This is a genomic window from Corynebacterium sp. CCUG 65737 (assembly GCF_024454115.1).
In the GTDB taxonomy this organism is placed as follows: domain Bacteria; phylum Actinomycetota; class Actinomycetes; order Mycobacteriales; family Mycobacteriaceae; genus Corynebacterium; species Corynebacterium genitalium.
In genome coordinates, this window is sequence record NZ_JAGPZB010000010.1 from 1 (window position 1) to 95,302 (window position 95,302).

At 62.6% G+C, this 95,302-nt stretch carries 78 protein-coding genes, 1 tRNA gene, 1 rRNA gene and 2 pseudogenes; 46 read left to right on the plus strand and 36 right to left on the minus strand.

Going from position 1 to position 95,302, the window contains the following annotated elements; all coding sequences use genetic code 11:
- Nucleotides 1-120: 120 nt before the first annotated feature.
- Nucleotides 121-238: ribosomal RNA gene (rrf, locus tag KBX17_RS08420) — 5S ribosomal RNA — on the plus strand.
- Nucleotides 239-870: 632 nt separating this feature from the next.
- Here rrf and KBX17_RS08425 read toward each other — a convergent pair.
- Complete coding sequence (locus KBX17_RS08425) at nt 871-1,890, minus strand: pseudouridine synthase (RefSeq protein ID WP_305086246.1); 1,020 nt, start codon at nt 1,888-1,890, stop codon at nt 871-873.
- Between KBX17_RS08425 and KBX17_RS08430 the strand changes: the two genes are divergently transcribed.
- The 4 genes from KBX17_RS08430 (at nt 1,889) to KBX17_RS08445 (ending at nt 4,124) form a co-directional block, all read left to right on the plus strand.
- Entirely contained in the window at nt 1,889-2,035 is a 147-nt protein-coding gene (locus KBX17_RS08430; RefSeq protein ID WP_005287921.1) for a hypothetical protein, read from the plus strand. The genes KBX17_RS08425 and KBX17_RS08430 overlap by 2 nt on opposite strands.
- A 58-nt stretch (nt 2,036-2,093) precedes the next feature.
- Nucleotides 2,094-2,990, plus strand: coding sequence for a universal stress protein (locus KBX17_RS08435; protein ID WP_255995829.1), 897 nt, complete (start codon nt 2,094-2,096; stop codon nt 2,988-2,990).
- A 127-nt stretch (nt 2,991-3,117) separates the two neighbouring features.
- Nucleotides 3,118-3,387, plus strand: a complete 270-nt coding sequence (locus KBX17_RS08440; protein ID WP_005287926.1) for a GlsB/YeaQ/YmgE family stress response membrane protein — start codon at nt 3,118-3,120, stop codon at nt 3,385-3,387.
- A gap of 119 nt (nt 3,388-3,506) precedes the next feature.
- Complete coding sequence (locus tag KBX17_RS08445; protein WP_255995828.1) at nt 3,507-4,124, plus strand: TetR/AcrR family transcriptional regulator; 618 nt, start codon at nt 3,507-3,509, stop codon at nt 4,122-4,124.
- Here KBX17_RS08445 and yidC read toward each other — a convergent pair.
- Together yidC and KBX17_RS08455 are read right to left on the minus strand one after the other, a co-directional pair.
- Nucleotides 4,063-5,232, minus strand: coding sequence for a membrane protein insertase YidC (yidC, locus tag KBX17_RS08450; protein WP_256019365.1), 1,170 nt, complete (start codon nt 5,230-5,232; stop codon nt 4,063-4,065). The genes KBX17_RS08445 and yidC overlap by 62 nt on opposite strands.
- Before the next feature lie 80 nt (nt 5,233-5,312).
- Nucleotides 5,313-6,389 carry an SGNH/GDSL hydrolase family protein gene (locus KBX17_RS08455; RefSeq protein ID WP_256019367.1) on the minus strand — a complete coding sequence of 359 codons (1,077 nt, stop codon included), beginning with the start codon at nt 6,387-6,389 and terminating at the stop codon, nt 5,313-5,315.
- Nucleotides 6,390-6,440: 51 nt separating this feature from the next.
- Between KBX17_RS08455 and KBX17_RS08460 the strand changes: the two genes are divergently transcribed.
- Together KBX17_RS08460 and KBX17_RS08465 are read left to right on the plus strand one after the other, a co-directional pair.
- Nucleotides 6,441-7,697, plus strand: coding sequence for a sensor histidine kinase (locus KBX17_RS08460; RefSeq protein WP_256019369.1), 1,257 nt, complete (start codon nt 6,441-6,443; stop codon nt 7,695-7,697).
- Nucleotides 7,694-8,332: a response regulator transcription factor gene (locus KBX17_RS08465; RefSeq protein ID WP_256019370.1), complete on the plus strand. Its 639-nt coding sequence runs from the start codon at nt 7,694-7,696 to the stop codon at nt 8,330-8,332. The genes KBX17_RS08460 and KBX17_RS08465 overlap by 4 nt, the downstream gene beginning before the upstream one ends.
- A 24-nt stretch (nt 8,333-8,356) precedes the next feature.
- On the opposite strand, the gene KBX17_RS08470 is transcribed toward KBX17_RS08465, so the two are convergent.
- Nucleotides 8,357-8,992: a DUF6474 family protein gene (locus KBX17_RS08470; protein WP_256019377.1), complete on the minus strand. Its 636-nt coding sequence runs from the start codon at nt 8,990-8,992 to the stop codon at nt 8,357-8,359.
- A 57-nt stretch (nt 8,993-9,049) separates the two neighbouring features.
- On the opposite strand from KBX17_RS08470, the gene KBX17_RS08475 reads away from it, so the two are divergent.
- On the plus strand, nt 9,050-10,567 hold the full coding sequence (locus tag KBX17_RS08475; RefSeq protein ID WP_256019378.1) for a TM0106 family RecB-like putative nuclease: 1,518 nt from the start codon (nt 9,050-9,052) through the stop codon (nt 10,565-10,567).
- Here the strand turns inward: KBX17_RS08475 and KBX17_RS08480 are convergent.
- The 3 genes from KBX17_RS08480 to KBX17_RS08490 form a co-directional block, all read right to left on the minus strand.
- Nucleotides 10,524-11,747, minus strand: a complete 1,224-nt coding sequence (locus KBX17_RS08480; protein ID WP_256019380.1) for an MFS transporter — start codon at nt 11,745-11,747, stop codon at nt 10,524-10,526. The genes KBX17_RS08475 and KBX17_RS08480 overlap by 44 nt on opposite strands.
- 284 nt (nt 11,748-12,031) lie before the next feature.
- Nucleotides 12,032-12,634, minus strand: coding sequence for a superoxide dismutase (locus tag KBX17_RS08485; protein WP_005287955.1), 603 nt, complete (start codon nt 12,632-12,634; stop codon nt 12,032-12,034).
- An 89-nt stretch (nt 12,635-12,723) separates the two neighbouring features.
- On the minus strand, nt 12,724-13,068 hold the full coding sequence (locus tag KBX17_RS08490; RefSeq protein ID WP_256019381.1) for an HPP family protein: 345 nt from the start codon (nt 13,066-13,068) through the stop codon (nt 12,724-12,726).
- 258 nt (nt 13,069-13,326) lie between these two features.
- Here KBX17_RS08490 and KBX17_RS11560 point away from each other — a divergent pair, with 258 nt between their 5' ends.
- Together KBX17_RS11560 and msrA are read left to right on the plus strand one after the other, a co-directional pair.
- Nucleotides 13,327-13,893, plus strand: a complete 567-nt coding sequence (locus tag KBX17_RS11560; protein WP_255998639.1) for an ABATE domain-containing protein — start codon at nt 13,327-13,329, stop codon at nt 13,891-13,893.
- Between the two features lie 42 nt (nt 13,894-13,935).
- Complete coding sequence (gene msrA, locus KBX17_RS08500) at nt 13,936-14,577, plus strand: peptide-methionine (S)-S-oxide reductase MsrA (RefSeq protein ID WP_256019450.1); 642 nt, start codon at nt 13,936-13,938, stop codon at nt 14,575-14,577.
- A gap of 9 nt (nt 14,578-14,586) precedes the next feature.
- On the opposite strand, the gene KBX17_RS08505 is transcribed toward msrA, so the two are convergent.
- Complete coding sequence (locus tag KBX17_RS08505; protein ID WP_256019383.1) at nt 14,587-16,530, minus strand: alpha/beta-hydrolase family protein; 1,944 nt, start codon at nt 16,528-16,530, stop codon at nt 14,587-14,589.
- Between the two features lie 142 nt (nt 16,531-16,672).
- Between KBX17_RS08505 and KBX17_RS08510 the strand changes: the two genes are divergently transcribed.
- The 5 genes from KBX17_RS08510 to KBX17_RS08525 all read left to right on the plus strand — a co-directional run bounded on the left by KBX17_RS08510 (nt 16,673) and on the right by KBX17_RS08525 (nt 20,688).
- Nucleotides 16,673-17,464, plus strand: a complete 792-nt coding sequence (locus KBX17_RS08510; RefSeq protein WP_256019384.1) for a glycerophosphodiester phosphodiesterase family protein — start codon at nt 16,673-16,675, stop codon at nt 17,462-17,464.
- Nucleotides 17,465-17,478: 14 nt separating this feature from the next.
- Nucleotides 17,479-18,393: a DUF5926 family protein gene (locus KBX17_RS08515; RefSeq protein WP_256019386.1), complete on the plus strand. Its 915-nt coding sequence runs from the start codon at nt 17,479-17,481 to the stop codon at nt 18,391-18,393.
- A 171-nt stretch (nt 18,394-18,564) separates the two neighbouring features.
- Nucleotides 18,565-18,747: a hypothetical protein gene (locus tag KBX17_RS08520; protein ID WP_005287973.1), complete on the plus strand. Its 183-nt coding sequence runs from the start codon at nt 18,565-18,567 to the stop codon at nt 18,745-18,747.
- Nucleotides 18,681-19,016 (plus strand): DUF2335 domain-containing protein, encoded by a 336-nt coding sequence (locus KBX17_RS11565; protein ID WP_370687599.1) that lies wholly within the window; start codon nt 18,681-18,683, stop codon nt 19,014-19,016. The genes KBX17_RS08520 and KBX17_RS11565 overlap by 67 nt, the downstream gene beginning before the upstream one ends.
- Before the next feature lie 241 nt (nt 19,017-19,257).
- Nucleotides 19,258-20,688, plus strand: coding sequence for an amino acid permease (locus KBX17_RS08525; protein ID WP_370687600.1), 1,431 nt, complete (start codon nt 19,258-19,260; stop codon nt 20,686-20,688).
- A gap of 12 nt (nt 20,689-20,700) precedes the next feature.
- Here KBX17_RS08525 and KBX17_RS08530 read toward each other — a convergent pair whose 3' ends face one another.
- Together KBX17_RS08530 and KBX17_RS08535 are read right to left on the minus strand one after the other, a co-directional pair.
- Nucleotides 20,701-22,149, minus strand: coding sequence for an LCP family protein (locus tag KBX17_RS08530; RefSeq protein ID WP_256019387.1), 1,449 nt, complete (start codon nt 22,147-22,149; stop codon nt 20,701-20,703).
- Between the two features lie 365 nt (nt 22,150-22,514).
- Nucleotides 22,515-23,291 carry a CPBP family intramembrane glutamic endopeptidase gene (locus KBX17_RS08535; RefSeq protein ID WP_256019389.1) on the minus strand — a complete coding sequence of 259 codons (777 nt, stop codon included), beginning with the start codon at nt 23,289-23,291 and terminating at the stop codon, nt 22,515-22,517.
- A gap of 25 nt (nt 23,292-23,316) precedes the next feature.
- Here KBX17_RS08535 and pheA point away from each other — a divergent pair, with 25 nt between their 5' ends.
- Both pheA and KBX17_RS08545 read left to right on the plus strand, forming a co-directional pair.
- Entirely contained in the window at nt 23,317-24,240 is a 924-nt protein-coding gene (gene pheA / locus KBX17_RS08540) for a prephenate dehydratase (RefSeq protein ID WP_256019392.1), read from the plus strand.
- On the plus strand, nt 24,241-24,882 hold the full coding sequence (locus KBX17_RS08545; RefSeq protein WP_005287992.1) for a histidine phosphatase family protein: 642 nt from the start codon (nt 24,241-24,243) through the stop codon (nt 24,880-24,882).
- On the opposite strand, the gene KBX17_RS08550 is transcribed toward KBX17_RS08545, so the two are convergent.
- Together KBX17_RS08550 and KBX17_RS08555 are read right to left on the minus strand one after the other, a co-directional pair.
- A complete protein-coding gene (locus tag KBX17_RS08550) occupies nt 24,879-25,226 on the minus strand; it encodes a metallopeptidase family protein (protein ID WP_255995813.1) in 348 nt (115 codons plus the stop codon). The genes KBX17_RS08545 and KBX17_RS08550 overlap by 4 nt on opposite strands.
- Nucleotides 25,226-26,272 carry a septum formation family protein gene (locus tag KBX17_RS08555; protein ID WP_256019393.1) on the minus strand — a complete coding sequence of 349 codons (1,047 nt, stop codon included), beginning with the start codon at nt 26,270-26,272 and terminating at the stop codon, nt 25,226-25,228. The genes KBX17_RS08550 and KBX17_RS08555 overlap by 1 nt, the downstream gene beginning before the upstream one ends.
- A gap of 34 nt (nt 26,273-26,306) precedes the next feature.
- Between KBX17_RS08555 and serS the strand changes: the two genes are divergently transcribed.
- Genes serS through KBX17_RS08575 form a run of 4 tightly spaced genes read left to right on the plus strand, consistent with a single transcriptional unit; the run spans nt 26,307 to nt 30,056 of the window.
- Nucleotides 26,307-27,560, plus strand: a complete 1,254-nt coding sequence (gene serS / locus KBX17_RS08560; RefSeq protein WP_256019395.1) for a serine--tRNA ligase — start codon at nt 26,307-26,309, stop codon at nt 27,558-27,560.
- A complete protein-coding gene (locus KBX17_RS08565) occupies nt 27,557-28,384 on the plus strand; it encodes a 1-acyl-sn-glycerol-3-phosphate acyltransferase (RefSeq protein WP_256019397.1) in 828 nt (275 codons plus the stop codon). Before serS ends, KBX17_RS08565 begins: the two co-directional genes overlap by 4 nt.
- Nucleotides 28,381-29,229 (plus strand): lysophospholipid acyltransferase family protein, encoded by an 849-nt coding sequence (locus tag KBX17_RS08570; RefSeq protein ID WP_256019398.1) that lies wholly within the window; start codon nt 28,381-28,383, stop codon nt 29,227-29,229. Before KBX17_RS08565 ends, KBX17_RS08570 begins: the two co-directional genes overlap by 4 nt.
- Nucleotides 29,229-30,056: an HAD family hydrolase gene (locus KBX17_RS08575; protein ID WP_256019400.1), complete on the plus strand. Its 828-nt coding sequence runs from the start codon at nt 29,229-29,231 to the stop codon at nt 30,054-30,056. Before KBX17_RS08570 ends, KBX17_RS08575 begins: the two co-directional genes overlap by 1 nt.
- Nucleotides 30,057-30,231: 175 nt before the next feature.
- Here KBX17_RS08575 and KBX17_RS08580 read toward each other — a convergent pair whose 3' ends face one another.
- Nucleotides 30,232-30,927, minus strand: coding sequence for a hypothetical protein (locus KBX17_RS08580; protein ID WP_156774797.1), 696 nt, complete (start codon nt 30,925-30,927; stop codon nt 30,232-30,234).
- Nucleotides 30,928-31,276: 349 nt separating this feature from the next.
- On the opposite strand from KBX17_RS08580, the gene glpK reads away from it, so the two are divergent.
- Nucleotides 31,277-32,773, plus strand: coding sequence for a glycerol kinase GlpK (gene glpK / locus KBX17_RS08585; protein WP_256019401.1), 1,497 nt, complete (start codon nt 31,277-31,279; stop codon nt 32,771-32,773).
- A 3-nt stretch (nt 32,774-32,776) separates the two neighbouring features.
- On the opposite strand, the gene KBX17_RS08590 is transcribed toward glpK, so the two are convergent.
- On the minus strand, nt 32,777-34,888 hold the full coding sequence (locus KBX17_RS08590; RefSeq protein ID WP_256019403.1) for an N-acetylmuramoyl-L-alanine amidase: 2,112 nt from the start codon (nt 34,886-34,888) through the stop codon (nt 32,777-32,779).
- A gap of 152 nt (nt 34,889-35,040) precedes the next feature.
- Here KBX17_RS08590 and glf point away from each other — a divergent pair, with 152 nt between their 5' ends.
- Nucleotides 35,041-36,228 (plus strand): UDP-galactopyranose mutase, encoded by a 1,188-nt coding sequence (gene glf / locus KBX17_RS08595; protein ID WP_256019404.1) that lies wholly within the window; start codon nt 35,041-35,043, stop codon nt 36,226-36,228.
- A 643-nt stretch (nt 36,229-36,871) separates the two neighbouring features.
- Here glf and KBX17_RS08600 read toward each other — a convergent pair.
- Nucleotides 36,872-37,519: a hypothetical protein gene (locus tag KBX17_RS08600; protein WP_256019406.1), complete on the minus strand. Its 648-nt coding sequence runs from the start codon at nt 37,517-37,519 to the stop codon at nt 36,872-36,874.
- A 162-nt stretch (nt 37,520-37,681) separates the two neighbouring features.
- Between KBX17_RS08600 and KBX17_RS08605 the strand changes: the two are divergent.
- Nucleotides 37,682-37,855 (plus strand): annotated as a pseudogene (locus tag KBX17_RS08605) (UDP-galactopyranose mutase); the annotation flags it as partial.
- Between the two features lie 47 nt (nt 37,856-37,902).
- Here the strand turns inward: KBX17_RS08605 and KBX17_RS08610 are convergent.
- From KBX17_RS08610 to KBX17_RS08625, 4 genes are read right to left on the minus strand one after another with little or no spacing between them, the layout of a single operon-like run.
- On the minus strand, nt 37,903-38,913 hold the full coding sequence (locus KBX17_RS08610; protein WP_256019453.1) for an abortive infection family protein: 1,011 nt from the start codon (nt 38,911-38,913) through the stop codon (nt 37,903-37,905).
- On the minus strand, nt 38,913-42,089 hold the full coding sequence (locus KBX17_RS08615; protein WP_256019407.1) for a type I restriction endonuclease subunit R: 3,177 nt from the start codon (nt 42,087-42,089) through the stop codon (nt 38,913-38,915). Before KBX17_RS08615 ends, KBX17_RS08610 begins: the two co-directional genes overlap by 1 nt.
- 4 nt (nt 42,090-42,093) lie before the next feature.
- On the minus strand, nt 42,094-43,266 hold the full coding sequence (locus KBX17_RS08620; RefSeq protein ID WP_256019409.1) for a restriction endonuclease subunit S: 1,173 nt from the start codon (nt 43,264-43,266) through the stop codon (nt 42,094-42,096).
- Nucleotides 43,266-44,852: a class I SAM-dependent DNA methyltransferase gene (locus tag KBX17_RS08625; protein WP_256019410.1), complete on the minus strand. Its 1,587-nt coding sequence runs from the start codon at nt 44,850-44,852 to the stop codon at nt 43,266-43,268. The genes KBX17_RS08620 and KBX17_RS08625 overlap by 1 nt, the downstream gene beginning before the upstream one ends.
- A 259-nt stretch (nt 44,853-45,111) precedes the next feature.
- Between KBX17_RS08625 and KBX17_RS08630 the strand changes: the two are divergent.
- Nucleotides 45,112-45,276: pseudogene (locus tag KBX17_RS08630) on the plus strand (UDP-galactopyranose mutase); the annotation flags it as partial.
- On the opposite strand, the gene KBX17_RS08635 reads toward KBX17_RS08630, so the two are convergent.
- Nucleotides 45,273-45,947, minus strand: a complete 675-nt coding sequence (locus tag KBX17_RS08635) for a GAP family protein (RefSeq protein ID WP_256019412.1) — start codon at nt 45,945-45,947, stop codon at nt 45,273-45,275. The pseudogene KBX17_RS08630 and the gene KBX17_RS08635 overlap by 4 nt on opposite strands.
- 75 nt (nt 45,948-46,022) lie before the next feature.
- Between KBX17_RS08635 and KBX17_RS08640 the strand changes: the two genes are divergently transcribed.
- The 3 genes from KBX17_RS08640 to KBX17_RS08650 all read left to right on the plus strand — a co-directional run bounded on the left by KBX17_RS08640 (nt 46,023) and on the right by KBX17_RS08650 (nt 48,610).
- Complete coding sequence (locus KBX17_RS08640) at nt 46,023-46,595, plus strand: TetR/AcrR family transcriptional regulator (protein ID WP_256019413.1); 573 nt, start codon at nt 46,023-46,025, stop codon at nt 46,593-46,595.
- 24 nt (nt 46,596-46,619) lie between these two features.
- Complete coding sequence (locus tag KBX17_RS08645) at nt 46,620-46,874, plus strand: hypothetical protein (RefSeq protein WP_256019415.1); 255 nt, start codon at nt 46,620-46,622, stop codon at nt 46,872-46,874.
- 128 nt (nt 46,875-47,002) lie between these two features.
- The gene (locus KBX17_RS08650; protein WP_256019416.1) at nt 47,003-48,610 is read left to right on the plus strand and encodes a sodium:proton antiporter; all 1,608 of its coding nucleotides are present in this window, start codon (nt 47,003-47,005) and stop codon (nt 48,608-48,610) included.
- Here KBX17_RS08650 and KBX17_RS08655 read toward each other — a convergent pair.
- Nucleotides 48,546-49,700, minus strand: a complete 1,155-nt coding sequence (locus KBX17_RS08655) for a glycosyltransferase family 87 protein (RefSeq protein ID WP_256019418.1) — start codon at nt 49,698-49,700, stop codon at nt 48,546-48,548. The genes KBX17_RS08650 and KBX17_RS08655 overlap by 65 nt on opposite strands.
- Before the next feature lie 401 nt (nt 49,701-50,101).
- Between KBX17_RS08655 and KBX17_RS08660 the strand changes: the two genes are divergently transcribed.
- Nucleotides 50,102-50,335 carry a three-helix bundle dimerization domain-containing protein gene (locus KBX17_RS08660; RefSeq protein ID WP_005288070.1) on the plus strand — a complete coding sequence of 78 codons (234 nt, stop codon included), beginning with the start codon at nt 50,102-50,104 and terminating at the stop codon, nt 50,333-50,335.
- Between the two features lie 149 nt (nt 50,336-50,484).
- Here KBX17_RS08660 and KBX17_RS08665 read toward each other — a convergent pair whose 3' ends face one another.
- Nucleotides 50,485-51,189: a hypothetical protein gene (locus tag KBX17_RS08665; RefSeq protein ID WP_256019419.1), complete on the minus strand. Its 705-nt coding sequence runs from the start codon at nt 51,187-51,189 to the stop codon at nt 50,485-50,487.
- 524 nt (nt 51,190-51,713) lie between these two features.
- On the opposite strand from KBX17_RS08665, the gene KBX17_RS08670 reads away from it, so the two are divergent.
- The 11 genes from KBX17_RS08670 to KBX17_RS08720 all read left to right on the plus strand — a co-directional run bounded on the left by KBX17_RS08670 (nt 51,714) and on the right by KBX17_RS08720 (nt 69,776).
- The gene (locus KBX17_RS08670) at nt 51,714-53,675 is read left to right on the plus strand and encodes a glycosyltransferase (RefSeq protein ID WP_256019421.1); all 1,962 of its coding nucleotides are present in this window, start codon (nt 51,714-51,716) and stop codon (nt 53,673-53,675) included.
- Nucleotides 53,665-54,189, plus strand: coding sequence for a phosphatase PAP2 family protein (locus tag KBX17_RS08675; RefSeq protein WP_256019423.1), 525 nt, complete (start codon nt 53,665-53,667; stop codon nt 54,187-54,189). The genes KBX17_RS08670 and KBX17_RS08675 overlap by 11 nt, the downstream gene beginning before the upstream one ends.
- Complete coding sequence (locus KBX17_RS08680) at nt 54,182-55,165, plus strand: decaprenyl-phosphate phosphoribosyltransferase (protein ID WP_256019424.1); 984 nt, start codon at nt 54,182-54,184, stop codon at nt 55,163-55,165. Before KBX17_RS08675 ends, KBX17_RS08680 begins: the two co-directional genes overlap by 8 nt.
- Nucleotides 55,166-55,192: 27 nt before the next feature.
- On the plus strand, nt 55,193-56,995 hold the full coding sequence (locus KBX17_RS08685; RefSeq protein WP_256019426.1) for a hypothetical protein: 1,803 nt from the start codon (nt 55,193-55,195) through the stop codon (nt 56,993-56,995).
- 83 nt (nt 56,996-57,078) lie between these two features.
- Nucleotides 57,079-58,086: an alpha/beta hydrolase family protein gene (locus tag KBX17_RS08690; RefSeq protein ID WP_256003851.1), complete on the plus strand. Its 1,008-nt coding sequence runs from the start codon at nt 57,079-57,081 to the stop codon at nt 58,084-58,086.
- Nucleotides 58,087-58,309: 223 nt separating this feature from the next.
- On the plus strand, nt 58,310-60,244 hold the full coding sequence (locus KBX17_RS08695) for an alpha/beta hydrolase-fold protein (RefSeq protein WP_256019429.1): 1,935 nt from the start codon (nt 58,310-58,312) through the stop codon (nt 60,242-60,244).
- 3 nt (nt 60,245-60,247) lie between these two features.
- Nucleotides 60,248-60,718: a DUF732 domain-containing protein gene (locus KBX17_RS08700; protein WP_256019430.1), complete on the plus strand. Its 471-nt coding sequence runs from the start codon at nt 60,248-60,250 to the stop codon at nt 60,716-60,718.
- Nucleotides 60,718-61,635, plus strand: coding sequence for a cutinase family protein (locus KBX17_RS08705; RefSeq protein ID WP_256019432.1), 918 nt, complete (start codon nt 60,718-60,720; stop codon nt 61,633-61,635). The genes KBX17_RS08700 and KBX17_RS08705 overlap by 1 nt, the downstream gene beginning before the upstream one ends.
- A gap of 8 nt (nt 61,636-61,643) precedes the next feature.
- Nucleotides 61,644-63,464 carry a FadD32-like long-chain-fatty-acid--AMP ligase gene (locus tag KBX17_RS08710; protein WP_256019433.1) on the plus strand — a complete coding sequence of 607 codons (1,821 nt, stop codon included), beginning with the start codon at nt 61,644-61,646 and terminating at the stop codon, nt 63,462-63,464.
- 26 nt (nt 63,465-63,490) lie between these two features.
- Nucleotides 63,491-68,248 carry a polyketide synthase Pks13 gene (pks13, locus tag KBX17_RS08715; protein ID WP_256019455.1) on the plus strand — a complete coding sequence of 1,586 codons (4,758 nt, stop codon included), beginning with the start codon at nt 63,491-63,493 and terminating at the stop codon, nt 68,246-68,248.
- Nucleotides 68,235-69,776, plus strand: a complete 1,542-nt coding sequence (locus KBX17_RS08720; protein ID WP_255995096.1) for an acyl-CoA carboxylase subunit beta — start codon at nt 68,235-68,237, stop codon at nt 69,774-69,776. Before pks13 ends, KBX17_RS08720 begins: the two co-directional genes overlap by 14 nt.
- A 421-nt stretch (nt 69,777-70,197) precedes the next feature.
- Here the strand turns inward: KBX17_RS08720 and KBX17_RS08725 are convergent, their stop codons facing one another.
- The 7 genes from KBX17_RS08725 to trmB form a co-directional block, all read right to left on the minus strand.
- Complete coding sequence (locus KBX17_RS08725) at nt 70,198-70,590, minus strand: DUF3054 domain-containing protein (RefSeq protein ID WP_005288110.1); 393 nt, start codon at nt 70,588-70,590, stop codon at nt 70,198-70,200.
- 137 nt (nt 70,591-70,727) lie between these two features.
- Nucleotides 70,728-72,050: a cyclopropane-fatty-acyl-phospholipid synthase family protein gene (locus tag KBX17_RS08730; RefSeq protein ID WP_005288113.1), complete on the minus strand. Its 1,323-nt coding sequence runs from the start codon at nt 72,048-72,050 to the stop codon at nt 70,728-70,730.
- 9 nt (nt 72,051-72,059) lie between these two features.
- Nucleotides 72,060-73,586, minus strand: a complete 1,527-nt coding sequence (locus tag KBX17_RS08735; protein ID WP_370687018.1) for an FAD-binding protein — start codon at nt 73,584-73,586, stop codon at nt 72,060-72,062.
- A gap of 100 nt (nt 73,587-73,686) precedes the next feature.
- A complete protein-coding gene (locus tag KBX17_RS08740; protein WP_256019435.1) occupies nt 73,687-74,709 on the minus strand; it encodes a YbhN family protein in 1,023 nt (340 codons plus the stop codon).
- Nucleotides 74,702-76,978: an MMPL family transporter gene (locus KBX17_RS08745; RefSeq protein WP_256019437.1), complete on the minus strand. Its 2,277-nt coding sequence runs from the start codon at nt 76,976-76,978 to the stop codon at nt 74,702-74,704. The genes KBX17_RS08740 and KBX17_RS08745 overlap by 8 nt, the downstream gene beginning before the upstream one ends.
- A gap of 8 nt (nt 76,979-76,986) precedes the next feature.
- Entirely contained in the window at nt 76,987-77,658 is a 672-nt protein-coding gene (locus KBX17_RS08750) for an NYN domain-containing protein (RefSeq protein WP_005288123.1), read from the minus strand.
- Nucleotides 77,651-78,427, minus strand: coding sequence for a tRNA (guanosine(46)-N7)-methyltransferase TrmB (trmB, locus tag KBX17_RS08755; RefSeq protein WP_256003841.1), 777 nt, complete (start codon nt 78,425-78,427; stop codon nt 77,651-77,653). The genes KBX17_RS08750 and trmB overlap by 8 nt, the downstream gene beginning before the upstream one ends.
- Nucleotides 78,428-78,616: 189 nt before the next feature.
- Here trmB and KBX17_RS08760 point away from each other — a divergent pair, with 189 nt between their 5' ends.
- The gene (locus KBX17_RS08760; RefSeq protein WP_256019438.1) at nt 78,617-80,431 is read left to right on the plus strand and encodes a phosphoenolpyruvate carboxykinase (GTP); all 1,815 of its coding nucleotides are present in this window, start codon (nt 78,617-78,619) and stop codon (nt 80,429-80,431) included.
- Between the two features lie 305 nt (nt 80,432-80,736).
- Here KBX17_RS08760 and KBX17_RS08765 read toward each other — a convergent pair whose 3' ends face one another.
- On the minus strand, nt 80,737-81,507 hold the full coding sequence (locus tag KBX17_RS08765) for a class I SAM-dependent methyltransferase (protein WP_256019440.1): 771 nt from the start codon (nt 81,505-81,507) through the stop codon (nt 80,737-80,739).
- Nucleotides 81,508-81,541: 34 nt separating this feature from the next.
- Between KBX17_RS08765 and KBX17_RS08770 the strand changes: the two genes are divergently transcribed.
- The gene (locus KBX17_RS08770; protein ID WP_255998686.1) at nt 81,542-82,627 is read left to right on the plus strand and encodes a glycosyltransferase family 4 protein; all 1,086 of its coding nucleotides are present in this window, start codon (nt 81,542-81,544) and stop codon (nt 82,625-82,627) included.
- A 153-nt stretch (nt 82,628-82,780) separates the two neighbouring features.
- On the opposite strand, the gene KBX17_RS08775 is transcribed toward KBX17_RS08770, so the two are convergent.
- Both KBX17_RS08775 and KBX17_RS08780 read right to left on the minus strand, forming a co-directional pair.
- Nucleotides 82,781-84,355, minus strand: coding sequence for a hypothetical protein (locus KBX17_RS08775; protein WP_256019441.1), 1,575 nt, complete (start codon nt 84,353-84,355; stop codon nt 82,781-82,783).
- Nucleotides 84,339-84,914: a DUF3068 domain-containing protein gene (locus tag KBX17_RS08780; RefSeq protein ID WP_256019443.1), complete on the minus strand. Its 576-nt coding sequence runs from the start codon at nt 84,912-84,914 to the stop codon at nt 84,339-84,341. The genes KBX17_RS08775 and KBX17_RS08780 overlap by 17 nt, the downstream gene beginning before the upstream one ends.
- Between KBX17_RS08780 and KBX17_RS08785 the strand changes: the two genes are divergently transcribed.
- Complete coding sequence (locus KBX17_RS08785) at nt 84,913-86,043, plus strand: acyltransferase (RefSeq protein ID WP_256019444.1); 1,131 nt, start codon at nt 84,913-84,915, stop codon at nt 86,041-86,043. The genes KBX17_RS08780 and KBX17_RS08785 overlap by 2 nt on opposite strands.
- A gap of 181 nt (nt 86,044-86,224) precedes the next feature.
- Here KBX17_RS08785 and KBX17_RS08790 read toward each other — a convergent pair whose 3' ends face one another.
- Together KBX17_RS08790 and KBX17_RS08795 are read right to left on the minus strand one after the other, a co-directional pair.
- Complete coding sequence (locus KBX17_RS08790) at nt 86,225-89,317, minus strand: alpha-(1->3)-arabinofuranosyltransferase family protein (protein ID WP_256019446.1); 3,093 nt, start codon at nt 89,315-89,317, stop codon at nt 86,225-86,227.
- Nucleotides 89,318-89,325: 8 nt separating this feature from the next.
- Complete coding sequence (locus KBX17_RS08795) at nt 89,326-89,529, minus strand: DUF2613 domain-containing protein (RefSeq protein WP_005288147.1); 204 nt, start codon at nt 89,527-89,529, stop codon at nt 89,326-89,328.
- A 273-nt stretch (nt 89,530-89,802) separates the two neighbouring features.
- Between KBX17_RS08795 and KBX17_RS08800 the strand changes: the two genes are divergently transcribed.
- Entirely contained in the window at nt 89,803-90,969 is a 1,167-nt protein-coding gene (locus tag KBX17_RS08800) for a glycoside hydrolase family 3 N-terminal domain-containing protein (RefSeq protein WP_256019447.1), read from the plus strand.
- Nucleotides 90,970-91,080: 111 nt separating this feature from the next.
- The gene (locus KBX17_RS08805) at nt 91,081-92,700 is read left to right on the plus strand and encodes a VanW family protein (RefSeq protein ID WP_040424120.1); all 1,620 of its coding nucleotides are present in this window, start codon (nt 91,081-91,083) and stop codon (nt 92,698-92,700) included.
- Nucleotides 92,701-92,706: 6 nt separating this feature from the next.
- Here the strand turns inward: KBX17_RS08805 and KBX17_RS08810 are convergent, their stop codons facing one another.
- On the minus strand, nt 92,707-93,429 hold the full coding sequence (locus KBX17_RS08810) for a triacylglycerol lipase (protein ID WP_005288154.1): 723 nt from the start codon (nt 93,427-93,429) through the stop codon (nt 92,707-92,709).
- 210 nt (nt 93,430-93,639) lie between these two features.
- Nucleotides 93,640-93,713 (minus strand) — tRNA-Gly (locus tag KBX17_RS08815).
- A gap of 99 nt (nt 93,714-93,812) precedes the next feature.
- Between KBX17_RS08815 and dcd the strand changes: the two genes are divergently transcribed.
- Nucleotides 93,813-94,376: a dCTP deaminase gene (gene dcd, locus KBX17_RS08820; RefSeq protein ID WP_005288157.1), complete on the plus strand. Its 564-nt coding sequence runs from the start codon at nt 93,813-93,815 to the stop codon at nt 94,374-94,376.
- Nucleotides 94,377-95,302: the final 926 nt, after the last annotated feature.

Below are 95,302 nucleotides of genomic sequence, written 5' to 3' on the forward strand. Positions count from 1 at the left end.
CGTCCACTATGCAGTATCTGACACACCACACACATGCCACAGATACAGATAACTAAACAACCGACCACACCACACACACAAGTGTGGTGGTCACCATGACACACAAGCCCTATTAGGTGTGTCGGTGGTTGATAGCGGTGGGGAAACGCCCGGTCCCATTCCGAACCCGGAAGCTAAGCCCACCCGCGCTGATGGTACTGCACCCGGGAGGGTGTGGGAGAGTAAGTTACCGCCGACCAACAACAACAAAAACAACTCAATACAGACACAAACAACCCCCGAGGAACGGCGCCACACAGCGCCACCCCGGGGGTTAAACGCGTCTGCCTAAACCCACGCTGGTTGTAACGATTCCTCCTCCCCCGAAGACTTCACAGATAGAACCACATAACCGTGAAAAAAAGGGGGAAACATCATGGGTCGCACCACACTCGCAGCTACCGGAATGGCAGCTATTCTCACCACCGGAGCCGCACTCCCAGCACACGCACACACCACCCCGGCACAACCCGACACCGTAGTAGCAGCGCAAGCAGACACTACCGCAAATAACACGCGCACACGGGCCGAAGAGTCCTCCGCATGGGCCGAAGGCACACGCTGAATCACCAACGACCTGTCCTCGGATTTTCCGTTCAGTATTGTCAGGTGGATCTCTGCCGCAGCTTCGGTTCCGCTCGTCTTCTTGTTGATTGAATATCTTCGCTACTGGAACAACCGGAACAACGAACTCGCTGCCGGTAACGGAAGCTAGCTCCCACTAATTGGACATCGGGTCGTAGGAACGCGGAGTGTGTTGCGGCAGCCTTGATCGTCGCTTGCCCACCGCCCTTATACGGTCAGCTTCTACCGCTTAGGTACCAGGGCGCACTATCTGTCTTCACCCACTTTTTGCTTCAGCCCCGGAATCGCTTGTCCCGAGAACCCTGGTGCAGTGAAGGTTCGCTTCACGCCGGTTAGGGGGTCGGTGAAAGCGAGCCCGACGGCCGCAAGCAGCATTGGCCGGGAGAAGTCTTCAGCAGACGCTGGTAGTAGCTCGGGATAGACAGGGTCCCCGTGAATGGGTGCGCCGGCAGCGTGCATCTGCACTCGGAGCTGATGGGTGCGGCCTGTTACCGGCTGTAAGAGATATCGCGCAGCACCTCCTGGCAACGGAGTGATGTCTGTGACGTATGTGAGTGAGTTCGGGATGGCGTCTACGGTGATGGACGATGCCAGCTCACCTTCTCGCTTCACAATGTGGTGCTCCCATACCAATGGGGAATTCGCCGATGGACGTGCGGGCAGCGACGGGCCGATGTCGTCGGCCACAGCCTCATAAAGTTTGGCGACCGCCCACGACGCGAAGAGTTGCTGGTAAGCGCCCCGCACGGAGGCCTTCTTGGTGAATAAGAGAAGGCCGGACGTCATGCGGTCGAGGCGGTGCGCCGGCGTGAGTTCTTCGTTTCCCGTCGAACGGCGTAAGCGCACCGTCGCGTTTTCGGTGATGTGTGATGCCCGGGGCATGGTGGCCAGGAACGGAGGCTTGTTCACCACCATGATGGCGTCGTCTTCGTAGACGACAGTTACTTCGAACGGCACGCGCGGCTCCGGGGCGGGGCGCCGGTAGAAAAAGACGTCCGTTCCTGGCGGTACTAGGTCACTGGGGCTGAGGGGGGTGCCGTCGATAAGCACGACCTCGCCCGCGGTGAAGCGGGATGTCACGGCGGACTCGTCGTCAAGCGGGTGGCGGTGGCGCTGTGTGGACACGAGATGCCAAATGAAGTCCCGGGCGACCCTCGGCTCACCGTCCGGAACACGCGCTCGCGTCGCGCCGAGTCCATCACGCGGAGGTAAAGGTTTACGGTTCCTCTTTCCAACTTCTGTCACATGTACTAACTTATTCCCCATGAATATTGATGCAATTCTGGGCCAACTGACGGCTTTCTTCAGCGAAGGTATCGGCAAGACGATCAAGGATGTCCTGTGGACGATCTACACCATCCTCTTCCCGGCTAACGCGGAACCGGCTCGTCCGATCGAAATCCCCAAGTAGACCGACCCCCGCGGCGGTATGATGGGGGTGTCAGATAAGAACGAGGAAAGGCACCCTCATGAGCCGTGAAGATATGGTTGTCGTCGCTGTTGATGGCGGCGAACCGTCGAACAATGCCGTCCGTTGGGCGGCCAACACCGCTAACAAGCGCGGCGTTCCGCTGCGTCTCGCGTCCTCGTACACCATGCCGCAGTTCCTCTACGCCGAAGGCATGGTGCCCCCGCAGGAGCTGTACGACGATCTGCAGAACGAATGTCTGCGCAAGATCGCAGATGCCCGCGACATTGCTCTCGAGGTCGCTCCCGACATCAAGATCGGGCACACGGTTGCGGAGGGATCCCCGATCGACATGCTGCTAGATCTGTCGAAGGAATCCACGATGATCGTCATGGGTTCCCGCGGTTTGGGCGGACTTTCCGGCATGGTGCTGGGGTCAGTCTCCGCCGCAGTCGTGTCTCACGCTTCGTGCCCGGTCGTGGTCGTGCGCGATGACAACGCGGTGACGGAAGATACCAAGTACGGCCCGGTTGTCGTCGGTGTCGACGGCTCCGAGGTCTCCGTTAAGGCTACTCAGGTCGCCTTCGAGGAGGCGCAGGCCCGCGGTGCCGAGCTCGTCGCCGTGCATACCTACATGGATAATTCCTCCCCAGCCGCCGGCGCGATCGTCACGGAGGATCAATTGCAACAGGTGGATCAGCAGCGCGCGCAGAAGCTCGAGGACGCGCTGTCCTCCTTCTCTACTGAGTTCCCCAATGTCACGGTGCGCAAGGTGGTCACCCGCGACCGGCCGGTGCGCGCTCTGGTGGAGCAGGCGCAGGGCGCCCAGCTGCTCATCACCGGTTCCCACGGCCGCGGCGGCTTCAAGGGCATGCTGCTCGGCTCCACCTCGCGGGCGTTGCTGCAGGCCGCGCCCTGCCCGATGATGGTCGTGCGCCCGGAGAAACTACCAAAGTAAACAGGCAAAAGGTTGCAATGGCAGCCGAACCGTTATGGAACCGTGGGCCTACTGTTGCCCACGGTTCGGTTTCTTTGGGCATAATAGGAAGTGGAAAGTTTAGGAATTTGTTAGAGAGGAATTTTTCATGACCCCTACACTCGGTTTTCTCGGTTGGATCGTTATCGGTGGTATTGCTGGTTGGATCGCATCCATGATCATGAAGCGTGACGCTTCCATGGGCATCTTCGCCAACATCGCTGCCGGTGTGGTCGGTGGTCTCGTTGGTGGTTGGGTTCTGTCGCTGTTCGGCGTTGATGTTGCCGGCGGTAACTGGATCTTCTCCATGTTCACCTGCATCATCGGTGCGGTTATCGTCCTGTGGATCGTGAACATGATCATGGGTCGTCGCCGCTAATCACCCGTAAGAAAGAATGTGCTCCCGTCCGGTTGGGCGGGAGCTTTTTCGTGCCTGAAGCACCAAATCCTGCCACCAAACCTTTGAATGGACGTACCGGTTTGTCTATATTGAGTTAGGTGAGCAAGAAACAGCCGGCATCGCGTCGCCGCAACAGGCCCAGTCCCCGTCAGCGCCTGCTCGATGCCGCCACAAAATTGTTCACTGAAGAGGGCATCCGCGTCATCGGCATCGACCGCATCCTGCGTGAGGCGGATGTGGCGAAGGCATCGCTGTACTCGCTGCTGGGGTCGAAGGATAACCTGGTCATCGCGTACATTGAACGGCTTGATTCACAGTTCCGTGATCGCTGGGTCGAGCGCACCTCAATGATGATCGATGCCGACGAGAAAATTCTCGCCTTCTTCGACATGGCGATCGAGGAGGAGCCGGAGAAGGATTTCCGCGGCTCACCGTTTCTCAACGCCGCTGCCGAGTATCCGCGCCCGGAGACAGAGTCGGAACGCGACATTGTCGCCGCGTGCTTGGAGCACCGCCGCTGGATGCACTCCACAATGACGGAGCTGCTCAACCGGAAGAACGGTTACCCCTCGGAAGCGCAGGCGAACCAGCTGCTCATCTTCCTTGACGGCGGGATGACGGGTGCGCGCGTGAGCCGCACTGTAGCGCCGCTGATCACTGGTCGGGATCTGGCGCGTCAGATGCTGTCGGCTCCTCCGGCTGACTATTCGATCTAGTCTTCGCCTCGTCGCGTGCTTTCTTCCGCTCCTCCATCTCTGCTTTGCGCATGTCGGAGCGGACTTTGCTCTTTTCCTTCTTCAGGTTCTTCTTTTCCGCTTTTTTATCCTTGAGTGCCTGCTTCTCCGCCTGCTTTTCTGCCTTGATGGTGCGGCGGACCTCCGGGAGCGTCGACGGGTGGGCGAGTGCCTGCAGGTTGCGGCTGCGGCGGGAGCGCTTCGCCTCTTTATTCTGCGCGTCGGCGCGGGCTTCCTCGACGTGGTCAAGGTGGTGCGGCTCGAGCGGGTACTTGCGGGTAAGCAGGTACCACATGATCGCTGTCTGGCACAGGGTCCACAGGTTGCTGATGAACCAGTACATCAACAACGCAATGGGGATCAGACCGGTCATGCCCACGAAACCGAGCATGACGGGTATCAGCAGCATGAGCCACCACATCAAGTCGTAGATGCGTACGGCCATGCGTTCGTTCCAGTCCATGTGCACGCGGCTGCGCAGCTGGGAGACGAACATGTTGAAGGTGGTGAAGATGATCGCGAAGATGAGCAGCGGAATGGCCACTGCGCGCACGTCGTCGCCGGTAGTGCCCAGCGCCGCGAACTGCTCCTGGCTCATGGACACGTACGCCGGCAGCGGCACGCCAAGGAAGGACGCTTCGAGGAAGCCGGCAATGTCATCAGGGTTGAGCAGGCCGATGTCGCTGCCCGTGCGGCCGTTCTCGGGGACGGACATCCAGATGAGTAGGCGGTACAGGCCCAAAATGAACGGCAGCTGCACCAGCGGCGGGATGCAGCCGGACAGCGGGTTGTACCCGTACTCCTTATTCAGCTCCTTCAGCGCCTTCTCGTGCGCTGTGATGTCGTCTGGCTTTAGGGAGGCGCCGTAGCGTTCTTCGAGCGCGATTTGCTCAGGCCGCATCATGAGCATCTTGCGGCTGGATTTGAACGTCGACCAATAGGACGGGACCAGCAGACCGCGCACGGTGAGCACGAGAAGGCAGATTGACAGCACCCACGCTGTGTCGGGAGCCACGTTGAACACATCCGCCAGCAGCCAGTGCCACAGCTTCATCACCGCGGACACCGGGTAGACGAACGCTTCGAGCATGCCTCACTCTCCTCTACGTACCGAGGGTTGATTTTAGGCCATGCCCACGACGGCTCCTAAAACTTCGGTGCATTGGTGAACTACAGTTTCGCCAAGACATCCGCGATCGCTTCGGCCATTTGTTTCTGCCCGGTCGGTGTCGGGTGCACGGCAAAGGAGTCGGTTTCCTCACCGGTCAGGTCGGTCCAGCGCTCGCTGGCCGGCGCGCAGACGGAGTGGAAATCCGCGTTCGGTGGCATGACAAACAGTGCGCCGTTGCGGACTGCGGCATCGCGCACCATCGCGTTCATGGTCACGGTCAACCCAGCCGCCCAGTTCAACGTGCCGCTGGGCAGATCCGCTGTGCGCTCGCAATCATCCTCCATGGACAGCAGCGGCATGTAACCGGTCGTGATGATCGTCGCGTCCGGTGCCTTTTCGTTGATGCGTGCGTAGATCGCGTCGAGGCGTTTCGGCAGGTCGACTAGGGCGCGGGCGGTGTCGTCGTAAAGCCCCTCGTCGCAGTCTGCCTCGCCGCGGTCCTCGACCATGCCTGTGATGCAGCGGCTCCACGGCCCGAAGTGAATGTCGTTGCCGCCGATCGACAGCGTGATCAGGTCCGTATCCGGTTCGAGGGATTCAATCTGGGCGGTGATGGTGCTTGCGCCAGCATCCTCGGTCGTGGTGGGAGAACTCATGCTGCTTGTCGACGTCGCAGCGCTTGTCGACGGACTTTCCGTCACCGTCGCCGAACCCGTTGCGGTGTCTTTGACCTCTGCGTCGAGGACGGGGGCGGGGATGTCTGCGCCGGTGATGTCGCGGTCGGCCAGGATGTGGTCGGTGGTGGAGCCCTGGCAGGTCGCGTCAGTGAAGCCGCGTTTGGCGTTGATGCCGCTGTAGAGTTTCGCCAGCTCGTGCGGGTAGTTGTCTTCGCTGCGGGCGCAGAAGGCGGGGCCGACGAATGGACCGGAGGCGGACCCCATCGCAGCATACGAGTCGCCCAGGGCCACGTAGTGGGTGAAGGAAGACGGAAGGTCTGTCGGGTCGGCAGTGACGGTCACGGTGGTGGGCACCTCGACCGTGACGCGCTCAGACGCGGCGTCGCCGGACTCGGAGCAGCCTACAAGAAGAAGGGGAATCACGGCGAGAATGGCCGCCAGCACGCGACGGGATGTCATGTGCATCATTCTAAGGCTAGAACCGTGGAAGCTCGGGGTACGCTCTTGCGCATGGTCTCCACGGTATCTGCGGAAAGCGGTCGGCCCGACCGGGTCGCCGGGCTGCCGGACAACCGCGCCCTGGACACGGGCATCGCCGCGCTGACAGTGGCGTTGCTACTGGTCTCCCTGGGCGGGGTGTTCCGCATGCACATAAGCCAGGCGGTGACCCTGGTTTTGCTCATCATCACCTTCGGCGGGATCTACTCGTTCGGCGCGTTGCAGATGCGCCGCTGGAACGCCATCGCGCGGGTGCTGTGGATGCTCGCGCTGACGGCCGTGTGGGTCGCGGCGATGTTCTTAACCCCGGTGGCCGTCTACTGGGTGTTCATCCTGTTCTTCCTGTTCATGCGCGCGTTCAATGGCTGGTACGGCGTGGTTGGCGTCGTCGGGGTGTTGGCGATCTCCATTCTCGTGCAAATCCCGGATGGGCTCACCCTCGGCGGGGTGATGGGTCCCACCGTCTCGGCGCTGGTGGTCATCATGATCACGTACGCGTTCAAGGTCATTGCCCGGGTGAGTGCGGAAAGGGAGGCGCTCATCCAAGAACTCGTCGATACGCAAGAAGCACTCGCACTCAAAGAGCGCGAGGCGGGCGTGGTTCAGGAGCGCCAGCGTCTCGCGCACGAGATTCATGACACGGTGGCACAGTCGCTGTCGAGTATCCAAATGCTGCTGCACGCCGCTGAACGCGATCTGATGAGCACCGGGCTTGAGCGCGAGGAACTTGCCAGCCCGCTGCGCCGCATCGAAGTGGCTCGACATTCTGCGTCGGACAACCTGGCGGAAACACGCGCGATGATCGCGGCGCTCACGCCGGCGCCGCTGTCGGAGACCTCGCTGCCGGAGGCGCTGGAACGGATCGCGGGATCGTTCGCGCAGGCCGGGGAGATGGACATTACCGTCGACGTAGACGGTCAGCCGCGTCAGCTGCCGATGCGCGTGGAGGCGGGCCTGTTGCGGATTGCGCAGGGGGCGGTGGGTAACGTCGTCAAGCATTCGGGCGCATCGATGGCGCGGGTGACGCTGACGTTCGCGCCGGATGAGGTGCGGCTAGACGTCGTCGATAATGGTCAGGGGTTCGATGTGGATGCGCTGCCGGAGCGTCCCAGCGGGCTCGGCCACCTCGGGCTCGACGCAATGCGCACCCGTGCCCGGGAGTTGGGCGGAGAGCTCATCATCGAGTCCGCGCCGTCAGGCTCCACGGCATTGTCGATCGTGGTGCCCGACGGTGATACTATCAATCGAAAGATTGAGGAGGAAGAATGATTCGTGTCTTGCTTGCCGACGACCACGAGATCGTCCGCCTTGGCCTGCGCGCCATCCTGGAAGAGGCTGACGACATCATCGTCGTGGGGGAGGTGGCGACTGCTGAAGGAGCTATCGCCACAGCTCAGGCAGGTGGAATCGATGTCATCCTCATGGACCTGCGCTTCGGCGCAGGCGCGCAGGGGGCACGGGTGACCACGGGCGCGGAAGCCACCCGCGAGATCCGCGCCTCCATGGAGAACCCGCCGAAAGTTCTCGTGGTGACCAACTACGACACCGACGTGGACATTCTCGGCGCGATTGAAGCCGGTGCTGTCGGCTACCTGCTCAAAGATGCCCCGCCCGCCGAGCTGCTGGCCGCTGTGCGCTCCACCGCCAGAGGCGACCAGGCCATGTCCCCGATGGTGCGCGACCGGTTGCAAACCCGCGACCGCACGCCGCGCTCCTCACTCACTCCGCGTGAACTCGAGGTGCTTCAGCTTGTAGCCGGGGGCTCCTCGAACCGCGAGATTGGCCAACGCCTCATGCTGTCAGAGGCGACCGTGAAGTCCCACCTCGTCCACATCTACGACAAGCTGGGCGTGCGCTCGCGCACCTCAGCAGTGGCATCGGCGCGCGAACAGGGAGTGCTGTAACTCGCAAGCTCGTTACAGCAGGGATTAGCGGAGGGTCTTTTCCTGGATCTCCGCGGTCAGTTTGTTGATGTCGCGGTCGATCGTCTCGTGAGCCAGGCGGCGCTGCGCGTCGTTCATCTGCTCGACATTGTTGACGGCGGCCTCGATCTCGTCGCAACGCACCTCGACATCGCGGCGGAAGTCGTCCTTGAGCGCGTCGTTATTCTGCGCCTGCGAACGGATCGCCTGCACGCGGCCCTTGAGCTCAGCGCCCTGGGTGGAAAAACGCGCCATCGCGTTGGCGGTCAGGCCAGCGGCACGTGCGCGGTCGTTGACCTTGTTCTGCTGGTAGGTGGTCAGTGCGCGGTAAGCGAGCGGGATGAGGATCGGCAGCAAAATGCGCGACGCACCGACCCACTGCTTGGCCTTCTTCTTGGTCAGGCCGGACTCCTGGATCTTCTTCAGCTCGTTCTTGGCCAGATTCTGCTCGTGCTTGCGCTTGCGCTTCAGGCCCTGCTTTTCCTCTTTCAGCAGGCGCTTTTCAGCCTTGTCCAGCAGCTTGGCCATTTGCTTGTCGTTTTTGGCTTCTTCCTTAGCCAGCTGGCGCGCCTTCGCCTCAGCGGCCTTGATTTCAGCCTTGGTCTTCGCGCGGGATTTGCGGATGGTTTCGAACAGTCCCATGAGTATCTCCTTAAATAACTTGTCCGGTTCAACTTTACCCATCTCTGGCCGTTAGGCTTGGTTTCCGTGAGCGAGGAAACGTCTTTGGTGCGGGCGAGTGACCTTGTCGGTTGCCGTTACCGCCTGCGCCAGCGCATCGCCCACCCCGAGATTCCGCCGCTGCCTGAGGCGGAGCGCCGCCAGCCGCTTATCGACGCCGGACGCGCCGCCGCATTCACCCTCCTGCCTGTCCGAAGAGCCATGGGGGATGGCCGCCGCAAACCCTTCTCGCGCGTGGACATTGATCCCGCCGCAGATGTTTTCGCGGCAGAAGGTCACACCCGCGCAGTGCTGGCCAAAGGAGCGACCTTGATCACGAACGGCGCTTTGACCGGGACGATCGACGGGGTGCCGGTGGTGGCGGAGATCGACATCCTCGCCCGCCTGGAGGACGGGACCTATCTGCCCGTGGTGATTTCCAACCACCGCGTCGCCCGGTCGAGCCCTTCGGCGACGCTACGGTTCATCCCCACGCGCCGGTTAGGGCTGGGTAAGCCCCTCGAGGTCGGTGCGAAGCTGCGCCATCACACTATCGACGGCTACCGCGCTGCGCTCGCGCACATACTGCTTGACGACCTCGGTTACGCCAGCGGGCAGGCCGCCGCCGTCGGCCAGGATCGCGAACGGGCCTACCTCACTGATGTGACCCGCTATGAGGAGGCGCTCCGCACTGCTCTTGCTTTGCCCACGCCCGATCGTCCAGTGCGCCTGAAACAGTGCGCGACCTGCCGGTTCTGGGAACTCTGCGAGCCGGAGCTGCTCGCAATGGACGATATCTCGCTCGTCTTTCCCGGTCAGCGCGCCGAACCGCTGCGTCTTAAAGGCTTGGAGACAGTCCAGGCCGTCATGGATGCTGATCTTGGCGAGTCCTCCCAGATCGCCCGCGCGTGGCGCGCCGGGATCCCCGTCCTCGCTCGCGACGACTTCGCCCCGCCTGCAGAACTGCGAGCTGATGTCGAAGTGGACATCGACATGGAGGCCTACCTCGACCAGGGCGCCTATCTGTGGGGCGCGTTCGACGGTCAAACGTATCGCGCCTTTTCTACGTGGGAAGAGGTCGGCCCGGATTCCGTGGCCGAGGAAGAGAACTTCGCGGCGTTCTGGAGCTGGCTCATGGGCCTGCGCGCGGCCGCTCACGCTGAAGGCAAGACATTCCGGGCGTATTGCTACGCGGCGGGTGGGGAGAACCACTGGTTGATGGGGTCGGCGCGGCGGTTTGCGTCGATAAGCGAAAACGAAGTCCGCGACTTCATTGCTTCCGACGAGTGGGTCGACGTGTTCACATGGGTGCGCCGCCTGCTGGTGGGCACGGACGGGCTAGGGCTGAAAGTGGTCGCGCCCATTGCCGGGTACGAATGGGCCGGCGATGTGGACGGGGAAGAGTCAGTGGCGCTGCGCCGTGAAGCGCGCGCCGGGAACATGTCCGCGCGGGCGGCGCTGGAGCGCTATAACGAGGACGATTGCCGTGCCACTGCCGCCGTGCGACGGATGCTTATGGCTGGTGCGCCCGGGGTGCCGCGCCTTTCTTCACTGTGAGCGCGAGCCACACTGCGATCGCCGTGAGCGCCACGAGGAATCCAGCGACGACCCCGATGAAGCTCGGCCAGTCGAGGTACTGGAAGAGCCAGCCCGTCAACGCGCCGAGTGCCGACGATCCGACGTAGTAGAAGAACACGTACCCGCTCGAGGCTTCCGCCCGGTCGCGAGTTGCCACTTGGCCCACCCAACCGGACGCCACCGAGTGCATGGCGAAGAAGCTGGCCGTAAACAGCAGCAACCCGACGAGCGTGACCCACAGGTTCGGGCTGATGAGGATGAGCGCGCCGATGAGCATGAGCCCCGCGGTGATCACCATGACCCGGCCGCGCCCGGCGCGCTGCACGTAGTTGCCCGCGCGTGCCGACGACCATGTGCCCGACAAATACATCACGTAGACGAGCCCTGCCAGCGCCGGCGGGAGCCCGAAGTGCTCGATCGCCCGGAAGCCGAACATGTTGTAGACGGAGACGAACATGCCCATGCCCAAAAACGCGCAGGCGTAGAGGGCCACGAGGCGCCAGTCGGTGAGGTGGCGGGCGATAGCTGTCGCCTCGCTGGAGAAGTGCAGCGGTTTCGGCTCGAACTGCTTCTGGTTAGGCAGCAGTGCCCACATGATGCACGCGAACGTCAGAGCCGTGACCGCCCCGGCGAACAGGGCGGTGCGCCAGCCTGCGACCTCTAAGGTGAACGCGGGGACAAGGCGACCGATCAGCCCGCCGATCGAGTTGCCTGCCACGTACAGCCCCATCGCTCCGGCGGAGTCCTCGGCAGCGATTTCCTCCGAGATCCACGTCATCGCCACTGCCGGGGTGCCGGCGATGAGGCAACCCTGGATAAAGCGCATCGCGATGAGCTGCCCGCCTGTTTGCGCCAATGGCAAAGCAAGCCCGAGCGTGGTGGCGAGCAACGCTGAAATGATGAGCACCCTGCCGCGGCCGAACCGTTCCGAAAGGATCGACGCTGGCACGACGCAGAGCGCCAGTCCGCCGGTTGTTGCCGAGACCGTCAGAGCTGCTTGGCCCTCGGTCATGCCGAGCTCGTCAGTCAAGGTGGGCAGCAGAGCCTGCGTGGCGTAGAGCGAGTTGAAGATGGCGAGTCCCGCGAACAGCAGCGCGAACGAGGCGCGCCGGTACTCCGGTGTGCCTTTGCGTATGCCTGCTTGTCTGTCGGGTGCCATAGCTCCTATCCAACTACTCTTCGCCCGAGGGGTCTAATCCGGGCAGGTCAGGGCGTCGATAAGCAATTAAGCGCATTTAATGTTGCATAAACCTTGCTTGTTTAGGTCAGCCTTACTTATAGTGAAAGGCGAGTTCGGAACTCCGCCGATCTCGTTGCGAAAATCAGGTTACGCACCCAGGCACCTCCAGCCCCGGGAATGCGTGAAGGGACCGCCACTTTCTGGGTAGTGGCGGTCCCTTTCAGCTTGAAGCGACTTTCGCGCTTCAAGCAGTCAAGCGATGGTTAGGCGGAGGCCTTAGCGTAACGCTCGGCGACGTCCTCCCAGTTGACAACGTTCCAGAATGCCTTGGCGTAGTCAGCCTTGACGTTCTTGTACTGCAGGTAGAACGCGTGCTCCCACATGTCCAGCATGAGCAGCGGGGTGAAGTCAACGGAAATGTTGCCCTGCTGGTCGGTCAGCTGCTGGATGATCAGGCGACCAGCAATGTGGTCGTAGCCCAGCACAGCCCAGCCGGAACCGTGGATGGAGGTTGCAACGCCCTCGAACTGCTTCTGGAAAGCCTCGAAGGAGTTGAAGTCGCGGTTGATGGCCTCAGCGATCTCGCCGGTCGGCTCACCGCCACCGTTCGGGGACATGTTCTGCCAGAAGATGGTGTGGTTGGTGTGGCCACCCAGGTTGAACGCCAGGTTCTTGGACAGGGCGCGCAGCTTGTCCGGGTTAGCCTCGCCGTTGCGCTCCTCCTCGAGAGCCTCCAGGGCAGCGTTAGCGCCAGCAACGTAGTTCGCGTGGTGCTTGTCGTGGTGCAGTTCCATAATCTCAGCGGAGATGTGCGGCTCGAGAGCGTCGTATGCGTACGGCAGGTCAGGAAGCGTGTAAACAGCCATTGTTCTAATACCTTTCGTATGGGTGATTGGCTTACGTGGCCCATGATAGGGAAATTTCCCAGGGTGGGGGTCTGGGCCAGTTTGGGCGATCACCAAAAGTAGCTCGGGTACTCAGCTCCGTTGAGCCTATTTCCGGCCAGCCCAACGACGGCAAGAACAACCGCGGCCAACAGTGCGAGGGCAACGAAACCCACGTTGGTATCCACGCTCACTCCGAGGACAGCAGTAGCCGCTGCGGGGGAGTGGGGCATGCGGGCGGCCATCATGGCTCCGAGAGCCAAGCCGCCAGCCAAAGCGCCAAGCCATAGGGAATCTCCGAAGAGTCCGACCAGAACTCCCACCAATGCGCTGAGGGTCTGGCCACCTACGACATTTCGTGGCTGAGCAAGGGGGAGATGCGGAACCCCCATGATCAAGGCCATGGATGCGGCCATGGGAGGAATGAGCCATGGATGCCCTGAGGCGGCAGTGAGCGCTGCGAGAACTCCTAGCGCTGCGCAGCTTGAAAGGGTTGAAACGGCAATGGTGCGGATCGGGGGGCGAGGCGGGGCTGCGGTAGTGAACATAGTATCTCCAATTAATGGCAAGGGCATTAGGGCGATCCCAACATTACTGGAATTAATGGGAATGTCATTAGTTATATTCACGTTAGTCTTGGCGTAGCGGTAGATTCCGCACGACAGGAGGGTGAAGTGAAGACTCAGTACGTAGTAGACGGCGCCCTAGTCCGCCCACTTGAGCCTGCGGCGACCCGATTCCTTAGTTCCCGGTTTTATGACGGCCGGGAGCTAGTCGATGCGTTGGCAACCAAGGAAACGGCGCGGAATTGGTTCAGAGCCATGTCGCAAGAGTTGGGCGTTGCGGACGTTGGTGGGATCGATGCTGAACAACTGGAACAGCTGAGGAGCGCAAGGGTTAAAATCTCGGAAGCTTACGATGCGGCACTAGCGGGCGACTCTCCGCGGGCGGCGAAGGCGTTTAATTCCCTCGCGAAAGAAGTGAACATTGCTCCGAGTTTCTCCGGAACAAGTGGAACCTTTGATGTGCATCTCGCCCACGGTGCTGACCGTTTAGATGATTTTCTGGCGGAGGTCTTCCTGTCTGCAGTTGATGTGCTCACCGAACCGGAGTTTTCCAGACTGCGAAAGTGCGACGGGCCTCATTGCGTTCTCTATTTCACCCAACTGAGGAGTGGACAACAGTGGTGCAGCAACACGTGCGGCAACAGGGCACGTGTCGCTCGCCACTCCCGAAAGTAGCTGGGCGGGAATCTTCCGCGGCACACGGCCGTTATGAAAGACATGGCATTCTTCTTCGGACGCACCCCTGAACTCACCGACCCGGAACGGGCTCTGCCCGGCCGCCCGGACCCGGTCCTGAACAACCCGCGCCCGCACGCTGTGCTGGGCACGCCGATCACCGGCCCGTGGCGTGAGGGACAGAAACGCCTGTTCATCGGCATCGGCTGCTTCTGGGGTGCAGAGAAAATGTACTGGGAGACCCCCGGTGTGGAGTCCACGTCCGTCGGCTACGGCGGCGGCGTGACCCCGAACCCGACCTACCGCGAAGTGTACAGTGGGGCCACCAACCACGTCGAGCTGGTCGAGGTGGTCTACGACCCGGAGCAGATCAGCCTGAAGGAACTGGTCAGAATGGCGCTCGAGGCGCATGACCCGACGCAGGGCTACCGCCAGGGAAATGACGTGGGCACCCAATACCGCTCCGCGTTCTACACCGATACTGAAGAAGAGGCGGAGCAGACCCGCCAATGGGTGACCGAATACGGCAAACAGCTCGAGCAGGCCGGCTTCGGCGCCATCACCACAGAGGTCGCGGCCGGGCAGGACTATTACCTCGCCGAAGACGAGCACCAGCAGTACCTGCACAAAGTTCCGAACGGCTACTGCCCGCACCACTCCACGGGCGTCGCCTGCGGAATCTAGTTAGCGCCTTTAGCTCGGCGCGCCAGAGACATCCGTGAACGCCTGCCGCGCCGACTCGGCAGCCTGGCGGGCACCTTCCTTCGCCGCGGAGGCAGAGGTGGCACGGATGCGGGTGGAGTCCTTGTGGATCCACTCGGAAATCGCCGCCAGCTCCTCGTCAGAGAAGCCGGCATCCAAGACAGCGTTCCAGTAGGCCACGGTCTCATCGTGGTACTGGTGGCCGTGGCCACCGGGCGGGTCCTGGGAGGTCAACTGGTCCACACCGATCTGCCACCAGGTGATGAACGGCACCCAGCGCATGTTTTGCAGGGTATCCACGTGCATGGCTTCCGGTGCGCGCTCGCCGCGGGAACCGGGCTCCTTCAACCAGTCGGGCGCCTTGAACAGCAGCGTCAGATCCCACCAGACAATCGGGTCGGACGCGTGCTGGGCGAAGACGGCGCGGGGGAACTCCCACTCGTTGTCGTAGTCGGAACCGTCGAATGTCTTCTCCAGGTGGTCGGGGTGGGCGGTGAAGCGCACGCTGCGACCACCGTCGACTACAGGTACGCGCTGCGGGGAACCTTCGTCGCGGTTCTGGGTCAGCTGAGCATGGGTCTTGGTAAAGCCAGGTGCACCGGTGAATACGCCGCCGTCGACATTGGCACGGAACTCCTCGAGGTTCTCAAAAGCGTCGGCAAGCCCGTAGGCGCCGAGCGATTCGCCGCCGAGGTAGAGCTTCGGCCGCTCGTCTTCCGGCATGGCGTCGATACGCTCCTTGACCGCGCCAATGAGAATCTTCGCGCTGCGCACCGGCACCTCGCGGTCAGACGCGTAGGAGTAGGCCGACGGCATGAACGAGTACTGAATCGCCACGATGGCGCTGTCACCGCGGTTCAAGAACTCGAACCCGGAGGTGTGGAAGTCATTGATCCAGCCCGTGCCGGCCGAGGACATCACAGCAATGGACTTCCGCGACCACGCATCAGTGCGGTCCATCTCGCGCAGCACCATCTTGGCTTGCTCCTCCGGCGAGCGGTCCTTCAAACCGATGAAGATGCGGATCGGTTCCTTCACTTCGCCGCCGAGCACCTTCTTCAGATCAGCCGAGCGCGGCCCGCCCGCAACGACGGCGCGGCCTTGGCGGCCCAGGTACTTCCAACGTTCAAGAGAGGCCGGAGAGCCGGAGCGTTCCTTCTCCCGCGGCTTGGTCGCGCCGGGGAGGAATTCGCGGTTGAGCTCGTCGGCGTTCTGGTAGGCCTTGCTCAGCACAGCGCGGACGACCACCTTGTCGGTGAGCAGCAGGCCGGCCGCGCCCAAGGCGACGATCGCCAGCGGCCACGACGCCACGGACGGCAGAACACGGCCGAATTCCTTGTTCAGCTGATCCACGGTGACCTGGATGCCTTCACCAACCAGCAACAGCACGCCATAACCGATGGAGCCGACACCAATGCCAGCCAAGGTCTGCAGCGGTCCAAGCTTGGTCTCGTTTTCTACGAGGCTTTCGTGCTCGGGACGTCGATAAGCAGCGGTCGCGTACGCGATGACCGTAGCTGCGCCCATGACCAGCTGCACTGGCACCGCGGTGCGCTGGCGGAAGCGGCGCGGAGCCTGCCAGCCGACCGGCTCGCTGGCGTTGGCCACGAAATTCGCCAGCCCGACACCAACCGAGTGTCCGGCTGCCTGGCAGCCCGCAACATTAGCTGCGGTCACCCACCATGGGTGAGGCAAAAGAGATGGAGAAATGGCCAACCACGTCGCGGCTTCGGCCCCGATGATGCCCGTGGCGAAGTTGTCCGGCAGGCGGCGCAGACCCGCCATGCGGACCACCGGCGTGAGGTCCGCGAGGATCTGAACTGCATAAATCGGGACACGCACCGCGTGGTTGCGGCGCGGCCACAGCTCCTTCACCGTCGACGTGAGGCGGTCGCGGAAGGACCCGAGAGAATCCTTGAGTGGCTCAACCATCATGCGGTCCATTGTGACAAAAGATACTAACTCGAGGTGAACTCTCAGTAATCTTTGCGGTAATCAACCGTCTGGGGGTTCGCTCACAGCGCGCGGAGGCCTATTGTCTTCCAGTGGTATACGTTGCGTTCGCTGGGAGACCCTTTTGACCACCGTCACTGACACAGCTCTGATGCCCGTTAATAATGACCCGAAGATTGTCGCCCACCGCGGCATGAGCGGGCTCTACCCCGAATCCACGCTCCGGGCGTTCGAAGAAGCACTCAAGCTCGACGGGGTGCACGGCATCGAAGCCGACGTGCGCCTCACCCGCGACGGCAAACTGGTTGTCCACCACGACAACTTCATCAACCGCACCTCCACCGGCGCGGGGCGCGTGGCTAAAATGGACTTCGATGAGCTGCGCCAGTTCAACTTCGGCACCAAAGAAGACCCGCAGCAAATTTTGCTTCTCGACGAGCTTCTTGACCTCCTCGCCGACTATCCCGATAAGCATTTCTACATCGAGACAAAGCACCCCACCCGCTACGGCCCCGAGGTAGACGAGCAAACCGTGCGCACCCTGTGGCACCGCGGGATGAAGGAAGACCCGCGGATCCACCTCATCTCTTTCTCTCACGCGGCGATGCGCTACTTCGCCCAGGCCGTGCCGGACCTGGAGACTTTCTACCTGTTCCGCCTGTTCGAGCGGAAGTGGAACAAGAACAACACCATGTTTTCTCGCCCCTACGGTGTCGGCCCGGCCCTGGCCCACCTGCAGGGCAAGCCGGAGCTGCTCGGTTTCCGGGGCTTACGCACCTACACCTGGACGGTGAACCTGCCGAAGGAAATGCTGTGGTGCCGTGAGAACGGTGTGGACGTCTTCGCTACCGACTTGCCGCAGCTCGCCGTGGACACGTTCAAGCGCAACCCGGTCACGCCGGCAGCCGTCGGGTAGTTAGACTAAGCCGCATGGCCAAGAAGAACCGCAAGAAGGACCAAGACCTGCCGGAGGGCATGAGCCGCCGTCAGGCCAAGCTCGCTGCCCGCGCCGCCGAGCGCGAAGCCCTGGCAGGTGACCCCCGCCCGTACAAGGACTTCGCCGCTGAGACCGATCTGGTCGCACTGCAGGAGTTCGTGCCCGCCGCCACCGCGAAACTGGATGTGAACGGTACTCCGGTCACGCTGGCCACTGTGCTGCCGGGCGCTGGCGCCGCGTTGGTCCGCTCCGAGGATGAGGGCGCTGAGCGTCTCGTCGCTCTCCAGGTCCAGTCCCACTCCGGCAACCCCGCCCGTGACCTCGCGTACGCCCTGAACTGGGTAGTCAACGCGCAGCCGGGTGAGACGCTCGGTTCCACGGCAGCAGACGGTTCGCAGCCGGAGCTGACTTCGCTTATCGACGCTTCTACTGACCTCGACATCACCGAGCACTCCGACTTCAACTGGTGGTTCCCCTCCGGCGCCGGCATGAACATGCAGATCCAGCAGGCACTGCAGCGGGCAAACGACGCGATCATGCCGTCCACCAAGGTCGCTGCCGACGTTCCGGGTTCGGTCTGGTGGGTCAACCCCGGCGGTGGCAAGGCCCACATCCGCTGGGTCCGCCCGGAAGATGACGAGCGCGCCATGCTCAACGCCCTGGCCCGCATCGCCGCCCGCGGCGAGCTGAACCTGGGCGAGGGCACCAAGTTCGCCGGAACTTTCCGCACCCACGGCCTGCTCGTGCCGGTGTTCGACCTGGACCCGTCCGTTGTCGCTGACTCCTACGGTGAGGCATTGGCGGCAGTGAATGCGGCGATTGAGAAGGAGTACACCAATTCCGCCCAGCTCACCGCCGACGAGCGCAAGCAGCTGGAGAACATCAAGTCCCGCCAGGTGACTATCTAGACCCTGTCCGAACAGACGGGCATAAGTAGGCACCTAATCCGTTCAATAGATTGCAGGGGCAGCGAGAGTTCGTTGCCCCTGCAGGTAGAAACCAGCGGTACGGCAGATTTCAATCTAAAATGTAGTGCTTATATAGCGTTAAACGATTCGAAGCGGGAGGAGTGATGGAAGATGACAACCAATTACCTGAGTCCGAAGTCGGGGCGGAAGGTGATCGCGAGAACGAACACCGGAGAGGAAATCTACCTGATCGAAGCCCCCGCATCAGGGGAAGTCGTGCGCGAGGCATGGAAGCAGACCGGGACGTCGATGAAGAGGGCCATGAAGCGGCACCAGTCCCAGACGAAGCGGTAGAAGGCGAGATAGTTTCCGGACCTTCTGGCTACGAAAACCCCAGTTTCTCTGCTGTAGTTGAGCATTCGGGCCCCCTCCCTCCGGTCGCTGCTTTTCGTGGATACGACGAAGTTCTACCTGGGTCGGCCGATCGCATTCTCCGCATGGCAGAGGAGGGTGTTGCGATTCAACGCGTGCAAGTGGAATCAAACGCGGAGATTCAGCGTGCGGTGGCAAGATCGATCGACGGAAACACCCAGCGTTCTAATCGGCAGCAGGGGATGCCCTAACGATCCTCATCGGTGTTGGAGCTTTCCTCCTGGCTTGGTTCGATAAGCCGGTCCCAGCGGTCTTTATGGCGATAGTCGCTTTCACCCCAGTGTTTCTCATGTTTGCTGCTCATAAGAAAGAACCTCCTATCGTTCCGGCGGATTCACCGCAAGAGTCGGAAGGCTAGGCTCTAAACCCTTTTTAGGGAGCGTTTTCTCCCCCGACCGGGGGCGGGCTTAAGCTCAGCGTGTGTCTGAACCTGTGTCTTCCCCCTCGTCTGCGCAAGCCCTTACATCTAGGACCAAGCCGAAGGGCTTGAACACGCGCCACCTCAACTTCATCGCCCTGGGCTCGGCTATCGGCACCGGCCTGTTCTACGGTTCATTCGGTGCCATCCAAGCGGCCGGCCCGTCTGTGCTGCTGGTCTATCTGCTCGGCGGTGCCGTGGTGTACTTCATGCTCCGCGCCCTGGGCGAGATGGCCGTGCGCCACCCCGTCACCGGCTCTTTCGCCGAGTACACGCGTGCGCACTTAGGCGGCGTCGCAGGCTACCTGACCGGCTGGATGTTCGCCTTCGAAATGGTCATTGTGGCGCTGGCGGACCTGACTGCCATCAGTGTCTACATGAGCTTCTGGTTCCCGGATGTCTCCCGCTGGGTGTGGATCGTCACCGCGCTGCTCATCGTCGGGGCCGCCAACCTCGCCAGCGCGAAAGCATTCGGCGAGCTGGAATTCTGGTTCACCATCATCAAGGTCGGCGCGGTCATCGCCATGATCGTCGCTGGCGCGGCCGTGCTCACCTTCGGGCTTTCCGACGCCGCCACCGGCCCGGCCAACCTAGTCAACGACGGCGGGTTCTTCCCCAACGGTTTTGAAGGCATGGTCGCCTCCTTCATCCTGGTGCTCTTCGCCTTCGGCGGAACCGAGATCATCGGAGTCGCCGGCACCGAGGCGGCCGAACCGAAGAAGGCGATCCCGCAGGCCGTCAACGCCGTGCCGGTGCGCATCCTCATCTTCTACGTGCTGTCCATCCTGGTCATCTTGATGATCAACCCGTGGCGCACCATCACCGGCGAGGAGTCCCCCTTCGTCCAGATTTTCTCCGTTCTCGGCGTGAACTGGGCGGCCAGCCTGCTCAACATCGTGGTCATCACTGCCGCTCTGTCCGCTATCAACGCCGATATCTTCGGTGCCGGCCGCGTGCTCACCGGGCTGGCCAAGCAGAAGTTCGCGCCGTCGATCATGGCGGAGACCGTCCGCGGCGTGCCCGTCATGACCACGATCATCCTTCTCATCGTCATGGTCGTCGGCGTCGTGGCCAACGCCCGCATTCCGGAGAGCGTCTTCGAGCTCATCGCGTCCTTGGCCACCTTCGCCACCATCTTCGTGTGGTTGATGATCCTGTTGGCGCACCTCGCTTCGAGGCGCCACATGACCCCCGAAGAAGCCGCCGCCCTGACCTACAAGACACCGCTGTTCCCCTACGGCCAGTACTTCGCCGTGGCGTTCATCCTGTTCACCTTCGGCATCATGCTCTGGCTCCCCGAGTTCAGGCCGGCCTTCTGGGTCGGCATCGCCTTCAGCGTCATCGTTGTCGCCCTGTACTACGTCACCGGCCGGCACCATCTCCCCGGCGTGAACGATCACACGCCCGGGGCGACGCCGGAGGAGCTAGAGCAGCGGGCGTCGTAAAGCACATGCTTTCTAGCGCAACTTAGCGAAGAGCTCTTGCGCACCCGCCTCATCCCAGATGAGCACGCTGCCCACCTCGGAATCGGCGAACTGTCCGATGGGGACAGTCTCCGTTTCCACGCCCGAGCGCAGCCCCAGCGCCATGCGCGCGAGGTGCCACACGTGGTCGCCCTCGCCGACGATGAGCAGGTTCGTTCCGCGCAAGGCCATCGGAACCAGACGGAACGGGTTGAGCAGCACACCAGGTGAGACCACGCGCTTCATCAGCGCACTCATGAACTCGCGCTGGCGCTGGACACGGTCCAGATCGCCCATCGCCGTCGCGCGCGTGCGGACGTAACCCAGCGAGGTCGGCCCATCCATCTTCTGGCAGCCTGCCTGCACGTCCAGGTTCGCCAACGGGTCCTGGATCGGTTCGGACGGGCATAGCTCCACGCCGCCCACTGCGTCGGTCAGCCCGGCGAGACCGCCCATGCCGATTTCCGCGTAGTGGTCGATGCGCAGGCCCGTGGCCTGCTCCACCGTCTCCGTCAGCAACTTCGGGCCACCGAACGCGAACGCCGAGTTGATCTTGTCCATCCCATATCCAGGAATCTCCACGTAGGAGTCACGCGGGAGCGACACCAGCGTCGGCTTTCCCGTGGCCGGCAAGTGCATGAGCATGATCGTGTCCGTGCGGCCCTGACCAATATCGCCGCCGGTTCCCAGGCGCTCAATGTCTTCGTCGCTCAAACCCTGGCGGGAGTCCGAACCCACAATCAGCCAGTTCGTGCCTGCTGTGTTGGCCACCTGGTTGTCCGGGAAGGCATCTACGCGGGTCAGGCGCGTATCCACGAAGAGGGTGCCTGCCACAATGAGAACCAGTAGCAGTGTCAGCGCCGTCGGGATGCAGCCCCGGAGCCGGGGCATGCGCAACCGCGGGCGCCGGCGCTGGCGGGGAGGCTCGTACGGTTGGTCACGTCGTTGCGCTGGTCTTTGGCCCGGCCGCTGCCGCGGCTGGTTCAGATCGCCCGGTAGGTCATCGCGGTAACGCTGCGCGTTCCTTGCAGGGCGGTTCGGACGGTCTGCTGCTCTTTCCGCCGATTGCGGCGAATGGTGCGGAGTCTGCCGAGGCTGATACCCCGTCTCATTCGGCAAGTACTGGCGCGGCCGGTCCGATTGAGCTGGTTGGGCTGTTCGGGCTGGTCGCTCTGATTGACGTGGCCGCTCTGCTCGGTCTGGTCGCTCGGGCGAGGCTGGCTGCCGCTCGCGAGCCGCCCTGCGCACGGGCTCTTCGTCGCCACGGCCGACGCCCCACTGGGTCTGGTTGGGTTGGCCACTGGGGTTCTGACTTGTTGCACGCTTGCGGATCGGACGGCCGTATCGGTCGATCAGCGGTTTGCCGTCCCGACCCACAACGAAGTCCCCGGGGTTGTCCCGGGGATCGTTGGAGTGTGGAGGTCTCGGCGGCGTTGTCGACATGGTGACTATCCTAAACGCTCACATCACATGTCCCAGCAATTCACACCAGTTACATTGGGAAGTTTTAGAAGAGTCCACGCTGCGGACTCCCTGCGGTTTTGTGACCGTCCACTCCGCATTGCGGAGTCCCTGCAGTTTTACAACCGAGGCCGTCCACCTTGCGGAGTGCAATCCGTCGAGTTCCGGAATACTGCTCGACCACATAAACCAAAGAGCATGCTTTTGACCTGCACGTTTACTTGAGCAGTATTCCGGAAAACAGCGAGCAGTATTCCGGCCCCCAACCTGTCGTCACCGGGCCCCCGCAAATTCTGCGGAGTCCCTGCGGTTTTGTAGCCTGGCCTGTCCGCGCTGCGGACTCCCTGCTATATCCCAAGCCAAGAGAGGTCGAGGAAAAGGTAGCCGATGTAGGCGACGGCGTCGATAAGGAAGTGGGCGAGGATCAGTGGCCAGACTTTTCCGGTGCGCGCGTAGAACCAGGCGAAAACCACGCCCATGACCACATTGCCCAAGCCGGCGGAAAATCCCTGGTAGAGGTGGTAGGATCCGCGAAGGACAGCGGACCCGGCGATGGCACCCCACACGGGCACGCCGAGTTGGCGCAGCCGGGAGACAAACCACATCACCACCACGATCTCTTCACCAAAGGCGTTGGCGAAAGACCAGGCCAACAGCAGGGGCAACTTAGATGAGTCGGTGGCGGGGACGACCTCCGCCGAAAATCCGAAGTGCAAGGCGCCCACGTAAAGAGCCAGGCCAGGTAGGCCGATCAGTGCGGCTAACCCCGCGCCCCACGCCCAGTCGCGCCACCCGGGCCACCGCCACGCAAAACCGACATGAGAAGCCGAACCGGCACCCGACCCGACCGCAGACCCCGAGCCAGAACCCGAACCAGCCGGCACCACCGCCAACAAATACAGCGCAAGAAGCCCCCACGCGATCAAGGTTCCAGCGGATGCGAGCTGGAGGCCCACGTCGAGCCAGTCCAGGCGCGAGACGGAGTCGTTGAGGACGACCTGTTTTTGGTTGAGGGGGGTGGGGGAGAGCCAGGCGTCGATAAGCTTCATGGCTGCCTTGAGCCCGGACATGCCGAAGGTGACAGCGAGGACGATGAGGATCTCAAGTTTGAGCCGGGCGTGCATGAGAGCAACTGTAGGCTGGGGAACTATGACTGCAACCGTCGCGTATCTGGGTCCTGCGGGCACGTTCACCGAGGAGGCGCTGTGGCGTCTGGCTGAGCACATCGGCGACGTGGAGCCGCTGCCCGTGGATTCGCCGTCGGAGGCGCTGGGTGCGGTGCGCGACGGGCGGGCCCAGTACGCGGTGGTGGCCATCGAGAACTCGGTCGATGGTGCTGTGACCAGCACGTCTGATGCGTTCGTGGAGGCGCCGGGGGTGATGGTGTACCGCGAGGTGGAGTTGCCGATCAGTTTCGCCATCATGACGCGGCCGGGCTTCGAGCTCTCAGATGCCGCCCGCTTTTCGACGCATCCTGTCGCCCACCGCCAAGTCCGTTCCTGGCTCGGTGAGAACCTTCCCGGCGTGGAGTTCGTGGCCGCGAGCTCGAACGCGGCGGCAGCGCAAGCTGTGGCCGAAGGGCAGGCGGATGTCGCGGCGGCGCCGAAGAGAGCAGCGGACCTGTTCGGCCTGGAGGTGGTCGCCGAAGACATCGCGGACATGCGCGGTGCGCGGACACGGTTCGTGCTGGCCGGGCCGCGGGGCGTGCCGACGCCGCGGACCGGCGACGACCGCACCTCCGTCGTCTTCCAGCTGCCCAACGAACCCGGCACGCTCGTCGGAGCGTTGCAGGAATTCGCCTACCGCGGGGTGGACCTGAGCCGCATCGAGTCGCGCCCGACGCGCGAGGAAGCCAACACCTATAACTTCTACGTGGACTTCGTCGGCCACATTGATGATGTGCAGGTGGCGGAGGCGCTGCGGTCCTTGTGGCTGCGGGCGTCGAAGATAGCGTTTTTGGGGTCGTGGCCGCGCTTCGTCGATAAGCAAGAAGCGGTTGTGGACACGATCGAGGCCCCGGCTCGCCTGCGCGAGGCCGAGGACTGGGTCCGTGCTGCGAGGGAAGGGAACTAAATGCTGATTCTTCTGCGTCATGGGCAGACCACGTCCAATGTCGACCACAAGCTGGACACGCTTCTGCCGGGGGCGGAGCTGACGGAGCTGGGCCAAGAGCAGGCGCGCGAGACGGGGGAGCGCATTCTGGCTGAATACGATGTTGACCAGGTGATTTCGTCCCAGGCGACCCGCGCCCGACAGACTGCGGCCATCGCGTTCGGGGAGCGTTTCGGCGACATTCCCGCCGTCGAGGGGCTGCAGGAAGTCCACGCCGGGAAATGGGAGATGCACTATTCCTGGGAAGCGCACGACGCGTATCTGAAGGCGTTTCGCGGTTTTTACCGCCGCGACCTAGCCTCGGGGATCCAGGACGGCGACTCGCTGGAAATCTTCCTCGCCCGCTACAAGGGCGCGTTGCTGCCGTTCGCGGAGCAAACAGCCCAAGGCGTGACGACGGTTGCCGTCTCCCACGGCGGCGCCATCCGTGCGTTCACCGCCAACGCCTGCGAGGTCGATCCGACGTATGCCGAGCGGTCCTACCTGCCGAACTGCCAGTTCGTCGTGCTAGATCCGTGTGCCGGGCCGACCGGGGATCCCGTGGCTGATTTCGGCCAGTGGGGCATGGTGAAGTGGGCTGACTACGACCTTCCCGGCGCCTAGCCCCAGCCGAGGTGGTGCAGCTCGTGCTCCTCGAGGCCGAAGTAGTGGCCGACCTCGTGGAACACGGTGACTTTCACCTCGTGGCGGAGCTCGTCGAGGTCAGAACAGATCGCTTCGAGGGCATCTTTGTAGATGAACACTGCATCCGGCAGGAAGCCGGTGTGGTTGGCGTGCTGCTTCGGCAGCGGCACGCCCTCAAAAAGGCCGAGCAGACTCGGGTTGTCCTCGTTATAGGGCCTGGCCAGGATGACCATGTTGGTCATGTTGCGGGCGAAGTCCTCGGGGATCTGGTCGAGGGCGTCATTAATGAGGCCCTCGAACACCTCGTCGCTGACCGGCTCCATTACGGGGTGTCTTCGGTCGAGCTGGGGCTTTCGGATTCCTCGCGCAGCGGGCGGCGCTCCGGCGGGGGCTTCGGTGTCTCGCCGTCAACCTTCAGCGCGTCGCGGCCGTCCTTGGCGGAGCCGGTGATCTCGGCGAAGCGGTCGTCCTTGGCGGAGATCAGTCCGCAGTTGACGGAGCGGCTGCCGCCGTCCCATGCCTGGCTGTTGGAGGTTCCCCAGTACACCTGCAGGGTGGACTGGTATAGGTTCTCCTCCCCGCCGAGGTAGTTCTCTGCGGCCTTGGCGCACACGTCGCCCAAGTACTTGTTCTGGTCCTCGGTAGACGGGGTGCGGTCTTGGAAGACGGGGGCCAGGTCGACCTTCTCGGTGATTTCAATGTGGTGCGGGTCGGCACAATCGACGGTCCGCAGCGTGTTGGCGTCATCAGTGATCACGCAGGTGCCGGGCTCCGCGACACGGGCCTGGTCCTGCTCGGCGGCGTGGCCGACGGTGAGGATCGGGGTGCCTTGGCTATCAGTTTCCTGCAGCCCGCACAGCATGGTGCGGTCGCCGCGCTCCCACGCCTCGACGGGCGGAAGAATCGGGGCGATGGAGTAGCGGCCCGACGGATCGTAGCGGCCGTTGAGGTAGCGGATGGATGCTGTCTGGCACAGCTCCTCGCGCAGCTGCGCCTGTCTGGTCGGGTTCGGCGGTGGCGCGTCCGGACCGAATTCCTGCGTGGGGTAGGTGTTCAGGTCTTCGCGGGCAGTGACCTCGAAGCGGTGCTCATTGTCGCAGGGCGTTTCGGTGAAACCGGAGATGGAGCCGTCCTCTTGGGACTCCCACGTCAGGCAGGCGCCTTGGTCGGCGGCGGTGAAGGCTTCGGTGTCATCGCCCTTCTTCGACGTGGACGACGTCTGGGAGGTGCCGTTTCCGTTGCCGTTGCCTGCCGCAACATCGAATCCGGTCGCGGCGGCGTAGGTGCCCATGCCTAGCGAGCCCGCGAGCGTGGCCACCAAAATGGTGCGCAACGCGGCCGGGGTCAAAGCGGATTTTCGTGCAGCCATACCCACTATCATGCCTGACGGTAGTGTTATAACCGTGATTGATCTGAAGTTTCTGCGTGAAAATCCCGATGTCGTCCGTGCCTCCCAGCACGCCCGCGGTGAGGATCCGGGGCTAGTAGACGCCCTCCTGGCGGCGGATGAGAAGCGTCGCGGAGCGATCGCTACGGCAGATTCCTTGCGGGCGGAGCAGAAAGCCTTTGGCAAGAAGATCGGCCAGGCCTCGCCGGAGGAACGGCCCGCGTTGCTGGAGGGTTCCAACGAGCTGAAGACGAAGGTCAAAGAGGCTGAGGAGGTGCAGAAGACGGCGGAGGAGAACGTCGTCAAGCTGCAATACGCCATCTCCAACGTCATCGAGGGCGCTCCCGCGGGCGGCGAAGAGGACTTCGAGGTGCTCGAGCACGTCGGCGAGCTGCCGGAGTTCGACTTTGAAGTGCAGGACCACCTGGATCTGGGCGAAGCCCTGGGGATCATCGACATGAAGCGCGGCACCAAGGTCGGCGGCGCCCGCTTCTACTACCTCGTCGGCGACGGCGCGTGGATGCAACTCGGCATGCTCATGCTGGCTGCGCAGAAAGCGCGCGAGGCCGGTTTCAAGGTCATGGTGCCGCCGGTACTGGTCCGCCCGGAGATCATGGCGGGCACCGGCTTCCTCGACGCCCATGACGAGGAGATTTATTACCTCGAGCGCGATGACCTCTACCTCGTGGGCACCTCTGAGGTCGCTCTGGCCGGCTACCACCGCGACGAGATCATCGATCTGTCCGATGGGCCGTTGCTGTACGCGGGGTGGTCGAGCTGTTTCCGTCGTGAAGCGGGCTCCTACGGCAAGGACACCAAGGGAATTTTGCGCGTCCACCAGTTCGACAAACTGGAGATGTTCGTTTACTGCAAGCCCGAGGACGCCGAGGAGATGCACCAGAAGCTGCTGGGGCTCGAGCGCGAAATGCTCGCGGCGGTTGAGGTGCCGTACCGCATTATCGACGTTGCAGCTGGCGACCTCGGCGCTTCCGCCGCCCGCAAGTTCGACACGGAGGCGTGGGTGCCGTCGCAGGACACCTATCGCGAGCTGACGTCGACGTCGAACTGCACCACCTTCCAGGGCCGCCGCCTGAACACGCGCTACCGCAACGAGGACGGTAAGACCCAGACCGCGGCGACGCTCAACGGCACGCTGGCCACCACGCGCTGGCTCGTAGCCATTCTGGAAAACAATCAGCAGGCGGACGGGTCGGTTGTCGTGCCTGAGGCGTTGCGCCCGTGGGTCGGGAAAGAGGTGCTCACGCCATGACGCTTTTCGACGTCGCAGGCAGCGACTTCACCCCGCCAGCGCCCCACCCGAAAGAATCCCGCGAGCGGTTTTATCAGGCCATTATCTCCGGTTTCAAAGGGATCATGCGCGCCCAAGGGCTGCGGTTCACCATCTTCGGCGTGGAGAACAATCCGACTGAATCGGGTGGCCTGTACGTGATCAACCACACGGGGTTCTACGACTTCATCATTGCTGGCATCGGCCCGCACTTGCAGGGCAAGCGGCTGGTGCGGTTCATGGCGAAGAAAGAGGTCTTCGACATGCGCGTCGTCGGGTCCTTGATGCGCGGGATGAAGCATGTGCCGGTGGACCGTGCGGCGGGTGCGGCGTCGATTAGCGAGGCCACAAAGTGGCTTGCTGACGGCGGACTCGTGGGCATCTTCCCGGAGTCGACGATCTCGCGGTCGTTTGAACTCGCCGAGTTCAAGACGGGTGCCGCGCGCATCGCGCACGAAGCTGGGGTGCCCATGATCCCGACAGTGATTTGGGGCTCGCAGCGCATCCTGACCAAGGACCTGAAGAAGAACCTTGGCCGCTCCAAGACACCGGTGTTCGTCTCCTACGGCGAACCCATCTGGGCGACCGGCAACGCGGAGGAAGACACGCGCCGGGTCAAGGACGCAATGCAGGCGCAGCTCGAAGAACTGCGGGAAAAGTACGCCGAGAAGTACGGGCCGTTCGAGGACGGTCTGGACTGGATGCCGGCCTCCCTTGGCGGCAGTGCCCCGACGCTGGAGGAGGCGAACCAGATCCTGGAGCGCGAGCGGGCCGCCAAGAAAGCTGCACGGGAGGCGAGGAAGTGAACGAGCCTGACTACCGCGTTGAGAACGGGATTTTCTACATCCCGGCCGACGTTCCGGTGGTGCCCATCCAGCCCGGTTGGAAGCGCGAGCGGATGTATCAGGCGATCAGGAACACGATGATCCCTCTGCTTCGTGCGCAGGGAGTGAAGATCTTCGTGCATGGCCTGGAGAACGTTCCGGTTGAGGGGCCGGCACTTGTTGCGACGAACCACATCGGCTACTACGACTTCATCGCCGGCGCTTTGCCGGGCATGCTCCGCGGCCGCCGCCCGACGCGCTACATGGCCAAGAAGGAGCTGTTCGACCACTGGTTGCTCGGCCCGGTCTGCCGCTCTGTGCGCCACATCGAAGTCGACCGGTCCCTCGGCGCGGACAGCATCGTCACCGCCGTTGAGCGGCTTGAAGAGGGCGAGGTCGTGGGCATTTTCCCTGACGGTACGCTCTCTCCGTCCTTCGAACTGTCGGACTTCAAGACCGGTGCCGCCCGCATTGCGCAGCAGTCCGACGCGCCGCTCATCCCCGTCGCCGCTTGGGGCACGCAGCGATTCTGGACAAAGGGCCGCAAACCCAGCCTGGGCCGCAACCACTATCCGATTGTCATCAACATTGGCCCCGCTATCTCCACTGATGGCACGGCAGAGGAGGTCACGCAGCGGCTCAAAGACGCAATGCAGGAGCTTCTCGACGTCTCCCGCGCCCAGTACAACGACCGTTTCGGCCCATTCCCGCCCGGCCTGGACTGGATGCCGGCCTCCATGGGCGGCTCGGCGCCGACGCTCGAGGAGGCCCGCGTGATCAAGGAGCGGGAAAAGGCCGAGCGCGACAGGAAGAAGGGCAAGAAGTAGTGGCACCACGGCTCATCGTCAGCGACATTGACGGCACACTGCTGGACAGCAACGGCCGCGTCAGCTCCCGCCTGCGGGATAAGCTGGCGCGCGCAGTCCGCAGCGGAACGCACGTGTGCTTAGCGACGGGCCGCCCCCACCGCTGGCTCACCCCCGTCCTCGACCAGCTACCGTTCACCCCGTTGAGCGTGTGCGCCAACGGTGCCGTGCTGTACGACCCTGCCCGCGATGAAGTCCTGGCGCGCCACGAACTGCAGCCCGACACCCTGCGCGACATTGCCTCCGCGGTGCAGGAGGTCTTCGGGCCGGCTTCGCCCTCTGAGTACGGTTTCGGCGTCGAGCGTGTCGGATCTTCCGCCTTCGACCCCGAGGACGAATGCTTCCTGATCACCCCCGGGTACAGCCCAGACCTGTGGGACATCGGGTACGGCGTGGTCGACGTCGACGAGCTGACCTCGGTGCCCGCCGCGAAGATCCTTGTCCGGCGCGCTGACATGAATTCCGCCGAGCTTTTCGACGTTGTCGCTCCGCTCATCGACCCTGCCGACGCCCACGTCACCTACTCCATGAACGATGGCTTGATCGAGATCTCCGCCCCCGGCATCAATAAAGCCACCGGCGTGTCCACCCTGGCCGCCCACTACGGCGTGCATCAGAAACAGGTGCTCACTTTCGGCGACATGCCCAATGACATTGAGATGCTCGCCTGGGCCGGAATGGGAGTGGCCATGGCGGATGCGGCCCCGATCGTTCACGATGCTGCTGACTTTGTCACCACCTCCAACGACGACTTCGGGGTGGCCCGGGTGCTGGAGCGGTGGTTCTAGCTCGCTGCAGTCCGGCCAGCCCGACCTGCCCGCCCGCTCGCTGGCGCCTGCCTTGCTGGGCCCTGCCTTGCTGGCCTGGAATACTACTCGAGCATATAAGCTTTTTTGCACGCTTTTGACCTGGTGTTTTCTACGAGCAGTATTCCGGAAACTGCCCAGTAGTATTCCAGCGTCGCTAGGCACCTCTCCGGTAGATGGAGTACTTCCTGTTCTCTTCCGCGCGCACGATCTGCGCAACTCGGTTGGCGAAGATGCCTTCCATGACTGATGTCCAATCTCCCCGCACGATCGGGAAGCCCTCGGCTTGAATGCCGTTCTCTCGCGTCTTCTCCCGGGTAATCACCTTTCGTGGATCCCCGTATATGCCGGAGTATTTTGCTGCCCCGTCCACCTCTGCGACGAGGAATCCGTTGATTAAGAAGTCCACCCGTGAGAGGCATAGTTCCCCATAATCGCCTCGGTAGGCGATCTCTGCCTGAGGTTCGAGCGTGACCACTTCGGGAAGCTGCAGCAACCGATCGCGCGCGACGGTTTCAAGGGGACTTTCGCTGGTGTCGGCGGAATATTCAATGAGTTCACGCAGGTCCTTGGCCCCCTTTGCGCGGGGAAGAGTTTCACACGACTCCAGAAGAAGGGCCTGTGTGAACCTGTCAGGCCACTTGTTCCGCAAAGATTCCAAGGCTACGAGGCATTCGAGTCTCCCGTGGTAGCGCAGTGTATCGAGGAGCATTCTCACTGGCCTCACTACTGCAACCCCGTTGATCTCTCGGATCTCGTGGGGCTTGAGGATGGCACTGCGGTACACAAGCTGCCCTTTCATTTTGGCCCGGGGTTTCGCACCATTGCGGAGGAGGACATCTGTCTTCCTCACCCAAGTCAGAGTGTTCACACCCATAAGGCGCGTAGCCGCAGGACCTGTGACTACCGCTGACCTACAGTGCCGGATTGATTCCCGTATCAGTTCGAGTTCTGCCTGCTTGTCCATGATCCCCCCGGGGTTTCCTGTGTCCATCATGAACCAGCTGGACCTGGCAGCGCAGCATCACCGTGCGCACTGCAGTGAGCATTCAGGCCTTAGAATACTGCTCGAGGTTATAAGCAAGAACGCATCCTTTTGACCTGCAGCTTCGCATGAGCAGTATTCCGGAAAACCGCCAGCAGTATTCCGGCACCGCTAGGCGCCACCGCGACCCCCAACCCCATAAGGTTTAATAGCCCCCATGTACATCGCTGCCATCGACCAGGGGACGACGTCGACACGCTGCTACATCACCACCACCGACGGTGAGGTGGCGGGGACGGCGCAGTTCGAGCATGAGCAGATCATGCCGCGTGAGGGCTGGGTGGAGCACGATCCGCGGGAGATTTGGCGCAATACTCGTCGCGCGCTGTCCGAGGCGCTTGTCGACGCTGACTTGGAGCTCGAAGACATCAGCGCCGTCGGCCTGACAAACCAGCGGGAAACAGCCGTGGTCTGGGATAGAGCCACAGGCAAGCCCGTCTACAACGCGATTGTCTGGCAAGATACCCGCACCGAGCGTTTCGGGGAGGGCGAAAAGGGCCGCTACCTGCGGAAGACGGGCCTGTTGGCTAACTCGTACCCGGCGGGTCCGAAGTGGGCGTGGATCCTGGATAACGTCGAGGGTGCGCGGGAGCGGGCGGAGAAGGGGGAGTTGCTGGCGGGCACCGTCGATACGTGGCTGATTTGGAATCTCACCGGCGGCGCGCGCGGGAAGCGCTCGGTTTTCGGTCGTGGCGGCGCCCAGCATGTGACCGATGTGACGAATGCGTCGCGCACGCTGCTCATGGACCTGGGGACCCTCGATTGGGATGACGCGCTCTGCGAGGAGATCGGTGTCCCGCGCAAGATCCTGCCGGAGATCAGGCCGAGCTTCGGTTCTTTCGGCACCATGCGCCGGCGCAAGGGCAGCCGCGATGTGCCGATCACGGGTGTGCTCGGCGACCAGCAGGCCGCGTTGTTCGGCCAGGGTTGCCTCGAGCAGGGCGACGCGAAGATGACCTACGGTACCGGCCTGTTCATGCTGCTCAACACCGGTGAGGAGCCGCAGTTTTCGGATCACGGCCTGCTGACCACCGTCGCCTACCAGCAGGACGGCAAGAAGCCGGTCTATGCGCTGGAGGGGTCAGTTGCGGTTGGCGGCTCACTGATCCAGTGGCTGCGCGACCAGATGGGCATCCTGTCTTCCGCCGCCGAGTCGGAGACGCTTGCCAGCCAGGTCGACGATTCCGCGGGCGTGGTGATCGTTCCGGCGTTTTCCGGCCTGTTCGCCCCGCGGTGGCGCCCGGACGCGCGCGGCGTGATCACCGGCATCACTCGCTACATCGACCGCCGCCACATCGCGCGCGCTGCCCTCGACGCGACCTGCCTGCAAACGCTCGAGGTGGTCAACGCGATGGAGAAAGACTCCGGCATCAGCATCGACGCATTGCGTGTCGACGGCGGCATGACCGCCAACGACCTGCTCATGCAAATGCAAGCCGACATGCTCAATTCCACGGTGGTCCGCCCAGACAACATGGAGACGACAGTCATGGGCGCAGCCAGTGCAGCGGGTTTTGGCGCTGGGCTTATCGACGACCCCTTGAGCCTCGGCGGGGACACCACCTGGGAAAACGAAATGGCCGGCCCCGACCGGGACCGGCTCGTTTCGCAATGGGAGGAAGCGGTTTCCCGCTCCCTGGACTTGGCGCCTTAGCGGTTAGCGCTCGTCGATAGTGACGTCCAGCTTGTTGGTCTGCACGTTGTAGGTGATCTTGCCGCGTTCGAAGTCGACGCGGACGTCACCGCCGGAGGCTGCATCGTCGCTCTTGACGGGCTTGCCCAGCGGGCCGAGGTCCATGCCCTGCTTGAGCCAGGCGTCGGCGATCTTCTCGGGCATGACCACGCTGCTGCCGTCGGAGGAGAGCGCCTCGACGCCGTTTTCGAAGAAGGCGTACTCGTCGCCGCCGACACCCTTGACCACTCCGTCGAGCTGGCCGAGGATCGGATCGACCTTGCGCCAGGTGTCCTGAATATCCTCGCTGCCGGACATCTCGACGATCTTGCCGATGTGCGGGCGCAGGCTGGACAGCGTCATGCCCGGCAGGACCTCAATGTTGGCCACGTTCGAGACTTCCTCCGGAATCAGGTCTTTGCCTGCGATGAAGAGGAGCACAGCACCGGCGACAGAGCCCACGGCAGCAGCGATTGCTGCCGGGTCACCACTGAGGATGTCCTCGAAGGAGATGTCGCTGGACAGGTTGGCCGCGTTGTTGATGTTGGTCTCCGTGCCGTTCGAGTCCTTCACCGTGCCGGAGTTGCCGTTGTTTCCGTTGTTGCCGTTGCTCGGCTTCGGAGCGGGCTTCGGTGCCGGTGCTGCACCGCCGCCCTTGATCTCGTTGTACTTGGTCTTCGCGTGGCTGCGGACAGTACCCAGCTGGGAGTAGAGCATGTCGCCCGGGCAGTCGTTGTAGTGGAAGTCGCGGTGGGCGTTGATGGCCGGGAAGTTCGCGCCGGAGCCCTTCGGGAACTTAGTGCCGCGGAAGGAGTAGTCGGAGCGCAGGTAGACGGTGCCGGTCGGGTCGAAGTTCGAGCTTGCGGCCTTCCAACCGATGATGTCGCCCATGGCCTTGAGCCCTTGCGGGGTCGGGGCTGTCTTGGAGTAGTCGCCCATCATGGACACACCCCAGGTGTTGGAGTTGAAGCCGCCGACGTGCGCGCCCTGCGGGCCGCGGTCCAGGCCGCCTGCGCGGCCCTCGTAGATGTTGCCGTACTTGTCCACCACGGCGTTGTAGCCCAGATCCTGCCAGCCCAGGCCCTGGTGGTAGGCCTGCATCGAGCGCATGATGCCCGGTGCCTGAGCTGCGGTGTAGTTGTTGGAGCCAGCAGTGTGGTGCACCGTGACGGCCTTGGTCGGCTCGGTGTAGCTCGTGCCGGTGGCGTTCTTCGCACCCCAGGAGGCGCGGGTGATCACCTTGGGCATACCGTTACTGTTGTACTGGGCCGGGGCGATCGCACCATCGACAGTGCCCTCGCCGCCGTCGATGAAGACGGCCTCGAGGTCGCTGGCGGTGGTCACCGGAGCAGCCTCGGCCGGAGCCTCGGCGGGGTCTTCATCGCCGTGCTCTTCGGCGCCTTCTTCGCTGAGCTCCTCGATGTCCGCCACCGGTGCGATGTCACCGTAGTTGGTCGGCAGCGCCGGTGCGTCGCCCATGACAGCGGGGGAGTCGGCGTCGGGCACGTCGGGGAGGTCGACCGGGTCAGAGTCGGGAAGCGCATCGTCAGGAAGCGGAACGTCAGGAATGTCGTCCTGGTCGGTGACTTCGGTTCCGCCAATGTTCAGGTCGCCGTTCTCGATGAGGTCCACGTTGGCCGTGGAGACCTGCACCTTCTTGGTCGGCTCGACGTAGATCGGCTCGGTGCCCTGGTGGGTGGCGTCCTCGGGGGTGGACAGCAGGTCCATCGGGTACCACTCGGACCAGGAGCCGTCGGCACGCTCGGCGCGGACGAAGGCGACAATGTCGCGGTCGCCTTCCCACTGTAGGCCGAACACGGAGAACTCCTCGTCGCGGGTGAACTCCTTGACTGTGCGGGCGGCGTCGCCTTCTGCGCCCTGCGTTGCGACGGCTGGGTCGTCGACGACGACATTCTCAGCGTCGGAAAGCGATGCCTGCGAGGTGGTCACCTCGATCTGTGCACCGGCGGCATCCTGGGTCTTGAGAATCTCGTTCCCGCCGTAAACACCAGCGGCAACAAGGGCTACGGAGGTGACGGCGGCGATGACCGGCGTCTTCCTGCGGGAAGACGGGTTCAAACGTGTACGTGCTTTCACGGTGATCGCTCCTGAGTTAATTGTGACAGCTGTGACTAATCTAGATCACAACGAAGTTTAAGTGACTCGTGTGACAACTGGTGACATTGTGAATCTTCGGCGTGTCGCGTCTGTCCCTGCCGTGGCGCTCCGACCCCACTACGCTGGAACGCATGACTTATGACCTCATCGTCGTCGGATCCGGATTCTTCGGCCTCACTATCGCCGAACAGGCAGCGTCTGAGCTGGGAAAGCGCGTGTTAGTCGTCGAAAAGCGCGAGCACATCGGCGGCAACGCCTACAGCGAGCCGGAACCGGAAACCGGCATTGAGGTGCACAAATACGGTGCCCACTTGTTCCACACCTCCAACGACCGCGTATGGGAGTACGTCAACCGTTTCACGGATTTCACGGATTACCAGCACCGCGTCTTCGCTATGCACGACGGCACCGCGTACCAGTTCCCCATGGGCCTGGGCCTGATCAACCAGTTCTTCGGGCGCTACTACTCGCCGGATGAGGCGCGCGAGCTCATTGAGGAACAGCGCGAAGGCTTCGACCCCGCCGCTGCCACGAATCTGGAGGAGCGCGGTATTGCGCTCATCGGCAAGCCGCTTTACGACGCATTTGTCAAGCACTACACCGCCAAACAGTGGCAAACCGACCCCACCGATTTGCCGCCGGAGATCATCTCCCGCCTACCCGTGCGCTACACATTCAACAACCGCTACTTCAACGACAAGTACGAGGGTCTGCCTGTCGACGGTTACGCTGCCTGGCTTGAAAACATGGCGTCGTCCGAACTCATCGATGTGCAGTTGAACACCGACTGGTTCGATGTCCGCGAGAAAGTCCGCGCTGAATCGCCGGATGCCCCGGTTGTCTACACCGGCCCGCTGGACCGCTACTTCGATTACGCCGAAGGCCGTCTCGGCTGGCGCACCCTCGACTTCGAGCAGGAAGTGCTGGAAACAGGGGACTTCCAGGGCACTCCGGTGATGAACTACAACGACGCCGATGTCCCCTACACCCGCATCCACGAGTTCCGCCACTTCCACCCGGAGCGCGACTACACGGATGAGAAGACCGTGATTGTGAAGGAGTACTCCCGCTTCGCAGAAGACGACGACGAGGTGTACTACCCGATCAACACGCCCGATGACCGCGCCAAGCTCGAAGCTTATCGACGTCTCGCCGCCGAGGAATCCCGCGACAACAAGGTCCTCTTCGGTGGACGCCTAGGCACCTACCAGTACCTGGACATGCACATGGCGATCGGAGCGGCCCTGTCCGTCTTCGACAACCACGTTCGCCCGTACTTCGAGGACGCCAAGCCGATCGACCAGCCGCGCGGGCACTAATGACAAACAGTTACCCAGTTGGTTATCCGTCTGACTGGCGCGCTTTCGTTTCCTACGTTGATTCACTATCGGGGCGGCCGTGGAAGCAGGACTTGAACACATCAGTTTCTCGTTTCGCTAATCGTTATCGGGCAGCGTCAACAATGGCTATATCGTTCGAAACCGACACCTCAGCTTTTAGGGGCTATGCAGACCTGTTGCAGCTTGCGATGGCCTATTCCACATTGGAGGCCCTGGAGGGAGCGTTGAAATTCGATTCTCGAGTTTCGACACTTGCTAGCAAGAGATCACGGGAGAAGTATTTGCGAGTATCCCTCTGTTCGGAGGAGCTTGCAGATCTGTACCGGGGTTATGAGGCGACAAAACTGCGGAAAGCTTTGCAACAGTACGTGAAGCGGAATGAATTGAGAGAGACACTTGCGGGGTTGTCGGATGGTGGTAGCGATGTGAAACCGCTAGTGCAGGGCATTAGGCACTTGGCCTTTCATGGACTAGTAGCGCCGGCGACAATCGCGTACGAATGGGGTAAAAACGGGGAAGTCCAGAAGCTGCTACGTGGCCTTCATTCTCTTACTTTGAGAGCAGCAGATGGTCATTTTACTAAGTGGGTTGCCGAATTCTGTCAACCTAAGGATTCTCTTTTCTAAAGGTGGCAGTTTCCAGCAAGGAAAGAATCGTAACTTTGCAGCAGCCGTTCTAAATCGTCTGCCTGAGCAACGAAGACAGCTAAATCCTTATCTATGTAGTCCAATGCTCTATTGATCAACGCTTGGTTTGCGAGGTGATCATCGCCCAAGAGGCAAACGTGATGTGCTGCCCGATTCCTCAAACGGCGCACTCTATCCATCACGTCATACATGTGGCCGCGTTTCATCCCGAAAGCGTGATTCGCTAGCTGGGTAAAGTTTTCTGCATTGCTTTGGTGCAGGAGCGATGTCCATAGACCAAACTCGGCTTTGGCGATGAACCGATCTCGGGGGTAAGCACCCTCGAACGCCCTCTGCCTAAGAGTTTTGTCGACGCTACGCTGAGTGAAAGGTGCCAAATCCTCGTAGGAAGCGTCCCACCAGCGATCGAAGCCGGTTAGAGCGACCATCGATTCGTCCAGAATATTTCTGAGTCCTACTTCTACGAAACCGGTTCGAGCAATGTACCTCGACGCGATCCCCGCATTCCACGCGTAGGCTCTCTTGGCCTTTGCCAGATCGTCATTGGTGTGGCGGAGGAAAGGCTCCAAACGGCTTTCGCTAAAGACCCCCTCAAAGTCGAACGAGGCTGGATCCAGTGCCAATCTTCCCCCTTAATACAAAGCGCCGACCAGGTTGTGGACAATAACCACGCCTCCTGGCCAGCTGATGGCATTCATAATATCAACCTCTGCGAACTCTTTCAAGCCGTGTTCAAACTTCAATTCCATGGCAGCCGATGCGGCATGACGTTTAGCTCCACTGAACGTCTCGCCGCCGAGGAATCCCGCGAGAACAAGGTGCTCTTCGGCAGCCGCCTAGGCACATACCAGTACCTGGATATGCATATGGTGATCGGTGTGGCCCTATCCGTCTTCGACAACCACGTTCGCCCCTACTTCGAGGACGGCAAGGCGATCGACCAGCCGCGCGGGCACTAAGGGTCAGTTCCTAAGAGACTTGCAAGTGCCCCGTTAACGCCCCAGAGTTAGAAAGGGGGTATATCCAAGGTGTCGCGTAAGTTCTTGATGGAGAGGAGATCATCCCCCGATCGTGTTTTCTCAATGAGATTGAATGTGTCTGTAAGTTGACTCTTCTCCTCCGAAGAAAGAGCCAGCATCGCCGACAGGCCCGCGGCTAGTAGAAGATTGCTAACATCACGAACTTCTTCCGCGATCTTCTCAACGGGGGCCAAGACTAATAGAGCATTCTGGACGCCCCATTTCGTTACGGTGATATCTCCGTTTTTGTCGGTGAATAGTCCGCGGACGACGCCGAGTCTGTATTGCTCAGACCAAAACTCCAGCGAGTTAGAGTCCGCGCATGATTCCACACCATCCTCTGCGACTACGAAGGTTCCCTGCATAGACCGTCTAGCCACTGCGACACCAACCTCACGTTGATGGTTTGGTTGCATCCGGGGCAGATCTGCGCCCTCTAACCGTCGGGTCAAAGTGCCACGGTAAAAGACCGCGTTGTCGATAATAAGGTCATGGATTAGCGTTTTCGGGCGACCATAAGCGAAGTCACCCAATCGAGGAAGCGCCCAGTGAACCCACAAGAGTGCGGAGGACGCAATGGATAAAGCTGTGTCTTCACGGATCTCAGGAAGGAATGCTCTTCCGTGTCCAGAGCCATGGGAGTTTCGATATGCGCCAAGAGATCGTGCAATTTTCGACATCTGTGTGGACGCCGTCCTGCCTGCACTTTCTACTTGCTTACCTTCGGTTTTAACATCGATAAGCAGTTCATGTGCATCTTTTGCGACCTCTGAGTACGAGGCGTTACTGGGTGGTGGGCGTCCATCGAGCTCTAGCGTTACCCGGCTCACACTTTCGACGAGGCATTTACACTGTCCGATGATGTCCCCCAAGTCGTCTGCGGACTCGGCTCTTGTGAGACGCTCATACTCTTTTGCAATTGCGTCCCAGTTAGCGGACGACAAATGTTTTGGTTTCTCCAGCTTCACACCGATTTGAGCTGATAAGAGGTCGCGCATCACGCTACCTCCGACAAGCGTGGCGCGAAGCGCTCCATCTGTTCCAAGACCAGAACGACTGCATCACTGCGCTTCTCTGCTGGGTATCCATGTTTGCGCAGAAGTGACTTGATGGAGCGCCTTAACTTCGCTCGGACATCGTCGCGCACTGTCCAATCGGTCTTTGCGTCGCGGCGCAGTGCAGCTACGAGGTCTCGCGCGATTTGGGCTAGAACATCGTCCCCGAGAACCTCACCGGTAGACCCGTTGGAGGCTACAACATCGTAGAACGCCAGCTCATCGTTGCTCAGGGGAGGGGTGAAAGATTCGCCGCGCTTATTCTCTGCAACAATCGCTTTCGACAGTTCGATAAGCTGGGCAATAACTTCAGCAGAGGTGAGCTGCTGGTTGGTGTACCGGTTCATCAGCTCGCGAATGCGCTCGGAGAACTGCTTCGCACGTACTTCGTTGTTGCCCGTGGCGGTGCGGGATTCTTGCAGGAGGTCGCGCCTGAGGGCATCGATAAGCAATGCTGTCTCCGAGCCTGTCTTGCGTTCAAGTTCAAGCGCCTCGAAGTTCAAGTCCTGCAGATTGGGTAGCTCACGATCGATCTCACCGTAAATATCGATGACTTCAGACGATGCTGCGGATTCGACAACGAGCCGGCTCAGTAGGATGATGATCTCTTCGCCGAGTGGCTCGCCATTGGCACGGCGGTCTGCAGCTTCCATTTTGATCAACTGGTTGCGCACGTCCGAGTAGAAGCGAACGTCGCTACGGTACTCAACGGCGTTCGGACTACCGGAGGCCAGTGCCCATGCCCTAGCAAGCTTGCCGGCAGTTTCGTTGAACTGTTTCGCTAACGAGTACTGCCCGTTCTCATCCACCGTCTGCGGATCGCGTAGCTTTGCCAAAAGCTGCAGGCGAGCTTTACGCTGTTCGCCGATAACCTCTAGCTCGCGCCATTCTTCGCCTGCGAGGGAATCGAGCTTGCCGACGAAACCGCGAACGATCGTCAGAGCTTCTTCAATATTTTGGCCGATCACCTTTTCATCCTCATCGGACGAACTCTTAGTGAATTCGGCGATGGCCGCCTGAAGGTTGTCAACGAGCGGCGCATAGGCGACGAGCAACCCGCTTTCTTTTTGCCGGAACTTGCGGTTCACGCGGGCGAGCGTCTGCATCAACAACGCACTTTTGAGGGGACGGTCCAGGTAGAGCGTGTGCAGTGGGGGAGCATCGAACCCAGTGAGCATCATCCCTTGGACGATGGCGATCTCGAGTTCATCGTCAGCATCTTTCATCCGGTCCTTGACCGCATCCATCCGGCTCTGATTGCGGATGTGTTTTTGCAGGTGCGATGGGTCGGAGGCGGCACCAGAGTAGATGACCTTGAGTTTGCCCTTGAGGTCGTCATCGTCGTGCCAGTTCGGCCGCAGCTCAATGATCTTCTCGTACAAGTCGGCAGCAATGTCGCGGGTCTGAACCACGAGCATCGCTTTACCGGGTCCACCAATGAACTGCCACATGTTTTTCCGGCGGTCCTCCCAGTGACGTACGAAGTCCTGTGCAAGAGTGCTCAGGCGCTGTTCCGAACCGTAAACGGTATTCAGTACTGCGACGGAGCGCTGAGCTTTTTCTCGATCTTCTTCATCGATATCCGCGAGGATGCCGGCAGCTGCATCGTCGATCTCCTCATCCGTGATCCCTTGGATCCGCTCCAGGGGGATCAACCGCGGCTCGAAGTAAACCGGAACCACCGCGCCGTCCGCGACGGCGCGATTCATGTCATAGACATCGATCTCGCCGCCAAAGACTTCGCGGGTGTTCCGGTCCCACTCATCAATCGGGGTGCCGGTGAACGCGATCATGGTTGCGTTCGGCAAGGCTGTGCGCAGGTGGTGCGCGAAGCCGTCGGCATTTGTATCACCGAAGCCATAGTGGGAACGGTGTGCCTCGTCCGAGATCACGACCACGTTGTGCCGTTCCGAAAGCACAGGGTGTTCTAGCTCGCGGTCCTCTTTTGTGCCTTGAAGACCGAACTTCTGCAAGGTGGCAAAGTAGATTCCGCCCGACTGACGTTGCCTGAGCTGATCGCGCAGGTCTTCTCGGCTCGAGATGTGAATGGGGTCCTCGGGCAGCAGGGTAGAAACCGAAAACGTGTCGAAGAGTTGCTTGTCCAGCTCGTTGCGGTCATTGAGCACAACAACGGTGGGGGAATCCAGACGGGCATCACGCATGATCTTCGCGGTATACATCTCCATTTCCATGGACTTGCCTGAGCCCGTGGTGTGCCACACCACACCCGCCTTCTTGTCGCTGCGGGCAGCTTGGATAGTCCTGCCCGCGGCTTTGGTTACGGCGAAGTATTGGTGCGGTTTCGCCACTCGCATGCGCAACTCCCCGTCGACCTCATCGAACGCGGTGAAATCCACGAAAATCTGTCCGAAGCGCTCAACGTTGAACAGGCCCCACATGAGCATGTCGAATTCGGTCATTTGTTCGCCATTAACCACGACGAGGGGACCTTGTTCAAATGGTTCGCCGTCGTCGTCGACACGCCATGTGCTCATGTGCTCGCGCGGGGTGAAAGGCGTTCCATAGATGGCATCGATGCCGTCGGAAGCGACCACGATGTTGGCGAAGCGGAAAGCCATCGGGAACTCTTCAACGTAGGTGCGGATCTGGTTGAACGCATTCTCGACGGTGGCTGTGGAACCGGACTGTTTCAACTCGATGATCGCTAGCGGCATCCCGATGACGTACAGCACAACGTCGAACCGCCGTTCCTTGTCCAGGTTCCGGATGGTGATCTGATTCGCTGCGATGTAGTCGTTCTTGGACGGGTCGCGTGAGAAGAACGTAATGGTGGGGTTCTTCCGCGCGCCGTCGGCATCGTAGTATTCGATTCCGCGGTACCCCTCAACCAAGATCTCATGCAGACGGTGGTTCTCCGTGATCGCACTTTGCGATTGCGGAGTAATCACCTCAGCCATCGCCTGCCGTAGGTACTCATCGGGTACCCCGGGGTTGAGGTTGCGCAAAGCGTTGAGAAGGCGGCCGCGAAGTACGATGTCGCGCCAATTGTCGCGCTCACCGCTGCCGGGAGCGAGTTGTTTGCCGTTGACTGGCGTCCAGTCGAGCTCGCCAAGCAAGTCGAGCGCGTCAACTTCGAACGCTGCCTCGCTGTAGACCATGGTGCTACGCCTCGTTCTCTTCACTTGCAATGTCCACGCCTGCAGCGGTGACCTGCTGCGCTTCCTTCACAGTGATCTTTCCACTCATGAGGTGCGGTAGCAGCTCATCGCGGGTTTTTGCGAGGATCAAATTTTGCTTCGTGAGAACCAGAGCCTGGTTGTGCAACCCGGTAAGAAGATTTAACTGGGACTGGTCCATCTCAATCTCTGGGATGGGTGCATTAGAAAGGTCAGTGTTGTTGATTGAGGCGAAGACCGTCCCATTGTCTTGGTGCGTATTCCAAATCTCTGGGTGAGCTCGGAGAAAGTAGAAGAGGGCGACGTGGTTAGCCGAGCCGCGAATTGCCGCTAAACCGCGGCCGATTGCGGTGGGTTCGGAAGCGACGTTCACTGCTCCTACAGGTGCACGAACCGCGAATAGGATGTCTCCCGTTTCCGCTTCTCGTACTGGGTTCTCGGTGAAAACCCGTTTCTGAGGTGTTAGTTCACCAAAGTCTCGCACACCTTGATAAAAAGGCAGCCCGCCGACTTCTTCCTTGAGATACTCGCCTTTCGGAGAAGTGCCCATGGTTATCCGGGCTACGTCGCCTAATCGGACGTTGTTCGACTGCATTCCCCGTTCCACAATCTTTGCAGCTAAAGCGGTGGAGGAGTTAATTGCTCTGGTGTTTGCCGCGATTTTGTCGTCGATAGAGCCGAGGACGCCGCTGACCTTCACTTGCTCTGTTAAAGGCGGTAGCGCAATGGGCCAGTTCGGCATATCCCCAATAGGAATTCGATTAACTGTAGCTCCGTAGAGCGTTCGCTCCTGCAGAAATGCTTGCCATCTCGGGCTAAGCCAGAAGTAGAGAAGATAGCGAGGATTGACCATATTGTTATCGGGCCTCAGCAACGCCATTCGGCGCCCCAACGCTGCAGAGATTCCCTCCGGCATCAGTGCTGCTTCACCGATCCGAGTTTCGTACGAGAAGAGCAAGTCGTCTCGTCTGGGCTGGACGCGTCTAGTCCAGGTTTCGAAATCGCTCGGAGAGATCCGATCAGCAGTGGATAGGTCTAAGCGACCGTTTTGAAGACCACTGATATTGAGGAAGTGCAGATCCCCTGTACTAATTCGCTTGGGAGTCGCATGAGGACCGTCATAAATTTCACCTATATCTTTGAGCCTCAACAATTCCATTACCCCAACCTCCCCAGCTGCTTGCGGACAACGGTGTCGAGATGAGCCGATTCGTCCAGGGCTGCGGTGAGCTCGGCGGTCAGTCGTGAGATCTTCTCGTCGATCGGTTCGGCATCTTCCTCGGACTCGGCGAAGCCGACGTAACGGCCGGGAGTAAGCGCGTAATTCGCTTCGCGAATCTCCTCAAGTGTTACCGCTTTGCAGAAGCCGGGGACATCTTCGTACTCGCCTTCGGCAGTTGAGCGGCCACGCCATGTCCGGAACGTGTTCGCTATCTTTTGGATGTCCTCGTCGGAGAAGGTTCGCTCTTTGCGGTCGACCATGTGGCCGAGGGAGCGGGCGTCGATAAGCAAGAACTGTCCGCGGCGATCGATGGAGCCCTTCGACCCTGCGCCCTTGTCCTTGGCAAAGAACCAGACGCATACCGGAATGCCCGTCGCCCGGAAAAGCTGAGCCGGCAGCGTGATCACGCAGGAGACAATGTCGTCCACGAGCATGTTCTTGCGGATCTCGCCCTCACCCGAGGTGTTTGAGGTCATGGTGCCGTTGGCCATTACCACGCCTGCCTCGCCCTGGGGGCCGAGCTTGGAGATAATGTGTTGCATCCAACCGAAGTTCGCGTTCTTCTCTGGCGGGACGCCGTAAATCCAGCGCTTGTCGTCGGTGTTGCGGACCCAGTCCTTGATGTTGAACGGCGGGTTGGCCAGCACGTAATCCATCTCCACACCAGGGTGGATGTCGCGGGCGAAGGTGTCCCCCCAGCGCTCGCCGAGACCCTTTGCGCTTAGGGCATGGATGGCGAGGTTCATGCGGGCCATGCGCCACGTGCGTTCGTTGAGCTCCTGGCCATAGATCGCGATTGCGGACGGATCCTTGTCATGCGTGTCCAGGAAGTTCTCCGCCTGGACGAACATGCCGCCGGAACCGCAGCAGGGATCGTAAACGCGGCCTTCCGTCGGCTCAAGGATTTCCACGAGTGTGCGAACCACCGGGCGAGGGGTGTAGAATTCGCCGCCGCGCTTGCCCTCAGCGGAGGCGAAGCGGGCAAGGAAGTACTCGTACACTTCGCCGAGTAGATCGCGGGCGCGCTCGGGGCCTTCAGCGGTGAACCGGGTGGTGCTAAAAAGGTCGACGAGCTCTCCGAGGCGACGCTGGTCCACGCTATCGCTGTTGTAGTTGTGCGGCAGGGTGCCCTCCAGGGAGGGGTTGTTGGCCATGAGGGTTTCTGCGGCTTCGTCGATAAGCTTGCCGATCGCCTTGAACTCGCCGCCAGCATCGCTGGTCTTGCCTTTGGAGTGGCGCTGCAGGTAATCCCAGCGAGCTTCCGGGGCGACCCAGAACACGTTCTTTTCCAGGTAGGCGTCACGGTCCTCCAGCTCCTCGAGGATTTCCTCCTCGGTTGCGCCCTCCACTTCGAGCTCGGCTTGGAGCTCCTGGCGGCGGGCATCGAAGGCGTCGGTGACGTACTTGAGGAAGACGAGGCCAAGAACGATGTCCTTGTATTGCGAGGCATCCATGGAGCCGCGCAGCTTATCGGCGGCTTTCCACAGCGTGTCCTGGAATTCCTTGATGGGGGTGGCAGTCATACCTGTGAGCCTACTTTGCGAGCAAACCAGGGCCGCAAAAGATATCGCGAGCGTGTTCGCTTTCTTGCTCAAGTCAGCGTACAGCTGAACCAACGTCGGTGGGCGAAGTATGTGAATTAGCGACGATGGCGTAGTGACCGGTTGAGTTATGGGATTGGTTTCGGGCCACGGGTGAAACTTTAAAGCCTTTTCGAGGGCATCGAGGTTCGAAGCAGTGTTGAAGCATGCCGAAACGAGGTTCAACTTCACGCGACATCTCGCCGCCGAATCCCGCGACAACAAGGTCCTCTTCGGTGGCCGCCTAGGCACCTACCAGTACTTGGACATGCACATGGCGATCGGTGCGGCCCTGTCCGTCTTCGACAACCACGTTCGCCCCTACTTCGAGGACGGCAAGGCGATTGATCAGCCGCGCGGGCACTAGCGGATAGCGCCCACGCTGTGGATGACCATGTAAATGCCGACGATGGCTGCGATCCACAGCAGAGTCACCTTGGCTTCGTACTGAAGGCGGGGGATGGCCTTCTCGAGGCGCGGGAAGAACCTCTGCCCCGCCACGAGGGCAATCATTGCCAGAATCACCGTCGGCGCGATCATCACTCCGCAGTAGGCGGCGATGCCTACTAGCTGACCTGCCATGGGCGTATCCCAGTCGCTGATGATTCCCATCGCCGCAATGTAAGGCAGCATGGTCGCCGCTTCCGTCAGTGACGCTCCTAAACCCAAGGCGATCATTTTGGGCAGGCTGGTCCGGATCGGCTTGTTCAACTGCTTCGGCAGTTCGCCCGGCGCAGGTTTGACCGGGTCGGGTCCGAAGATTCCGTAGATGGCCAGAATCGCGCCGAGGATCAGTGTGATCCAGGGGAAGGCGGGGGTATTGATGATCCGTTCAACATACGAACTCAGGCCGGTGAACCCCAGCAACATGGCGACTCCGAGCGCGAAGTACACCGCTGCGACGGTGAGCAGGTACGCGGCCAGTGCCGGCACGCGCACGGACCGCCACATGACGATGAGTGCCAACGGGATGACGAGTGTGCCGATGCTCAAGCTGTCGAGCAGGGCCAAACCAACGAGCGGAATGAGGGAGTGCATGGTGGAAAACCTTCTCTGTCGTACGAGCGTATTAATCCCTTACGAACGTACGACAGACTAAGCTTGTGTGCAACCATGAATGACTTTTCGCTGGACCATCAGTTCACGGAATCGTCCGCTGCCGTCGCCGATGCGACCATTAGGATCATCGCTTCCCGCGGCCTCGACGCAGTGAGCGTGCGCGAAGTGGCCAAAGAATCCGGTCTCGCTGCGGGATCCGTGCAATACCACGCCCCGAACAAGGAGATCCTGCTGGCGCACGCGTTCATTCGCTCCATTCAGCGGCAGACGGCACGCCTGGAAGAGGCGCCAATCCCGAACGATGAATTCGAGGCCTGGGTTGTCCGACTCTCTGAGTTACTCCCCCTTGGTGGCGAGCGTCACGAGGACGCGGCGATCTGGGTCACCTACGGCTCAGCGTCAGCAACGCGCGACTGGATAGCCGACCTTTACAGTCAAGTGCTTCGCGATTTCCAGCAAGCAGTCGTGGCTGAGCTGGGTGACATGGACAACGCCGAGCGCAAAGCACGGCTCATTACGGCGTTGGTCAACGGCTTGACCATCGACAACCTGGGGGCTGACGAAGCGGAGGCTGATCGGGTTGTCGGCGACCTCCGCGAAGGTCTGCGCTTGATCCTCGGCGTCTAGCGTCCTTTCACTATCGTCGGGTGCATGGAACCGCAGACTGAAATTTTCGTCCACCACCAGTGCCCTCATTGCGCAAGCGTCATCGAGCAGTTCAACGCTGACCCGGCTCAGTTCGGCGGCGCTGTGCTGCTCGACATCACCGACATCCGCAACCTCAAGATGTTCCTCAGCTACCGCGACACCCTGGCGGGGTACAAAGAGATTATTGAGCAGGGCAAGATCGGTGTGCCGTCGAAGGTCATTGACGGAGAGGCCGTCGAGTTCTTCGACGAGGTGTAACTGTCCAAAATTTCGAAACGCCAAGTGAAACCGTTTCAGAATGCCAAGTGAAACCGTTTCAGAATGCCAAGTGGGCTCTGTGACCTGCGGTAACCTGGAGTGTCCCACCCCTCCGCTACCATGAGCGCGTGACCATCCTTCTTGCCATCATCGGTCTCCTTCTTGCCACTGCCCTCGTCGCCGCGATCGGTGAGCGCACCGGGCTGCCGTGGTCTGCACTGTTGACCATCGTTGTTGCGCCGGTGCTGTTCATTCCAGGTATTCAGACGGTGAGCCTGGATACAGATCTCATTTTGCCGATCTTCATTCCACCGCTGCTCTGGTCGCTTGCTCGCCGAACGAGCTGGGGCATGATCCGCGCACAAGTGCATGTGGTGCTTGTGATGTCGGTGATGTTGGTCTTTCTCACCATCGCGGCATTGACGGCCACGGCGATGTGGCTCATGCCGGGCATCGGCCTCGCTGCGGCAATGGTGCTGGCTGCGGCGATCGCCCCTCCGGACCCGGTGGCTGTCGACGCGGTGGCGGGTTCGGCGGGCATCCCCAAACGCATCACCGGCACGTTGGAAACTGAGGGCCTGTTCAATGACGCTGCCTCCATCGTCGCGTTCAATGTCGCACTCACCGCGCTCGTCGCAGGTGGGGACGTGGACTTCAGTGAAGGTGCGCTCAAATTCCTCTACTCCGCTGTCGTGGCTGTGATCGTTGGACTGATCGCCGGCCGTTTGGCGGCGTTGTTCGTCAATACTGTCCACGATTCTCTGATCCGCAGAGCGTTCACGTGGGTCTTGCCCTTCGCGATCTTCATCGCGGCAGAGGAAATCCACGCCTCGGGTGTCATCGCGATTGTGATCGCGGCCGTGGAAATGAGCTCCCGCGCGTCGTTCACCGCCGAAGATCGCCTCTCCGGAAACGCTTTCTGGGAGACCATTGAGCTGCTGTTCACCGGTCTCGCATTCGGCCTTATCGGGATGAGCGTGCGCGACGCGATTGACGACGCTGGAACAATGGTGTGGCAAGCCGTCGGCATCGGACTCGTTCTCTCCATCGTTGCCTTCGTGGTGCGTTTCGCCTGCATGTGGGTGCTGTACCAGTTCAAAAAGCGGATGAACCGCACCGACGTCGCGCCGCTACGCATGCAGGAGGTGCTGCTCATGACCTGGGCCGGCATGCGCGGCCTAGTCACCCTGGCGTTAATACTGTCCATCCCAGCCGGCACGACCAAGTACCACTACGAGTTCTCTGTCATTGCCCTAAGCGTGCTGACCTTCACCATGGTCATTCCAGGGTTGCTCCTGCCGTGGCTGGTGCGCCAAATGGACCTCGAGAATGGTCCCGACGCGAAGGGCGACCGGGTCAACGCCGAACTCAACCAACGCGCCTACTTGGCTGCACGGCGGGCAATCCAGGAGCATGGCCCGGAGCTCGCGCCGGAGTCTTATGAGATGGTCCAGGTGTGGCTGGGCGAGTTCGCCGAAAGGAGGCAGGTGGATCCGGAGGGGGCGAAGGAACGTCGTCAAGCATTTGCTCGCGCGCGGAAAGCCGCAGCTGATTTGCAACGCATCGCCCTGCAAGCTGCGACTGAAGAGCTGCAGAAAGCGCGCGGCGAGCGGCGCTATAACCCCGCCGACGTCGACGCGGTGCTCGATGAGATCGACCGGCTCGTGATCGCTAGCGAACGTGACGCTCTAGCATCTCCGGGGCAGATGGTCGCGTGGCAAAAGCCCACGCCGTGACGACGAAGGGGAGAGCCAGGAACATCAGCGGCGGCAGCGAGTGCAGGATCAGGCTGTCGGATGGCCACGTCGGATTGGCGAAGATGACCGACATGAGCAGCCACATCGCCGGCCAATGCATGGGGGATTGCGGTCTGGCCACGGTGAGAACCATCGGCAGCAGCCAGATCGAGTAGTAGGTCTGCAGTAAGCCGCTGGCCATGAAGCCACCGGCGAAGCAGACACCAAGCGTGACGAAGGCCCACATGACCTCGTCGACATCTCGCCAGCGCCAGAGCTTGACGACGGCTGCGAGCGTGGCCGCAACAACTAACAGTGTCAGCAGCGTGACTACCCACTCCGGCCAGCCGAACATGATGCCCAGGCCAGCGACGGAGCCGTTGAAGCGGGGGCGGGGCTCCGATAGATAAGGCACCAGGTTGGTGAAAAACAGCTCTGGCTGTGCAATGGTGAACCAGCCAATAGCGAACAGGGCCGCGCAGGTGACCGCGGCGACAACGACCACCGCTGCTTGGAACAGCAGAACCGAGATGATCATGAGCACGCCGAACTGCGGTTTCACAGAGATCGCCAAGCCTGCGACGATGCCCGCCACGTACGCTTCCGGGCGGGTGAAATGCTCTTTCCAGTTGGCCCCGCGCAGGCGCAACGAGCACCAGACGAACACCACCATGAGCAGCAGCAAGAACCCATTGATGTTTGTCAGGGACAACGTCGCGCGAACCGGTTCCGGGGTGAAGAACACGACCGTCACTATGAGTGGGAAGACGTAATGGAAGTGGCGTTTGGCCACCATCCACGTTGCTAACGCCAGCGCCGCGATGATGCACAGTGCGCCAAGGGCCAGCATGACTAACCGGCCAGTGGACTCATCGCTGAAGACGCCGATCGGGGCGATCACCACCGTCCCGGCGGGCGTGTACAGGTAGTGCGGCATGTCGATCGTGTAGTCCGAGGCGAACACCGTCTGCCCAGCAAGATATTTGCGTGCTGCAGTCCACACCGGCGTGAAGTCAGTGCCGGGATTTTGGAAGGGGACGGTCACGGCCGCGTGGAGGAGCGCGAACAGCATGGTTGCATACAGAAGCACGGCCCAACGAGGGCCTTCCAGGGCTATGGCCAGGCGGTTTCTGGTCGTTGTCGACACAAAAGGAGACTAACACGGCAACTGCGCCGGGCCGGGGACCTGAAATGCGAATGCCAGGTTAACAAACCGGATTGTTGGGTCGCGTCAAAGTTAACCCATGGTGAACAAGGTTGATGGGGCAACGATGCGCTTCGGCGTGTCGCGTCTTTTATGCTGGTAAACGGTGTAAGAATAGGTTGATATGAACCAAAGCTTGACGCTGACCAACTATCTGCTAAAGTTAACGGCAGGTTAACGCAGAGGGAACGAGAAGTTCACTTTGAACCTCGCCCGAGGAGGTCCCCCTCCACGGGCAGAACACATTCAACTTCATGGCAATCGCAAAAACTTGAAAGGAGGATGCCATGATCGCAATCAAGAACATTTCCCAGGACCTGCACGCCCGCTTCGGCGGTGCCGTCGACGCCGACGTCATCGACGCAGTCTTCGCAATGGCACTGGCAGAGCACATGGACCGTGCAACGGTGACCAAGTGGATCCCGGTTCGCGCAGAGCGCGCCGCTATCGCGGAGCTCACCAAAATCGCTGACGGCACCCTCGACGCCGCTATGTACGCGGACGCCGCGCTTGCCGCATAACCCCCTCTAGCTAACGAAGAGTTAGCACCCGAATGGCCCCGCTTCGGCGGGGCTTTCGGAATTTCTGGCCGGGTGTAGTTGATTGTCCCTCAACAGTTGTTTCGATTTAACTGTCGCCAGACCTTAGTAGGGTAGTAGCTCAACCTTCTTCAATACGGCCTGAAATCCGGCATCGTTTCATGTACGGGAATGGGGATATCGACGTAAATTTTGAAATCGTCGTGGAAGCTAGTGATACCTGCTTGATGATATTTAGCTGCAGTTTTCGGGTAATTGAACTTCAGGCGAACGCAATCAACGTCCTCATCTAGCTCACCCAGATCTAGAACTGCATCCCCGCCGCTTCGAAGGTAGTACTCAGGAATGCCATTCCACTCATTGGGCTCGACTTGAAAAAACTCGCCGTTCGAATCCTGGTCGATGATTACCAATTTCTCGCTCCACTCTCGCTGCGTCTTTCGTTCTTCACGACAAGCCCGAGCAACCTCTGGATCAAAGGGGTCATTAGAAGAGACATCCGGAAAATAGGCGCTTGGTCCAACCGAAAGCCCGGATACGTCGGCACCAGTTCTGTTGACAAAGATTAACTGTAGGCCTTGATTGGGCTGGTTAGAGCCCTGGAAGTAGTAGTACCAACCCGTTACTTTGTCGGCAGCGCTCTGAGACATGATGTACTTGTACTGGAACAGCTTCCACCGAGCATCATATTCTTCCCGCTCCTCACGATTGCGATTGTCGAAACGGCGAGTAATCACCCAAGAGACTAAGCCACCGAGAAGCGCGCTGATTACCAGACTCATGAACTGGCCAAAGGATTGAGTAAGCGACGGATCTGATCTGAAGAAGTCATACATTGTTAACTCCGGAACCAAGAGCTGACTCGAGACGTTGAAACTCGCTGGGCGATATCACCCGTTTCCTTAAAAGTACTCCAGCTGCCCCGCTTGCGCTCGGTGGCTGAAAACTCTGGGTAGTCTCCATTTCCTGGAAGGTGTCTTGCTGTTTCAATGCGGTTCGCACTGGACGTGGCGACAGGGAGTCATCGCGGTGAGGGCCAGAATACTGCTCGCTGTTTTCCGGAATACTGCTCAAGTAAACGTGCAGGTCAAAAACGTGCGGTTTGGTTTATGTGGTCGAGCAGTATTCCGGGGCCTGACGGATTGCACTCCGCATTGCGGAGTCCCTGGGGTTTTGCGGAGGAAGTCCACGCTGCGGCGCCTCTGGGGTTTGAGGAACCGGCTATGCGCCGAGCTCACCTCAACCTGAGATTCCTTACGGAATCCCCCAGCCAACCGCGCGCCAAGAGAGGAGTCGACCGGGCAGAACGATTACGCTGGTGTCGATAAGCCGACTGGTTAACTAGACGAAAGCGAGTCCCGTGGAAAACCCCGAGGATAAATCCGTCAAATCTGTGGATGTGCTGCAGCGCATCCTGTTGCCGCGGAAGGGTGAGCCGCATGATGTGCGGATGCTCTACCTGATCGAGTCGGATCACAACACGCAGCGTGTGAGCTGGCCGGATCGCAGCAGGGTCGCTGTGCCGGAGGGGGCAGAGGTCTCGTTCCAGACGTACTTCAATGCGTTCCCGGCGAGCTATTGGCGCCGCTGGTCGCAGCTCAGCGAGGTCGTCTTGGCTATGGATGTGGAGGGCGCGGCGACAATTTCCGTGTACCGCTCCAAGCACGATGGCACGCGCATCTCGGTGGTCAATGTTGAGGCGCAGGACGAGCGCGTTGAGATTCCGCTGAAGCTCGCCAACTTTGAAGATGGCGGATGGTTGTGGTTTGACGTGAACGCGGAGTCGGAGGCGTCGATAAGCAACGCGGGTTGGTGTGCGCCGTGCGAACCGCAGGAGCAGACGCTTCCCGACGGCACCACCATCGCCCCCTCCGAGAAGAAGGTGGCGGTGGGCATCCCGACGTTCAACCGCCCCCGCGACGCCGTCAATGCACTGCACGCGCTGGCGGAGGATCCGCTGGTGCTCGGCGCGATCACGGATGTGCTCATGCCGGACCAGGGCAACCAGCACCCGGCGGATGAGCCGGACTTCGCCCAAGCGGAACAGAACCTGCAGGGCCGGTTGAAGATCTTCCCGCAGGGCAACCTTGGTGGATCGGGCGGCTACTCGCGCATTATGTATGAGGCGCTCAACCAGACTGACGCGCCGTTCATCCTGTACATGGACGACGACATTGCGATTGAGCCGGATTCGATCCTGCGCGCGGTGCAGGCGGCGCGGTACGCGAAGAGCCCGATTCTCGTCGGCGGGCAGATGCTCAACCTGCAGGACCGCAGCCAGTTGCGCACCTCTGGCGAGCGTGTCAATCGCGGGGACTTCATGTGGGGTGCGGCGGAGCACGCCGTGTACGACCACGACTTTGCGAAGTACCCGCTGGGGTACGTCGGCACGGAGGAAGAGGATCTCGACCCGCGGAAGACGACGTCACGGCCGCTGCACAGGCGTATCGACGTCGAGTTCAACGGCTGGTGGATGTGCCTGTTCCCCCGCGTAGTGGCTGAGCAGATGGGCTTGCCGCTGCCGCTGTTCATCAAGTGGGATGACACGGAGTACTCGCTGCGCGCTGGCCGCGCGGGCTTTCCCACGGTCACCTGGCCCGGCGCCGCCATCTGGCACATGGCGTGGGCTGACAAGGATGACGCGATCGACTGGCAGGCGTACTTCCACCTGCGCAACCGCCTGATCGTCGCCGCGTTGTACCACGAGGGTGAGCCGGATGGGGTGCTCAAGTCCATGGCGAAGTCCACGTTCAAGCACTACATGTGCATGGAGTACTCGACCATTGCGATCCAGAACGAGGCGATGAAGGACTTCCTCAAGGGCCCGGACCAGCTCTTCGAGATTCTCGAGTCCTCGCTGCCGCGCATCCAGTCGATCCGCAAGGACTACTCGGACGCACAGGTCATTGAGTCCGCATCGGATCTGCCGGGGCCGACGGGTGCGCCGGGTGTGCCGACGAACAAGATCGGCGGCCGCCTGGCCAAGGTGAAGAAGATTCCGTGGGCGGTCAAGAGCCTGCTGCACATGCGCAAGCCGGAGGATCGCGCGCATTGGGAAGCCCCGCAGCTCAACCTCACGGCCGAGGAGGCCCGCTGGTACACGCTGTCCCGCGTGGACTCGGCCACTGTGTCTACCGCGGGTGGCACTGGTGTGGCCTTCCGCAAGCGCGATAAGAAGCTCGCGGACGATCTCGTTGACCAGCAACGCGAGCTCCGTGAGGAGATTGATGAACGCTGGCCGGAGCTGACCCGCGCCTACCGTGCGGCCCAACCTGACCTGACCAGCCATGAGAACTGGAAGAAGATCTTCGATGAGCAATAACTCGTTGAACTCGACGGAAGTAGACATCCTCCGCGAGCTTCAAAACGCGCTTTACGACGCCCCCGGTGTCCTTCCGGTCGCCCGCGGGTTGAGCTTGTTCGGCGAGCACGCTTTGGGCTGGATGGGTGTTGCAGCCGTCGGTGCCGTGGCGGATCACGAGAAATCCCGCCAGTGGATCGCGATGGGGGCCGGCGCGTTCACGGCGCACGCGACCTCGGTCATCCTCAAGCGCATCGTGCGCCGCCGACGTCCGCACGATCCGCGGGTCAAAATCGGTGTGGGTACGCCGTCGAAGTTGAGCTTCCCGTCGTCGCATGCGACGTCGACAAGCGCTGCGATGGTGCACTTGGCCGACATCACAGGGTCGAAACTTCCGTACGCCGGAATTCCCGTTATGATGGCCTCCCGCATGGTTTTGGGGGTGCATTACCCCACGGACACCCTGGTGGGTGCCCTGCTGGGTACCGGGGTGGCCCGCGCCGCGATCAACATTGAGAGGGACACCCGTGACTGAGCCAGTTGATGAGCCGTTCCTGAAGTCCGAGCCCCACACCGAGGGCGTGGACTACAACCGGAAGAAGAATCCGCCGAAGAACCTCCCGGACGCGATGATCAAAGGTCTGCGTCCGAAGCAGTGGGTCAAGAACGTCCTTGTCGTGGCGGCGCCGCTGGCGGCGGGGCTGGACTCTTTCACCTCGCGGACGGCCGTCGACATCCTGCTGGCCTTCATCACGTTCTGCTTCGCGGCATCCTCCATCTACTTGGTCAACGACGCCCGCGATGTCGAGTCTGACCGCGAGCACCCCACGAAGCGCTACCGCCCGATCGCCTCGGGCATGCTGCCGATCGGTCTCGCGTACGGCATGTCGGTCGTGCTCATTGCGCTGGCCGTTGGCCTGTCCTTCCTGGCCACCGACGGTATTGCGCTGGCAGCTGTGGTCGGCGTGTACATTGCGCTGCAGCTCGGCTACTGCTTCGGATGGAAGCACATCCCGGTGATCGACATCGCGCTGGTGTCCTCCGGATTCATGCTGCGCGCCATGGCCGGCGGTGTGGCTGCTGGCATCGACCTGTCGCAGTGGTTCCTGCTCGTCGCCGCCTTCGGTTCGCTGTTCATGGCGTCCGGTAAGCGCTACGCGGAGCTGCTGCTTGCGGAGCAGACTGGAGCCAAGATCCGCAAGTCTCTGCAGGGCTACACCCAGACGTACCTGCGCTTTGTGTGGACGCTGTCTGCAACTGCCGTGGTCATGTCCTACGCACTGTGGGGCTTCACTCTCTCCAACGGTGTCCCTCCGGAGCAGGGCTTGTGGTACCAGATCTCGATGGTGCCGTTCATCATCGCGATCCTGCGCTACGCCGCGGAAGTGGACAGCGGCAACGGCGGCGCACCTGATGAGATCGTGCTAGAGGACCGCGTCCTCCAGGCGCTAGGAGTGCTGTGGATCCTGACAATCGCCATGGCGGTCTACATCGTGCCTGCGTTCTCGTAGCCCCACCCGCAGGATAAAATCACGGCCATGCATGATCGTGCCCGCCTCTCCCTGCTCGTTTCCGCAGCGATAGCGGGCGTTTTCGCATTTTGGGGTGGATGGACCCGCCGCTGGATGAGTGATGACGGGCTGATTGTCCTGCGCACAGTCCGCAACATCCTGGCCGGAAACGGACCGGTGTTCAACGTCGGGGAACGCGTGGAGGCCAACACGTCAACACTGTGGCAGTACCTCATCGCCGCCTTCGGCTGGATCCCTGGCGTGCGGCTCGAAGACGTCTCGATGTGGTTGGCCCTCATCTTCACCGTGACCGCCGCTGCGAGTGCGACGTGGGCATCGGGCCGATTGTGGGGGCACACAGTGCTGCCGTTCGGCATCATTATCTACCTGGCGTTGCCCCCGGCCCGAGACTTTGCCACCTCCGGTTTGGAGTGGGGGTTGTCCCTGGCGTGGATCGGCGTGTGGTGGGCGCTGCTCGTTGGATGGGCGAAACAGCCTGACACCCGTGTGGTGTACTGGCTGGCCTTCTGGGCAGGACTGTCGTGGTTGGTCAGGCCGGAGCTCGCGCTCTACGGCGGATTGACCGGACTGGTGCTGTTGTTCTTCTCCTGGCGGGATTGGCGGCGCATTGGCGGCATTCTCGCGGCGGCCCTTCCGGTGCCCGCTGCGTACCAGATCTTCCGCATGGGCTATTACGGTCTGCTCACTCCGCATACCGCGGTGGCGAAGTCAGCGTCGGACTCAGCGTGGGGGAGCGGTGCTGCGTACGTGTGGGACACGGTGCAGCCATATGCGCTGTGGCTGCCGCTGATCGGTGCGGTGGCGCTCGGCGTGTGGTTCGGCCTGCGGTTGCAGTCGCGCGAGGTCGTCGTAGTCGGGCTTGTTCTCGTGTGCGGGCTGTTGCACATGCTGTACGTCATGCGCGTCGGCGGCGACTTCATGCACGGGCGCATGGTGTTGTTGCCCCTGTTCGCGTTGCTGCTGCCCGTCATGGCAGTGCCTGCCACCTTGGTCAGTGGAATCGGGCTGGGTGCCCTGGTGGTTTGGGCGGGCATTGTCGTCTACCGCGGCCATGACCTCGGCTTCGAAGTCTTCGTGGAGAGCCCGGAAAACCTCGTCGTCGTGGACGAGCGCGAGTTCTGGACGGCCGCAATGATGCGTGAATCCGGTGATCCGCCGCGGTATGCGGAGGACTTCCTCGTCGCGGACTTGCTCAACGGCTGGCCGGAAGGCCTGGAAGAGTCGCGGCGGCAAAACTCCGGTGCGCTGACCATCATCCGCTTCGACGACAACTCCCGCCACTACACGTGGGTGCCGCGCGCCCGCACGACAGCGGACACTGACCTGCAGGACATCCCGACCACGGCGTACCTGATCAACCTGGGCATGATATCGGCGAATGCCCCGCTCGACGTGCGTGTGCTCGACTCGGTCGGCCTGGCCACCCCGCTGGGCGCCCGCCAGCCGCGCGACCCGGACGGACGCATCGGACATGACAAGAACCTGCCTCTTCACTGGCAGTTGGCGGATTCGGCTGTGGGGGAAGAAGGGATGCCGGATTACGTCGATAAACAAACGGTGATGCAGGCACGAGCTGCGCTGCGGACGCCTGAGCTCAATGAACTCTTGGCGACGTCGCGTGAACCGATGAGTCCAAAGCGTTTTTTGAAGAATATGGCGTATTCTTTAAGAAACGGACGCACTCTGGAAGTGAGCGATGACCCGAAGGTGTACCTGGATCAGGAAACTCTGGACCGCATCGTCGCAGGTGAGGATGTGGGTTTGCAGGGGCCGCGGATCTTCTGGCCAACGGCACGGCTGGAACAGTAGGTAACCGGTTGATAACATATCGATCACGATGAACGATGAACTCAATTGAGTCATCCTGATTTTTTCTAGTGATTGGTGAACCGATGAACGCGACTCTTTCCGTGCGCCGCGCTGTGGTGGCGCTTGTCACGGCATTCGCTGCCGCGATGATGCTGCTCGTTGCCACCCCCGAGGCTGACGCGAACCCGCGCGGTTGGCTGCGCCCCGACGCAACCGGCCACTGCACGTGGGACCCGGTGAAGTACTGGGTGCAGCGCTGCGACGTGTACTCCCCGGCCATGGGCCGTAACATTCCGGTGCAGATCCGCCCGGCTGCCCGCGGCGGCAACGCTGGCCTGTACCTGCTCGACGGCCTGCGTGCGACCGAGCAGACGAACGCTTGGCTGAACGACGTCAATGCTGCGGCTGTCTACGAGAACGCCAACATCACGCTGGTCATGCCGATCGGCGGCGAGGGCTCCTTCTACGCTGACTGGCAGTACGACCCGAAGTACGGGGGCGGCAAGCCCTACAAGTGGGAGACCTTCCTGACCCGTGAGCTGCCGGGCTACCTGCAGCGCCACTTCGGTGTCTCCCCGACGAACAACTCCGTCATCGGCCTGTCCATGGGTGGTACCGCGGCGATGAACCTTGCGGCGAAGAACCCGCAGCAGTTCCGCCAGGTCCTGTCCTTCTCCGGCTACCTGACCACGACGCTGCCGGGCATGCAGACCATGCTGCGTGTGGCGCTGCTCGACGCTGGCGGGTACAACCTCAACGCTATGCACGGTTCCATGGTCAACCCGGAGCGCTTCGCTAACGACCCGTTCTTGAACATGAACGGTCTGCGCGGCAAGGACATCTACATCTCCGCCGGACCGGGCATCCCGGGACCGCAGGACGCGAAGTACCCGAATGACCAGAAGCTGGCGGGTGCCGGCCTGGAGTTCGGTGCAATGGTGACCACCCGCGTATGGGAGGCGAAGGCTCGAGCCGAGGGCCTGAACGTCACCTCGGATTACCCGCCGAACGGTCTGCACAACTGGGACCAGTTCGGTAGCCAGCTGTACAAGACCAAGGGTCGTGTGCTGAACCACATGAACGCCTGGTAATCACGGCACCGGCACAACACGGCCCCTGGGAAGATCCTCGCCCAGGGGCTTTGTTGTAGCATCACGATTAGGTCGTGGACACTCGGCGTGTCACTGACCTAAAGTCTCAAGTTAAACTTAAACTCTGTCACAGAAACCGAGGCCCGGCCTGGGAGAGGGGAAACTCCTGGGGTGGTGAGCTGAACCGGTCTTTTCGTCATCCGAGATTTAAGGGTTCAACCACATGCGCAAGCTTTCTAAGGGCCAGCTCCTGGCGGCCATCGCTGCACCAACCGTCATCGCTGCCGGAATCGCCGTCGTTCCTGCCGAAGCGCAGAACGCCTCCGACCTGTCTTCTGCCATGTCGTCGGGCCGCGGCATTTCCGACGGCATCCGTCCGTCCGATCCGCCGCCGCGCACCCCCATTGAGGTGGACAACAACCCGCAGGTTGAAGGCCTGCCGGAGGGTGTGTCCGTGGACCGCATCGAGTGGCTCACCCAGCGCCGCGTGGCTGTGTACATCAAGTCCGCCGCGATGCCGGATAAGCCGATCCAGGTGCAGATCCTGCTCGCCCGCGACTGGCACTCCAACCCCCAGGCGAAGTTCCCGGAGGTGTGGGCACTTGATGGTCTGCGTGCACGCGAGGATGAGTCCGGCTGGACCATTGAGACGAACATCGAGCAGTTCTACGCCGACAAGAACGTCAACGTGGTCCTGCCGGTGGGCGGCGAGTCCTCCTTCTACTCCGACTGGCAGAAGGCGGACAACGGCAAGCACTACAAGTGGGAGACGTTCCTGACCAAGGAGCTCGTTCCGGTGTTGGATAACGAGTTCCGCTCCAACGGTTCCCGCGCTGTTGTCGGCCTGTCCATGGGCGGTACCGCCGCGATGAACCTGGCGGAGCGTAACCCGCACCTGTTCAACTTCGTCGGTTCCTTCTCCGGCTACCTGGACACCACCACGACCGGTATGCCGACGGCCATCAAGGCCGCGCAGATGGATGCCGGCGGCTACAACTCTGAGGCCATGTGGGGCCCGATCGGTTCCCAGGACTGGATCGACCACGACCCGAAGCTGGGCATTGAGAACCTGCGCGGCAAGACCGTCTACGTCTCCGCTGGTTCTGGCCAGGATGACTACGGCCAGCCGGACTCGGTGGCAAAGGGCCCGGCTGTCCCGGCGGGCGTGGGCCTGGAGGTCATCTCGCGCATGTCCACCCAGACCTTTGAGCGTTACGCAAAGAAGGCGAACGTGCCGATCATTACCCGTTACCGTCCGTCCGGTGTCCACTCCTGGGAGTACTGGCAGTACGAGATGACGCAGGCGTGGCCGTTCATGGCGAACGCGCTGAACGTCCCCGAGGGCGACCGCGGCGCGGAGTGCAACGCGGTCGGCGCCATCGCTGAAGCGACGAAGAACGGAGCGGTGGGTTCCTGCGTGAACAACGAATACGACGTCGCCGGCGGCAAGGGCAAGGCTCAGGAGTTCCGCAACGGTTCCGCGTTCTGGTCCCCGGAGACCGGCGCGCAAGTGCTCTTCGGCTCGATCCTGGCTAAGTACAACGCACTGTCGGGCCCGGCAGGTTGGCTCGGCTTCCCGAAGACTGGCGAGCTGAAGACGCCGGACGGCAAGGGCCGCTTCGTCCACTTCGAACGCGGCTCCATTTACTGGACCCCGCAGACTGGCGCGCAGGCCATCCCGGGCGACATGTTCGCCGAGTGGGGCAAGTCCGGCTACGAGCGCGGCCACCTCGGCTACCCGGTCGAGGAGGCACAGGCTGTCGGCGGCGGGTACCTGCAGAAGTTCGAGAAGGGCTACCTGACCCGCAACCCGGACAATAAGGGCCACTACCAGGTCTTCGGCGCTATCGGCGCGAAGTACGGCGAAATGGGTGCTGCCCGCTCCGACCTGGGCTTCCCGAAGTCGAATGAGCGCAAGATCAACGGCGGCTTCTTCCAGGAGTTCGAGAAGGGCAACATCTACTGGTCCCCGAAGACCGGCGCCCACGTCATCTACTACGGCGAAATCTTCGACCACTGGGGCAAGAAGGGCTGGGAGCAGGGCGAGCTGGGCTGGCCCACCTCCGACATGAAGAAGATCCCCACCGGTGGACTGACCATCACCTTTGAGAATGGCACGGTCGAGCAGGTCTTCGGCAAGGTGCGCGAACGGAAGTAAACCATGAAGAAACTCCTACCGGCTGTCCTCGCTGCGGCAGGGCTCACGCTCGCCGCGTGCGGCGGCACGACAGTGGACAGCGACGACGTCACTGCGACTCAGTCAGCACCGTCCACAACCGCAACGGAAGCAACCACGGAGACACAGACTGAGACCTCCGCCCCGGAAAAGTCGGACGAAGCTGATCCGGCACTGGACAATGAGGGTGCGGCCAGCGAGGTCGAGGCCCCCGCGGACGAGCCGATGCGCCCGGCAGAGGAGGAGGCGTACCTCGAGGCGCTGCGCGAAGGCGGCGTCAACGTCGACGGTAATGAAGAACAGCTCGTCTCCACTGCTCGCACCATCTGCGACGGCAGCATGATCACGCGTGACGCTGTCGCAGGTCAGCTGGTTGAGCAGGAACAGACGAAGCTCGACGCCGATAAAGTCGCAGAGCTTATTGACGCCTCCGCCAACGACCACATTTGCAGCTAATGAAAGCACGCAACGTATTGACGGTGATTGCCGTCATCGCAGTCCTCGCCGTCATTGCGGTGGGGGCTGCGCAATGGTTTGGACCCGGTGAGGGCCCCCTTGAACCGGGTAAGGATCCCGCGCCGCCGTCGGCCGAGGAGCCTGGTTGGTGTCCTGCGGTGGAGGTGATTTCGGCGCCGGGGACGTGGGAGTCGTCGAAAAGCGATGACCCGTTCAACCCGACGGCGAACCCGATGAGCTTCATGCTCTCGATCTCGCAGCCGCTGCAGGAGCAATACGACATCAACCACGTGCGTGTGTGGACGCTGCCGTACACCGCGCAGTTCAAGTCGATCCAGTCGCGCAAGGAGATGAGCTACGACGACTCGCGCAATGAGGGCACCGAGCGCCTCAACGCCGAGTTGAAGTTTGTGGCGGATACGTGCCCGTCGACGCAGTTCATTCTCGCCGGATTCTCACAGGGCGCGGTGATTGTCGGTGACATTGCCAGCGACATCGGCAACCACCGCGGCGTCATCCCGCCGGAGCGGTTGCGCGGCGCGGTGATGATTGCCGACGGCCGCCGCGAGAACGCGGTGGGTATCAACCCCGGCGTGCCCCTGAACGGCATCGGCGCGGAGATCGCGCTGCACCCGCTCAACTCCGTGGTTCAGGCCGTCGTGCCGGGTGCGACGATGCGCGGGGTGCGCGACGGCGGTTTCGGTGCCGTTAACGACCGCGCGATTGAGATTTGCGCGCCAGATGATTCAATCTGCGACGCCCCGCCGAATGTGGGCGATGCACTGGGACGCGCCCGCGAACTCGCCGAAGCTAACGGCGTGCACGCGATGTACGCGTCCAACCCAGATGTGATTCCCGGCACCACGACCAGTCAATGGACCGTAGAGTGGATTCGCGAGAGTATTGACAATATGTAAGGAGAGCCATGGACCTCGAGCAACTGCTCTACCAGTTCTACGACGACGACAAGATCGACCTGCCGCCGGAACTGTCCCTGTTCCAGTTGTGCGAGATGCTCTACCAAGGCAGCGCAGAAATGGGCACGGGCGACCTGCACCAGCTGCGCTACTGGGACTACTCGGAAGACCGCGAAGGCGTGGCCGTCGATTACACCCGTGAGGATGTGATCACCCGCATCAAGGCTGTCGGTGCGCGCTTGCAGCAGACCGGCCAGCCCGGCGACCGCGTGGCCATCATGGCGAACAACTCGCCGGAGTACCTCTTCGGTTTCATGGGTGCCGTCTACGCCGGCCAGGTGCCGGTGCCGCTGTATGACCCGAATGAGCCGGGCCACGGCGAGCAGCTCACCGCTGTGCTGGCGGACTGCGGCGCGAAGACCGTGCTGACCAACAACCTCGGCGCGAAGGCCGTGCGCGAGTTCTTCGCGGAGACACCGAAGCCGCAACGCCCCCGCATCATGGTGGTGGACTCCCTGCCGGATTCCCTGGCCGAGTCCTGGGTCACCCCGGACGAACCCGAGGGCATCGACCCTGTCGACCAGGTCGCATTCCTGCAGTACACCTCCGGTTCGACGCGTCTGCCGGCCGGTGTGGTGCTGACCAACCGCGCGATCCTCACCAACGTCCTGCAGATTTATGACGCAGTGGAGCTGAAGATGCCGCTGCGCTTGTCAACGTGGCTTCCGCTGCACCACGACATGGGCATCATCCTCACCATCTTCGTGGCAATCATGGGCATCGAGTTCGAGCTCATGGGCCCGAAGGACTTCATTCAGCAGCCGAAGCGGTGGACTGATCAGCTCACCTACCGTGAGGGCGATGAGGAGCAGTTCACCTACACCGTCGTGCCGAACTTTGCCCTCGACCTGGCCGCCCGCTACGCCGCGCCGGAGAACCCGGGCGACTACGACTTCTCCAACGTCGACGGCATCATCGTCGGCTCTGAGCCCGTGACCAAGGCGGCCGTGGAGACATTCGTCGAGGCATTCACACCGTCCAACCTGGACCCGAAGGTGCTGCGCCCGTCCTACGGTCTGGCAGAGGCGACACTCATCGTCTCCACCCCGCAGACGGAGGAGCGCCCGCACTTCGTGCTCTTCGACCGCGAGAAGATCGGTGAAGGCACCGCCGTCGAGGCTGAAAACGGCATTCCGTTCGCCTCCAACGGCCAGCCGGTGCCGGACATGCACTACGCGGTCGTGGACCCGTCGACCCGCAATGAGGTGCCAGAGGGCACCGTCGGCGAGCTGTGGATCCACGGCGACAATGTGGCCGTAGGTTACGAAGGCCGCGAGGAAGAAACCCAGCAGACCTTCGGCAACACCCTTGGTGAGCGCTTGGCAGAAGGTTCCACCGTCGCCGAGGACGCTCCGTCCGAGGGCTGGTTGGCCACCGGTGACCTGGTCACCTTCTACAAGGGCCACCTCTACATCACCGGCCGCGTGAAGGACCTCGTTGTCATCGCCGGCCGCAACCACTACCCGCAGGACATCGAAGCGACCGTCATGGAAGCCTCCGACCACGTTCGCGCGGATTCGGTGGCGGCGTTTGCAGTGCCGGGTGAGGACGTCGAAAAGCTCGTCGTGCTCGTCGAGCGTGCCGAGGGCGCAGACGCTGCTGCCGACCCGATTGCCGAGGACGCGATCCGCGGCGCGATCTCCCACACCCACGGTATTAGCCCCGAGGTCATCCGCTTCTACGCACCGAATGACATCACCCGGTCTAGCTCTGGAAAGATTGCGCGACAGGTTAACCGCAACAAATTCATCGCGGCCGACGATAAGTAGACGTGTCCGACAACAGAAAGGTGCCCATGACGGAGAGTGAACTCGTAGCGTGGCTGCAGCAGTGGATTGCTGGCGCGACGGGAGCTGAGGACGTCGACCCGACCCTGCCCCTGGAGAACCTGGGGTTGTCCTCGCGCGACGCGGTCATCCTCTCCGGCGAGCTCGAGCGGCTCCTGGACACCAAGCTCGACCCCACCATCGCGTACCAGTACCCGACGGTGGAAGCGTTGGCGCGAGGTTTGCTCGCGCCGAAAGCACGCTTGTCGACGACATCCGCGCCGGCCACCCGCCGTGCCGGGACCGGTTCTGGAGATGTCGCCATCATCGGCCGCGCGGGGCGGTTCCCCGGTGCGGCGGACGTGGATAAGTTTTGGGACCTGTTGGTTGCGGGCCAGTGCGTGACCGGTGACCTGCCGGCAGGCCGCTGGTCTGAGTACTCCGCCGATCCGGTGATGAGCGCGAAGATGCGCGAGCAGAACGTCCAGGGCGGCTACCTGGATGACATCCGCGGCTTCGACAACGAGTTCTTCGGGCTGTCGCCGCTGGAGGCGACCAACATGGATCCGCAGCAGCGCATCATGCTGGAGCTGGCGTGGGAGGCTCTCGAGGATGGTCACCAGCCAGCCAATGAGCTGCGCGGTACGCCCGTCGGCGTCTTCGTGGGCTCGTCTTCGAACGACTACGGCATGCTCGTGTCCTCTGATCCGGCGGCAGCGCACCCGTACGCGCTCACTGGCACGGCCAGCTCCATCATCCCGAACCGCATCTCCTACGCGTTCGACTTCCGCGGCCCGTCCATGAATGTGGACACGGCTTGCTCGTCGTCGCTTGTAGCGGTGCACCACGCTGTGCGCGCACTGCGCGACGGGGATGCGTCGATCGCTCTTGCCGGCGGCGTGAACATTCTCGCCTCCCCGTTCATCTCCACCGCGTTTGCTGAACTGGGCGTGATCAGCCCGTCCGGCCGCATCGCCGCGTTCTCTGACGACGCCGATGGCTTCGTTCGCGCGGAGGCAGCTGGATTCATCGTGCTCAAGCGTGTCGAGGATGCGATTGCGGACGGCGACGAGATTCTCGCCGTGATCAAGGGCTCCGCCACGAACTCCGACGGCCACTCCAACGGCCTGACAGCCCCGAACCCGGAAGCGCAGGTGGACGTACTGTTGCGCGCGTATGCCGACGCCGGTGTCGATCCGGGCACCGTCGACCTTGTTGAAGCCCACGGCACGGGTACGGCGCTCGGCGACCCGATCGAAGCCTCCGCTCTGGGCGAGGTGCTCGGTGCGAACCGCCCGCTCGCGGAGCCGATTCTGCTTGGCTCCGCCAAGTCCAACATCGGCCACACGGAATCAGCTGCTGGTGTGGTGGCGATGATCAAGGTGCTCGAGGCCCTGAGTCACGACACTGTTCCACCGTCTGCGAACTTCACCGAGGGCAACCAGTACATCGACTTTGATGCCACGCGCATCGAGGTCGTTGAGGACCCCCGCGAGTGGCCGCAGTACTCCGGCCGCCGCGTTGCCGGTGTGTCCGGCTTCGGCTTCGGCGGCACGAACGCGCACGTCGTGGTCACGGACTTCGACCCGGCTGACTACCCGACGTCCGCAGACTCGCCCGAGGCTACGGCCGCGGGCGGTTTGGTCGACCCAGAGAACCCCAACCTGGTCCTGCTGCCGGTCTCCGGGCTGCTGCCGTCGCGCCGCCGCGATATGGCGGCGACGATCGCCGAGTCGCTGAGCCAGAAGACGGATCTGCGCGCTGTTCAGCGCACGCTGGGTGGGCGCAACCACGGCCGCTCCCGCGCAGTGGTGACAGCGAGCTCCGTCGAGGAAGCAGTCAAGCGGCTAGGTGCCGTTGCTGAAGGCAAGAACGCGCCGGGCATTGCCTCTGCGGATGCCCCGCAGACTAGCGGCCCTGTGTTCGTGTACTCCGGTTTCGGTTCGCAGCACCGCAAGATGGCCAAGCCGCTTATGGAGCACTCGGCCTTCTTCCGCCAGCGCATCGAGGAGCTGGACAAGGTCGTCGGCTTTGAATCCGGTTGGTCCATGGTGGACCTCATCATGGATGATGAGCAGACCTATGACACAGAGACCGGCCAGGTCACTATCACCGCCATCCAGATCGCGCTGACGGATCTGCTGGCCAGCTACGGCATCACCCCGGCCGCCACGATGGGCATGTCCATGGGTGAGATGGCCGCAGCCTACGCTGCGGGCGGTCTGAGCGCCGAGGACGCCATCGTCATTGCCTGCGCACGCGCCCGCCTCATGGGCGAAGGCGAGCAGCAGGTCGCCGGCACAGACGGCGAGGGTGCCATGGCGGTGGTGGAGTTGAGCCGGGAACAGTTGACGGAATTCGTCGATAAGCACCCCGAAGCTCAGGGCGTGGAGCCTGCTGTGTACGCGGGGCCGGGCATGACGACGGTCGGTGGCCCCGGCAAGGCCGTCGACTACCTCGTCGCCGCGCTGGAGGAAGAGTCCAAGTTCGCCCGCAAGCTGCAGGTGCGCGGTGCGGGCCACACGAGCATGCTCGACCCGATCCTAGGTGAGCTCGCCGCGGAAATCGCCGGCACCCAGCCGCGTCCGCTGCGCATCACGCACTTCGGGTCCGTCGACGGCACGCACCACGCGGGCGAGACGATTCACGACGTCGACTACTGGATCCGCATGACGCGCCAGCCGGTCATGTTCCAGGACGCCACCGAGGCCGCGTTCGCCGCCGGCCACACGACGCTGGTGGAGATTTCCCCGAACCCGGTGGCCATCATGGGCATGATGAACACGGCGTTTTCCGTGGGCAAGCCCGATGCGCAACTGCTGTTCTCCCTCAAGCGCAAGGAGAACGAGGTTGCGACGCTGCTGGACCTGGCCGCGAAACTTTACGTGAACGGCATGCCGGTCGATTTCGCCGCGCTTGCGGGCGAAGGTCCGCGCGCAGACCTTCCGCACACCCCGTTCCACCGCAACGAGCTGTGGACTGACGCACGGCCGTCCAGTTCCGGTTCCGGTCCGCTGGGTGCGCGCGTGTCGCTTCCCGACGCCACCTACGCCTACGCCACCCCAGCCGACCAGATCTTCTCCTCTATCCAGTTGGTGGAGCTCGCCGCGGCCGACGTGGACCCGGATGCCCACGTCGTTGCTGCAGAGGAGCGCGCGCCGCTACCGGCTTCGGGCGAGCTGACCACAATGGTCCGCCGTTCTCTCGGTGGTCTCACCGTGCATGTCTACAACGGGGCAGTGCTGGTCGCGGAAGGATTCGCGTCCACGCTCAACCTCGCGGAGACGAGCCTGCCGGGCGTGACCAACGCCCCGGAGGCCCCCGAGATGGCCGCCGCCCGCGAGAAGATGATCGCCGGTGCGAAGGCTGATTCCGAGATCGACGCCGTGCGCTGGGACCCGGCCACCGAGACGGTTGAGCAGCGCTTGCGCTCTATCGTCTCCGAGTCCATGGGTTATGACGTCGACGATCTCCCGGTCGAGCTCCCGCTCATTGACCTGGGCCTTGATTCGCTGATGGGCATGCGCATCAAGAACCGCGTGGAGAATGACTTTCAGATCCCGCCGCTGCAGCTCCAGGCGCTTCGCGACGCCTCCGTTGCCGACGTGATCACGATGGTCGAAGACGCGGTCGAAGGCCGCCCCGAAGAACCGCAGCCAATGGCGGAGAATGACCCGAACCGCGATCCGGGCCAGGCCGCCGCGAAGGCGAAGGGTGTCGGCGTGGCCCCGCGTGACGCGTCCGAGCGCATGGTCTTCGGCGCGTGGGCCAAGTACGCCGGCGCGGCTGCCGCGGGTGTGACCAGTGAGTTGGATCCGATCACGGACGAGCAGGCGGCAGATATCGCCACTCACCTGAGTGATCGTTCCGGCATCGAGGTCACCGCCGAGCAGGTCAAGGAAGCTGAGACTCTCGAGCCGTTGGCCAATATCGTCCGCGAGGGCTTGGAGACCCCCGTCGAGGGCAACGTCCGCGTGTTGCGCGAGCGTACCGACGACACTACCCCCTCCGTCTTCGTCTTCCACCCGGCTGGTGGGTCGAATGCGGTGTACCAGCCGTTGACGCGTCGTTTAGCGGACAACGTGCCGGTCTACGGGCTGGAACGACTCGAAGGCTCGCTCGAGGAGCGCGCTGCCGCCTACATCGAGGACATCCGTGAGTTGTCTGCAGGCCTGCCGATTGTGCTCAGCGGCTGGTCCTTCGGTGGCGCGCTGGCGTACGAGATCGCCCACCAGCTGCGTGGCTCCGATGTAAAGGTCAAGTACATCGCGCTGCTGGACACCACCCAGCCGTCGAACCCGACGCCGGACACGCCGGAGAATGTGCGTGCCCGCTGGGACCGCTACGCGGAGTTCGCGAAGGACACCTACGGGCTGGACTTCGAGGTGCCGTACGAGCTGCTCGACACCGCTGGTGAGGATGCGCTGTTGAACATGCTCGGCGAGTTCTTGGCCTCGACCGACGCCTCCCAGCACGGCCTGGCGGCGGGTGTGCTTGAGCATCAGCGTGCCTCCTTCGTGGACAACCAGATTCTTGCGAAGGTGGACATGCAGCGCTGGAAGGACGTCGACGTTCCCGTTCTGCTGTTCCGTTCGGAGGGTATGCACGAGGGCGCGATCATGCTCGAGCCGGCCTACGCTGAGATTGATCCGGATGGTGGCTGGGCCGCTATCGTGGACGACTTGACCATCGTTCAACTGCCGGGTGATCACTTGGCGGTGGTGGATGAGCCGGCGGTGGGGATCGTCGGCAAGCATATGCAGGAGTGGATAGATGACAACCGCTGAAAAACTCGCTGAACTGCGCGAACGGCTGGAGCGTGCGCAGGACCCCGGCTCCGAGCGTGCGCGCAAGAAGCGTGATGACGCTGGCCAAACCACCCCGCGCCAGCGCATCCAGGCGCTTCTTGACGAGGGGTCCTTCGTGGAAACCGGCGCGCTGGCCCGCACTCCCGGCGATAAGGACGCGGTCTATTCTGACGGAGTTGTGACGGGGTACGGGCGGATCGACGGCCGACCGGTGGCCATTTACGCCCACGACAAGACTGTCTACGGCGGGTCGGTCGGCGTGACGTTCGGCCGTAAGGTCGTTGACGTCATGGAGTTCGCCATCAAGATCGGTTGCCCGGTCATCGGCATTCAGGACTCCGGCGGAGCGCGCATTCAGGACGCGGTGACGTCGCTGGCGATGTACTCCGAGATCGCGCGGCGCCAGTTGCCGCTGTCGGGCCGTTCGCCGCAGATCTCCATCATGCTGGGTAAGTCCGCCGGCGGTGCTGTCTATGCGCCGGTGACCACGGATTTCATTGTCGCCGTTGAGGGCCAGGCCGAGATGTACGTCACCGGCCCGGCTGTGATCAAGGAGGTCACGGGCGAGGCGATTTCGTCTGCCGAGCTCGGCGGCGCCGTCCAGCAGGAGCAGAACGGTAACGTCACCGTGACGGTGACCAGCGAGGATGAGGCTTTCGAGTTCGTCCGCGACTTGCTTGGCCACCTGCCGACAAGCACGTTCGACGAGCCGCCCGTTGTCTGGGCCCCAGCGGACGAGGACCTTGACGACTCTGCGCTCGACGACTTCATGCCGGACGACACCAATGCCGGCTACGACATGATGGACCTGCTGGTCCAGCTTGGTGACGACGAAGAGATCCTGGAGATCCAAGAGAACTACGCCCCCAACTTGATCTGCGCCATTGGGCGTATCGACGGCAGGCCTGTCGGCTTCGTAGCCAACAACCCGATGCACTTCGCCGGCTGCATTGATGCCGATGCCGCTGACAAGGGTGCTCGGTTCATCCAGACCTGCGACGCTTACAACATCCCGCTGGTCTTCGTCGTGGACACTCCTGGCTACCTGCCCGGTGTGGATCAGGAGAAGGTCGGTTTGATCCACCGTGGCGCGAAGCTCGCGTTCTCCGTTGTGGAGGCCACCGTGCCGAAGATCTCCCTGATCGTCCGCAAGGCCTACGGCGGTGCCTATGCCGTGATGGGGTCGAAGAACCTCACGGGTGACTTGAACTTCGCGTGGCCGACCGCGCAGATCGCCGTCATGGGCTCGGCCGCTGCGGCCGTGATGATTCAAGGCAAGCAGCTCGCCGCGATTGACGACGAGAACCAGCGTGCTTACATGAAGAAGGTCTTCATGGACTTCTACGAGGAGAACATGACCTCCCCGTACGTCGCGACCGAGCGCGGTTACCTCGACGCGATGATCCAGCCGTCCGAGACCCGCCTAACGTTGCGCCGCGCCCTGCGCCAGCTGTCCACCAAGTACGAAAACGACCTGCCTAAGAAGCACGCGATTCGGCCGCTTTAAGCAGTTGATCTGCGTCTTCTTCCCTTTTTCACCGAACGTGTAACGTTTTGGTCACGGCGGGAGATACTGACTGAGTAATGCTTTTACCCAAACTCTTTCAGGAGGTTTTCCATGCTGAGCAGCGCAATCGACATCGTCGCTGAAATTGCCAACTACTTGAACTGGATTGTCCGGAACGTCCAGCAGGGCAAGTTCGACATCGGGTTGTAAATCCCCGCCTGTTTCCCATATCCCCGTCGGTTCGCAGCAAGGCGTTGACCGGCGGGGTTTCCCTTTGTCGAAAGCGGTGAGGTCACTGGGGGGATGACGGATAGGGTTCGTGGGCCGTTGTTGTGCCTCGATTCAGCGTCAGATCCGAGGCAGATTGGATGTAAAAGAAAAGTCGGTGACTCTCCGTAGGTCGCCGACTAGTTCGCTCTTACTATCGGGCGAGCACGCCAGAGATGCCGCGCCACCCCAACATCAGTAGCGCCGACATCACGCACGCCACGATGACGAAAGACCAGTGCGGCAGTGCCTGGTTCCGGATACCCCAGATAGCCAGTCCGGTGACGACGGTGACCAACCAGATCAAAGGGCCGTGGCCGGTGGCTTTGGTAGTCCCAGTGTCTGCGGACGGTTCGGTTGTGCGCAGGCCAAACTCCACGATGACCCAGCCTAGGGCGACTCCGATAGCGAAAGGCCACACAGTGGAGGCCCAGCCGGCAAAGTTGAACGGCATGTCGTCTGACTGGTGGGCCAACCGGGCGAGCAGAGCGAAGATGGCGATAGCGAGGAAATCCAGGGCGACGGCGGTCGGCTTAGTGATCTTCATGTTCTCGACTCTAGCCCCCTGAAAGCATGCATTCGGTTTGCGTGCCTGGCAAATATGGGCCTGAACAGTGTTGCTCGATGCAAACGGTTCGAAACATGTGGGGGGAGCTAGGCTGCTTGCCTGATGCGGCGGGCGGGTTAAAAGACGGAGTCGTTCCACCAGCGGCGTTCGGGTGTGCCGGCGCGTGAGCCGTCGTGGGCTAGTTTGATGCCCACGATTTGGTGCAGCTCGACGACATCATGTTCGAAGCCCCATTCAGAACCGGCCATGTACATTCCCCAGAGTTTGGCGGTGTTTTCCCCGACGAGCTCGACGGCCTGATCCCAGTTGGCCTTGAGGTTCTCGCACCAATCGCGGAGGGTGCGCATGTAGTCGAGGCGGATGTTCTCTTCGTGGAAGACCTCGAATCCGTGATCCTGCATGTTCTTGACCACGGTGCCGGAGCCAGTGAGCTCACCGTCGGGGAAGATGTAGCGGTCCATGAACTCGCCGCTCTTTGTCTTGTGGTTGTCGGGGTAGGTGATGCAGTGGTTGACTAGGACGCCACCGTCTCGAAGCTTGCCTGAAAGGAACTCGAAGTAGGAGGGGTAATTGTCCACGCCGATGTGCTCGAGCAGGCCGATCGATGAGATCGCGTCGAAATCGGTCTCGTCGACGTCGCGGTAGTCGAGGTAGCGGACCTCCGCGAGGTCGGCGAGGCCCTCCTCCTCAATCGTGGCCTGTGCCCACTCGGCCTGTTCTTTGGACAGGGTTACTCCGAGTGATTTCACGCCGCGGCGGGCAGCATAGCGCACCATGCTACCCCAGCCGCAGCCGATGTCGAGGTGGCGGTCGCCCGGTGAGAGGTGCAGTTTTTCAAACACGAGGCGGAATTTGTTCTCCTGCGCATCATCCAGGCTCGCATCAGGCGTCGGATAGTAGGCGCAAGTGTAGGCCATGGAATCGCCGAGGAAGAGTTCGTAGAACTCGTTGCCGACGTCGTAGTGGGAGGAGATAACATCCGCGTCGCGTTCTTTCGAGTGGCGGGATAACCCTTGGCGCACGCGGCGCTCGAGCCATGACGCCTGCTCAGCTTCGGGGATTGGCTGAATCTGAATCGCACCCATGGAGCGCAGCGAGCGTGCGATGCGCAGGCCGGTGGCGACATCGGGGCGCTCGAAAGTGTCGTACAGGGTGCGCAGGTCATCGAAAATGCCGTAGGGGTGCGCGAGGTGCTCGCCTTCGACGGTGAGTCCACCGGTCACCCACGCCCGTGCTAGACCTAAGTCGCCCGGGGCGGTGGCAATATAGGACAACCCCTCGGGGCTGCTCACGCACACAGTGTGATCGGCGTTTTCGGGGCCGGTGGCCGATCCGTCGAAAGCTTCCCAGCGGAAGGGGTTGCCGGTGGGGAAGAGGGTGTCCACGATCTCTGCGACGGTCATGGGGGTGAAAGAGCTGTGCAGATTGTCAGTGATCATGGTGTCCTCCTATGCGTTGTCAATTGTCTTTTCGTACAGGCCCGGGAACCTCAGCTCTGGGTCGTAGCGCTGCTTCATCTGCTCCGGCAGATCACCGCCATAGAGGTTCTTGAACTGGGAGCGGCTGTAGAACGCCTCCGAATACAGTGATTTGTGCCCGCCCAGCTCTGTGACTTTCGCTTCAATGATCTTGTTAAAGGCACCCGGTTCCTGTTTGTCAGACACGTGGTCGGCGGGCACGCCTGACCAGAACCCGACGTTGACCCATGTGGTTCCCGGTTTGAGCGGGTACAGCGGCCACGGTTCGGATTCGCTGAATCCGACCCCGGAGAGTTCCTCCACGCCTGCGCGGAGGCGGATCGGGCATAGCCACACCGGTTCGATATCGCTGGCGCTGAAGAACCAGGAGAGGAACTCGGCGACGTGGTCATCTGTGACCTCGATGTCTTGGACTACTCGTTCAGTGCGGGGCAGACCTTTCGGCTTCTTCAGGAACCGGTATTCGAGGTCGTATTTCTTGTCCGCGCCCACCAGTTTCCAGTAGAAGGAGCTGCGCCGTAGCTCCCGCGGCCACACCGCGCGTACCTGCGGATGTTGGGCACCGAATGCTCGGGAGCACCAGAACCAGTCGGTGTCCCAACGCCAGATGTAATCGCGGATGGTCAGGTAGTCGTGTTTCGTGCCTTCCGGGTGTTGGATCGAGCGGTAGTAGATCCCTTGCCGGGTGTAATCGGAGGTGCCGGCAGCGGTGTCAACCTGAAACGCCAGTACCAGGTACTGCTCTTCGGGGGAGAAAGCAACGGCATCGAGACCGTGCAGGTCGCGGCCTCCCCACTCCCCCGACGTGGCCAGCTGCGCCAGCGCCGCCTGGAACGTGTCTAGGTCGCTGTAGCGAACATGCTTTAGCTCAATGAACGGGGCAACCTCCTCCAGTTCGATCTTCAGCCGCACGGCGTAACCGAGAGACCCGTAGGAATTCGGGAAGGCACGGAACAATTCGACGTTGCGTTCGCGCGAGCACGTGAGGATCTCTCCGGTCCCGATGATGACGTCCATTTCCAGGACGGACTCGTGCGGCAGACCGTTGCGGAAACTAGTTGATTCCACGCCCATTCCAGACACCGCGCCCCCGAGGGTAATGGTCTTCAACTGCGGCACGACAAGCGGTGCCAGCCCGAACGGCAGTGTTGCGTCGACGAGGTCCTCGTAGGTGCACATTCCTTGCACATCGGCAGTTTTTGCGACGGGGTCAACCTCGATGACACCCCCGAGGCCGCTGACGTCGAGACCGGTCCCGCCGCCAGCGCGCGAACGGAAGAGATTCGACGTGCGCTTGGCTAAGCGCACACGCTGCCCGCCGGGCACGGCAACGAAGCTGCTCGTGAGCGTATCGACGCTTCCTTGATGCGCATTCCACCCCACCGGCTGAATGCGCCGTCCGTCCATGCGTGGGGCGCCGGCAATTCTCGTCGCTGTGTTTGCGGCGGCATTTGTGATTACCCCCGCTAGATTGAGCAAGCCCGGAGTAGCACTCATAGTTGCCACTGTAGACCCCTTCCTTACGTCGTGCGCAGCAAGCACGAGGGGCTAGGGAACCACAGGGTGCTCACGACGGGAGCGGGAGTACCGCGACGCCTCAATCGGGCCCGTTCGCCTGCGGCCTGCCGAGCATGAAGCCTTTTCCGGCGTAGACCAGCAGGTAAATCCCCCAGCCGATGAGCGTGATGAAGGCGAAAGAGATGATCCGGTAGACCAGCGTCGCGGCGGTGGCGTGGACGAGGGTCAATCCGGAGGCCACCAGGGAGGCTGTGGCGACAGGTTCGACAGTGCCCACGCCGCCGGGGGTGATCTGGGCGGCACCGGCGAGCTTGGTCATGATGAACGCCAGCGCGACGCCCTGGATCGTGGTCTCACCCGGGCCGGCGGTGAAACCGGGGGCGGACAAACCGCTGGCGGCGGTGACGGCCCAGACGGAGAAGTAGAGGGTGGCTACGTCGAAAAGCTGGTTGAGCAGAGAGAACGTCGCGGCGGCGACAAACTCGGGCACCGTCATGCGGATCGCGGAGAGCTGGTTGATCACGGTCAGAACCCGCAATTCAACAGCCGGCGGAAGGACCCGCGCCCACCGGGTCAGCACACCCGGGTTGAACGCCGCCCAGAACACCAGACCAATGGCCACCAGCGCCACAACGAGCGAGCCGACAAGCGCCCACACCGACAACCGCGCGCCGAGGAAGATCACGGCAGCGATGCCGATGACCACCATCCACACGGTGGACAGTGCCCCGGAGATGACGAAGAACCATCCGCACCGTCCGGTCGAAGCTCCCCAGGACCTATGCACCCGGTAGGTCAGCCATGCGGACAGTGCGGGCCCGCCGGGAATAGAGGTGGACCAAGCATTACTGGCCAGGGTGATGGCGGTGCAGTTGGGGAGGGTGGCGCGGACGCCATCGTCGATAAGCAAAATGCGCATGACGGCGGCCATGGCCACGATCGCGAGCAACGAGGTGACCACCGCCGCAAAGATGGGGGCGGGGTTGGCGTGGCGCAGCGCGGTGAACGCGTCGCCGAGGAAGTCCAGCTCGTTGCGGAAGGCGAACAGAAGGACCGCCAGCACGACGACTGGCGCAATCCATCCGATCCACCGCTTATCCATTCAACCGCCGCATGAGCTCGTCGAAGGGGATGAGGTCCGCGTCCTGGTCGACGGTGACACCGGAGCGCACGTGACGGTTCGCGGCGACGGTTCCGCTAACGGGAATGTCGCCCGTGTACGGGTGCGTGTGCGCGGTCGGGGTGGGGTCTGAACCTTCGCCGAAGGACTCGTAGACCTTCTTCACCCAGCGCGGCGCCCACCAGTTGTCCTCGCGCAGCTCGTGCATCACCGCAGGCACAAGCAGCAAGCGGATCAGCGTCGCGTCGAGCGCCAGCGAAATGATCATGCCGTAGGAGATGTACTTCATCATCACGATCTCGCTCAGCGCGAACGCCGCAGCCACAACAATCATGATCAGCGCCGCGGCGGTAATGATGGAGCCCGTGTGCGCGGTTCCATATTTCACGGCATCGCTTGTCGACGCCCCCTTGTGCCGCGCCTCCACCATCCGCGACACCAAGAACACTTCGTAGTCGGTGGACAACCCGTACAGGATCGCAATGATGAGGACGAGCACGGGGCTCATCAGCGGACCCGGCGTGAACCCGAGCAAGCCCGAGCCGACGCCGTCGACGAAGACGAGGGTGAGGAAGCCCAGGGTCGCGCCAATGCCCAGGACGTTCATGATCACGGCCTTGATCGGCAGAATCATCGAGCCGAACAGCACCGCCATGAGCAGGAACGTGGCCGCGACCATGTACAGCGCCATCCACGGCAGGCGGTTCAGCAGCGCCTCGATGGACTCGACCTCCATCGCCGGGGTGCCGGAGACGTAGAGGTCCACGCCTTCCGGCGCTTCGATGTCGCGCAGCTGGTCGACGACGTCTTGGCCGCCGTTGCGGTCAGCCAACGTGCCCGACAGGACCGTCGTGCCGTCCTGTGTCGGCTTGGACGGTGCCAGCGGGGAGGCCAGGCCGGTGACACCGCGGGTTTGCATGACGACGTTGACAAGCTCCTCGTTCGACGCCCCCGCCACCACGAGCTTGACGGGGTCGGTGCGGAAGGCGGGGAACTCCTCGTTGAACTCGTCCTGGGCTTGGCGGACCTCGTTGCTGGGCGGGAGGTAGCTCTCGTTGATGCCGCCGAAGGTGATGCCCACGATCGGGAGGGTGAGCAGCAGCAATCCGCCTGTGACGGCAACGATGACAGCTTTGGAGTGGCGCATTGCCCAGGCGGGGATCTTGTACCAGATGGTGTCTTCAAGCCTGCGGGCCTTGCGCGAGGCGCGGCGGACCGACCACTTATCGATGCCGCGTCCTAGCATCCCGAACAGCGCCGGCAACACCGTCACCGAAATCACGGCGGCGAGCACCACCGCGCAGATCGCGCCGTACGCGACCGATTTGAGGAAGGCCTGCGGGAACATGAGCAAGCCGGATAGAGCCACGCCCACCATGAGCGCCGAGAAAAACACAGTCTTGCCCGCCGTGGTGGTTGTCTCCGCGACGGCATCTTCTATATCGGCAGGCGTGTTGCCGCGCCGGTCGAGCTCCTCGCGGAAGCGCGAGACCATGAACAGGCCGTAGTCGATGGCCAGGCCCAAGCCCAGCAGGGTGATGACGGACTGGGAGAAGACATTCACCTGTTGGAACTGCGCCAGAATAGACAAGATCGACATCGAGCCGATGATGGACAAGATGCCCACCACCAGCGGCATGCCGGCCGCCACGACACCGCCGAAAACGAACAGCAGGATGACGGCCACGAAGATGAGGCCGATGCGCTCGGCCCGGGCGATGTCGTCGGCCATGCCTTGGTCAAGGGCATCGGCTACAGCGGTGGCGCCGGCGACCTGGACGGTCGCGCCGGGGACCTCGATCGCTTCGAGCTGCTCCTCGAGCGCGCGGTAGTCCTTCAAGGTTTGCTCACCGTCGCCGGCCAGGCCGATTGCGGTGAAGGCCTTCGTGCCGGTCGCGTTAGCCAGCTGCGGGTTCTTCGCGTCGAAGTAGCTGGCCATGTGGTCGACTTCCGGGCGGTTCTTCAGCGCGTCAATCTGCGTCTTGGCGGAGTCGAACACGGCCGGGGAGGCCACGCCTTGCTCTGCCGTGACCAGCAGGATCACATCGCCGGCGTTATCGCGGCCGAAGGTCTCTTCCTCGATCACAGCCGCGGTGGTGGAGTCCGCGTGCGGGTCCTCCCACCCCTCCTGCGACAGGCGGTCGCCCAGCTTCGAGCCCCACAACACCTGCATGAGCAGGATGATGGCGATGACTACGACAGGGATGATCCTCCGGTGCCGGTAGGCGATGCGGCCCCACGTGTAGAACAAGAAGCCTCCTAACCTTTGTTGAGCAGAGCGGAAAGCGGGCGGAAAGGCTGCAGCCAGGCGCCGTCCTCCGGCAGCTGGTCAAGGTTGACGCGCGGCAACGGCTCGCGGAACACGCCAGGAATGTCCTCTAAGTCTACGAACGTGATGGCAGGGGAGGTGACTGCCCAGCTGGCGTGTTCGTGGAAACCTAGGACGGTGGCGGGCAGGCCGTCGGCGGAAAGCTCGTCGAGAAGCTCGTGGAAGTTCTGGCCGTCGGCGGACGCAACGACCACGCCTTGCAGTACTCCTTCTGCGCGGCGGCGCTCGATGTGCTCGATCATTTCGCCGTCGACGTCGGAGTCGTCGTCAGCCTTCGGCTTGGCAAAGACCGCGAAACCGACATTGCGCAGCGCCTCGACCCACGGGCGGACCACGTCGGCCGAGCCGGGGGAGACGTTGGTGAACACGGTGGCTTCCGGCTCGATGCGCCGGCCCGTGCGGGCAGAAAGATCTTCGGCTTGGTGGACCAGCCAGCGGCCGATTGCGTCGAAACGCGGGCGGTGCGAGGACGTGGGCCGCCCGCCCAGAATCGCACCCAGGCCCATGTCCAGGTTGGGGGCGTCCCACACCAGCAGCAGGCTGTCCGGACCCGCCTCTGCGCCGGGCGCGTAGGGGTGGGTCATGTTGTGAAGGTCATTCATTTTTCTTTTCCCAGAGGTATTCGCGAATAACGTGTTCTTTATCCAGGCCTTTGCCTTCGAACTTCGTAATTACTTGACGGTTCGTCAATATGGGTGCATTCTCCCACGGCCACCCCTTGTATTCGAGCATTGGCTCTACATTGACCAGCTCATCAATCCATTCTGCGTAGTCCGCATGATCGGTCGCGACGTGCAGCACACCGCCCGGCTTGAGCCGTGTGGCAATGAGATTGAGCGTCCCCGACTGAATAATGCGCCGCTTGTGGTGGCGCGCCTTCGGCCACGGATCCGGGAAGAAAATGCGCACGCCGTCGAGCGACTCCGGCGCGATCATCCGCGCCAGCACCTCCACGCCATCGCCGCGCACCATGCGTATATTCTCAATCCCGCCGCGCACCACCGACCCCAGCAGCTTCGCCAACCCCGGCTTATACAATTCGACGGCGATCACGTTCGTGTCGGCTTCCAGCGGCGCCATCGCGCTTGTCGACGTCCCCGTCCCCGACCCAATCTCCACCACCGTCGGGTGCCCAGCGCGGCCGAACCACTCGTCGTAATTGATGTGCTGCTCGTCTTCGGTGTTTTCGAGAACAACGCCGAGCCGCGGCCACCATTCGTCGAAAAGCGCTTGCTGATTCTCAGTGAGCGTGCCGCGGCGGAACGTCACCGACCCGAGGCGCGGATAATCCAGCCCCGTATCAAATTCAGTCTGCGGAGGGCGGCCGTGCGGAAGTTCACCAATAGATTCAGTCACGCTGACATTGTCCACTATGGCTGGTGAAAGCCCGAAATTTAGGCGCCACCTTATTTCGGGGGTGTGTAATCTGTGCCAACAACGCGCTTAAATGCGAGGTTCGCAACTGCCAGCGGAATCCTACGATCGTCGGATACGCTGGGGTTAACAAAAAGTTCATTTTGTAACGCCGAGAACAGTAACCGCCGAGTGTGAGGAGAGTACATGGCTACCGCAGTGAAGGGCCTTGAGGGTCAGGCCCCCACCGAGAACGAGCAGCTGATTGCGTGGATCAACGAGGCAGTAGACCTGTTCCAGCCGGACAACGTGGTTTTCGCGGACGGCTCCCGGGAAGAGTGGGACCGCCTCGCCGCTGAGCTCGTGGAAAAGGGCACGCTGATCAAGCTCGACGAAGAGAAGCGCCCGAACAGCTTCCTCGCCCGCTCCCACGCGTCCGACGTGGCGCGCGTGGAATCCCGCACCTTCATCTCCACGCCGACCGAGGACGGTGCCGGCCCGACCAACAACTGGGTCGCTCCGGACGAGCTCAAGGCCGAGATGACCGAGCACTTCCGCGGCTCCATGAAGGGCCGCACCATGTACGTCGTGCCGTTCTGCATGGGCCCGATCTCCGATCCGGACCCGAAGCTGGGCGTGCAGCTGACCGACTCCGAGTACGTGGTCATGTCCATGCGCATCATGACCCGCATGGGCCAGGAAGCCCTGGACAAGATCGGCCCGGACGGCGACTTCGTCCACTGCCTGCACTCCGTCGGCGCTCCGCTCGAGCCGGGCGAGGAAGATGTCGCATGGCCGTGCAACGACACCAAGTACATCTCCCAGTTCCCGGAGACCAAGGAGATCTGGTCCTACGGTTCCGGTTACGGTGGCAACGCCATCCTGGCGAAGAAGTGCTACGCCCTGCGCATCGCGTCCGTCATGGCGCGTGAAGAGGGCTGGATGGCTGAGCACATGCTCATCCTCAAGCTCACCGACCCGGAGGGCAAGAACTACCACATCACCGCGGCATTCCCGTCCGCGTGCGGCAAGACCAACCTGGCTATGATCACCCCGACCATCGAGGGCTGGTCCGCGCAGGTCGTGGGCGACGACATCGCATGGCTCAAGCTTCGCGACGACGGCCTCTACGCCGTCAACCCCGAAAACGGCTTCTTCGGTGTCGCCCCGGGCACCAACTACGAGTCCAACCCGATCGCCATGCGCAGCATGGAGCCGGGCAACACCCTGTTCACCAACGTCGCCCTGACCGACGACGGCGACGTCTGGTGGGAGGGCATGGACGGCGAGGCTCCGGCCCACGCCATCGACTGGCAAGGTAACGACTGGACCCCGGAGTCCACCACCCCGGCCGCCCACCCGAACTCCCGCTACTGCGTGCCGATCTCCCAGTGCCCGGCCGCTGCCCCGGAGTTCGACGACTGGGAGGGCGTGAAGGTCGACGCGATCCTCTTCGGTGGTCGCCGCCCGGACACCGTCCCGCTGGTCACCCAGGCCCGCGACTGGAACCACGGCACGCAGATCGGCGCGCTGCTGGCCTCCGGCCAGACCGCGGCATCCCTGGAGGCCAAGGTCGGCTCCCTGCGTCACGACCCCTTCGCCATGCTCCCGTTCATCGGCTACAACGTCGGCGACTACATGCAGAACTGGATCGACCGCGGCGCCGAGGGCGGCGACCGCATGCCGTCCATCTTCCTGGTCAACTGGTTCCGCCGCGGTGACGACGGCCGCTTCCTCTGGCCGGGCTTCGGCGAGAACTCCCGCGTCCTGAAGTGGGTTGTCGACCGTATCGAAGGCCGCGTCGACGCCGACGAGACCCCCGCCGGCCTGGTCGCTCGTGCCGAGGACCTCGACCTCACCGGCCTCGACACCGACATCGAGGATGTCCGCGAGGCCCTCGCCGTCAACCCGTCCGACTTTGAGACCGAATTCGCCGAGGGTGAGGAATACCTCCAGACCCTGGGTGACCGCGTCCCGCAGGAGATCTTCGACGAGCTGGAGAAGTCCAAGTCCAAGATCTAGGGGTCGGCGCGTCTGCTCGACGCGTCTGCGGAAAAGTTGACAAACTCGATTTCGCTCTAGAACGGAAACCGCTGGTCACAGCGGTTTCCGTCTTTTGGGCGGGGTCAGGATTGTCAACTTTTCCGCGTTCTCGGGGGCGAGTCCTGCAAACGTTGACAAACTCCAATCCTGCCTAGAGGCATCCGTGCAGGTCAGGGCGATTTCGGTGAGTAAATCGAAATCGAGTTTGTCATCTTTTGCAGCGGCGGCCGGGTTGCGCGGGGCGGGGGCTCGAGCGGCGGGGGCCGTGCGCCGGACGCGCCAGGCTACCGCGGTTGGAGGACCAGTACCAGGTTGGAGACTGCGAACTCGCGCAGGCCGGGCACCTTTGTCACCCACCAGGCCCAGCTCGGGTGGTAGCGGGGAAACGCGAGTAGTAGGTCGGCGACGCCGGCTTCGGTTTTCTGGTGGGACCAGGTGAGGCCCCAGGTGGTGGGGACGTCGAAAAGCGAAGTGCCCCAGACGTTCTTTGGGGGATGGCCGTGTTTCTTCTCGTAGCGGTGGCGGGCGAACTCGCCGCCGACGTAGTGCTGCCACAGGCCGGTTTCGTGGCCGCCGAAGGGGCCCAGCCACACCGTGTAACTGATGATGGTCAGCCCGCCCGGCTTGGTCACGCGCAGCATTTCGTCGCACATCGCGTCCGGGTCGGGGATGTGCTCCACGACGTTGGACGAGTACACGATGTCGAAGGCCTCATCGTGGAAGGGGAGGGCGGTGCCGTCGCCACGTACGGCGCCGTAGCCGGTCAGCCCGGCCGCTGACATCTCGGACACGCTCGGCTCAAGGCCGACATACCACGCGCCGGCCTGCTCGAACTCGGTGGCGAAGTAACCGGGGCCGCCGCCGACATCCAGCACGGATTGGCCGTGGAGGGGGCGGTTGGTGAGGTCGTGGGAGAGGGCGTCGATAAGCAGGCGGGTATCGCGCGCAAGCCCCCCGTAAAAGATGTCGGGACGTGACTGCTCGTGGCGAAATGACCGCAACAGCCCGAAAGAGCGCCGAAGCGTGGCCAGTCTGCGTGTGCGCGGTGCCTTCATTCCCGCCACTCTAGCCACGGTAAGGTGGACGGGAATGAAGATCCTCCTCCTCTGCTGGCGCGACACCACCCACCCCCAGGGCGGCGGCAGCGAACGCTACCTCGAACGCGTCGGCGCCTACCTGGCTGAACAGGGGCACGAGGTGGTGTATCGCACGGCGTCGCACACAGACGCTTCACGACGTTCGCTTCGCGACGGCATCCTTTTCCAGCGCCTCGGCGGCAAATACTCCGTTTACCTGCTGGCCCCGCTCGCGATCTGGCGGCAGCGGCCTGACGTGATTGTGGATACGCAAAACGGGATCCCCTTCTTCGCGCGGCTATTCACCCGTCGGCCGGTCGTCCTGCTCACGCACCACTGCCACGAGGAGCAGTGGCCGGTGGCCGGGCCTGTGATTGGGCGGCTGGGGTGGTTCCTGGAGTCACGTTTGGCGCCGCGGGTGTACCGGGGTGCGCAGTACGTGACGGTGTCGGAGGCGTCGCGGGCAGATCTCGTGTCGTTGGGGGTGCGCCGGGAGGACATTGCGATCATCGAGAACGGTGTCGACCCCGTTCCCGCTGACCTGCCCGTTCTTGGTGGTTCAGGTTTGCGGGTAGTGGTGCTGTCGCGTCTGGTGCCCCACAAGCGGATCGAGCAGGCCATCGATGCTGTGCGGTGGATCGACGGGGTGACACTCGACATCATCGGCTCCGGCTGGTGGGAAGACGAGCTGCGAGCTTACGCCGCCGAACTTGGCGACCGCGTCGTCTTCCACGGCCACGTCAACGACACCTACAAGCACGCCGTCCTCGCCCGGGCATCGCTGCACCTGATGCCGTCGCGCAAGGAAGGGTGGGGGCTCGCCGTGACCGAGGCCGCCCAGCACGGCGTGCCCACCGTCGGGTACCGCTCCGCCGGTGGCCTGTGCGATTCCATTGTGGACGGCGAGACCGGTGTGCTCGTGTCCACTGAGCAGGAGTTTCACACGGTGGTGCGTGGCCTGCTGGCCGATTCGGATCGGCGGGAAGCGCTGGGTTCGGCTGCTCGTACCTTCGCAGCGCAGTTCTCCTGGCAGGAGACCGGCCGGAAGTTCGCTGCGCTGCTGGAGGGGTTCGTTGGGGGCGGTGCCCGGGGGCGGTAGAGCGGCGAGCGGCTGCTGTCGGATGTGATCGGCTGGGGTGGACTGGGGCTTGAGAGGGTTTGAGCCGGCCGATACATTTTTAGTATCGCCTTCTAGGCTTCGCCTGCGGCGTTTTCCCAGGTGGGATTTCACCCGAGACGTCAGAAGGCGATACTAAAAATCTATTCCGGGGGTTGAGTGGCGTGAATCTGCCTCGGGCAGTCGCCTGCGCCGAGCAAAAGCATCCCGGCGAGAAGTGCCGCGGGCGGCGAGGCCGAGGAGCGGTACTGCGAACCAGAGCGCCAGCAAGCCGAGACCAAGCCCATTGCGTTTGCGGGCCGGAAGACCGGCGTCTTCGACAGTGAACCCGTTCGCGTCGGGGCGAACGACCAGGCCGACTTCGGGGTCGGAGTAGTAGCGGGCCGTGGCGGGGTCGTACTCGCCGGCCTCTGCACCTGCGAAGATCTCGTTTGCGGTGCGCCAGCGGGGGGAGGGGATGTCGGTTTCGGTGCCGTCGACGACGAGGGATCCCGATTCGACCACGTTCATAGCCTTCGTGGCGGGGTCGATGACCGGGATGCCGTCGGACCTCGTCAGGAGTGTTGGCCGGTCGACAAAGAAGACGTCCCGGCCACGGTGATCAATCTCGGGAACGGCGACCTCTACTGGCGCGAGGAGCGCCACCGCCCGTGGCGCGTCGGGGACCTGGAGCAGGGCGAGCACAAGAGCGACGGCGGGAAGGCGCAGGTCGACCACACGCAGCGAGGCCGCCGCCACGATGAAGGCGGGGAGGGCGAGGGCAGTGAACTTTTGGGCATCGCGGAGCAGTCCGCCGCCCGGAATCGTGGACACGAGCCACCCCATCGCGCCGGGGAGCAGCCACGACACCAGAGAGACAGCGAATCCAATGCCAGCCAGGATGAGAAGCGGGCGCGGCACTCGCCGGGCGGCCACGCAGAGCAGCGCGAACAACAGAACTCCTACCAGCGCGAACCCGACCTGCCGGGAAGCGGGGGCTGCGTCACCGTTCCAGATGCCGCCGAGCCCCATGAGGGTACCGAGGGTGCCGGCGTAGGTCTCTGCACGGGGTGCGAAGGCGGTTGCGGAGGCGGCGGTCGCGGTGGTTGTCCCGGATCCGAGGCTCAGCACGCTCGGCACCACCCATGGCAGGCAGCCCACCACACCGGCGACAGCTACATGCCATCGCCGGTTCACAGCGACCCCCGTGAGCAGCGCGAACAATCCGCCGGTCGGGGTAAGTGAAGCACTCCACATCGCCAGAATCTGCCCCGGCCCTCGACACAACGCCACGGCTGGCAGCAGCCAGGCCGCCGCAGCGAGCGACCATTGGCCCTGCAGAAGACGCTCTACCACGAAGGGGTTCCACACAGCGATCGTCATAGCAGCGGCCGAGGACCACAAGCCGCGGCCCGAACGCGCGCCAACCCACGCCGCCGCACCCGCCGCAGCCACCATGAACAGCGCCACGAACCACGTCGCCGGCACGACCGCTCCCACCACGGCGAGGACCGCGTCCTGCGGCGCGTTGCGCCCCGGCAGGTCTCCAAACCCCAGCGACGCGTGGGTCAGGTAGGGCCGCGGCAGCACCATCATGTCGCGCAGGGCCAAGGAACCACCGCCGAAAACGAGCAGGAAAGGCCAGGTCAACGACCCGACGAGGAACACGCCCCAGGCGACAAGCAGTGCCCGTTCGACCGGGAAGCGCGCACTGTTATCCCCGCCGGACAAGGAACACCGCCCCGGTCACAGCCGCCGCCAACGCCACGAGCCGGGCGACCACGGCTAGCAGCTGCAGCCACCACAGCACCCGCACCTTGGATTGCGCTTCGGCCACCTTCTCATTGCGGGTATCGGGGGAGAGGCGGGCGGGGCCGTTGGTGGCGTCGATAAGCGTGCCCGTGCGACGCTCAATTTCGTACGTGCGCCCGTCGCCGCTGAAGCGCAGCGTGCGTATGCCGCCGACGGTGCCGGGGCCGACGTAGTCGACGCGTGTGCCGTCGTAAATGTCGTAGCTGCGGCGGTCGGGTTCCCACGGGAAGAAAATGACCTGACCGCGGTTGGTTTCGCCGGAGTCGCGCGACATTTCCGCGTCGATGCCGTCGCCGGTGATGCGCGCTGACTTGCGCGGACCGGACACCTCGAACGTCTCTGTCGAACCATCGTCCCAGCTCAGCATGTAGGTCCCGTTGTCGATCAGCTTCATCGCGCCGATCACCGGCGGCGCCACGAAGTTGCCCAGCGCGAGCGCGATGACGAACACCGCCAAGCACCACCACAGACGTTTCATGGGACTCCTCTACAATTTCGGTATTACGAACACTAGCAAGCTGCCGGAGCTCGAGGGCCTGCGCGCGGTCGCCGCCCTCGGGATTGTGGTCACGCACGTTTCGTTTCAGACCGGGTTGGGGTCGCGGTTGCTGGAGCGTTTCGATTATTTCGTCGCTGTGTTCTTCGCGCTGTCCGCGTTCCTGCTCGCGCGTGGTCCTCGGCGGCGAGGCTATTATCGACGGCGCTTCGCCCGCATCGCGCCCGGTTACCTTGCGTGCGTCTGCATCGTCATGGCGGCGCTGCCCTCCCTGACCGGGTTGTCGCCGTTGCAGGCGGTGGCGCAGGTGTGCATGCTGCAGATCTACGTGCCCGAGGGGCTTGTTCCGGGACTCACTCAGCTGTGGAGCCTCTGTGTCGAAGTAGCGTTTTACCTGGTCTTGCCGCTCTACCTCGTGCTGGGGCCCCGCGCCCGCGGGATCCTGCTGCTCGCGGTCGTCGTGTTCGGTTTGAGTTGGCCGTGGTTGATCACGCTTATCGACGCCCCCGTCAACCTCCAAATCTGGCCCCCCTCCTACGCACCATGGTTCGCGGTCGGGCTGCTGTGCGCGGAGTTCGAGCGCTTATCCGCGGCACCGCCCCTGACCCGATTCACCAGCTTCCGCTGGATCTTTCCGGTCGTGGCCCTCGTGGTCGCGTGGGTGTCTGGCCATCTCGGCCCGCCCGGTCTGCAGCACCCGACGCCGGCTGAGTTCAACGTGCGCGTCATTCTGGGAACGGTGTTCGCCGCACTGTTCGTCGTTCCGTTCGCGCTGGCGCCGTCGACCGGGGCCGGCCGGCACTCCAAGCCACCGTTCTTGGCCGGGCCCGTGATGAGCGCGCTGGGGAAGTGGTCTTACGGGATCTTCCTCTGGCACGTCGCCGTGCTGGAGATGGCGTTTCCAGTGCTTGGGGTGGACTTGTTCAGCGGCAGTCTCCTGGACTTCGCCACAGTGCTGGCATTCACCGTTGTCGTGTCTGTGGCCGTGGCGTACATCAGCTACGTGCTTGTCGAAGCCCCCGCCATGCGCCTCATCCTCGGCCGCCCACCGACACATGCGGCGGGTCAGGGCAGGCGGGCTAGGCGGACTGGGCGCGGCCGCCGGCAGTAGCAACCCCAGAGCCCCGCAGAATACTGCTCGCCCATATGCGCTTGAATGCATGCTTTTGACCAGCGCGTTTATGTGAGCAGTATTCCGGAAAAGGCCGAGCAGTATTCCGGGGATTGGGTGGGTGCTCGTTCGCGGGGTCTGCGGCCACTCCGCATTGCGGAGTCCCCGGGGGTTTTGCAGACTACTTCCGCCGCCACCACGCGCCGGCAAGGCTGGCGATGGCGACGCACCCGGCTATCGTCACCAGCACCGAGTCACCCGCGTAGTTGGCGGCAGGCCAGGGAGCGCGGGCGAGCCAGAGACCCATGAATCCCACAGCGCCGGCTGCGAGCGACCACCCGGGAATCAAGGTGAAACGGCGGATGAGCAGGGTGACCAACCATGCGCCGACCCCGTACCAGCCACCGACGAGGGTGGTCGCGGCGAGCGTGGCCAGCGCGGTCACTACCTGGGAGGCCCACGCGGCGGGGGCGGCGGCAACATTAGCCGCGAAAGGTGCCGCAGCCGAGCGCGGCCGGCGCGAGTCGATCCACAGGCAGGCGGCAACTCCGAGCAAGCTGAGCGCCCCGCCGAAAACAAGGCTGAAATAGAAGAATCGAGACCCGGCGAAGGACATGCTGAACTCGCCGGCCAGGCCGGCGGGGACGGTGAAAGCTTGCATGCCGGAATCGATGCGCGTCGGCTCGAGGGGGACGTCGCCGATGAAACCGCGCAGCCCGGAGTTGTAGGCGCGGGCGGTCATGATGATCCGATCCCGATCGGAAGCAGGACCGGAAGCAGTGACGGTGCCGTCGAAGGGCTCCCACGGCGAAGCAGCAGCGCCGGATTCAGCACCCGCGCGCGTCAAGGCCACGGTCTCGGATTTGGTCACAATGGTGTGGCGGCCAGCGCTGAGGGTGACGGGGCCTGGGGGGCGGGGTGTGCCGTCGATAAGCGCGCGGGTGGACAGCTCGAATGTGCCTGCCTCTGTCTCGAAGGAGCGGTGCAGAAGCTCGGTTGCGGGGAAAAGTCGCTGGAAGAAGTAGGTGTCGGCGATGCCGTCGACAGTGACGATGCGGCGCACGCCGAACTCGAGTTCGCTGATACCGACGGGTTCGGTGAGCTCGATGGTGACCGAGTCGCCCTTGATATCGACCGCTTCAGGCTCGTCGGCGCGTAGCTCGAGGGTGCCGCTGTCAAGGGTGCCGGACCAGTGCACGGTCGTGTCGTCGGTCGCGGTGATCGTGAACGCGCCGGGCTCACCGTCGGCCACGGCCTCGATCCACGGGTCGCGGTCACCCGGCGCGGGGTGCCACGCGGTGTCCTCAATGCCGTCGAACGCGCTGTTCAAGGACTTGGATGGTTTCGCGCCGCCGAATGCGTCGACGTCCGCGGCGCTTGACGACGCCCGACCAATCCCCTCCTCACTCACCCCCACAAGGCGACCCTCAGAGGGGTAGTCGGGGAGACGGTTGTGCACGTCGCCGCCCTCCCAGATGTCGTCCTCGATGGTGCCGTAGGGCAGGTGCGCCGTTGTCGGGCCTTTGAGCGTGCCGTAATTGCGTTTCACCAGGGCGGGGGTGTCGGTGATGATGTCGGCGTCTGCAGGCGAGGCGGTGAGGGTGCGCGGGGAGTAGCCGAATTCGCGGTCGAGCAGCGGCAGGACTTCGCCTCCGCCGGCGACCGCCGCGGGGTCAGCGCCGATCATCATGCCGCGCTCGCGGTCGAACAGGTAGACCGAGAGGTCACCGAAGACCTTTGGCTTTCCGAAGCCTTCAGCGAGCTCAGGCAGCTCGGGGTCGGCAGCGAGATCCCCGCGCACCACGACGGCTCCAACACCGATCGAACGCAGCGCCTCTGGGTCGAGCGCGGCGATCTGGCCGTCGAGGCCGCGGATGGCCTCTGGGTCCACAAGCGGGATGGCATCGCGGACGGCGAAGGGGACATCGGTGAGGGCCTGGATCGGCTCATCACGCGTCCAGCCCCAGGTCTGCCGCGCGAAGGATGTCGCCGGCACGACGAGAGTGCGGGTTCCGGCTGCCTCCTCATTGAGGAATGCAGCGGCGGCCTGCCAGTCCTCGGAGACCTCCGTCCACGTGCCTTCCGGCAGCAGCCGCAGCGTCCACGCCGGCGCAACCGCGATCACGGCAACGAGCACGACGGCCACAACCCCCGGCCCGCGCGGTTTCATCCGCGCTACCGCGTACCCCACGCCGAGGCAGATGGGCAGCCTGACCAGTGGATCGAGTTTGTGCAGGTTGCGGAAGGGGGCGAGGGGGGCGTCGAGAAGCGAAAGCCAGAAACTGGCATGCGTGCCCATGAGCGCAACGCCGAGGCACAGCAACACGATGGGGTAGCCGCGGCCTTCGAGCGCGAGCCCGGCGATGCCCAGCGCGGCGATCGCGAGCGTGGCCAGCACAAACACCGGCTCGGTGACCAGCAGATGCCCCGCGACGCGCTCGGTGTCCACGAACGGCGACCACGACGTTGTGCCGCGCAGCAATTCGGCGAGGTTGAGCCAGCGCGTGGTCACGAATGAGGACTCGATGAAGTCCGTGAACGGCGGCGAATAACGGCCGAGCACCAGCAGCGGCCCGATCCACCACGCACTGACCGCCGCGACACCGACGAGCCATTTCGCCAGCGCAGGCCACGCGCGCAGCCAGATGAGCAGCACGAACGCGGGCAAACACGCCATCATCGTCGCGGTCGCATTCACCGCGCCCATCAGCGCGACCGGGATGACCGCCGCCGCGACATTCGGCCTGCGCTGCATCAACGGCACCAGCGTCCACGGCACCAGCGCAACGGGCCACGCCTCCGACGAGATCGCGGTCAAGGTGGTCAGAATCCGCGGGCTCAGTGCGTACAGCGCTGCGCTTATGCGCGACCCACTCAACCGGTACATCCCCGAAAACGCCACCCCCATGACAACCGTCCACCACAACCGCTGCGCCACCCAATCCGGCAAAAATTCCGTTAGCAGGAAGAACAGGCCGTGCGGGAAGAGGTAACCGTAGGCCTGGTTCTGGATCTGGCCCAGCGTGAACGTGTCGGTGTAGGCCTGCGTGGCCTGGGCGAGGAAGCCGGCTGGGTCCGCCGACAAGTCGAACTTCGTGTCGGCGGCGGTGCGGCCTGGGGGTTGGAGGAAGGAAATGAGGGCCAGTACGATCCAGCCAATGAGGTGGGTGCGGGCCTCAGAGCTGATTCCGGCGAGAGGGTTTGGGTTGGTGCGGCTAGCGTGGCGGCCGGCAGGGCCGCTGGTACCGCGGCGGGGAATGCGCAGCGTGCGCATGGCGCCCTCTACTGTCGGGACCCGTACTCCGGCCCGCCGAGGACTGCCTGGTCAGCGGGAACGGCATTGCCCGCCGGGACCTGGTTCTGGCCGGAGAAGCTAGCGATGCCGATCACGCCCACAATCCCCAGCACAACGCCAGTGACAGTGCTGGCCAAAACCGGGCCGATGGAGCGGCGGGGCCAGGAAGCGAATCGGTTCGTCATGGTCATAGACCCTACCACGGCAGGTGTGCGAGGCCAGAGCCGTTGTGCAAGTGCGGCTGGGGTCTTCTCTGGGGTCCGGCAGGTGTCTGTGCAGGCCCGCTGCGGAAAAGTTGACGTCCGCCGCCGTTTGATGGAAAGGCCCCACTTTTTGACCTGCATGGACGGACCAATAAGCGGGTTCGCATGTAAAGTTTTCCGCAGTTTTGTCTCCAAGGGTCAGGGGCTAAGATTGTCTCGGCAATCAACCGGCCCCGTCCGGACCAACCCAAGGAGCGACCTGTGCACGTACGACCAGCAGCGGCCATCGCAGCTGTCGCGTTGACGTGCGCCGCATGCGTTCCGGGAGGTCAGCCCAGCAACGAGGAGGCTCAGTCCGAGCAAGTCCAGGTCACCGCAACGGAAACGAACGTGGTCACCGTGACACCTGTTCCGGAGAAAACCGAGGCTGAGAAGCGCGTGCCGGAGGACCTGCGCATGCGGGTGGCCTCGCTGATGGTGGTCGGTGCGGCGGACTATGACCAGGCCCGCGCCGCGCTAGAGCAGGGAGCTGGCGGTCTGATCATTCCCAGCTGGGCCGACCCGAAGCTGCTCACGGAGCCGGGCCGCAACATCAATGCGCTCCGCGAGGAGTTCGACCGCCCCTTCACCGTGGCCATCGACTTTGAGGGCGGCCGGGTGCAGCGTCACTCGGACGTGCTCGGTTCCTTCCCCGCGCCGCGCGACTTGGCCAATCAACCGCCGGAAGTCATCCGCGGCACCGGTTACGACATCGGGGTCACGCTGCGCAAGCACGGCATCAATGTCGATTACGCGCCGCTGCTGGACTTGGACGTCACGGACCTGGACATCGTCGGCGACCGCGCGTTCGGTCAGACACCGGAGCGTGTGTCAGAAGTCGCGACCCTTTTTTCGCAGGGGCTTGTCGACGCCGGAGTCACCCCGACCTTCAAGCATTTCCCCGGCCACGGCCGTGCCTCAGGCGACACCCACCTCACTTTGGCGGTCACGCCGCCGATCGAGGAGCTGAACGCCTCAGACCTGGTCCCGTACGGGACGGTGTTGCCGCAGTTTCCTACGGGGTCTGTCATGGTGGGGCACATGGTGGTCCCGGGGGTTGGTGAACCGAACACGCCGTCGTCGTTGAACCCGGCTGCGTACCGCATGCTCCGGGAGGGCAACTATCCAGGTGGGAAGCCTTTTGCGGGTGTCGCGGTGACCGATGATCTTTCCGGCATGCGCGCCATCACGGATCTCATGCCCACACCGGAGGCGGTGCGCCGCGCGATTGCGGCTGGGGCGGATCAGGCGCTGTGGTCGTCGGGAAGCGATCTGGGTCCGGCGATCGATGCGACGGTCGGTGCGGTCGAGCGCGGCGAGATTCCGGAGGAGCGGATCAACGCTGCTGCTGCGCGTGTCCAGCAGCAATTTATTGATGCCAACCTGTGAGTTGCTCGGCAGTCCACTAACCTTATGTGGGTGAGTTCTATAAACGCAGCTGGAAACGGGCAACGTAGCGGTTCGCGGACCGGCCGGATTGTGGCCGGATTCCTCGTCGGCATGCTCGTGCTGCTGTTGGGTCTGTACCTGGCAGACGTGGCGTTCAACCGGGGGCATGTCCCGCGCGGCACGACTGTCGGCGGTGTGGAGATCGGCGGCATGGAGCCGGCTGCGGCCGTCAGCAAACTCGAAGACGAGCTTGGCGGCGTCAGTTCCCAGCCTGTTAAAGCTGTCGCCGGTGAGCAGAGCACCGAGTTCGTCCCCGAACAGGCGGGGCTGAGCGGTGACTGGCAGCGCACGGTGGATGACGCCGGCGTGGAGTCCCTCAACCCGGTCTCCCGCCTGGCTGGGTTTTTCCGCAATAAAGAGGTGGACATTGTCTCCACGATCGACCACGACAAGCTGGTCGGTTCCGCTGAGCGCGTGGCTGGCGATCTGACCGTGAAACCGGAGGACGGTGCGGTGGCCCTCGAGGGCGGCGAAGTCAAGGTGACCGACCCGAAGGATGGCCAGGACGTCAACCGTGAGGAGCTCGAGCGCGCGATGTCGCTGACGTGGCTCAACCCGGACGGTGTCGAGGTCGAGCCGCAGGTGACGCAGCCTGCGATTAACGACGATGTGATCAAGCAGATCGTCGACGGCCCCGCCGACAAAGCCCTGAAAGGCCCGCTGACGCTCAAGGGGGAGCAGGACACCAACGCGGTGATCGAGAAAGACCGGATGGGTGAAGTGGTCACGTTCCGCAACGACCCCGAGGCGAAGAAGATCATCCCTGAGGTCCACGGCGCCAAAGCACAGGAGATCTTCGCCGAGCAGCTCAAGGACACTGTGACCAAGATGGAAAACGCCACGATCAGCGCCTCCGGCGAGGTCACTCCGTCCAAGGACGGCAACGAGATCAAGTGGGACGAGACGATGAAGGACTTCGACAAACGCGTGATCGGTGACGAACCGCGTGAGTGGGAGGCCAAATACGAGGCTGTCCCCGCCACCTTCAAGACGGAGGATGCGGAGAAGGCCACTTTCAACGAGGAGGTCGGCTCGTTCACCACCGGCGGGTTTGAGTCGGCGTCGGGGCACAACATCAAGATCGTTGCGCAACAGGTCAACGGCGTGATTGTCAGCCCGGGCCAGGAGTTCTCCCTCAACGGCTTCACCGGCCCGCGCGGTACGGCGCAGGGCTATGTTGAGTCCGGCATCATCATCGAGGGTCGCGCCGGGCGCGCGGTCGGCGGCGGCATCTCCCAGTTCGCCACGACCTTGTACAACGCGAGCTACTTCGCTGGCATGACGGACGTGGCGCACACGCCGCACTCTTACTACATTTCCCGTTACCCGCCCGGCCGCGAGGCCACCGTCTACGAGGGCGCGATTGACCTGGTGTTCAAGAATGACACTCCGCACCCGGTGAAGATTGCCACGGAGTTCGGTGGCGGGCAGATCACGGTGAAGATGATGGGCGTGAAGTCGCGCGAGGTCGAGTCCGTCAACGGCGGCCGCTGGGCGCAGACATCCCCGCAAACGCAGTCGTTGTCAGGCGACGGCTGCATCCCGTCGGGTGGAGCCCCAGGCTTTACGACGTCCGACACCCGCATCGTCCGCGACCTTGGCGGGTCCGAAATCTCCCGCGAAACCACAACGACTGTCTACGACCCGCAGCCGATCGTGCGCTGCGACTAGAGCCGGTTAACTGGGCGCAGTCTCACCCGGCTCGCGCTCTAAACCCCACAAGGTCAGCTCGGCCGTTTCCCTGTCGCGCGGCATGAGGGGATGCAGCGGGGCGCCGGGGATTTCCAGGTTGACCACGTCGGCGCCGTCGATAGGCGTGAGGATGGAGGTCTCCACAGGCGTGACCACGTGGTCGCGCCGGGAGTACAGCGAGGTGTACATCACGCGCGGATTGGTATCGGGCACAGTGGCGAGTTCGTGCGACCATTCCGAGCCCGCGAGTTGCTGTACTGCGCTGGGGCTGGCCATGCGTTCCCAGAACTTCGGGTTGCGGCCCGTGATGGGGTTGATGCGCGCGGCGTATCCGCGCAGGTCGGTGCCGTGGAAGTTGGCGCCCATGGCCACGACGCGCTCGACTCGTTCGGCCCCGCCGGCAGCGATGAACAGTTTGGTCAGCAGCCCGCCCTGGGAGTGGGCCACTACATTCACCTTCGATGCTCCGGTTTCACTCAGTACGTGGTCGACGTTCTCGCCCAGCTCGTCGACCATGTCCTCGATCCGCCCAGTCCCGGCGAGACCGGGGATGAGCATCCTGCCGTAGTCGTACCCCCAGACCCAGTGGCCGTGGGAGGAGATCAGGCGGGCGTTTCGTCGAAAAGCAATGGTGCGGCTGTTGATGCCGTGCACGTAGAGGACAGGTGTCGCGTGCTGGGCGTCGAAGCTGGGGTCGTTGAAGAGCACGCCCCTAGTTTAAATACCGCACGTGGAGGGAGGGTGGACCCCGGCTCGGTGGTGCCGGAATACTGCTCGGCTTTTTCTGGAATACTGCTCGCAGATTCGTGCTGGTCAGAAACATGCAAAAGCGCTAATGTTTGCCAGTAGTATTCCGGCCGCGGTGCGGCGGCGGGCGCCAGAACGACGAAAGGCCCAGGCGTGTGCCTGGGCCGAGAGTGGAGCCGGCGACGAGAATCGAACTCGCACTCTCAGCTTGGGAAGCTGATGTTCTACCACTAAACTACGCCGGCATGCTTTCTACCAGGTTAAATGGTGCCTGATGTGAAGCAGGCTCAATCGTAGCACCGCCACCGTGCCCTACGGAAAACGCCCGCATCTAGAATGAAGCCGTGCTTCTTTCAGACCGCGACATCACGACAGCCATCAGCGACGGCCGCCTGGGTATCGACCCCTTCGATGAGGCGAACATCCAGCCCAGCAGTATCGACGTGCGCATGGACAACCTGTTCCGCGTGTTCAACAACTCGAGGTACACGCACATCGACCCGAAACAGGAGATGCCGGATCTGACCACCATGGTCGAGGTGGAAGAGGGCGAGCCGTTCGTGCTGCACCCGGGCGAGTTCGTGCTCGCGGCGACGCTGGAGACCTTCTCGCTTCCCGACGACCTCGCCGGCCGCCTCGAGGGCAAAAGCTCCCTGGGCCGGCTGGGCCTGCTTACCCACTCCACCGCAGGCTTCATTGATCCGGGTTTTTCCGGCCACATCACCTTGGAACTGTCGAATGTGGCCAACCTGCCGATCACATTGTGGCCGGGCATGAAGGTGGGGCAGCTCGCGCTGTTCAAGATGTCGTCAGCAGCCGAAACGCCTTACGGTTCGTCGAAGCTCGGGTCGAAGTACCAAGGCCAGCGGGGGCCGACGCCGTCGAAGGCGTACCTCAACTTCCGGTGACCAAGGGATAGCGCTGGATTACCCGAGGTATACGGGCTGGGCCGCTAACTAGCACGTGTGCCTCGGGCCAAAGGCTATTGAGAAGCCGGCTTGAAACTCGGTGCCAGTGACGCAGCTGCTGCAGATTGAGGAGCGGTTCAAGGTGCGAGGCCCGGTTTCGTGCTTGCCTCAAGGTTTCAGCCCATGTGTAGGCCTGGTAAGCCGACGCTTTGAAGCCTTGGCTGAGAGCGTCCTCCCAAAGGTCGACGCGAGGGCCCGAACGCTGGCCGTTTAAGGAGGGCGGTTTCGGGATGAGCTGCAACCAGGTGCCGAATGATAGAGCCGCGACTAGGTCATCGTGGTTGGGGTTATCTTTAGTGCACCTTTCACGTGCTTTGGTTTCCCACCAGTATTTATACAGGGGCCGCTTGGTAGTAGGGCGCCATGAGCGTGGTGGAGTGCTCCTGACGATGTGCGATAACGGAACCGCTGGCTTTGTAATCCAATCCTTGGTGCCGATTTTTTCCTGGTTCCATATCCTCAGCTGCTGGTCGATGCAGTCGCGTAGGGCTACTTCCACAATCGATGTCGTGCTGGTAACTGCAGCCGCCGCTTCGATGTTCCATAAGTAGAGATCCAAGGCTGTGTAGGGGTTTGGTCCTTGCCCAGAGTCGGTCTCTGCCAAATAGGTTGCGAACCTGGGTGCCGGGATCCGGCTTATTACGTCATCCGCTATGCGTTTCTTCAACGTCCCCCCCCTTGCAGTGCCGCCCGATCAACCGTTATAATCCACAGTACAGCGCGGGAATCACCCGTATAGGATTTCAAACAAGCGGTCTCTTCTGGGGCCGCTTGTTTGATGTTTGGCGCGGGTTAAGGGTCAAAATGTGTGTCTGGCTCGGCGTGTCGTGGGGGTTAGATCTGGCCTTTTTGGATGCCGATTGAGT

Coding starts and splice junctions, on each gene's coding strand:
- KBX17_RS08430 (WP_005287921.1), top strand. CDS start 1,889: ATGAATATTGATGCAATTCTGGGCCAACTGACGGCTTTCTTCAGCGAA.
- KBX17_RS08425 (WP_305086246.1), bottom strand. CDS start 1,890: ATGGGGAATAAGTTAGTACATGTGACAGAAGTTGGAAAGAGGAACCGT.
- KBX17_RS08435 (WP_255995829.1), top strand. CDS start 2,094: ATGAGCCGTGAAGATATGGTTGTCGTCGCTGTTGATGGCGGCGAACCG.
- KBX17_RS08440 (WP_005287926.1), top strand. CDS start 3,118: ATGACCCCTACACTCGGTTTTCTCGGTTGGATCGTTATCGGTGGTATT.
- yidC (WP_256019365.1), bottom strand. CDS start 5,232: ATGCTCGAAGCGTTCGTCTACCCGGTGTCCGCGGTGATGAAGCTGTGG.
- KBX17_RS08455 (WP_256019367.1), bottom strand. CDS start 6,389: ATGACATCCCGTCGCGTGCTGGCGGCCATTCTCGCCGTGATTCCCCTT.
- KBX17_RS08460 (WP_256019369.1), top strand. CDS start 6,441: ATGGTCTCCACGGTATCTGCGGAAAGCGGTCGGCCCGACCGGGTCGCC.
- KBX17_RS08465 (WP_256019370.1), top strand. CDS start 7,694: ATGATTCGTGTCTTGCTTGCCGACGACCACGAGATCGTCCGCCTTGGC.
- KBX17_RS08470 (WP_256019377.1), bottom strand. CDS start 8,992: ATGGGACTGTTCGAAACCATCCGCAAATCCCGCGCGAAGACCAAGGCT.
- KBX17_RS08480 (WP_256019380.1), bottom strand. CDS start 11,747: ATGGCACCCGACAGACAAGCAGGCATACGCAAAGGCACACCGGAGTAC.
- KBX17_RS08485 (WP_005287955.1), bottom strand. CDS start 12,634: ATGGCTGTTTACACGCTTCCTGACCTGCCGTACGCATACGACGCTCTC.
- KBX17_RS08490 (WP_256019381.1), bottom strand. CDS start 13,068: ATGGCCGCATCCATGGCCTTGATCATGGGGGTTCCGCATCTCCCCCTT.
- msrA (WP_256019450.1), top strand. CDS start 13,936: ATGGCATTCTTCTTCGGACGCACCCCTGAACTCACCGACCCGGAACGG.
- KBX17_RS08505 (WP_256019383.1), bottom strand. CDS start 16,530: ATGATGGTTGAGCCACTCAAGGATTCTCTCGGGTCCTTCCGCGACCGC.
- KBX17_RS08515 (WP_256019386.1), top strand. CDS start 17,479: ATGGCCAAGAAGAACCGCAAGAAGGACCAAGACCTGCCGGAGGGCATG.
- KBX17_RS08520 (WP_005287973.1), top strand. CDS start 18,565: ATGACAACCAATTACCTGAGTCCGAAGTCGGGGCGGAAGGTGATCGCG.
- KBX17_RS11565 (WP_370687599.1), top strand. CDS start 18,681: ATGGAAGCAGACCGGGACGTCGATGAAGAGGGCCATGAAGCGGCACCA.
- KBX17_RS08530 (WP_256019387.1), bottom strand. CDS start 22,149: ATGTCGACAACGCCGCCGAGACCTCCACACTCCAACGATCCCCGGGAC.
- KBX17_RS08535 (WP_256019389.1), bottom strand. CDS start 23,291: ATGCACGCCCGGCTCAAACTTGAGATCCTCATCGTCCTCGCTGTCACC.
- pheA (WP_256019392.1), top strand. CDS start 23,317: ATGACTGCAACCGTCGCGTATCTGGGTCCTGCGGGCACGTTCACCGAG.
- KBX17_RS08545 (WP_005287992.1), top strand. CDS start 24,241: ATGCTGATTCTTCTGCGTCATGGGCAGACCACGTCCAATGTCGACCAC.
- KBX17_RS08550 (WP_255995813.1), bottom strand. CDS start 25,226: ATGGAGCCGGTCAGCGACGAGGTGTTCGAGGGCCTCATTAATGACGCC.
- KBX17_RS08555 (WP_256019393.1), bottom strand. CDS start 26,272: ATGGCTGCACGAAAATCCGCTTTGACCCCGGCCGCGTTGCGCACCATT.
- KBX17_RS08565 (WP_256019397.1), top strand. CDS start 27,557: ATGACGCTTTTCGACGTCGCAGGCAGCGACTTCACCCCGCCAGCGCCC.
- glpK (WP_256019401.1), top strand. CDS start 31,277: ATGTACATCGCTGCCATCGACCAGGGGACGACGTCGACACGCTGCTAC.
- glf (WP_256019404.1), top strand. CDS start 35,041: ATGACTTATGACCTCATCGTCGTCGGATCCGGATTCTTCGGCCTCACT.
- KBX17_RS08610 (WP_256019453.1), bottom strand. CDS start 38,913: ATGCGCGACCTCTTATCAGCTCAAATCGGTGTGAAGCTGGAGAAACCA.
- KBX17_RS08615 (WP_256019407.1), bottom strand. CDS start 42,089: ATGGTCTACAGCGAGGCAGCGTTCGAAGTTGACGCGCTCGACTTGCTT.
- KBX17_RS08620 (WP_256019409.1), bottom strand. CDS start 43,266: ATGGAATTGTTGAGGCTCAAAGATATAGGTGAAATTTATGACGGTCCT.
- KBX17_RS08625 (WP_256019410.1), bottom strand. CDS start 44,852: ATGACTGCCACCCCCATCAAGGAATTCCAGGACACGCTGTGGAAAGCC.
- KBX17_RS08635 (WP_256019412.1), bottom strand. CDS start 45,947: ATGCACTCCCTCATTCCGCTCGTTGGTTTGGCCCTGCTCGACAGCTTG.
- KBX17_RS08640 (WP_256019413.1), top strand. CDS start 46,023: ATGAATGACTTTTCGCTGGACCATCAGTTCACGGAATCGTCCGCTGCC.
- KBX17_RS08645 (WP_256019415.1), top strand. CDS start 46,620: ATGGAACCGCAGACTGAAATTTTCGTCCACCACCAGTGCCCTCATTGC.
- KBX17_RS08660 (WP_005288070.1), top strand. CDS start 50,102: ATGATCGCAATCAAGAACATTTCCCAGGACCTGCACGCCCGCTTCGGC.
- KBX17_RS08665 (WP_256019419.1), bottom strand. CDS start 51,189: ATGTATGACTTCTTCAGATCAGATCCGTCGCTTACTCAATCCTTTGGC.
- KBX17_RS08675 (WP_256019423.1), top strand. CDS start 53,665: ATGAGCAATAACTCGTTGAACTCGACGGAAGTAGACATCCTCCGCGAG.
- KBX17_RS08685 (WP_256019426.1), top strand. CDS start 55,193: ATGCATGATCGTGCCCGCCTCTCCCTGCTCGTTTCCGCAGCGATAGCG.
- KBX17_RS08690 (WP_256003851.1), top strand. CDS start 57,079: ATGAACGCGACTCTTTCCGTGCGCCGCGCTGTGGTGGCGCTTGTCACG.
- KBX17_RS08695 (WP_256019429.1), top strand. CDS start 58,310: ATGCGCAAGCTTTCTAAGGGCCAGCTCCTGGCGGCCATCGCTGCACCA.
- KBX17_RS08700 (WP_256019430.1), top strand. CDS start 60,248: ATGAAGAAACTCCTACCGGCTGTCCTCGCTGCGGCAGGGCTCACGCTC.
- KBX17_RS08705 (WP_256019432.1), top strand. CDS start 60,718: ATGAAAGCACGCAACGTATTGACGGTGATTGCCGTCATCGCAGTCCTC.
- KBX17_RS08710 (WP_256019433.1), top strand. CDS start 61,644: ATGGACCTCGAGCAACTGCTCTACCAGTTCTACGACGACGACAAGATC.
- pks13 (WP_256019455.1), top strand. CDS start 63,491: ATGACGGAGAGTGAACTCGTAGCGTGGCTGCAGCAGTGGATTGCTGGC.
- KBX17_RS08720 (WP_255995096.1), top strand. CDS start 68,235: ATGACAACCGCTGAAAAACTCGCTGAACTGCGCGAACGGCTGGAGCGT.
- KBX17_RS08725 (WP_005288110.1), bottom strand. CDS start 70,590: ATGAAGATCACTAAGCCGACCGCCGTCGCCCTGGATTTCCTCGCTATC.
- KBX17_RS08730 (WP_005288113.1), bottom strand. CDS start 72,050: ATGATCACTGACAATCTGCACAGCTCTTTCACCCCCATGACCGTCGCA.
- KBX17_RS08735 (WP_370687018.1), bottom strand. CDS start 73,586: ATGAGTGCTACTCCGGGCTTGCTCAATCTAGCGGGGGTAATCACAAAT.
- KBX17_RS08740 (WP_256019435.1), bottom strand. CDS start 74,709: ATGGATAAGCGGTGGATCGGATGGATTGCGCCAGTCGTCGTGCTGGCG.
- KBX17_RS08750 (WP_005288123.1), bottom strand. CDS start 77,658: ATGAATGACCTTCACAACATGACCCACCCCTACGCGCCCGGCGCAGAG.
- KBX17_RS08760 (WP_256019438.1), top strand. CDS start 78,617: ATGGCTACCGCAGTGAAGGGCCTTGAGGGTCAGGCCCCCACCGAGAAC.
- KBX17_RS08765 (WP_256019440.1), bottom strand. CDS start 81,507: ATGAAGGCACCGCGCACACGCAGACTGGCCACGCTTCGGCGCTCTTTC.
- KBX17_RS08770 (WP_255998686.1), top strand. CDS start 81,542: ATGAAGATCCTCCTCCTCTGCTGGCGCGACACCACCCACCCCCAGGGC.
- KBX17_RS08785 (WP_256019444.1), top strand. CDS start 84,913: ATGGGACTCCTCTACAATTTCGGTATTACGAACACTAGCAAGCTGCCG.
- KBX17_RS08780 (WP_256019443.1), bottom strand. CDS start 84,914: ATGAAACGTCTGTGGTGGTGCTTGGCGGTGTTCGTCATCGCGCTCGCG.
- KBX17_RS08790 (WP_256019446.1), bottom strand. CDS start 89,317: ATGCGCACGCTGCGCATTCCCCGCCGCGGTACCAGCGGCCCTGCCGGC.
- KBX17_RS08795 (WP_005288147.1), bottom strand. CDS start 89,529: ATGACCATGACGAACCGATTCGCTTCCTGGCCCCGCCGCTCCATCGGC.
- KBX17_RS08805 (WP_040424120.1), top strand. CDS start 91,081: ATGCTCGTGCTGCTGTTGGGTCTGTACCTGGCAGACGTGGCGTTCAAC.